83 protein-coding genes, 5 tRNA genes, 1 pseudogene and 1 riboswitch (1 of these 90 running past the window's edge) are annotated in these 115,343 nt (G+C 42.1%); of the genes and pseudogenes, 27 read left to right on the top strand and 62 right to left on the bottom strand.

The features are described from left to right. The 3 genes in view from gspE to gspC are tightly spaced (at most 10 nt apart) and all read right to left on the bottom strand, a layout consistent with a single transcriptional unit that may run on beyond the window. Positions 1 to 1,595, bottom strand: partial view of a type II secretion system ATPase GspE gene (gene gspE, locus IYN84_RS11055; protein ID WP_246722855.1) — the 5' portion only. Its footprint begins 31 nt before the window's first position; only the first 1,595 of its 1,626 coding nucleotides appear in the window; its start codon is at positions 1,593 to 1,595; its stop codon lies off the left edge, out of view. Positions 1,596 to 1,605: 10 nt separating this feature from the next. After that, the gene (gspD, locus tag IYN84_RS11050; RefSeq protein ID WP_210330409.1) at positions 1,606 to 3,732 is read right to left on the bottom strand and encodes a type II secretion system secretin GspD; all 2,127 of its coding nucleotides are present in this window, start codon (positions 3,730 to 3,732) and stop codon (positions 1,606 to 1,608) included. 2 nt (positions 3,733 to 3,734) lie between these two features. Then, on the bottom strand, positions 3,735 to 4,676 hold the full coding sequence (gene gspC / locus IYN84_RS11045) for a type II secretion system protein GspC (protein ID WP_196139283.1): 942 nt from the start codon (positions 4,674 to 4,676) through the stop codon (positions 3,735 to 3,737). Between the two features lie 549 nt (positions 4,677 to 5,225). Here gspC and hslR point away from each other — a divergent pair. The 3 genes from hslR to IYN84_RS11030 all read left to right on the top strand — a co-directional run bounded on the left by hslR (position 5,226) and on the right by IYN84_RS11030 (position 9,060). Then, positions 5,226 to 5,633, top strand: a complete 408-nt coding sequence (hslR, locus tag IYN84_RS11040; RefSeq protein ID WP_196139282.1) for a ribosome-associated heat shock protein Hsp15 — start codon at positions 5,226 to 5,228, stop codon at positions 5,631 to 5,633. 335 nt (positions 5,634 to 5,968) lie between these two features. Next, positions 5,969 to 8,053, top strand: coding sequence for an elongation factor G (fusA, locus tag IYN84_RS11035; protein WP_196139281.1), 2,085 nt, complete (start codon positions 5,969 to 5,971; stop codon positions 8,051 to 8,053). A gap of 263 nt (positions 8,054 to 8,316) precedes the next feature. Beyond that, positions 8,317 to 9,060, top strand: a complete 744-nt coding sequence (locus tag IYN84_RS11030; protein ID WP_196139280.1) for a hypothetical protein — start codon at positions 8,317 to 8,319, stop codon at positions 9,058 to 9,060. 409 nt (positions 9,061 to 9,469) lie between these two features. Here IYN84_RS11030 and IYN84_RS21685 read toward each other — a convergent pair whose 3' ends face one another. Together IYN84_RS21685 and IYN84_RS11020 are read right to left on the bottom strand one after the other, a co-directional pair. Then, entirely contained in the window at positions 9,470 to 10,222 is a 753-nt protein-coding gene (locus IYN84_RS21685; protein ID WP_196139279.1) for a class I SAM-dependent methyltransferase, read from the bottom strand. Between the two features lie 181 nt (positions 10,223 to 10,403). Then, the gene (locus tag IYN84_RS11020; RefSeq protein WP_196139278.1) at positions 10,404 to 11,279 is read right to left on the bottom strand and encodes a LysR family transcriptional regulator; all 876 of its coding nucleotides are present in this window, start codon (positions 11,277 to 11,279) and stop codon (positions 10,404 to 10,406) included. Positions 11,280 to 11,420: 141 nt separating this feature from the next. On the opposite strand from IYN84_RS11020, the gene IYN84_RS11015 reads away from it, so the two are divergent. The 3 genes from IYN84_RS11015 (at position 11,421) to IYN84_RS11005 (ending at position 14,265) form a co-directional block, all read left to right on the top strand. Then, positions 11,421 to 12,227, top strand: coding sequence for a DUF1338 domain-containing protein (locus tag IYN84_RS11015; RefSeq protein ID WP_196139277.1), 807 nt, complete (start codon positions 11,421 to 11,423; stop codon positions 12,225 to 12,227). Between the two features lie 160 nt (positions 12,228 to 12,387). After that, on the top strand, positions 12,388 to 13,242 hold the full coding sequence (locus IYN84_RS11010) for an Hsp33 family molecular chaperone HslO (protein ID WP_196139276.1): 855 nt from the start codon (positions 12,388 to 12,390) through the stop codon (positions 13,240 to 13,242). Between the two features lie 90 nt (positions 13,243 to 13,332). Continuing rightward, positions 13,333 to 14,265, top strand: a complete 933-nt coding sequence (locus IYN84_RS11005) for an ion channel (RefSeq protein WP_196139275.1) — start codon at positions 13,333 to 13,335, stop codon at positions 14,263 to 14,265. 7 nt (positions 14,266 to 14,272) lie between these two features. Here the strand turns inward: IYN84_RS11005 and IYN84_RS11000 are convergent, their stop codons facing one another. From IYN84_RS11000 to murB, 22 genes are all read right to left on the bottom strand, one after another. Beyond that, positions 14,273 to 15,688, bottom strand: coding sequence for a diguanylate cyclase (locus IYN84_RS11000; RefSeq protein WP_210330406.1), 1,416 nt, complete (start codon positions 15,686 to 15,688; stop codon positions 14,273 to 14,275). Positions 15,689 to 15,832: 144 nt separating this feature from the next. Continuing rightward, positions 15,833 to 17,023 carry an elongation factor Tu gene (gene tuf / locus IYN84_RS10995; RefSeq protein WP_196139264.1) on the bottom strand — a complete coding sequence of 397 codons (1,191 nt, stop codon included), beginning with the start codon at positions 17,021 to 17,023 and terminating at the stop codon, positions 15,833 to 15,835. A gap of 52 nt (positions 17,024 to 17,075) precedes the next feature. Then, entirely contained in the window at positions 17,076 to 19,163 is a 2,088-nt protein-coding gene (gene fusA / locus IYN84_RS10990; RefSeq protein WP_196139274.1) for an elongation factor G, read from the bottom strand. A 47-nt stretch (positions 19,164 to 19,210) separates the two neighbouring features. Then, positions 19,211 to 19,684, bottom strand: coding sequence for a 30S ribosomal protein S7 (rpsG, locus tag IYN84_RS10985; protein ID WP_196139273.1), 474 nt, complete (start codon positions 19,682 to 19,684; stop codon positions 19,211 to 19,213). Between the two features lie 232 nt (positions 19,685 to 19,916). After that, entirely contained in the window at positions 19,917 to 20,288 is a 372-nt protein-coding gene (gene rpsL, locus IYN84_RS10980; RefSeq protein ID WP_142942590.1) for a 30S ribosomal protein S12, read from the bottom strand. Positions 20,289 to 20,505: 217 nt separating this feature from the next. After that, entirely contained in the window at positions 20,506 to 24,729 is a 4,224-nt protein-coding gene (gene rpoC, locus IYN84_RS10975) for a DNA-directed RNA polymerase subunit beta' (protein WP_196139272.1), read from the bottom strand. Between the two features lie 80 nt (positions 24,730 to 24,809). Next, a complete protein-coding gene (gene rpoB, locus IYN84_RS10970; protein WP_196139271.1) occupies positions 24,810 to 28,880 on the bottom strand; it encodes a DNA-directed RNA polymerase subunit beta in 4,071 nt (1,356 codons plus the stop codon). Between the two features lie 263 nt (positions 28,881 to 29,143). Continuing rightward, positions 29,144 to 29,518, bottom strand: a complete 375-nt coding sequence (gene rplL, locus IYN84_RS10965; RefSeq protein ID WP_196139270.1) for a 50S ribosomal protein L7/L12 — start codon at positions 29,516 to 29,518, stop codon at positions 29,144 to 29,146. 66 nt (positions 29,519 to 29,584) lie between these two features. After that, positions 29,585 to 30,109, bottom strand: coding sequence for a 50S ribosomal protein L10 (gene rplJ, locus IYN84_RS10960; protein ID WP_196139269.1), 525 nt, complete (start codon positions 30,107 to 30,109; stop codon positions 29,585 to 29,587). Positions 30,110 to 30,434: 325 nt separating this feature from the next. Then, entirely contained in the window at positions 30,435 to 31,136 is a 702-nt protein-coding gene (gene rplA / locus IYN84_RS10955; RefSeq protein WP_196139268.1) for a 50S ribosomal protein L1, read from the bottom strand. A gap of 3 nt (positions 31,137 to 31,139) precedes the next feature. Continuing rightward, positions 31,140 to 31,568: a 50S ribosomal protein L11 gene (rplK, locus tag IYN84_RS10950; protein ID WP_196139267.1), complete on the bottom strand. Its 429-nt coding sequence runs from the start codon at positions 31,566 to 31,568 to the stop codon at positions 31,140 to 31,142. A gap of 146 nt (positions 31,569 to 31,714) precedes the next feature. Further along, positions 31,715 to 32,248, bottom strand: coding sequence for a transcription termination/antitermination protein NusG (gene nusG / locus IYN84_RS10945; protein ID WP_196139266.1), 534 nt, complete (start codon positions 32,246 to 32,248; stop codon positions 31,715 to 31,717). A 4-nt stretch (positions 32,249 to 32,252) separates the two neighbouring features. Beyond that, positions 32,253 to 32,627 (bottom strand): preprotein translocase subunit SecE, encoded by a 375-nt coding sequence (gene secE, locus IYN84_RS10940; protein ID WP_196139265.1) that lies wholly within the window; start codon positions 32,625 to 32,627, stop codon positions 32,253 to 32,255. A 50-nt stretch (positions 32,628 to 32,677) separates the two neighbouring features. Further along, positions 32,678 to 32,753: transfer RNA gene (locus IYN84_RS10935), tRNA-Trp, on the bottom strand. Between the two features lie 62 nt (positions 32,754 to 32,815). After that, on the bottom strand, positions 32,816 to 34,006 hold the full coding sequence (tuf, locus tag IYN84_RS10930; RefSeq protein ID WP_196139264.1) for an elongation factor Tu: 1,191 nt from the start codon (positions 34,004 to 34,006) through the stop codon (positions 32,816 to 32,818). Positions 34,007 to 34,122: 116 nt separating this feature from the next. Beyond that, positions 34,123 to 34,198 (bottom strand) — tRNA-Thr (locus tag IYN84_RS10925). Positions 34,199 to 34,211: 13 nt separating this feature from the next. Then, a tRNA-Gly gene (locus IYN84_RS10920) sits at positions 34,212 to 34,285 on the bottom strand. A gap of 90 nt (positions 34,286 to 34,375) precedes the next feature. Continuing rightward, a tRNA-Tyr gene (locus tag IYN84_RS10915) sits at positions 34,376 to 34,459 on the bottom strand. Between the two features lie 181 nt (positions 34,460 to 34,640). After that, positions 34,641 to 34,716, bottom strand: a tRNA-Thr gene (locus IYN84_RS10910). A 281-nt stretch (positions 34,717 to 34,997) separates the two neighbouring features. Next, a complete protein-coding gene (locus tag IYN84_RS10905) occupies positions 34,998 to 35,804 on the bottom strand; it encodes a type III pantothenate kinase (RefSeq protein ID WP_196139263.1) in 807 nt (268 codons plus the stop codon). Between the two features lie 17 nt (positions 35,805 to 35,821). Further along, positions 35,822 to 36,811, bottom strand: coding sequence for a bifunctional biotin--[acetyl-CoA-carboxylase] ligase/biotin operon repressor BirA (birA, locus tag IYN84_RS10900; RefSeq protein ID WP_196139262.1), 990 nt, complete (start codon positions 36,809 to 36,811; stop codon positions 35,822 to 35,824). Between the two features lie 8 nt (positions 36,812 to 36,819). After that, positions 36,820 to 37,887, bottom strand: a complete 1,068-nt coding sequence (murB, locus tag IYN84_RS10895; RefSeq protein ID WP_196139261.1) for a UDP-N-acetylmuramate dehydrogenase — start codon at positions 37,885 to 37,887, stop codon at positions 36,820 to 36,822. Positions 37,888 to 38,171: 284 nt separating this feature from the next. Between murB and IYN84_RS10890 the strand changes: the two genes are divergently transcribed. The 7 genes from IYN84_RS10890 (at position 38,172) to IYN84_RS10860 (ending at position 46,773) form a co-directional block, all read left to right on the top strand. Then, positions 38,172 to 38,726 carry a redoxin domain-containing protein gene (locus IYN84_RS10890; protein ID WP_196139260.1) on the top strand — a complete coding sequence of 185 codons (555 nt, stop codon included), beginning with the start codon at positions 38,172 to 38,174 and terminating at the stop codon, positions 38,724 to 38,726. Between the two features lie 42 nt (positions 38,727 to 38,768). Further along, positions 38,769 to 39,425, top strand: a complete 657-nt coding sequence (locus tag IYN84_RS10885) for a gluconate 2-dehydrogenase subunit 3 family protein (protein ID WP_196139259.1) — start codon at positions 38,769 to 38,771, stop codon at positions 39,423 to 39,425. A gap of 85 nt (positions 39,426 to 39,510) precedes the next feature. Then, complete coding sequence (locus IYN84_RS10880) at positions 39,511 to 41,208, top strand: GMC family oxidoreductase (RefSeq protein ID WP_196139258.1); 1,698 nt, start codon at positions 39,511 to 39,513, stop codon at positions 41,206 to 41,208. Positions 41,209 to 41,462: 254 nt separating this feature from the next. Then, the gene (locus IYN84_RS10875; RefSeq protein WP_196139257.1) at positions 41,463 to 42,389 is read left to right on the top strand and encodes a CPBP family intramembrane glutamic endopeptidase; all 927 of its coding nucleotides are present in this window, start codon (positions 41,463 to 41,465) and stop codon (positions 42,387 to 42,389) included. 266 nt (positions 42,390 to 42,655) lie between these two features. Continuing rightward, the gene (locus IYN84_RS10870) at positions 42,656 to 43,051 is read left to right on the top strand and encodes a hypothetical protein (protein ID WP_196139256.1); all 396 of its coding nucleotides are present in this window, start codon (positions 42,656 to 42,658) and stop codon (positions 43,049 to 43,051) included. After that, positions 43,048 to 44,256 carry a hypothetical protein gene (locus IYN84_RS10865; RefSeq protein WP_196139255.1) on the top strand — a complete coding sequence of 403 codons (1,209 nt, stop codon included), beginning with the start codon at positions 43,048 to 43,050 and terminating at the stop codon, positions 44,254 to 44,256. The genes IYN84_RS10870 and IYN84_RS10865 overlap by 4 nt, the downstream gene beginning before the upstream one ends. 27 nt (positions 44,257 to 44,283) lie before the next feature. Continuing rightward, positions 44,284 to 46,773 (top strand): bifunctional diguanylate cyclase/phosphodiesterase, encoded by a 2,490-nt coding sequence (locus IYN84_RS10860; protein WP_196139254.1) that lies wholly within the window; start codon positions 44,284 to 44,286, stop codon positions 46,771 to 46,773. A gap of 25 nt (positions 46,774 to 46,798) precedes the next feature. Here IYN84_RS10860 and IYN84_RS10855 read toward each other — a convergent pair whose 3' ends face one another. Together IYN84_RS10855 and IYN84_RS10850 are read right to left on the bottom strand one after the other, a co-directional pair. Then, positions 46,799 to 47,794 carry a DUF1835 domain-containing protein gene (locus IYN84_RS10855; RefSeq protein WP_196139253.1) on the bottom strand — a complete coding sequence of 332 codons (996 nt, stop codon included), beginning with the start codon at positions 47,792 to 47,794 and terminating at the stop codon, positions 46,799 to 46,801. A 73-nt stretch (positions 47,795 to 47,867) separates the two neighbouring features. Continuing rightward, positions 47,868 to 49,328: an NAD-dependent succinate-semialdehyde dehydrogenase gene (locus IYN84_RS10850; RefSeq protein WP_371734856.1), complete on the bottom strand. Its 1,461-nt coding sequence runs from the start codon at positions 49,326 to 49,328 to the stop codon at positions 47,868 to 47,870. Between the two features lie 173 nt (positions 49,329 to 49,501). On the opposite strand from IYN84_RS10850, the gene greB reads away from it, so the two are divergent. Next, complete coding sequence (gene greB / locus IYN84_RS10845) at positions 49,502 to 49,972, top strand: transcription elongation factor GreB (protein WP_196139252.1); 471 nt, start codon at positions 49,502 to 49,504, stop codon at positions 49,970 to 49,972. A gap of 50 nt (positions 49,973 to 50,022) precedes the next feature. Here the strand turns inward: greB and IYN84_RS10840 are convergent, their stop codons facing one another. From IYN84_RS10840 to IYN84_RS10805, 8 genes are all read right to left on the bottom strand, one after another. Next, positions 50,023 to 50,748 carry a hypothetical protein gene (locus tag IYN84_RS10840; RefSeq protein ID WP_196139251.1) on the bottom strand — a complete coding sequence of 242 codons (726 nt, stop codon included), beginning with the start codon at positions 50,746 to 50,748 and terminating at the stop codon, positions 50,023 to 50,025. A gap of 200 nt (positions 50,749 to 50,948) precedes the next feature. Further along, positions 50,949 to 51,395: a DUF413 domain-containing protein gene (gene maoP, locus IYN84_RS10835; protein ID WP_196139250.1), complete on the bottom strand. Its 447-nt coding sequence runs from the start codon at positions 51,393 to 51,395 to the stop codon at positions 50,949 to 50,951. Positions 51,396 to 51,531: 136 nt separating this feature from the next. Further along, positions 51,532 to 53,034 (bottom strand): FMN-binding glutamate synthase family protein, encoded by a 1,503-nt coding sequence (locus IYN84_RS10830; protein ID WP_196139249.1) that lies wholly within the window; start codon positions 53,032 to 53,034, stop codon positions 51,532 to 51,534. Positions 53,035 to 53,149: 115 nt separating this feature from the next. Beyond that, positions 53,150 to 54,592, bottom strand: coding sequence for an aldehyde dehydrogenase (locus IYN84_RS10825; RefSeq protein ID WP_196139248.1), 1,443 nt, complete (start codon positions 54,590 to 54,592; stop codon positions 53,150 to 53,152). 91 nt (positions 54,593 to 54,683) lie between these two features. After that, entirely contained in the window at positions 54,684 to 55,472 is a 789-nt protein-coding gene (locus IYN84_RS10820) for an SDR family oxidoreductase (RefSeq protein WP_196139247.1), read from the bottom strand. Between the two features lie 232 nt (positions 55,473 to 55,704). Beyond that, entirely contained in the window at positions 55,705 to 57,564 is a 1,860-nt protein-coding gene (gene dxs / locus IYN84_RS10815; protein WP_246722853.1) for a 1-deoxy-D-xylulose-5-phosphate synthase, read from the bottom strand. An 87-nt stretch (positions 57,565 to 57,651) separates the two neighbouring features. Then, positions 57,652 to 58,542, bottom strand: coding sequence for a (2E,6E)-farnesyl diphosphate synthase (gene ispA, locus IYN84_RS10810; RefSeq protein ID WP_196139245.1), 891 nt, complete (start codon positions 58,540 to 58,542; stop codon positions 57,652 to 57,654). A gap of 84 nt (positions 58,543 to 58,626) precedes the next feature. Next, positions 58,627 to 58,854 (bottom strand): exodeoxyribonuclease VII small subunit, encoded by a 228-nt coding sequence (locus IYN84_RS10805; RefSeq protein WP_196139244.1) that lies wholly within the window; start codon positions 58,852 to 58,854, stop codon positions 58,627 to 58,629. Positions 58,855 to 59,062: 208 nt separating this feature from the next. On the opposite strand from IYN84_RS10805, the gene pomA reads away from it, so the two are divergent. Together pomA and IYN84_RS10795 are read left to right on the top strand one after the other, a co-directional pair. After that, positions 59,063 to 59,821: a flagellar motor protein PomA gene (pomA, locus tag IYN84_RS10800; protein WP_196139243.1), complete on the top strand. Its 759-nt coding sequence runs from the start codon at positions 59,063 to 59,065 to the stop codon at positions 59,819 to 59,821. A gap of 12 nt (positions 59,822 to 59,833) precedes the next feature. Further along, a complete protein-coding gene (locus IYN84_RS10795) occupies positions 59,834 to 60,841 on the top strand; it encodes a MotB family protein (RefSeq protein ID WP_196139242.1) in 1,008 nt (335 codons plus the stop codon). An 83-nt stretch (positions 60,842 to 60,924) separates the two neighbouring features. On the opposite strand, the gene IYN84_RS10790 is transcribed toward IYN84_RS10795, so the two are convergent. The 5 genes from IYN84_RS10790 to IYN84_RS10770 form a co-directional block, all read right to left on the bottom strand. Next, positions 60,925 to 61,188 carry a terminase small subunit gene (locus IYN84_RS10790; RefSeq protein ID WP_196139241.1) on the bottom strand — a complete coding sequence of 88 codons (264 nt, stop codon included), beginning with the start codon at positions 61,186 to 61,188 and terminating at the stop codon, positions 60,925 to 60,927. A gap of 105 nt (positions 61,189 to 61,293) precedes the next feature. After that, positions 61,294 to 62,130, bottom strand: a complete 837-nt coding sequence (locus IYN84_RS10785; protein ID WP_196139240.1) for a phosphotransferase — start codon at positions 62,128 to 62,130, stop codon at positions 61,294 to 61,296. Next, on the bottom strand, positions 62,108 to 62,719 hold the full coding sequence (gene pnuC / locus IYN84_RS10780; protein ID WP_196139239.1) for a nicotinamide riboside transporter PnuC: 612 nt from the start codon (positions 62,717 to 62,719) through the stop codon (positions 62,108 to 62,110). Before pnuC ends, IYN84_RS10785 begins: the two co-directional genes overlap by 23 nt. A gap of 9 nt (positions 62,720 to 62,728) precedes the next feature. After that, a complete protein-coding gene (locus IYN84_RS10775) occupies positions 62,729 to 62,986 on the bottom strand; it encodes a YkoF family thiamine/hydroxymethylpyrimidine-binding protein (RefSeq protein ID WP_196139238.1) in 258 nt (85 codons plus the stop codon). A gap of 61 nt (positions 62,987 to 63,047) precedes the next feature. Next, positions 63,048 to 65,306, bottom strand: coding sequence for a TonB-dependent receptor (locus tag IYN84_RS10770; protein WP_371734855.1), 2,259 nt, complete (start codon positions 65,304 to 65,306; stop codon positions 63,048 to 63,050). Positions 65,307 to 65,475: 169 nt separating this feature from the next. Continuing rightward, a riboswitch (TPP riboswitch) is annotated at positions 65,476 to 65,612 on the bottom strand. 287 nt (positions 65,613 to 65,899) lie between these two features. Here IYN84_RS10770 and IYN84_RS10765 point away from each other — a divergent pair. From IYN84_RS10765 to IYN84_RS10745, 5 genes are all read left to right on the top strand, one after another. Then, positions 65,900 to 68,392 (top strand): PQQ-dependent sugar dehydrogenase, encoded by a 2,493-nt coding sequence (locus IYN84_RS10765; protein WP_196139236.1) that lies wholly within the window; start codon positions 65,900 to 65,902, stop codon positions 68,390 to 68,392. A gap of 253 nt (positions 68,393 to 68,645) precedes the next feature. Further along, positions 68,646 to 69,077, top strand: a complete 432-nt coding sequence (locus tag IYN84_RS10760) for a hypothetical protein (RefSeq protein WP_196139235.1) — start codon at positions 68,646 to 68,648, stop codon at positions 69,075 to 69,077. 403 nt (positions 69,078 to 69,480) lie between these two features. Continuing rightward, positions 69,481 to 70,164, top strand: a complete 684-nt coding sequence (locus IYN84_RS10755) for a hypothetical protein (protein WP_196139234.1) — start codon at positions 69,481 to 69,483, stop codon at positions 70,162 to 70,164. A 42-nt stretch (positions 70,165 to 70,206) separates the two neighbouring features. Further along, positions 70,207 to 70,545 (top strand): P-II family nitrogen regulator, encoded by a 339-nt coding sequence (glnK, locus tag IYN84_RS10750; protein ID WP_196139233.1) that lies wholly within the window; start codon positions 70,207 to 70,209, stop codon positions 70,543 to 70,545. Positions 70,546 to 70,605: 60 nt separating this feature from the next. Further along, on the top strand, positions 70,606 to 71,868 hold the full coding sequence (locus IYN84_RS10745) for an ammonium transporter (RefSeq protein ID WP_196139232.1): 1,263 nt from the start codon (positions 70,606 to 70,608) through the stop codon (positions 71,866 to 71,868). A gap of 154 nt (positions 71,869 to 72,022) precedes the next feature. Here the strand turns inward: IYN84_RS10745 and IYN84_RS10740 are convergent, their stop codons facing one another. The 5 genes from IYN84_RS10740 to IYN84_RS10720 form a co-directional block, all read right to left on the bottom strand. Continuing rightward, the gene (locus IYN84_RS10740) at positions 72,023 to 72,238 is read right to left on the bottom strand and encodes a hypothetical protein (RefSeq protein WP_196139231.1); all 216 of its coding nucleotides are present in this window, start codon (positions 72,236 to 72,238) and stop codon (positions 72,023 to 72,025) included. A 252-nt stretch (positions 72,239 to 72,490) separates the two neighbouring features. Further along, entirely contained in the window at positions 72,491 to 73,219 is a 729-nt protein-coding gene (locus IYN84_RS10735; protein WP_196139230.1) for a CARDB domain-containing protein, read from the bottom strand. A gap of 211 nt (positions 73,220 to 73,430) precedes the next feature. Then, positions 73,431 to 74,237 (bottom strand): DUF3667 domain-containing protein, encoded by an 807-nt coding sequence (locus IYN84_RS10730; RefSeq protein WP_196139229.1) that lies wholly within the window; start codon positions 74,235 to 74,237, stop codon positions 73,431 to 73,433. Between the two features lie 126 nt (positions 74,238 to 74,363). Continuing rightward, positions 74,364 to 74,948: a DUF6436 domain-containing protein gene (locus IYN84_RS10725; RefSeq protein WP_196139228.1), complete on the bottom strand. Its 585-nt coding sequence runs from the start codon at positions 74,946 to 74,948 to the stop codon at positions 74,364 to 74,366. A 39-nt stretch (positions 74,949 to 74,987) separates the two neighbouring features. Further along, the gene (locus tag IYN84_RS10720) at positions 74,988 to 76,472 is read right to left on the bottom strand and encodes a methyl-accepting chemotaxis protein (RefSeq protein ID WP_196139227.1); all 1,485 of its coding nucleotides are present in this window, start codon (positions 76,470 to 76,472) and stop codon (positions 74,988 to 74,990) included. Between the two features lie 423 nt (positions 76,473 to 76,895). On the opposite strand from IYN84_RS10720, the gene IYN84_RS10715 reads away from it, so the two are divergent. Beyond that, the gene (locus tag IYN84_RS10715; protein WP_196139226.1) at positions 76,896 to 77,696 is read left to right on the top strand and encodes a hypothetical protein; all 801 of its coding nucleotides are present in this window, start codon (positions 76,896 to 76,898) and stop codon (positions 77,694 to 77,696) included. Between the two features lie 138 nt (positions 77,697 to 77,834). Here IYN84_RS10715 and IYN84_RS10710 read toward each other — a convergent pair whose 3' ends face one another. From IYN84_RS10710 to IYN84_RS10690, 5 genes are all read right to left on the bottom strand, one after another. Further along, positions 77,835 to 79,589 carry a GEVED domain-containing protein gene (locus IYN84_RS10710; RefSeq protein WP_196139225.1) on the bottom strand — a complete coding sequence of 585 codons (1,755 nt, stop codon included), beginning with the start codon at positions 79,587 to 79,589 and terminating at the stop codon, positions 77,835 to 77,837. Positions 79,590 to 79,760: 171 nt separating this feature from the next. After that, positions 79,761 to 80,756 carry a patatin-like phospholipase family protein gene (locus tag IYN84_RS10705; RefSeq protein WP_196139224.1) on the bottom strand — a complete coding sequence of 332 codons (996 nt, stop codon included), beginning with the start codon at positions 80,754 to 80,756 and terminating at the stop codon, positions 79,761 to 79,763. Positions 80,757 to 80,913: 157 nt separating this feature from the next. Then, a complete protein-coding gene (locus IYN84_RS21550; protein ID WP_305852097.1) occupies positions 80,914 to 83,274 on the bottom strand; it encodes a S8 family serine peptidase in 2,361 nt (786 codons plus the stop codon). Positions 83,275 to 83,729: 455 nt separating this feature from the next. Further along, on the bottom strand, positions 83,730 to 84,920 hold the full coding sequence (locus IYN84_RS10695; RefSeq protein ID WP_196139223.1) for an acyl-CoA dehydrogenase family protein: 1,191 nt from the start codon (positions 84,918 to 84,920) through the stop codon (positions 83,730 to 83,732). A gap of 42 nt (positions 84,921 to 84,962) precedes the next feature. Further along, a complete protein-coding gene (locus IYN84_RS10690; RefSeq protein ID WP_196139222.1) occupies positions 84,963 to 85,469 on the bottom strand; it encodes a flavin reductase family protein in 507 nt (168 codons plus the stop codon). Positions 85,470 to 85,639: 170 nt separating this feature from the next. On the opposite strand from IYN84_RS10690, the gene IYN84_RS10685 reads away from it, so the two are divergent. Next, entirely contained in the window at positions 85,640 to 86,347 is a 708-nt protein-coding gene (locus IYN84_RS10685; RefSeq protein WP_196139221.1) for a helix-turn-helix domain-containing protein, read from the top strand. A gap of 11 nt (positions 86,348 to 86,358) precedes the next feature. Here the strand turns inward: IYN84_RS10685 and IYN84_RS10680 are convergent, their stop codons facing one another. After that, complete coding sequence (locus IYN84_RS10680; RefSeq protein ID WP_196139220.1) at positions 86,359 to 87,063, bottom strand: SIMPL domain-containing protein; 705 nt, start codon at positions 87,061 to 87,063, stop codon at positions 86,359 to 86,361. Between the two features lie 231 nt (positions 87,064 to 87,294). Between IYN84_RS10680 and IYN84_RS10675 the strand changes: the two genes are divergently transcribed. Both IYN84_RS10675 and IYN84_RS10670 read left to right on the top strand, forming a co-directional pair. Beyond that, positions 87,295 to 87,978: a hypothetical protein gene (locus tag IYN84_RS10675; RefSeq protein ID WP_196139219.1), complete on the top strand. Its 684-nt coding sequence runs from the start codon at positions 87,295 to 87,297 to the stop codon at positions 87,976 to 87,978. A gap of 166 nt (positions 87,979 to 88,144) precedes the next feature. Then, positions 88,145 to 90,250 carry a winged helix-turn-helix domain-containing protein gene (locus IYN84_RS10670; RefSeq protein ID WP_196139218.1) on the top strand — a complete coding sequence of 702 codons (2,106 nt, stop codon included), beginning with the start codon at positions 88,145 to 88,147 and terminating at the stop codon, positions 90,248 to 90,250. A 246-nt stretch (positions 90,251 to 90,496) separates the two neighbouring features. Here IYN84_RS10670 and IYN84_RS10665 read toward each other — a convergent pair whose 3' ends face one another. Continuing rightward, positions 90,497 to 93,262, bottom strand: coding sequence for a M9 family metallopeptidase (locus IYN84_RS10665; protein ID WP_196139217.1), 2,766 nt, complete (start codon positions 93,260 to 93,262; stop codon positions 90,497 to 90,499). A gap of 360 nt (positions 93,263 to 93,622) precedes the next feature. Then, on the bottom strand, positions 93,623 to 95,236 hold the full coding sequence (locus IYN84_RS10660; RefSeq protein ID WP_196139216.1) for a lytic polysaccharide monooxygenase: 1,614 nt from the start codon (positions 95,234 to 95,236) through the stop codon (positions 93,623 to 93,625). Positions 95,237 to 95,876: 640 nt separating this feature from the next. Here IYN84_RS10660 and IYN84_RS10655 point away from each other — a divergent pair. Together IYN84_RS10655 and IYN84_RS10650 are read left to right on the top strand one after the other, a co-directional pair. Beyond that, on the top strand, positions 95,877 to 98,180 hold the full coding sequence (locus IYN84_RS10655) for a TonB-dependent siderophore receptor (protein ID WP_196139215.1): 2,304 nt from the start codon (positions 95,877 to 95,879) through the stop codon (positions 98,178 to 98,180). 348 nt (positions 98,181 to 98,528) lie between these two features. Next, positions 98,529 to 100,124, top strand: a complete 1,596-nt coding sequence (locus IYN84_RS10650) for a di-heme oxidoredictase family protein (protein WP_196139214.1) — start codon at positions 98,529 to 98,531, stop codon at positions 100,122 to 100,124. A gap of 113 nt (positions 100,125 to 100,237) precedes the next feature. On the opposite strand, the gene IYN84_RS10645 is transcribed toward IYN84_RS10650, so the two are convergent. The 7 genes and pseudogenes from IYN84_RS10645 to IYN84_RS10615 form a co-directional block, all read right to left on the bottom strand. After that, positions 100,238 to 101,689, bottom strand: a complete 1,452-nt coding sequence (locus IYN84_RS10645) for a sodium:solute symporter family protein (protein WP_196139213.1) — start codon at positions 101,687 to 101,689, stop codon at positions 100,238 to 100,240. Between the two features lie 186 nt (positions 101,690 to 101,875). After that, positions 101,876 to 102,682, bottom strand: coding sequence for a tetratricopeptide repeat protein (locus IYN84_RS10640; protein ID WP_196139212.1), 807 nt, complete (start codon positions 102,680 to 102,682; stop codon positions 101,876 to 101,878). 238 nt (positions 102,683 to 102,920) lie between these two features. Further along, positions 102,921 to 104,684, bottom strand: coding sequence for a S8 family serine peptidase (locus IYN84_RS10635; protein WP_196139211.1), 1,764 nt, complete (start codon positions 104,682 to 104,684; stop codon positions 102,921 to 102,923). A gap of 393 nt (positions 104,685 to 105,077) precedes the next feature. Further along, on the bottom strand, positions 105,078 to 107,114 hold the full coding sequence (locus IYN84_RS10630; RefSeq protein WP_196139210.1) for a hypothetical protein: 2,037 nt from the start codon (positions 107,112 to 107,114) through the stop codon (positions 105,078 to 105,080). A 284-nt stretch (positions 107,115 to 107,398) separates the two neighbouring features. Beyond that, positions 107,399 to 111,472, bottom strand: coding sequence for a hybrid sensor histidine kinase/response regulator transcription factor (locus IYN84_RS10625; protein WP_196139209.1), 4,074 nt, complete (start codon positions 111,470 to 111,472; stop codon positions 107,399 to 107,401). Positions 111,473 to 111,525: 53 nt separating this feature from the next. Next, positions 111,526 to 112,008 (bottom strand): annotated as a pseudogene (locus IYN84_RS10620) (transposase); the annotation flags it as partial. Between the two features lie 319 nt (positions 112,009 to 112,327). Next, entirely contained in the window at positions 112,328 to 114,697 is a 2,370-nt protein-coding gene (locus IYN84_RS10615; protein WP_196139208.1) for a PKD domain-containing protein, read from the bottom strand. Between the last annotated feature and the right edge of the window lie 646 nt (positions 114,698 to 115,343).

Here is a 115,343-nt window from a genome sequence, read left to right as displayed (position 1 = left end):
TCAATTGTGGTAATCCCTTCGAGTACTCGATTCTTACCATCTTCGCGAATACTAAACCCTGTCTTACGAGCGTAACGCTCTATTTCCATTTCTCCTGCACCGTTATGAATTTTGTCACGCACCTCTTCATCAACTAACAAGAGCTCGAATATCCCCTGACGGCCTTTGTAGCCCAGGTTATTACACTCCGCACAGCCTCTAGCGTGATATATCGTGGGCGGATTTTGTCCATCATATCCCATCAGTTCACACTCTTTTTCATTGGCCGTAGCGGGTTCTTTACAGTTATCACAAAGTGTTCTTACAAGCCGCTGTGCCAGAACGCCTAATAAGCTTGATGAAAGTAAAAACGGCTCTACTCCCATATCTTGCAAACGAGTAACCGCACCGGCGGCGGTATTAGTGTGTAAAGTAGAAAGCACCAGGTGACCGGTCAAACTTGCCTGCACGGCTATTTGCGCGGTTTCAAGATCTCGAATTTCCCCAACCATCACTACATCCGGATCCTGACGAAGAATCGCCCTTAAACCTCTCGCAAAAGTCATATCAACTTTCGAATTAACCTGGGTCTGTCCAATACCATTAAGTAAATATTCGATCGGATCCTCAACCGTTAAAATATTTCTTGAAGAATGATTAAGTAGAGTCAAGCCGGCATAAAGCGTTGTCGTTTTACCAGAGCCTGTCGGCCCGGTAACCAGAATAATCCCATGAGGTTTATGCAAAATACTGCTCATTTTATCCATCAATTCTTGCGGCATTCCAAGGTGAGAAAAATCAAGACGGCCTGCCTGCTTATCCAGCAGACGCATAACAACTCGCTCACCATGACTTGATGGAATAGTGGAAACACGAACATCCACGCCACGATTAGCAATTTTTAATGCGATACGACCATCCTGAGGAACTCGTTTTTCGGCAATATCCAGCTTAGCCATAACTTTTATCCGCGACACAAGAAGGGGCGCCAACTTCTTACTGGGACTTAGTACTTCACGCAACACCCCATCAACCCGAAAACGAACTTTTAAATCATGCTCAAAAGTTTCCACATGAATATCTGAAGCATTGACTTTTATCGCTTCGGTTAATAGTGCATTAATTAACTTAATTATTGGAGCGTCATCATCAGCTTCCAGTAGATCTTCAGTTTCCGGCATTTCTTCTGCGAGTCGGAAAAGATCCATATCATCGCCAATATCTTCCATCGCAGCCATAGCTTCACCAGAGTTATCCTGATAGACCTCTGATAGAACAGCTTCGAATTGCTCATCGCTTTCGACTTCGGTAAAACGCATTTGAGTGCCTGCAAACCGACGCGCTTCAGCAATAGCCTTTAATTCAGTATCTTTTTTTACTACCGCATCAATAATGCTTGAAGGAGCTTCACCTTCTGGTGTTAGTCGAAAAACAATGCCATGTCGTTTAGCAAAAGAGAAAGGTAACTTGCGACCAATACCATCACCAGTCTTATCTTCGACCTCAAACTCAGCGTCTTCTGCACTCCGTTCAACAAGTGCTTGCGCTTCACTATCAAGCTCGTCAATTACTTGTTGCGAAGGCTCTTTTTGCTGCATAAATTCACTTACCGACATAACCGCTTTCCTATTCCTCTGAAGCGCCGTCTTGGTCAGACTGCCCAGCTCTTTGCTCAAGCATTTTAGCTTCTTGTTCAAGGTCGTGTTCTTTCAGCGACTCTTCAAAAGAAGGAGGTAGTGCTAGCTGGTCATCCCATTTGGGCAATACCGCAGGGTCGGCTGAAGGCATCAGAGAAACGCCACGATCTTTCCAGATTAACTGTTGTGCCCGCATATAGTTATATTTGCGTGAACTAACAAAATCACTACTTTGAATATCGTCCAAAATAGTGGGGCGAATAAACACCATTAAGTTTCTTTTACTTTTTGTGGTCGCACTTGAAGAAAACAGATTCCCCAGAATTGGAATATCTCCCAGAACCGGCACTTTCTGAGAACTTTCCTGAATATTGTCATCAATTAAACCGCCAAGAACAATGGTCTGTCCGTCGCCCACCAGAACCGCAGTCTTAATCTGGCGTTTATTAGTCACTATATCCGCGCCAGTCGCTCCGGCGATGCTGGAAACTTCCTGCTCAATGGTAAGGCGAACAGCACTTCCTTCGTTGATTTGAGGTGTAATTTTTAACTTAACACCTACATCTTTTCGCTCAACACTCTGGAAAGGATTGGAGTTATTGTTGCCGAGAGTAGAGCCGGTAATAATCGGAACTTCCTGACCGATACTAATCGAAGCTTCTTCATTATCCAGAGTCGTAATACTTGGCGTAGAAAGAACATTGGAGTCCGTATCGGTAGCCAGTACTTTAACCAATGCAGCCCATGACTGTTCGGGGTCGACATAGCCAAATAGAGCACCACTAACCCCGGAAAGAATCTCACCTAATGCTGCACCGTTATCACCGTTGCTAGGCGGAGTCTCGGTCACAATATTGCCGTCGATAATAGTCGTAGTGGTTCCTTGATCCTGACCATTATAAGCAAGCGCACCAGCACCTACTTGCGCAATTGAGGGAGAGCCATTGGTGAAATTAATGAGACCAGCTTCAGTAGCCCATTGCACACCGAGTTCCTTAACTTTACCTTCCGAAACCTCAACAATAATCGCTTCAACGTGAACCTGTTTTCGACGTAAATCCAATTGTGCAATAACTGACTCAAATGAGCGCATTAAATCTGGTGGCGCAGTAATTACCAACGAGTTAGTTTCGGCATGCGCTTTAATTGAATAAAGCTTGTCATTGCCACCGCGACCGCCGCGACGAGGCGCATCCTTAGACTCTTCCTGCTCAATGGACTCACCAACGCCTTCGAGCAAAGTTGCAAGCTCTTCTGCGTTAGCATATTTCAGATAGATAACCTTGGTATTACCATTATTATCAATTTCAGAATCAAGCCGGGCAATTAGAGCTCTAAGTCTTAAAGAAGCTTTTTTATCTGCACTTAATAAAATACTGTTAGTCCGTTCATCTGCAACAAACTTAGGTTTGCTTGTTTCAGGACCTTTAGCGTTACCGCTTTGTTTTTCAAGAGCTTCCAAAATTCGAACGACTTCTCCCGCAGATGCATGTTGTAACGGGATCACTTCAATTTCTTCATTACTTTCTTTGTCAATTTGACGGATGATTTTCACAATACGCTCAAGATTTGCTGCAGTATCATGAATAACCATGACATTAGTCGGTTTGTACTGAGCCATATGACCCTGTGTTGAAATTAAAGTACGCAGAAGCGGAACTAATTGGCCAACATCAACATTATCGACCTTGATAACTCGAGTTACTAATTGGTCACCCTTGTATCGTTTTCCTCCGGCCTCAAAAACGGGTACAGCGTCCTGCTTTGCCGCTTGCAATTGCTCTATTTTGTAAACGCCATTAGTTTCAACAGCAGAAAACTGATGAACATTCAATACGCTTAAAAATAGCGCAAAAATTTCATCCTCATCCATTTCATGTTGAGAGATTACCGTTACTTTTTTATTTTTGACTCTGGGATCAATAATAAAAGTTTTTCCGGTAATTCGACTGACACTTTCAATAAAAACTTCAATGTCAGTATCCTTCAGGTTCAGCGTTGCTTTTGCCGCCCATACCGATGAGGAAGTTAACGCTAACGCCAACATCAGACCAATAGCACGGAATAATTTGCAACCTGCTCGTTTTCTGGTTTTGTTATCTCTAGCTAAACCCACTGTTACAATCCTACTTTCTCATTTAAATTTAGTAATAAACTCAACTGCTCATCGCCTCGTTGAATTTCGATATTCATTTCGCTCATGGACTTCATATCACTCATTAGCGACATAGCTTCTTGCATACTGGTTAATTGCACGCCATTAACCGAGGTCACAATGTCTCCACGTCTTAATCCTAACTCCTGGAATAGTCGCCGATCTTTTCCGGGCGAAATTTCAAATCCTTTGAGCTCACCATCGACCATATGCGGACGACCATTAATAATATCCGCCATACTCGCCGGATCTCGTTCGAACTGATCCTTATATCGATTTAGTTGCTGGCTGAGTCTTTGATTATTACGCTTATCTTCGACTTTCTTATCGTCTGACTCTTTCAACTCACCTTTTGTCTCAATAATGGCTGTATTTGGCAGTTTTTCGGTATCAAGTGTTAACGCTTCTCTCCTGCCATTAGTTTCCAGAATAACCTTGTCAACATAAACCTGACGCAAATAAACGCGCCCACTGACCTCAAGCTTCTCGTCAATAAAATAAACCGCCTGTTGCCCCCGACTATCCTCAATAATCGCATTTGCCTTGGAGGGAGTATCAGCCGCGTAAATGCCTCGCAGTTTCAGGTTGAGCTTGGTTTCTTCAATATTTTCCTTGGGTAGCTCCCTGACTTCTTCCTGCTTAACCAGAGAACCGAAAATATTGCGATTGATGATAGAAGAAACATCAATTTGATCTAACGACTTTTGTCCTCGATTGATAGCGACCTTAACTGGCTTGGCTTCACTTGTATCGGAAAAGTAGTCTACCCAGACCCAGAAGATTCTGGCCATTAATAGCGCGACCATAAATACGCCTAGCCACTGAATACAATTGCCCCAGAAAGCGTAGTTTGTTAACCAGTTTGTCGATTTCAACTGAGATAGGTTCATCTTGTCCAACATCATTTTCACTGTCTCCCTGGTACTACAGATAGTCAATTCTGAACCGACAGTGTTATTTTTTTTATTAAATATATACGACTAAGCGCACTCATTATAAATCACGAGGCTCTTTATCACTTAACTAGAGCCATGTCCCACAATCTTATCCAACTTCCTAAAATTTACCGCTGCAAGCCTGATCAGCAATTATTGACGCCGACCCTGGCCAATCTATCAATGCATGTTACACTCTTAGCTGTTAGCCTACTAGAGGCAAGGCTGCGGAATACTTCGCTTCGTCAAAATTAATGACAATGGCAAGCTAATTCGAAAGCAGCGCCGTATTGAACTAACCCGGTATTGCACTAAATAGAGCGCTTCCCTGCTTCTACAGATACACACGATACTTATTCTCTGTAAACGTACTTTGCAGTGAAGGGGGTCAAAGAATATCAAATAAAGCGGTTTGGTTGTAACTTTTTGGCCAGAGTGTGGGAATATGTCACAGGAAAGACAAAGAATTGCAATTTTTAATCAAAGAAATCAGGTAAATCAGTAAGTTAGATAATCTCCATGAAAGATAATGATGTAAAAGTCAGGCTAGACAAGTGGCTTTGGGCGTGTCGCTTTTATAAAACTCGGGCACTGGCGAAAGCGGCCATAGAGGGCGGAAAAGTTCATTACGATGGACAAAAACCTAAGCCGGGCAAAATCGTTCAGCTCGAAGACACAATCAAATTGCGCCAAGGATTTGATGAAAAAACAGTTATTGTCAAAGAACTTTCTGAAAACCGGGGTCCAGCCAGGGTTGCGCAAACCCTCTATAAAGAAACTGAAGATAGCATCAGGAAACGAGAAGACCTGGCACAGATGCGCAAACTCTCGGCGCCTGTTCAAACTAAACGTCCGGATAAAAAGCAACGTCGCTTGATTCACCGCTTTAAAAATATACATGATTATAATCCAGACAATGAAAGCTAGGCTTAAACAAAGAGTAATTGCTTACATACATCTCTCCAAAAATAGGCTTTAACTCTATCAGAAGTAGCATTCATAGGTGCCTCTCTTCTCTGCTTAAACCATTTTTAGCGAGCAACTGAATTTTGTTTAATTTTTATGCAAGATCAAAATAGCCGCAGACAAATAACTAGTGTATAATGCGCGCCTTTCGCGATTTGCGCCCTTAGGGTCTGTGGATCTTTGGTGAGGCGTTAGCGCTTGTGAGAATTGCATCACAGCGACTTCACTGACGATTCAGCAAAGAGCAACAGGCCCTAAAATTTAAGAGTATTTTTTCAACTTTATAGAGTAGAACAATGGCTGATTTATCTAAATACAGAAATATAGGCATTTTCGCTCACGTTGACGCGGGTAAAACCACCACAACTGAGCGTATCTTGAAGCTTACCGGTAAGATCCACAAAACTGGTGAAGTACATGACGGTGAGTCAACAACTGACTTCATGGAGCAGGAAGCAGAGCGTGGTATTACCATCCAGTCAGCTGCAACAACCTGTTTCTGGAAAGATCATCGAATGAATATCATCGATACCCCCGGACACGTTGACTTCACAGTTGAAGTATATCGTTCTCTTAAAGTTCTTGATGGCGGTGTTGGTGTTTTCTGTGGTTCTGGTGGTGTTGAGCCTCAGTCGGAAACAAACTGGCGTTATGCGAATGAATCTGAAGTTGCTCGTATTATCTTCGTTAACAAACTGGACCGTATGGGTGCAGATTTCTACCGCGTTGTAGAGCAAGTTAAAAACGTTCTTGGTGCTAACCCGCTAGTTATGACTCTGCCTATTGGCATCGAAGATGACTTCGTTGGCGTTGTTGATGTATTAAGCCAAAAAGCCTACGTTTGGGATGATTCAGGCCTTCCTGAAAACTACGAAGTTCAGGATATTCCTGCAGACCTGGTCGACAAAGCAGCAGAATACCGTGAAATGTTAATCGAAACTGCGGTTGAGCAAGACGACGAACTGATGGAAAAATATCTTGAAGGTGAAGAGCCTTCAATGGAAGACATCAAGCGCTGTATCCGTAAAGGAACTCGTGATCTGGCTTTCTTCCCTACTTACTGTGGTTCTGCATTCAAAAACAAAGGTGTTCAGCTAGTTCTCGACGCAGTTGTTGATTATCTGCCAGCTCCAACAGAAGTTGATCCACAACCTTTGACTAATGAAGAAGGTGAAGAAACTGGTGAGTTTGCGACTGTTTCTGCAGATGAGCCACTACGAGCACTAGCGTTTAAAATCATGGATGACCGTTTCGGCGCCTTGACCTTTATCCGTATCTACTCTGGTGTAATGAAGAAAGGTGATACCGTTCTTAACTCTTACACAGGTAAAACCGAACGTATCGGCCGTATGGTAGAAATGCATGCTAACGAGCGTACTGAGTTAGACCGCGCGCAAGCCGGTGATATCATCGCGGTTGTTGGTATGAAAAACGTACAAACAGGTCACACACTTTGTGATCCGAACAAGCCTTGTACACTTGAGCCTATGGTATTCCCAGACCCAGTTATCTCTATCGCTGTTAAGCCAAAAGATAAAGGCGGCAGTGAGAAAATGGGTATTGCTATCGGTAAAATGGTTGCAGAAGATCCATCATTCGTCGTTGAATCCGATGAAGAAACTGGTGAAACTATTCTTAAAGGTATGGGTGAACTTCACCTTGATATCAAGGTTGATATCCTGAAGCGTACCTACGGCGTTGAGCTTGAAGTTGGTAAACCACAGGTTGCTTACCGTGAAACCATCACTCAGGCAATCGAAGACAGCTACACTCACAAGAAACAGTCTGGTGGTTCTGGTCAGTTTGGTAAAATCGACTACCGCATCCGTCCTGGTGAGCCAGGAACTGGTTTCAAATTTGAATCTACCGTTGTTGGTGGTAACGTTCCTCGTGAATTCTGGCCTGCAGTTGAGAAAGGTTTCAAAAGCATGATGGATCAAGGTGTTTTGGCTGGCTTCCCGGTTCAAGATATCGAAGTTGAGCTGTTCGACGGTGGATTCCATGCCGTTGACTCGAGTGCAGTTGCTTTCGAAATCGCAGCAAAAGGCGCTTTCCGTCAATCTGTACCAAAAGCGGGTCCTCAGTTGATTGAGCCAATCATGAAAGTTGACGTATTTACGCCGGAAGATCACGTTGGTGACGTAATCGGTGACTTGAACCGTCGTCGTGGCATGATCAAGTCTCAGGAAGCTGGCGTAACTGGCGTTCGTATTAAAGCAGATGTCCCGCTTTCAGAAATGTTCGGTTACATCGGTCACTTACGTACTATGACTTCAGGTCGTGGTCAATTCTCTATGGAATTCTCTCACTACCTGCCATGTCCTAACAGCGTTGCTGAAGAAGTAATCGCTGAAGTTAAGGCACGTAACGAAGCAAAATAAGAATTGAAGTTCTAACACTTAAGAGCTGAGTTCTAATAAATAACCCTGACAGTGAAAACTGCCGGGGTTATTTTTTGCCCGTGTAAATTTAAAGCATCTAAAATCCTTTCAAGCCCAAAAATCTCCAGAAGAGAACATTTAATTCAAAACCTGCTTCTGTCGGTCGCCGAAGAAAGCGCTAACGACTCTTTTTGATAACGACCAGGAATTACTGAACTACACTTTATTAACAGCCTACTGCTATCTTAAGTCTGAACGTTTTCATGTCTATAAAGTACCGCTTTAAATTTAGTGACAACACTGAAGAAGAAATTGAGTTAAAACTTTCTTCCCAGGATCTACACTTAACAAACGAACTGCCTGATCAACTGCCAGAATGGACAAAACTGGATTACCACCAGTGCTCTCACTGTCCACTCAACAAGGAAGAAAATCCAGACTGCCCTCTTAGTACCAACCTGATCAAGATTGTTCAGCTGTTTGAACGCGTTGTCTCATACGACGAAATAGATGTAGAAGTAATAACTCCGGAAAGAACTATATCTCAACGCACCACAGCACAAAGAGGACTTAGCCCGATAATGGGCCTGGTTGTAGCTACCAGCGGCTGTCCCTATACCAGCTTTTTTAAACCGATGGCGCACTTTCACCTGCCTTTTGCTGGTGAAGAGGAAACGCTCTTTCGTGCCGTCTCAACCTACCTGATCGCCCAATACTTTATTGCCAAAGACGGAGGGACGCCGGATCTGGAGCTGGAAGGGCTCAAAAAAATTTACGATGACATCCGCAAAGTAAACAAATCTATTGCAGAAAGGTTACGTGCCGCCAGCCAAGCTGACGCCTCTACCAATGCAATCATTCTTCTGGATATGTTTGCTAAAGCGGCGCCATATATTATTGAAGAAAGTCTGGAAGAGTTCAGGTATTTATTTGAGCCTTATTTTTCGATGGTGGAGAAAAATAATAAAAGTGACAATAGCTCTTCTAGTATACTGAGCGATCATTAGATCATTTTTCAATCAACAAACTCTGACGGCGAGCCGTCAATTTTCTTATCGAATCGATGTCAAACTAAACTATAGTGAACACTACTTAATCAGAATGAAGTGTGGTAAAAAATACTTTCAGAGCTTCAGTATGACTAATAGCTAAGCCATAAATCTCCAAATAAGCAAGATTTTGTATTCAACAATATAGATTAATAAAAACAATCCGAAGGCTGATTTTAAGAGGTTGAGATACTTAAGCTACTGATGAAAAGGTTTGTTTAATTTCTACTTTCCTTGGCAGGCCTTTCTAACGAATTCGCTACTTTACCTATTCAAATTTTTCAGAAGAAAGCATTGAGAAAAAATGGAGTCCGTCCCACTTTAATACGTTCTCAAAAACAACCTAAAAATACAACAACCTCAAAGCCTAATTCAGTACACCTTCGATCAAAAAGAATTTCTTTCCATGATTATTTGCCAGAAATGTATCGACTTCCATTTCCTTAAAACAGTTTTGGTATCGCTCAAAAACTTCAGCTTCATTTTTAAAATGGCGAACATGTGAAGTGTACGGAAAATTGGGTACCGTCCCATAAAACTTGGTTCCAGATTTGATTCTCTTTAGGACTTCCAGATCCCCTTCTACATGCTCCAAAAATTCGGTACAAATGACAGCATTGTAATCCAGTTCATTGAATAACTCAGTTTTAAAGGCATCCTGCAAACTAAAATCAAAACCTTCACAATTTTTTTTCGCCTGCTCTATTCTCTTTGGACTGAAGTCGAACCCATGATATTTTGAAATACCCTTGTCTTTTAGCAAGTTGGCAAGTTGTCCTGTTCCGCAACCAACTTCTAATAAAGAGTCATATTGAGATTTAGAAATTCGATCGGCTATTACCGTCCATAAAAAATAATATTTTGATAACGAGTAATGTTTTTTCCAATGTGCATGATTGTCAAACGACGAATCATACCAATCAGCTCCTTTTTCTTCGCCTTTAATTTTGTTTTTAGCTTGTTTGGCAGTATTTTTATTAACCCGTTGTTTCTTTTCGACTTGTGGTGTTTTATTTTTCTCTATTTGAGGCACATCCTTTTTGTTTAATAACGCTTTCCCACCTTCCCAAATGATTGGCGGAGTGATTGACTTAATAATTTTTTTAATATTATTTCTCACCACAGATCCTTAAAGTAATAAATTAATAAAAAGGGGGGTTCAGGCCCAAAATCGTTGACAGGTCGCCACTATGAAACTTATTAATTTATATCGAATTACCGTGACAACTGTGCAGAAGCATTATACTTTTACGCTACAGAGGAGTACAGGCGAAGTTAAAAACGTATTTATCAGTACATCATCAACTTATTTCATATGGAGATAAATCAAAATGCTCAATTTTATTTACTCTGCAAACATCAATCACACTGGATAACGCTTTATCCATTTCAGCTTCCCTGGACCAGGCTAGTCCAATGATTCGATCAAACTGCATCCCTTTGATTTTCACCAAGGGCAATTGCTGAGTATTGTAAAAACTCGGATGATCCGGGACAACAGCCGCACCAACGCCTGCAGCCACCAGCTCTACAGCGTATTCAACGGTTCTTATACGTGCTCTAATATTCATTTTAATATCCTTCGGCTCCATTTTTCGCATCAAAGTACGGGTCACCAGGCTTGGACTTCTCAGGATAAAGTTAAGACCGTTCAGATCTTCAAGTTCGAGTTCAGATTTATAACTCAATGAATGACCCGGCGGCAAAGCCATAAGAAACTCATCTCGCCAGAAAGGCATGAATATTTCACCCGGCTTCACCATATTTGCGGCAATGATCCTGGCTTCACAAGCTAGCTTTTCTGCATCAACCAGCGTTAGCTCGAGACCATCTACCGAATCAATAATTTCTTTAATCAAATGACTCATACGTACCGCGCCAAGTGCCGGAACTACACCCAGGCGAAAAGGCTGGATCGCCGCTTTTTGCTGAAAAATCTGTTTTATTGAACGAGCCTGGCCGGTGAGCTGTTTGGATAACGGATATAGCCTGTGACCCGCATCGGTAGGAGTGACCCCACGGGTATGACGAACGAAAAGCTGCTCTCCAAGATAATACTCAAGATTCTGTATTGCTGCTGATATTGATGGCTGGGACACAAAGCAATGCTTTGCCGCTGCGCTAATACTTTCCAGCTCATAAGTCGACTCAAAATACCTTAATTCTCTTAGATCCATTCTTCTACAGCCTTTATGAATGAGTGCTTTTTGATATCACAATTTCCTATATCCAGTATACACAAACAATATTATTCCTTTGACGGGCAAAAAGCTATAGTGGCGCCGTTTTCCAGTAGTTATTTTAGATTTAGGTAAGTTATGAGTTCTCTGAAACAGTCAATTGAGCAGGTCTTCGAAAATATGTGGCAGGATTATCTGGCGTTAAACCCAGATGCGTTAAAGATTTTCGAGCTTTTTAGTCAAAAAGATACTGTGGTTAATGACCATGTAGCTTTCAGAACCTTTGGCCTTCCAGGTCTGCGCGTTGAAGATATCGCTCAGCCGTTAATTGAGGCAGGTTATCAGGAAGTTGAAGAATACCACTTTGAAAAGAAAAAGTTACGTGCAAAGCACTATGCACACCCAAGCATGCCTTTGGTTTTTATCAGCGAGTTGATTATTGAAGAATTTTCACGTGAAGCCCAAATCCTGATAAAGCAACTGGCCTCACAAGTGAATATGGAAACGGTCAAATCCCAAGATTTTCTGTATTCAGGTCGCCCCTGGACTTTAGTATCTGACGTCTATGAGAGATTACTTGAAGAAAGTGAATATGCCGCCTGGGTTGCTGCATTTGGGTATCGCCCAAATCACTTTACGGTGTCTATCAACGATCTAACTCAGTTTAAGTCTATTGAAGAAGTAAACCAGTTTGTCAAAGATAATGGCTTTGCACTCAATACTTCAGGCGGTGAAGTGAAAGGGACTCCGGAGTCTTTCCTTGAGCAGTCTTCAACAATGGCTAATACTGTAGAAGTCACCTTTTCAGACAAAAATTTGTCGATTCCGAGTTGCTTCTACGAGTTTGCTTTACGCTACCCGCTAGCTAATGGCGAGCTGTTTAAAGGTTTCATCGCTTCTTCAGCTGACAAGATTTTTGAAAGTACTAATACTAAAGCCGCATAGAACCTTTTAAAGGCGAGCCTGATGGTTCGCCTTTATTCCTTTCCTGCCAGATACTGCAAATATCTGAACTAGCGCACTCTCTTTGATTTCATTTTGGTGACAATGCCCTGTTAAAGGTATAATTGGCAAAATTTCCAAGTTTATAGCTGATACAGTAAATATGTCTGATACTATTCATCGCTTTATTTTTAATGAGCATGGTATTCGTGGAGAAATTGTCAAGCTTGAGGATTCGTGCCAGAGAATGCTCCAGGATCATCATTACCCTCCAGTTTTAGCTGAATTATTGCAGCAATGTGCGGCTGTCAGCGTACTATTGGCGACAACTCTAAAGTTCGAAGGCCAGATATCGTTACAACTTCAAACTCAGGGAATACTGAAGATGATGGTTGTTCAAACCACCAATAACCTCGGCTATCGAGGCCTGGTTCGCTACGACAAAGAAGCCGATTTCAGCGGCAAAGATTTCAAGAGTCTTTGCGCTGGTGGTCAGATGAGCATTACTATCGCTCCCAAAAAAGGTAAGCGCTATCAGGGAATAGTACCTCTGGATGGAGATAGCCTTTCAGCCTGCATCGAATCCTACTTCAATCAGTCAGAACAATTAAAAACACGTATCTGGCTATTTAATGATGAAAACCAGGTATGTGGCCTATTACTACAGGCATTACCAGACATGACCAGTCAAGATGATTTTGAGCACCTGGAATACCTTGCGTCAACCTTGACCAAAGAAGAGTGTCTATCTGTGGACAGCGAAATATTGCTTCATCGCCTGTTTCACCAGGAGAGCATTCAGGGCCTTAGTGAAGAGCCCGTCGGATTCAACTGTGGATGTAGTGAGAAGAAGATGCTCGACTCGATCCGGTTACTGCCAGAAGATGAAATAGAGGAAATTCTCGCAACCAAGGGAAATATTTCGGCTCGCTGTGAATTCTGCTTAAATCAATTTAAATTCACTGAAGTCGATATTAAATCTCAGGGACAACTTCCGGGTAACGAGACACGTCACTAGCCAACCTTTAGCTATGTGTGAAACACTTTTGGTTTATTAAAGCCTTTTGAATAATCTTTGCTATTCTTACCTATTGGAGGCGTAGCAAAGATGGAAAATTCAACAAAGAATGAGAGTCAGGATATATCTGATTGCGATTGGCAAAATCCTGTTCGTGAGCCAATCGAAAACCTGAAAGCAAAGCTAGAACAACGCGCATCCAGCAAAAAACCTATGGAAGGGTTTGCCCTGGCCAGGGAAGACCTGAGAGGAATTAATCTGGTCAACAGGACCTCTAGAGACGGATATAAGCTGGTAAACTCTGATCTCTATCGGAGTAACCTCGAAAATGCTCACTTATTCAAATTAGATCTGTCTGGCAGTTCGCTAATGAAAGCCAATTTGAAAAATGCGAACTTACATTACGCAAACTTGGAAGGCTGCAACCTGCTTGGAGTAAAGTTAGAGGGAGCCAGAATTGAACATGTTAACTGGGGTGAAGAGATAAATCAGGAAGCCCAGGCAAAAATGGCTTCAAGCAGGGAAAATCAAATAGACCTATTTCAACAAGCAGAAGAGATCTATCGTAATTTACGGCAATCCGCCGAACAACAGGGTCTATTTGAGTTTGCCGGACATTTCTTTCAAAAAGAAATGAGGATGCGCAGAAAACAGCTTCCTCGATTTTCTTTTAAGCGAAACTTTTCGAAAATGGTTGATCTATTTTGTGGATACGGTGAGCGCCCAATTCGGGTCATCGTTTTTTCACTGATGATCATTTTGTTTTTTGCGACGCTTTATTTTTTCTCTGGCCTATCCTTTAGCGGTGAATCCTTAGCTTTTAATAGCGATGTCTCTCCATGGGAAAATTTAAAAGTATATTTTAGTGCTCTCTATTTTAGTGTGGTTACCTTCACTACTCTCGGTTATGGAGATCTGGCTCCAATTGGAATCGCACGAGCTCTGGCAGCATTAGAGGCTTTTATAGGTAGCTTTACTCTTGCATTGTTTGTTGTTGTTTTTGTAAAAAAAATGACTCGATAAGCTATTATTACGCACTAATAATTAAGTTTCGGCCTTTATCTTTGGCGATATAGAGAGCTGCATCGGCTCTCTCAAAACCTTGATTAATTGACTCATTCTGTTTTATCTCGGCGATACCAAAACTTGCGGTTATCCGTTCAACCGGTGAGAAATCCTGTTGTTCGATACTTTGTTGGATTCGTTCACATAAGTGATATGCCTCATCCACTTTTGAGTGATTACAAATAATAATGAACTCTTCTCCCCCCCAACGGGTAACAACATCACTATCACGAACGCTATTAATAAGAGTGTTTGAGAATTGTTTTAAAACCTTGTCTCCCTGATGATGCCCAAATTCATCATTGATCTTCTTGAAATAATCAATGTCAATTAGAATCAAGCAAAGTCCAGATGAGCTCTTACGGCGCATATCCTTTACAAATTCCTGATTAAGATAATTTCGATTATACAGATTGGTCAAAGGGTCATGAATGGAAAGATACTCTAGCTTTTTATTACTCTCCTCCAGCTTTTTTCTGAGATTGTCGAGTTCTCTATTTTTTCGAGTTAGCTTGAGGTTAAATTTTTCAACGCTGCGATTCCTGAAATACAGTATGAGCAAAATAACTAGAGCACAGGAGACAACTTGAAGGACTAGCTTGTAGTTGCTTTCCTGAATAATGCGAATATTATTCCAACGCTTAAAGATATCTTGCCGCTGCTGTTCAGTTACCTTTGCAATCGCTGAATTTATTTTCGGTAAGAGCTCAACTCGCTTATGGATAACTCCAAATCTAAGTTTATCTTCAGGACCAGCCCATCCGGCAATTTTTAAATTATTTAAATTCCGACTGTAAATACGACTATTAACAGTCAGCATCGAGCCTACAAAAAGGTCAATCTCTCCGCGCGAAACTGCGAGCAACCCATCCAACTCATTTTTTACTAGTTTAAGATTTACTTCCGGATGGTTCACCTTTATATATTCTGCCAGCCGATAGCCTTCTGGAACAGCTACATTTCGATTGCCAATATGCTCCACACTTTGTAGAAACGGTTCATCTTTTGTTGAAACTAAAACATTTGGGGATTCAAAATAGACATTACTAAAATTTAAAAAGGTGCTTCTTAAAGGCGTTCGATTTAGCAAGGGAGTCGCTTCACACTCTCCACTTCTTAGCTTTTCTAGTGACTCATTCCAACTACTTGTTGCAACCAAAGTAAATATCAATCCCGACATATCAGATATTAGTTCAAGATAGTCCGAAGAAATTCCCACGTGACGACCATCCCGAATAGCCTCATAGGGCATCCAGTCAGGATCAACACAGTAGGGGATTGGTCTGGATATATCTGCAAGTAGTCTACCGGGCAATGTGTAGACACAAATCAATAGAGAAAGTTGGATGAAGATTCGCAGAGTCGTTTTTCCATTATTCACTGTAAAGCCATCGTAACTTTTTGTTAGCTTAAAGTGTAGTTGCGAAAAATCAATGTTTCCAGCAAGTTCAAAAAGAATGCGACATAAAAAAAAGAGCGCTTATAAAGCGCTCTTTTTAGGAAGTTGCCGTGCGGCTAAAATCTATTAAGCGAAGATTTTAGCAACAACACCCGCACCAACAGTACGGCCACCTTCACGAATCGCGAAGCGTAAACCTTCGTCCATCGCAATCGGTGCAATCAACTCTACAACCATCTTGATGTTATCGCCAGGCATTACCATTTCTACGCCTTCTGGCAATTCACAAGCGCCAGTTACGTCAGTTGTACGGAAGTAGAACTGTGGACGGTAACCTTTGAAGAATGGAGTGTGACGTCCACCTTCGTCTTTGCTCAAGATGTAAACTTCTGCTTCAAACTTAGTGTGAGGTGTAATTGAACCAGGCTTCGCTAATACTTGGCCACGCTCAACATCGTCACGCTTAGTACCACGAAGAAGGATACCAACGTTGTCACCTGCACGACCTTCGTCAAGCAGCTTACGGAACATTTCTACACCTGTAACGGTTGTTTTTTGAGTCTCACGAATACCTACGATTTCGATCTCTTCTCCAACGGTTACGATACCTTTCTCAACACGTCCTGTTACAACAGTACCACGACCTGAGATTGAGAATACGTCTTCGATTGGCATGATGAAATCTTTATCGATATCACGCTCTGGCTCTGGGATATATGTATCCAAAGCTTCTGCCAATGCCAAGATTGCTTCTTTACCTAGAGGACCTTCGTCGCCTTCTAAGGCTTTCAACGCTGAACCTTTGATGATTGGCGTGTCGTCACCCGGGAATTCGTATGCATCTAACAACTCACGAACTTCCATTTCAACAAGCTCTAACAACTCTTCGTCGTCTACCATGTCGCATTTGTTCAAGAATACGATGATCTTCGGTACACCTACCTGACGTGATAACAAGATGTGCTCACGCGTTTGTGGCATTGGGCCGTCTGCTGCTGAACATACCAAAATCGCTCCGTCCATCTGAGCCGCACCAGTGATCATGTTTTTAACATAGTCAGCATGTCCGGGGCAGTCTACGTGTGCGTAGTGACGGTTAGCTGTTTCATACTCAACGTGTGAAGTTGCGATGGTGATACCACGCTCTTTCTCTTCTGGTGCATTGTCGATTTCGTCGAACGCTCTTGCCGCGCCGCCAAATGCAGCTGACAATACTGTACACATTGCTGCTGTCAAAGTAGTTTTACCATGGTCAACGTGGCCGATTGTTCCTACATTGACATGGGGTTTGGTACGTTCAAATTTTTCTTTAGACATTACCTTTTCCTCATTGTTGATATTTTAAAAATAAAACTTCAAATTTAATTCATTAATATTTTAGGGAATCTGTGACACTCGCAGGTGCTTCAGCGTACTTACCGAACTCCATGGAGTAGCTAGCACGACCCTGGGTTGCACTACGTAAATCAGTGGCATAACCAAACATTTCCCCTAAAGGAACTTCTGCGCGAATAACTTTTCCTGTCGGATTGTCATCCATACCCTGAACGATTCCGCGACGGCGATTTAAATCTCCCATCACATCGCCCATGTACTCTTCCGGCGTTACAACTTCAACTTTCATTATTGGCTCTAGTAGAACTGGATTTGCTTCCAGAGCTCCTTTTCTAAAGCCCATAGATGCAGCGATCTTAAATGCCATTTCGCTTGAATCAACGTCATGGAAGGAGCCATCGTATAAGGTCACTTTAACATCAACCATTGGATATCCTGAGAAAACCCCTTGATTCATGGCTTCTTCAGCACCTTTGCCTACCGCAGGAATGTATTCCCTGGGTACGACACCACCAACGATTTCGTTAACAAATTCGAAACCTGCGCCTTCTTCTAGAGGCTCAAGTTTCAACCAGACATGACCATATTGACCACGACCACCAGACTGTCTAACAAACTTACCCTCTGCTTCCACCGACTTTCGAATTGTTTCGCGATATGCAACCTGTGGTTTACCCACATTTGCTTCGACTTTAAACTCTCGCTTCATTCGGTCAACAATGATATCCAGGTGGAGTTCACCCATTCCTGAAATAATTGTTTGTCCCGACTCTTCGTTAGTTTCTACACGGAAAGAAGGATCTTCCTGAGCCAGTTTGCCTAGCGCAATCCCCATTTTTTCCTGATCGGCTTTCGTTTTAGGTTCCACCGCAATAGAAATTACCGGCTCTGGAAACTCCATACGCTCTAGAATAATTTTATTATTTCCATCGCAAAAGGTATCTCCAGTGACAACATCTTTAACACCAATCAGTGCGGCGATATCTCCAGCATATACTTCTTTAACTTCTTCGCGGGAATTCGAATGCATCTGAACAATTCTACCCACTCGCTCTTTCTTTCCTCTGACCGAGTTAAAGATCTGCTCACCCGTTTTGAGTACACCAGAATAAACTCGGATAAAAGTCAATGAACCGACAAACGGGTCCGTTGCGATTTTAAATGCCAAGGCAGAGAAAGGAGCTTTGTCGTCAGCAGGTCGGCTGTCTTCAGTTTCTCCATCATCCTTAACGCCTCGAATCGGCGGTATATCAACAGGTGAAGGCATGTAGTCAATAACTGCGTCCAGTACGGCTTGTACGCCTTTGTTTTTAAAGGCACTACCACAAGTGGCCACTACGATTTCATTCGACAGGGTTCGAGTACGAAGTCCTAATTTAATTTCTTCTTCTGATAAGTCACCATTTTCAAGGTACTTATCCATTAGCTCTTCACTTGCTTCGGCTGCTGCCTCTACCATTTTTTCACGCCACTCTTCTGACTCAGCCTGAAGCTCAGCCGGAATATCCTGGTACTCAAAAGTCATTCCACGATCTTCTTCATTCCAGAAAATCGCTTTCATTTTGACCAGATCAATAACCCCTTTAAATTCTTCCTCTGCACCAATCGGCAATTGAATTGGCACTGGATGAGAACCGAGACGATTTTCAATTTGGTCAATAACTCTCAAGAAGTTAGCACCCGCACGGTCCATTTTATTAACGAACACCATACGAGGGACATGGTATTTATTGGCTTGGCGCCAAACAGTTTCTGACTGTGGTTCAACACCTGATGAACCACAGAACACAACCACCGCACCGTCGAGAACTCGTAACGAACGTTCTACTTCAATAGTGAAGTCAACGTGTCCGGGAGTGTCAATAATATTGATGCGATGTTTGTCATATTCGCCGCGCATACCACTCCAGAAAGTCGTGGTTGCAGCCGAAGTAATTGTGATGCCACGCTCTTGTTCCTGCTCCATCCAGTCCATCGTCGCCGCACCGTCATGCACTTCCCCTATCTTATGAGAAAGTCCGGTATAGAAAAGTACGCGTTCGGTTGTCGTGGTCTTACCCGCGTCAACATGTGCGCAAATTCCGATGTTGCGATATAAACTTATTGGAGTACTGCGTGCCATTCAATATCCCTCTTAGCTTTGCGGCAATAGCAAAAGCAAAGTAAAACTTACCAACGATAGTGTGCGAATGCTTTGTTCGCTTCAGCCATACGATGAACGTCTTCACGCTTCTTAACACAAGAACCTCGGTTCTCGATAGCGTCAAGGATTTCACCAGCCAAACGAGCATTCATTGACTTTTCACCACGCTTACGCGCGCCTTCAACTAACCAGCGCATTGCAAGAGCAGTTTGACGTGATGGTCTAACTTCAACCGGTACCTGGTAAGTAGATCCACCTACACGGCGAGACTTAACTTCAACCAAAGGCTTAATTTTGTCCAAACCTTCTTCAAAAATTGGGAGTGCATCTTCAACGTTTTTCTTCTCTTTAATGATATCAAGAGCGCTATAAACGATTTTTTCTGCAACAGATTTCTTTCCATCAACCATAAGAACGTTGATGAATTTAGCTAATAGCTCACTTCCAAACTTAGGATCTGGCAGGATCTCACGTTTGGCGACTACGCGTCTTCTTGGCATAATATAGTTTCCTATGTGTATCTTCAGGCTTTATCCAGGACTTGAGCCCGGACCTTACTCACATCACTTAAGGGATGTTGGTTTACACCCAGCCCAGTTATTCATCCCAAACTCATTGCGAGCTTGGGAAAATACTGTTGGTTAGCTGAATGTCAGTTTGAACGATTAATCGGATTCGACTAATAGTTCCTTTAATCAAAGTAAGTCAAATTTAAAATCTTACTTACCGATATTATTTGGGTCGCTTAGCACCATATTTAGAGCGGCCTTGCTTACGATCTTTCACTCCAGCCAGGTCAAGGTTACCGCGAACACAGTGGTAACGAACACCAGGTAAGTCTTTAACACGACCACCACGGATCATTACAACGCTATGCTCTTGCAGGTTGTGACCCTCACCACCGATGTAAGAAGTAACTTCGAAACCGTTAGTTAAACGAACACGAGCTACTTTACGTAGTGCTGAGTTAGGCTTTTTAGGAGTGGTAGTGTAAACACGAGTACAAACTCCACGCTTTTGAGGATTAGCTTCAAGCGCAGGTACGTTACTCTTTTGAACCACCTTTTTACGAGGCTTGCGTACCAACTGATTAATAGTTGACATTGTTTACAATAACTCCAGCTTTTACTTTAAAAAATAGTACCTTAAACCGCGAACATCTACTTCCGCCCACATTTTAAGGGAGCGGCATTGTAAAGGCCGTGGAATAAGATGTCAAGATGACCACTACAAGATTGTGCAATAAATGCGCAAATCTGGCAGTGGTCAAATTCTCAGAATAAGATCAGGCGGCTAGATAATCTGTCCGCCTTAAAGATTCTTATTCTTCTCCACCTTCCAGGTCAGTAGAACTTAGTGCATCGCTTAGTGCTTTTTCAGCATCTTCTGCAGATACAGTTTCCTCTACCTCGAAGTCATATTCGCCAGATAGACGCTTACGACGCTCTTCATGATAGCTGAGACCAGTACCCGCAGGAATCAAACGACCCACGATAACGTTCTCTTTAAGACCGGTTAGAGTATCTTTCTTACCACTAACAGCAGCTTCGGTCAGTACTCTAGTTGTTTCCTGGAATGATGCAGCCGAAACGAAAGATTCGGTTGCAAGCGAGGCTTTGGTAATACCCATTAACACGCGCTCGAATTGGACCAGATCTTTATTTTCTGCAGCCAGCTTGTCATTGACTTCAAGCACACGGACATATTCCATTTGCTCTCCTTTCAACAACATACTGTCGCCCGGGTTAGTAATATTAACTTTACGCAACATTTGACGAACGATACATTCAATGTGCTTGTCGTTAATTTTTACACCTTGCAGACGATATACATCTTGTACTTCGTTAGTGATGTAGTTAGCTAATGCGCTAACACCTTTTAGACGAAGAATGTCATGAGGATTATCCGCACCGTCAGATACAACCTCACCCTTCTCTACTTTTTCACCTTCGAATACGTTGAACTGGCGCCATTTGTGGATCAGTTCTTCGTATGCATCGCCTTCATTAGGCGTGATAACCAATCGACGCTTGCCTTTGGTTTCCTTACCAAAACTTACAGTACCAGAAATCTCGGCAAGGATTGCAGGCTCTTTAGGCTTACGCGCTTCAAACAGGTCAGCAACTCGTGGAAGACCACCAGTGATATCCCCGGTTTTTGAACCTTCCTGAGGAATACGTGCGATCGCTGTACCGACACCAACTTCAGAACCATCTTCGATGCTAACGATAGCGTTTACCGGCAAGATATATTGCGCTGGCATATTAGTTCCAGGGATCATTAACTCTTTGCCTTTGGCATCGAATAGCTTGATCATCGGACGCATATCATTTGCCTTAGTACCAGTACGCTTAGATTCAGTAATTACCAATGAGCTCAAACCGGTTAGTTCATCAGTCTGACGCGTCATATTCACGCCTTCGACAACGTCCACTAATTTGATGGTACCAGCGATCTCAGTGATGATTGGGTGAGTATGTGGATCCCAGTTAGCAACTATATCACCACCGTTAACCGCAGCGCCGTCATTATGCTCAAGCACAGAACCGTAAGGTACTTTATATCGCTCACGTTCACGACCGTATTGGTCTAACAAGGTTAACTCTGTAGAACGTGATACGATAACCAGCTTGTTGTCATCACGAGTTACGTATTTAGCATTATGTAGCTTCAGAGTACCGTCATTCTTCAACTGTACGTTGTTTTCAGCACTTTGTCTCGATGCCGCCCCACCAATGTGGAAAGTACGCATGGTAAGCTGTGTACCCGGCTCACCGATTGACTGTGCCGCGATTACACCAATTGCTTCACCAATGTTAACTTTATGTCCGCGAGCCAAATCACGGCCATAACATTGCGAACAAACACCATTACGTGTTTCACAGGAGATTACCGAGCGAACAACAACCTGGTCGACACTGTTTTCTTCCAGGGTTTCTACCCAGGCTTCATCCAACAATGTTCCAGCTTCACAAAGTACTTCGTCCGTACCTGGCTTGTAGATATGCTCAGCATTTACACGCCCCAATACACGCTCACGCAGTGGCTCGACAACGTCTCCCCCTTCAATCAGCGGAGTCATTGTCAGACCTTTTTCAGTACCACAATCAACCTCAGTGACAACCAGGTCTTGAGCAACATCCACCAGACGACGGGTCAGATATCCTGAGTTCGCTGTTTTCAATGCAGTATCAGCCAATCCTTTACGAGCACCGTGAGTTGAGATGAAGTATTCAAGTACGCTTAATCCTTCACGGAAGTTCGCTTTGATTGGACTCTCAATAATCGAGCCATCTGGTTTAGCCATCAAGCCACGCATACCTGCGAGCTGACGAATCTGTGCGGCACTACCACGAGCACCGGAGTCAGCCATCATATAAATAGAGTTAAATGATTCCTGCTTAACAGTTTCGCCTTCGGCGTTGACTACATCTTCATGACTCAAGTTATCCATCATCGACTTGGCAACCTGCTCATTTGTATGTGACCAGATATCAACTACTTTGTTGTAGCGCTCACCTTGAGTAACCAGACCAGAGGAGAACTGGTCTTCAATTTCACGAACTTCTTGTTCAGCTGCTTCAATGATGGTTTTCTTCTCGTCAGGAATAACCATATCGTCAATACCAACAGAAGAACCGGAAAGCGTTGCATAATTGAAACCGGTATACATTAACTGGTCAGCAAAAATAACGGTATCTTTCAAGCCCAATTGACGGTATGCCTGGTTAATCAAGTTAGCAATAGCTTTCTTGGTCATTTTTGCATTAACCAGCTCGAATGGAAGTCCTTTTGGTACGATTTCGAATAACAAAGCTCGACCAATAGTAGTTTCAACCAATGACGTTGTTATTTCTTCCTGACCATCTTCATTAAGAAGACTTTGTGTCATACGAACTTTCACTTTTGCATGTAATGCAGCTTTCCCCGTACGGTAAGCTTTCAACGCTTCTGCGGTGTCGGCAAATACCATGCCTTCACCCAGGTCGTTAATTTTTTCACGCGTCAAATAGTAAAGACCAAGAACAACGTCCTGAGAAGGAACAATGATAGGCTCCCCAGATGCAGGCGAAAGTACGTTGTTAGTTGCCATCATCAATGCTCGAGATTCAAGTTGAGCCTCGATAGTCAATGGAACGTGTACTGCCATTTGGTCACCGTCAAAGTCAGCATTGTAAGCCGCACAAACCAGAGGGTGTAACTGTATTGCTTTACCTTCAATCAATACAGGCTCAAACGCCTGGATACCTAATCTATGAAGTGTAGGTGCACGGTTTAACAGTACCGGATGTTCACGAATAACTTCTTCCAGAATATCCCACACGATTGGCTCTTCGCGTTCAACCATTTTCTTGGCTGCTTTAATTGTCGTAGCTAAACCACGTAACTCAAGCTTTCCGAAAATGAAAGGCTTAAATAGCTCCAGCGCCATTTTCTTAGGAAGACCACACTGATGAAGTCGCAAAGTAGGTCCAACCACGATGACCGAACGACCAGAATAGTCAACACGCTTACCCAGAAGGTTTTGACGGAAACGACCTTGCTTACCTTTGATCATATCAGCCAAAGATTTAAGTGGACGCTTGTTAGAACCTGTAATTGCTCGGCCGCGACGACCATTATCTAATAGCGCGTCAACAGCTTCCTGAAGCATACGTTTCTCGTTACGTACGATAATGTCAGGTGCGTTCAAATCAAGCAGACGCTTCAAACGGTTATTACGGTTGATAACTCGTCTGTACAGGTCATTCAAATCAGAAGTTGCGAAACGACCACCGTCCAAAGGAACCAACGGACGTAAATCTGGTGGCAGAACAGGTAAAACTGTCATGATCATCCACTCAGGCTTGTTACCAGACTCGATAAAAGCTTCAAGAAGCTTTAAACGCTTGGTGTACTTTTTCAGCTTGGTTTCTGAGTTAGTATTCGGGATCTCTTCACGAATAGTTCTTGCTTCTTCTTCAATATCAATCTGAGTTAAAAGCGCCATTACCGCTTCAGCACCCATTTTAGCGTCAAACTCGTCGCCGAACTCTTCCAATGCGTCAAGGTAAGATTCTTCACTTAGAAGCTGACCACGCTCTAGCGTTGTCATGCCAGGCTCTGTTACCACAAATGCCTCGAAATAAAGAACACGCTCGATATCACGTAAAGTCATATCCATCAAAAGACCGATACGGGACGGCAGAGACTTCAGGAACCAGATGTGTGCAACCGGACATGCAAGATCAATATGACCCATACGCTCACGACGCACTTTGGCAAGTGCAACTTCAACGCCACACTTTTCACAAATGACACCGCGATGCTTTAGACGCTTGTATTTACCGCAAAGACACTCATAATCTTTAACCGGTCCAAAAATTTTGGCACAGAAAAGTCCGTCTCTTTCTGGTTTGAAAGTACGATAGTTAATAGTTTCCGGCTTTTTGACTTCGCCGAAAGACCAGGAGCGGATCATTTCTGGTGACGCCAAACCAATTCGAATTGCATCAAATTCTTCAGTTTGGTTTTGCTGTTTAATAAAGTTTAATAAATCTTTCAATTTTTTCTCCTCCCGGAGTGAAATTAAAACTGGTGGTTAATTGCCGGCGCCTAACTTGCGCCGGCCGCTCCGCATTTGTATTAGCTTTCCTGCTCAAGCTCGATATTAATACCAAGCGAGCGGATTTCTTTAACCAATACGTTGAAGGATTCAGGCATACCTGGATCCATGCGGTGGTCACCGTCAACAATATTTTTGTACATACGGGTACGGCCATTAACGTCATCTGACTTAACCGTAAGCATTTCCTGAAGTGTATGAGTCGCCCCATAAGCTTCCAGAGCCCAGACTTCCATCTCCCCGAAACGCTGTCCACCAAATTGAGCTTTACCACCCAATGGCTGTTGCGTAACCAGACTGTAAGAACCGGTCGAACGAGCATGCATTTTGTCGTCTACCAAGTGGTTCAATTTCAGCATATACATGTAACCAACAGTTACCGGTCGATCAAAGCGATCACCTGTACGACCGTCGTATAACCATGACTGACCAGAACAGTCTTGATCAGCAAGCTCTAACAAATGCTTAATCTCAGACTCTTTGGCGCCGTCGAAAACTGGAGTTCCCATAGGGACACCTTTTCTCAGGTTTTCAGCCATGTTCATGACTTCATCATCAGTTAGAGAGTTCAGATCAACTGTCGCCTCTTCTCTGTGGTTATAAACTTTTTCCAAAAATTCACGAGTTTTCTGAACAGTAGCTTGCTGCTCGATCATCTCGTCAATCTTGCGGCCTAAGCCTTTAGCTGCCCACCCTAAGTGAGTCTCAAGTATCTGACCAATGTTCATACGAGACGGTACCCCGAGAGGGTTCAGAACAATATCAACCGGCTCGCCATTTTCCAGATATGGCATGTCTTCAACAGGAACAATGTTAGAGATAACCCCTTTATTTCCGTGACGACCCGCCATCTTGTCACCTGGCTGAATACGACGTTTAACCGCCATATAAACTTTAACAACTTTAAGAACGCCAGGCGCAAGATCATCGCCTTGAGTAATTTTGACACGCTTAATTTCAAGCTTTTTGTCGTACTCTTTTTTCTGTTCTTCAAGGTTAGCCGCCAAAGCTTCAATTTGCGTTTGAAGTTCTTCATCACGCAACTGAATTTCCAACCATTGCTCAGCACCAACTTCGTGCAAATATTCTTCAGTAAGGGTAGTACCTTTTTTCAGCTTGTTAGGACCTTTTTCGGCCACAGCGCCATTTAGAATTTTAAATGCACGGCTTTGGATATTACCTTTAAGGATTGCCAGCTCATCATTCAAGTCTTTCTTGGCTCGAGCGATTTCTGATGCTTCAATATCTAGTGCTCGCGCGTCTTTTTCAACGCCGTCACGAGTGAATACTTGAACATCAATAACAGTACCAACAGTTCCAGAAGAAACTCGTAAAGAAGTATCTTTTACGTCACTGGCTTTCTCTCCGAAGATAGCACGAAGGAGCTTCTCTTCAGGAGTCAATTGAGTCTCACCTTTAGGTGTAACTTTACCAACCAGAATGTCACCGGCTTTAACTTCGGCTCCAACATAAACGATTCCCGACTCGTCCAGTTTAGCCAGAGCACTTTCACCGACATTTGGAATATCTGCGGTGATTTCTTCAGCACCTAACTTGGTATCACGAGCGATACAGGTAAGTTCCTGAATATGAATACTGGTGAAGCGATCTTCTTTTACAACATTTTCAGAGATAAGAATCGAATCCTCAAAGTTGTAACCATTCCAAGGCATAAACGCGATTTTCATATTCTGACCAAGAGCCAATTCACCGAGATCGGTAGATGGGCCGTCAGCCAAAACATCGCCTCGACCAATTTCATCGCCAACATTTACGATTGGACGCTGATTGATACAGGTGTTTTGATTAGAACGGGTGTATTTGGTCAGATTGTATATATCGACACCAGCTTCACCACCAATAGTTTCGTCATCGTTAACTCTTACTACGATACGAGAAGCATCAACGAACTCGATTACACCACCACGTTTAGCGGCAACAGTAACGCCAGAGTCTACTGCAACGGTACGCTCCATTCCTGTACCAACTAGCGGTTTGTCAGCCCTTAAAGTTGGAACCGCCTGTCGTTGCATGTTCGATCCCATCAAGGCACGGTTCGCATCATCATGCTCAAGGAATGGAATCATCGATGCAGCAACCGATACGATTTGCTGTGGTGAAACATCCATATACTGAACATTTTCAACAGTAGTTAATGTAAATTCGCCTTGATAACGACAAGAAATCAGGTCTTCAACCATTCTACCGTCATCATCCAGAGCAATATTTGCCTGTGCAATGTAGTACTTGCCTTCATCGATAGCAGACAGGTAATCAATTTGATCAGTAGCCTGACCATTCTCAACTCGACGATAAGGAGTTTCAAGGAACCCATAATCGTTAGTTCTTGCATAACATGATAGAGAGTTAATCAAACCGATGTTCGGCCCCTCAGGCGTTTCGATTGGACAAACACGGCCGTAGTGAGTAGGGTGAACGTCACGAACCTCGAAGCCTGCGCGCTCACGAGTTAAACCACCCGGGCCTAAAGCAGAAACACGGCGCTTGTGAGTAACTTCCGAAAGCGGATTGTTTTGGTCCATAAACTGCGATAACTGGCTAGAACCAAAGAACTCTTTGATCGCAGCAGAAACAGGCTTAGCGTTGATTAGATCTTGCGGCATCAGATTGTCAGCTTCAGCCATCGAAAGTCGCTCTTTAACAGCTCTTTCAACACGAACCAGGCCAACACGGAATTGGTTTTCCGCCATCTCACCTACGCTTCTAATACGACGGTTACCCAAGTGGTCAATATCATCAACTTCGCCCTTACCGTTACGAATATTAAGCAAGGTAGTTACTACATCGATAATATCCTGTTTGGAAAGAGTACCTTCACCTTCGTCAGAATCACGACCAACTCGGCGATTGAACTTCATTCGACCAACGCGAGATAAATCATATCGTTCGTCAGTGAAGAATAAGTTTTCAAACAATGCTTCTGCAGACTCTTTGGTTGGTGGCTCACCAGGACGCATCATTCGATAAATTTCGATCAAAGCTTCCAAAGGACTATTGGTTGGATCGATGCGTAAGGTATCCGATATATAAGGACCACAATCAAGGTCGTTAGTATAAAGCGTTTCAAATGAATGAATTTCAGCTTCGATTAACTTATTGATTAATTCTTCGGTCACTTCAGCATTAGCTTCAACCAAAACTTCGCCGGTTTCTTCATCAATAATTTCTTTAGCGATCGCTTTACCAATCAAGAATTCAGAAGGAATTTCTATCTTGTCAATCCCTGCTTTTTCCAACTCCTTGATGTGACGAACAGTAATTCTTCGACCAGCTTCAACAATGACTTTTCCACGCTTACCTTTGATATCAAAGTTAGCTGTTTCTCCACGAAGCCTTTCTGGAATAAGCTCCAGAGTAAAGATACCGTCTTTATCCACTTCTACCTTATCGGTGTCGTAGAACATTTCGAGCATTTCAGGCGTGGTATATTCCAGCGCTCTTAATAATATGGTCGCAGGTAATTTACGTCGTCTGTCGATTCGAACAAATAGACAATCTTTCGGATCAAATTCAAAATCCAACCAGGAACCACGGTAAGGGATAACACGAGCGTTATATAACAACTTACCCGAAGAGTGTGTTTTTCCTTTATCAGAATCAAAGAAGACACCAGGACTTCTATGAAGCTGAGAAACAATAACACGCTCAGTTCCGTTAATAACAAAAGTACCGTTTTCAGTCATCAATGGCATTTCGCCCATGTAAACTTCTTGTTCACGAACTTCTTTGATATTTTTATTTTTACTTTCTTTATCGTAGATGACCAAACGGATCTTCACTTTTAGTGAAGCAGAATAGGTAACGCTGCGAATTTGACATTCTTTCACGTCAAAGACCGGCTCACCTAGCGAGTAGCTAAGATATTCCAGAGCAGCTGAACCAGAATAGCTAGTAATAGGAAATACTGACTTAAAGGCTTTCTCTAAACCAGAATTAACGATATCGTCTTCATTCAAAAACGAGCGGTAAGAGTCTAGTTGAATCGCCAATAAATAGGGGACGTCCAACACTCTTTTATTAAGACCGAAATCCTTACGGATTCGCTTTTTTTCAGTATATGAATATGCCATCTGGGCTCCTCAGTTAGCTTTCATTCATGTTTTTTAGTCAATTCTTGATACGATAAAACTGACTAATCACGCGCGACTAATGTTTTATACACTGCGGCGTCCTCCCCGCGACCTGTTGATATTCGCAACTCCATCTGTCAGTTTCTATCAACAAGCTCGTATCAATCTAGTGGTTAAAACATCAGTTATTTAAACGGCAAAACGGCCGGGGACAAATTTGCCACCAGCCGGATTGCTTAAAGCTTGGTTTGTCGTGAAATCAATTACTTGATTTCTACTTCAGCACCTGCTTCTTCAAGCTGCTTTTTAACGTCTTCAGCTTCTTCTTTAGAAACACCTTCTTTCATAGGTGTTGGGCAGCCTTCAACAGCTTCTTTCGCTTCTTTCAGACCTAGGCCAGTGATTCCACGAACAGCTTTGATTACTGCAACTTTGTTAGAACCGAAGCTCTTCATGATTACGTCGAACTCAGTCTGTTCAGCAGCAGCAGCGCCACCGTCAGCTGGAGCAGCAACAACAGCAGTAGCTGCAGCAGCAGTTACACCGAATTTTTCTTCCATTGCTTCAACTAGTTCAACAACTTCCATTACTGACATTTCAGCAATTGCATTTAAGATATCGTCTTTAGAAAGAGCCATTACTCATTCTCCTGGGTAAATTATTTAAAACTAAAAAAATAAATTGTTTATCGTGTCTCGATACGATTACGCTGCTTTTTGATCTTTGACCGCCGCGATTACTCGAGTAATACGCGATGGGAACTCGTTCAATGTACGTGCCAGTTTGGTAACCGGTCCGTTCATTACGCTCATCAAAGAAGCAATCGCTTCGTCTTTGGTTGGTAGCTTAGCTACGGCTTCTAATTTCTCAGGGCCGTGTAACTCGCCGCCAACTGCAACTGCAGTGGTAACCAACTTATCGCAATTTTTTGCAAAATCACGGATCAGTCTTGCTGCAGCGCCAGGCTCTTCTAGTGAAAAAGCACTAATAACCTGACCGACTAAAGCGTCATTCAAACAAGCAAACTCAGTATCTTCGACAGCACGTTTAGCAAGAGTGTTACGAACTACTCGTAAGTAGACTCCACTCTCACGGGCCTTTACACGTAGCGCAGTCATATCTTCAACTGTCATGCCACGGTACTCGGCAAGAACCGCAGATAAAGCTGTTGAAGCTATTTCGTTAACTTCAGCAACAATCTGCTTTTTACCTTCTAGTCCAAGTGCCACGTCGTTCACCTCTTAAAAGGTCCGATTAATTCATAGAACTAATCAGAGAGTTTACAAAACAGAGAGAAAACAACCATTACTTCTCTCCAGTGTAAAACGGTGAACCGCCCAGAAATCTGAGTCGGGTAACACCGTCTGCGTAGGCTAAGTTTTAAGACCATTCTTTTATTCACCTCGTAAAGGCGTACTACAAAAAGAATTTTCACCTACGGTCTAGGACGGGATTTAACTGTTCCTTTCATTGCTATCATTCAATAGCGCTACTCAGTACAGTTAAATACCCAAGCTCTCAGGCCGCACAAGTGTACGACCCTAGAACTAATTCTTAGTCCTTGATGTCTACAGTTGCAATATCAACTGCAAGACCAGGACCCATAGTTGAACTTAAAGCCAACTTTTTGAAATAAGTACCTTTTGCAGAAGCAGGCTTTGCTTTCTTAAGTGCACTAACTAGAGCACCAAGGTTTTCAGCCAGTTGCTTTGCGTCAAAGCTTACTTTACCAACAGTCGCATGGATAATACCGCCTTTGTCAGTACGATACTGGACCTGACCAGCTTTAGCATTTTGAACTGCAGTTGCAACATCAGGAGTTACAGTACCAACCTTTGGATTAGGCATTAGACCACGAGGTCCAAGAATTTGACCTAACTGTCCAACAACACGCATTGCGTCCGGGCTAGCAATAACTACGTCAAAATCCATATTGCCTTTCTTAACTTCTTCAGCCAAATCTTCCATACCAACTAAATCAGCACCAGCTTCTTTAGCAGCTTCTGCATTTGGACCTTGAGTGAATACAGCAACACGAACGTCTTTACCAGTACCGTTAGGAAGTACAGTAGCACCACGAACAACCTGGTCAGATTTTCTTGGGTCAACGCCAAGGTTAACCGCAACATCAACAGATTCGTTGAACTTCACGTTAGAAACTTCTTTGATCAACTCGATAGCTTCTTCAACCGTGTAAACTTTAGTTTTGTCAACTTTCTCGTTGATTAACTTTTGTCGCTTAGATAATTTAGCCATCGATTAACCCTCCACGTCTACGCCCATTGAACGAGCTGTACCCGCCAATGTTCTTACTGCTGCATCAAGATCAGCTGCTGTCAAATCAGGCTCTTTTGTATTAGCAATTTCTTCTAATTGAGCACGAGTGATCTTGCCAACTTTTTCAGTATTTGGACGACCACTTCCAGACTTAAGACCTAGCGCTTTTTTGATCAAAACAGACGCAGGAGGAGTTTTAGTAACGAAAGTAAAACTACGATCGCTATAAACTGAGATAACCACCGGAATAGGCAGACCTTTTTCTACCTTTTCTGTAGCCGCGTTAAACGCTTTACAGAATTCCATGATATTAACACCATGCTGACCCAGAGCAGGACCAACTGGTGGACTAGGATTCGCCATGCCGGCGCCAACCTGTAGCTTAATATAAGCTTCGACTTTCTTAGCCATATTTCACCTCTTAGTGGGTTCAAACGCTCAGCTAAACTATAAACAGCTCAACAAAGCTCCCCTTTTTTTTAACGTAAAAAAAACACCCACAGCTATAGTAAGCCGTGGTGTTTAATCGAAACTGTATTACTCTTTATGGGTGAGTATTACCCTTTTTCTACCTGACTGAAATCAAGTTCAACCGGGGTTGAGCGGCCAAAAATCATAACCGATACATGTAGGCGGCTCTTTTCGTAATTCACTTGTTCAACAACAGCGTTGAAATCAGCAAATGGGCCATCGATAACACGAACCGACTCACCTGCTTCAAATAGCGTCTTAGGTTTCGGCTTATCAGTAGACTCTTCAAGGCGATTCAAAATTGCATCGGCCTCTTTTTGACTGATAGGCGCTGGACGATCACTGGTTCCACCAATGAACCCCAATACTCTTGGTGTTTCTCTAACCAAGTGCCAAGCTTCGTCGCCCATTTCCATTTCAACTAATACATAGCCAGGAAAGAACTTTCTCTCACTCTTGCGTTTCTGACCAGCTTTCATTTCAACAACTTCTTCTGTCGGAACGAGAATCTGACCAAACTTGTCTTCCAAACCATGTAGTTTAACGCGCTCTTCGAGAAGGTTTCTTACCTTGCTCTCAAAACCTGAGTAGGCTTGTACTACATACCATCTAAGCGCCATTGAATTACCCTTTAATGGTTAGGAAGTTAATAATTCTAACAATAATAGCATCCATACCCCAAAGTAATAGTGAAACCAGAGCAACGGATACGATAATAATCAAGGTAGTTTGAATAGTTTCTGCTCTTGTTGGCCATACAACCTTTCTAGCCTCTATACGAGACTCTTTTGCAAAAGCTAAACCAGTCTTACCTTTAGCCGTGGTAAAGCCAATACCTAAACCTACAGCAACCAGAGCGACAATAACACCGGCACGAACCAAAACAGAACCATCAACTAAGTAATGATTAGCATAAACCGCCGCAGCTAAGGCAACGATTGCCAAAATCCACTTAATAGCATCAAACGATGATGATGGAGCTTGTTCTTGTGCACTCATAGGTGTTCAACCAGAATAAAAATTAATAATCGCTACTTAAAATAATGCAGTGGCAGGCCAAGAGGGACTCGAACCCCCAACCTGCGGTTTTGGAGACCGCTGCTCTACCAATTGAGCCATTGGCCTGCATTATCAGGTAGGTCAGAAGACCTACCTGTAAACACTAAACAAGTTACTAAATAATCGAATTAAGCGAAAATTTTAGCAACAACACCCGCACCAACAGTACGGCCACCTTCACGAATCGCGAAGCGTAAACCTTCGTCCATCGCAATCGGTGCAATCAACTCTACAACCATCTTGATGTTATCGCCAGGCATTACCATTTCTACGCCTTCTGGCAATTCACAAGCGCCAGTTACGTCAGTTGTACGGAAGTAGAACTGTGGACGGTAACCTTTGAAGAATGGAGTGTGACGTCCACCTTCGTCTTTGCTCAAGATGTAAACTTCTGCTTCAAACTTAGTGTGAGGTGTAATTGAACCAGGCTTCGCTAATACTTGACCACGCTCAACATCGTCACGCTTAGTACCACGAAGAAGGATACCAACGTTGTCACCTGCACGACCTTCGTCAAGCAGCTTACGGAACATTTCTACGCCTGTAACGGTTGTTTTTTGAGTCTCACGAATACCTACGATTTCGATCTCTTCTCCAACGGTTACGATACCTTTCTCAACACGTCCTGTTACAACAGTACCACGACCTGAGATTGAGAATACGTCTTCGATTGGCATGATGAAATCTTTATCGATATCACGCTCTGGCTCTGGGATATATGTATCCAAAGCTTCTGCCAATGCCAAGATTGCTTCTTTACCTAGAGGACCTTCGTCGCCTTCTAAGGCTTTCAACGCTGAACCTTTGATGATTGGCGTGTCGTCACCCGGGAATTCGTATGCATCTAACAACTCACGAACTTCCATTTCAACAAGCTCTAACAACTCTTCGTCGTCTACCATGTCGCATTTGTTTAAGAATACGATGATCTTCGGTACACCTACCTGACGTGATAACAAGATGTGCTCACGCGTTTGTGGCATTGGGCCGTCTGCTGCTGAACATACCAAAATCGCTCCGTCCATCTGAGCCGCACCAGTGATCATGTTTTTAACATAGTCAGCATGTCCGGGGCAGTCTACGTGTGCGTAGTGACGGTTAGCTGTTTCATACTCAACGTGTGAAGTTGCGATGGTGATACCACGCTCTTTCTCTTCTGGTGCATTGTCGATTTCGTCGAACGCTCTTGCCGCGCCGCCAAATGCAGCTGACAATACTGTACACATTGCTGCTGTCAAAGTAGTTTTACCATGGTCAACGTGGCCGATTGTTCCTACATTGACATGGGGTTTGGTACGTTCAAATTTTTCCTTAGACATAAATGCCTCCAAAAGAGTTTAACAATTTCTAACGTTAAGAATATTAGCCTTTAAAGGACACAAATGCCCAAACATAGCTAAACCCAGAACAACAATCGATTGCTCCGGGTAGAAAATGGTGCCGATATCCAGATTCGAACTGGAGACCTCACCCTTACCAAGGGTGCGCTCTACCAACTGAGCCATATCGGCAGTTTGTTCGAACTGGAGCGGGTAGCGGGAATCGAACCCGCATCATCAGCTTGGAAGGCTGAGGTTCTACCATTGTACCATACCCGCCGCTTCAAACTTTTCGTCAGCAGACGTTAAGCACGCTCGTCACAACAAACAAAAGCAATAGATAAGATGTTAATCTTACTTATTCTAAAATGGTGGTGGGGGGTGGATTCGAACCACCGAAGCTTTCGCGTCAGATTTACAGTCTGATCCCTTTGGCCACTCGGGAACCCCACCGAATCATTTAACCAGCTATAACTTTCTACCTAGCTGGGAGCCGCGATTCTGACAAGTCATGACATAAATTGCAAGACATTTTGACGAATTCTACAGCTAGTATTTTGCCTCAATAATCAAAGCCTCAACGACCTTTATATTAAGACAAGGAGCCTTCTATTTAAGGAACACTCCAAAAAAATGGTGCCGACTGAGGGATTCGAACTCTCGACCTACTGATTACAAGTCAGTTGCTCTACCAACTGAGCTAAGTCGGCTATATCCACATGCTTTAAACGGGTCTGCTCAAGCAGGGAGCGCGAATTCTAAATACTTCTTCAGAAATGATCAACGGGTTTTTCCAGTTTTTTTTGTTTTTTTTAGGAATGTCACGTATATCCTTGATAATTAAAGAAAAAGTAAATTATCTGAATTTCTGGTATTGTCCTGACGTCAAAGAGTAATGCCCATTACTCCCGTAAGCAAGGGAACCCCAAAAGTACCCGAAATCAGATTTACTGACCAGATAACAATCAAACGACTATTTTCTATACAGAAATTAACCAAGGCTTTTTGAATCGAGGAAAGCAAGAATCAACCCTTCGAAGACCAAACTCGGTAAATATTCCATGTCTCCTCTGGCACTAAAAGAACTGAATAGTGGTTGTTCAATCCAATATTTGGCCCCGCCACCAAGCAAGAGCCAGTAGCTCCGCGGATAACTGCTATTTACTCTTTCAATCAGGAGGTTCAGGTATCCTTCAATTGCACAATCAACTCCATATTGAACACACTGGTAGGTAGAAGTACCAAGAAATACCTGATTCGACTCTATCTCTTCACTTGAAGGCCGTACTTTGCCGGTTAATTTCAAACTCTCCAGCATCAGGTTTTTGCCCGGAAGAATTTGTCCACCAAGATGTTGACCAACCTGTACCAGATCCAGAGTAATAGCGGAGCCAATATCCAGGATAGCCAGAGTTTTTACCGGATCAGCTCCTTGACTGTGCTGAGCTAATATACGCTCATGTCCGCCAAGAACCGCGAGCCAGCGATCTGCGCCCATTTGTTGCGGGTTGGAATAACCACAATTAACACTATTAGTCTGCTTTTCTGTTTTCGCAAAAAAGAGCGCCCGGACTTTTGGCTGCAAGAGTGATTTTAGTAGCAAATTATCTTTGTCAGCTCTAACCGAGCACACCAATACTTGATCAAGGGACTCCGGTAGCACACTCATCAACTCATGCGGGCTATCGCAATGCCCTACATCTGCATATGAATCGATAATAACCTGAGGCCCTTTTTCCAGTGAGCCGATTAACATGTACTTCAGATGAGTGTTGCCCCAGTCAATCAATAGATTCATGATTATCGTCTCTCTGGTTACGCCATCTTTTTACGCAGGCTGACTTCTCCTGAGTGGAACAATCGAATCCCATCGACCGTTTGCACTCTAAGAGCTCCATTCGCTTCTATTCCGACTTCTTTTCCACTAACCACTTCATTGGTTAACATTATATTCACATCCCTTTGATACATAGCACTGTATCCTTGCCATTTAGTACTAAAATGACTAAACCCATTTGTCAAATAGTCAACAAGTGCAGCGTCTAATTCGCAAAGTATTTCTGTCAATATTTGCTGACGACTCGCAGACTTGACCAGTAACTGCTTAAGGTTAATCCATGGCTGATCAATCAACTCTCCCTGAAAGTTCTGCATATCCCAGTTAATTCCCACGCCAATATTAAGAAAACTGGTATCATTGGTTTCTCCACTGGCCTCAACCAAAATTCCTGCCAGTTTATGATCATCTACCATCAAGTCATTCGGCCATTTAACTTTCACACGATCATTGGTAAACCGATTAAGCGTTGAACAAATACTCATGCCTACAACCAGGCTTAGCCCTCCTAAAGCACTTAAACCAAGCGGCAACTCAACACCGATGGAAAAATAAAGATTCGCCGCAAACGGAGAAACCCAGGAGCGACCTTTTCTACCTCGACCTGAAGTCTGGTGCTCGGCAATACAAACTCGTCCATACCCCGGAGACTTTTTCCACTCTTCAGCAAGAAAGTTGGAGGTGGAATCAATCGATGCGTGCAGGATAACATCGTTAAAAAGCTCATTATTTTTTAATGATAACTTCAACTGCTGCTGATCAAGTAGCTCCAGACCACCCGGTATCTGGTAGCCTCTACCTCGAATTGAATAAACAGTCAGCTGCCAGCTCTCTATCTTCTGGATCAGCTTCCAGACAGCAGTTCTCGACACACCAAGCTTTTCAGCAATTGACTGACCTGAATGAAACTTTCCGTCAGATAACAGTTTCAATAGCTTTTCAATTCTTTGTTGAGTTTTCTTTGTCATCCCTATCCTTAACCTGCAGGTCCGTGAGAATCTTGACCATTCTCTGGGTATTCGCCCGGCTCGATTCTAACTTCCGGCTCAAGAGTAATGCCGTACATTTGCTCGACTTTCTCCTGCACTATGCGCGCTAATTCCAAAACTTTACTACCTTGCTTCTCGCCTCGATTGACCAGTACCAGCGCCTGTTCCCTGTGAACCTCCACCAGTCCTCTGGAGAAACCTTTTAGGCCGGCATTATCAATCAACCAGCCAGCAGCGATTTTGACTTTGTCATCAGCAGGGTAAGCAACCAACTCAGAATAAGCTTGCTTAAGTTGCTCAAATTGTTTTGCGGAAACGACCGGGTTTTTAAAAAAGCTACCTGCATTAGCCATAACTTTAGGGTCGGGTAATTTGCTTTGACGTATTTGACACACGGTTTCAAGCACCGCCATCGGCGAAACAGAGGCATTTTTTTTACTATTGGAAAAAGCATTCGCCAGGGGTGCATAGCTCAAATTAACCTTCGGTGTGAGAGACAGAGCAAAAGCCACCCTGGTCACCAAATATTTACCTTGCCCAGCCCGCTTAAACAAACTATCTCTATAGCCGAACTGACACTCTTCTCTTGAGAGCTTAAGTAACTCTCCTTTATCAATGTCAATACATTCCACCCACTCAATCAGAGACTTAACTTCAACACCATAGGCACCTATATTTTGCACTGGTGATGCACCAACGGTGCCGGGAATCAACGCCAGATTCTCCAGACCGAAATAACCGCGATTAGTCATATCCATAACAAATTCATGCCAGTTTTCGCTAGCAGAAGCTACCACCAGAACAGAATCGTCTGCTTGAGAAGTCACCTCCACCCCAAAAATCTGAGGATAAATGATCAGTCCATCATAATCTCTGACAAATAAGATGTTGCTACCGCCACCCAGAACCAGTCGCCGTCTAAAAGACTGAATAGTGTTGATATTTTCTAGAACTTCAGAAACCGAGTGAAAAGTACAAAACGTATCAGCGTTGGCACAAACAGCAAAAGTATTGAGTTTGTCGAGGGGTTGATTACTGCTTATTTTGAATACCAAGGAGCTTCCATTTAAAGATGTTTTTTGTATCGCCTATTTTACACCACTCAGAGAATTGACAATAGTCATCCAATCCCTTCTCTGCACCTTATACATATTTTGTTACCATGCAAATTTCTGACAAATGGTAAAAAATCGCGTAGGCTTGTAACAAATTAGCAGGTACTCGGGTCTCTGAAATAACCAGAGCGTGTTGAATAATGTAACTACAACACCTCCTAAAGACTATTGCAAAACACTGACCAATAGCAGTAGTGTATTTGCGACCTTTAAAAGGAGAATTTGTGAAAGCACCAATCGTTGCCCTATTAGCTTTTTTACTAGTTGTCAGCAGTTCGCACAAGGCTTTTGCCGATGATGATGAACCTGCAGAAGGACAGTTAGCCCCCAACTTCAAAATTACTCAACTCGATGGCACAGAGTTTCAATTGAGCGACTTTCGCGGCAAACAATCTGTTTATCTGGTGTTCTGGAACACCTGGTGTACTTATTGTATGAAGAAAATCCCTAAACTTAAAGCCGCTCAAGAAGCACTGGTCGATGATATTAGAATTATTGCAATTAATACTGGGCTTAAGGATTCGGTCGAGAAAACCTTGAAATTTCAACAACAGTGGCAAGTGAACTATCCACTTGCCTTTGATCACGGAAAGCAAATTACAGATCTTTATGGCGTTTGGGGAACTCCGACCGAATTTATCATTGATATCAACGGCGTAATTCGCCATCGAGACGGCATACCAGGCAAGCTCGAAGACCATCTGGCCGAGTGGAACCTCAAAACATCAAATGAAATTGCTGATAAAAGCCTATGCGATGAAGCTCAAAAGCGATGTTAGTTTTTCCTGAAAGTTTGCTTTTCACGGAGTCATTCAAATTCAATGAGTAAGGTTTACACATTTAAGAGTCGAGAAAAGAAAGGCTCAAACAAGCCTGAGTTCGAAGGCAATCTGGCCCAGGGGCTGAATCGTCGTGCCTTTATCCGTTCAGGCAGTCAACTATCGCTCTTGGCAATGCTAGCTGCATGTAAGCCAAAACGGGAAGATACTGCCAAACCTGAAAAATCGACTCACAAATCAGAGCAACCAGACCAGAGTCTCTTCGATGGCAAAGAAGCCCGAGTCATTAAAAATGTGCAGCAGCATATGTTTCCCGATGACGGCAATGGACCCGATGCCGAGGCGATCAATGCTTTCGGTTATCTGGAGTTTGCAATGACTGACCGACAAAATATTGAAGACGGTGATCCCGAGTTTTTGAAAAAAGGAATAGGATGGCTACAAGATCTATCGATTAGCAGTCAAGGCGAGGACTACCTGAAACTGGCAGAACCTGAACAAGTTGCGCTCCTGAAAAAGATCTCAGCATCCTCCGCAGGCGAAAACTGGCTGGCATTGATTATCTACTATCTGGCTGAAGCACTAATGCTTGATCCTGTGTATGGAGGAAATCCAGAACAAGTCGGCTGGCGCTGGCTCGAACATCAGGCAGGATTTCCTCGCCCCGTAGAGGGAAAGACCTATCGAGACTTTGATTAAGCAAACATTGATTAAGCAGACTTCGATTCAACAGACTTCGATTCAACAGACTTCGATTCAACAGAATTCATAAAACAGGTACTCTATGAAAAGCTCTCCTCTTACTACTCAGGAATTTGATATCTGTGTCGTTGGCAGTGGTGCCGGTGGAGGCCCTATTGCCTACGAATTGGCTAAAGCAGGATACCGTGTAGCAGTAATCGAGAAAGGCGGCTGGTTCGATGAAAATGACTTCAAAAAAGATGAAATGCTTCCCCGACGAAAAATTTTTAAGTCCAAAGTTCAGCAGGAACCCCACATAATCGAAGAACCTGATGGCGAAGGCGGCTGGGACAGTCATTCGACAGGCCAGTTTTGGGGAGGCAACATTGTCGGAGGTGCGAGTAACTTTATGAGCGGATACTTTCATCGCCTCAAGCCAGAAGACTTTCGCTTATTATCGGAGTTTGGCCCAATTGAAGGCGCTAATATCACTGACTGGCCAATAAGCTACGAGGATTTGGAACCCTATTATACAAAAGTAGAGCAAGTTGTCGGCGTTTCTGGAAAGGTCGTCAAACACCCTTTTCTAGAACCGCGATCAACATCAGACTTTCCATTTCCGCCAACCGCAGAACACCCTATCGCAAGCTGGTTTGATAGAGCGGCCAGCGAACTCGGGTATCACCCTTTCCCTATGGCTCGTGCGGTTTTATCGCGCCCGCTTAATGATCGTAAAAGTTGTGAATATTCCGGTTACTGCGGTAGCTACGGCTGTCACTCCGGTGCCAAAGGAAGTTCACGTGCAGCGTTACTCAAACAGGCGGTTGAAACCGGCAATGTCAAACTTATCACTTATGCCAAAGCCTACCACATCAATACCAACCATGCCGGTAATGCAACCTCGATAGATTATTTTGACAGGAATGGCAGCAGCCACCGCATCAAAGCAAAAATATTTTCAATCGCCTGCTACTCAATAGAATCTTCACGACTACTTCTTAGTTCAACAGGCCCCAAACATCCGGATGGTATTGGCAATCGTTATCAGCAAATTGGTAAAAACCTTCATTGTTGTGCAGGAGGAACAGGCCACGGTATATTTGATCTAACCCGATTAACCCCATCTGAGGCGGAATCACTGAAAGTACGAGGTCCATTCTTTAACCGCGCACTACAGGACTGGTATATCATCGATGATAAAAAGTTCTTTGGAAAAAGAGTAAAGGGCGGAACGATTGATTTTGTATTTGACCCACCGGCTCCGACAGCCGAGGTGAATAGTTTGAAATGGGATGATGATGATAACCTGCTATGGGGTAGTAAATTTAAGCAGAAATTAAAGTCTCATTTCACTCAGTCGCGTGATTTCAAATTTGAAGTTTTTTGCGACTGGTTACCAACAGATAACTGTAATGTCTCATTATCAGCAAATACCAATGACCGTTGGGGAACTCCCGCGGCTAAGGTAAAAGTTGGCTTCCATCCTCACGACCTGAAGGTGGCAAAATATATTGTCAGCAAAGGTGTTGAAGTAATGAAAAAAATGGGGGCTCAGGAGTATTACGGTAATGCCTTTACAGCACCTACATCAAACCTGATCGCCGGAGGGCTGCGCTTCGGTCACAACCCTCAAGATAGTGCTCTAGATGCTGACTGTAGAGTACACGGTACAGAGAATCTATTTGTCAGTGATGGCAGCTTTATGCCTAATGGCGGCAGTGTAACACCAACATGGACCATCTATGCCAATGCTTTTCGAATAGCCGATAAAATCAAACAGCAGATTGCCAGTTTAAAATAATTCCTGCTTGCAATGAAAACAACGCCTGACAAACTGTCACTTCAGCTTCACGCCATTAATTGATATTGGTATTGGTATTGATATTGGTATTGGTATTCATCTTATTGAGAGACTACTTTTCCGCATTTGATAAGAAACAAAATGTAAAAGAGCAAGATTTTGATATATCAAAACTTCCTTCCTGGTCAAAATAACAGCGCCTGATTAGGCATTGGTATCGAAGATAACACGACTTTAAAACCTGGAATAAGAAGATGCTAGAAAACACCATAGAAAAACCGTCAATATTTTGCAACGCCTATTCATTGAAACGACGCAATAAACTATTTCTACTTCCTATACTAACTTTCATTTTTATTATTTTCGGACAAGGGCTCTCAATTGCGCCTGCTATCGAATCCCAATTGTTCACCCCCGAGCAAGTGGAAGTTTATCCTTATATTCTTTATTTTTTACTGATCACATTCCCTTCCATACTCGTGTTACTTATTCTCTGGGTAAAATTTTATGAAGGAAGAAACTTAGAAAGCCTCGGACTAGGACTAAGTAGAGCGAGTACTAAACATCTGATTAATGGGGCTACGTGCGGCCTGTTTATGGCAATGGCGATTGTTGCTAGCATTCTATTACTTGGCGGCTACAAGCTAGGCAATAACGCGCCGTTTACCTTATCATCCATTGTGCCGCCACTTTTACTGCTAGCGGGATTTCTGGTTCAATCCTGGAGCGAAGAAGTCCTGTTTCGTGGCTGGTTACTGAGTCGGTTCTTTGAGCTGAAAGGGCAAGGTTTTGCGATCCTGGCCAGTTCCTTAATGTTTATTCTGGTACATTTACTCTCTTTTGACTTTAATGAGTTTTCCTTATCCAATTTTGTCATTTTCTTCTTAATGACATTGCTCTTTTCCAGCTTTCTGGCGATGATGACAATTCACTATCAATCAATTTGGTTCGCAGCTGCCTGGCACGGCCTTTGGAACTGGTTTTTTATTAACGGTTCCGGCTTACCGACTACCGGCATATCACTCGATATCCGTCCGCTATTTTTAAATCTTGATAGTGTGGTTACTGCGCCGATCTGGTTAACCGGCGGAATCGATGGACCGGAAAACAGTGTGGTCACAATTCTGGTTTTGGCCGTGGCAAATCTGTATTCCTACAAACTGATATCGAAAACACGATGATTGAAAACCAGTCTCGTTAATTGAGGCTACCATTAATAGTGTCGACCAGATCCAAACCTGTGTGAACGACTGGACCTCCTGCCAAAATGACTTGCTCAATTGCTCGAAAATAGGCGATTCTGAGCAAATTAGGGCTTTTACTCCTATACTTACGGTTCGGGTATGAACAACTAGTTCTTAATTCACAGGACGATCTGGAGCAGGGTATTCTTACTTTAGCGAAAAAAATCGCCTTTTTTCAGCTCTTGATCGTTCTTGCTTTAGGGGTGTTCTCTACTATTGCATCAGCGAATGAAGAAGAAATTCTGGTCATTTGCAATCCTGATGTAGCAATCGACAAAATCGACAAAAACCATCTGCGGTCAATTTTTGCCATGCGACTGCAAGAGTGGCCTGACCAAAAGCCCGTTAACGTTTTCGTTCTAGAAGATAACTCACCACTACACCAAAAGTTTACCAAAAAACATCTGGGTTTCTTTGTTTATCAGCTTCGTGGAGCCTGGGACAGACAAGTTTTTAGTGGTACAGGAAGCCCACCAAATACCTTGCTCAATGAAAGGTCGATGCTCGAGAAAGTTGCTACAACTCCAGGCGCGATAGGCTATTTACCGCGCAAGCTTGTTGACCACACAGTAAAGATATTGAAGGTCGAGATGCCATGATAAATCACTCAAAAAATAATCAATCTCTTATCATCTGCTTACTAAAGATAATGTTGGGTGTTGCATTAGTAATAACGGTCACCTCCCTGCCTGTCACGGTTCATTCAGAAAACCTGGAATTCCATGGATTTATAAGTCAAGGGCTCATCTTTACCAGCAATAATCAGGTTAATGGAGATAGTGAGTCTGGTAGCTTGAAGCTGACTGAAGCAGGGATTAATGTCAGCAAAAAGTTCTCTCCTCGGTTACGATTTTCTTCGCAGATAATTTCTCGTGTTACCAATAGCGAACGCGATGGTGATATCAGGCTGGATTATGCTTTTTTCGACTACAAAATTCCGTTCGAAGGTGCTAATCAGGTTGGGGGACGACTAGGCCGAGTTAAGAATGTCATTGGTTTTTACAATGAGACCAGAGATGTAGCCTTCACCCGTCCATCAATATTTGCACCTGAATCAATCTATTTCGATTCCTATCGTGATCTTCAGCTATCCAATGACGGTGCTATCATCTATGGTAATCTGTTCACTGATTTAGGAGGTTTTCTGCTCGAAGCTGGCTATGGACAGCCTCGTATGGATGGCAAGGCTGAAACCAATTTACTAGGTTCGAACTTCGATGGCAAATTCGACAATCATGAGGTAGTTCAATCTCGCCTGACCTATACTTCTCCACAACAACGATGGCGCTTTGCTTATTCCTGGGTTGATGCAGATCTGGATTACCAAAGCGGTGTAACGACTCCTTTTCAGGAAGGCATAATAATGCTGAACCTGTCTGTGCTCTCGGGAGAGTTCTCTGGTGAGTCTTTTGCGATAACAGGAGAAACAATGGAACTAGACGTAGACTATCAATTATCTCCTGTTCTTACCCAGTTAGTCCCAATTCGCTCCTGGTATATCCAATTTCAAGAATACCTGACTCAAGACTGGACACTGTATGCCCGCTATGAAAACTACATACCTGACGACAATGATCCTGAGGGTAGCATACTTAATCAAGTCACCGGTCTTCCAGCACATATGGCCTACTCAAAAACAGCAATTGTTGGCGCAAAATGGCAACTATCAAAAGATTGGTTACTGATGATGGAAATAGAAAATATTAAAGGAACGGCTCGTCTCGATAGCGAACTCAACCCCGATCCTTTTGCAACGAAAAAGAACTGGCAAAAAGTGAACCTGATGCTTTCCTGGCGATTTTAGCTGGAATGAGGTTGCAATAGTAAGAATATGAACGCATCTTTCTCAGTTCCTAAAAACAGTAAGTACTTCAGCCTCAAGTGGAAGGTTGTACTGACTATTGCTTGTATTCTGTTGTTAGTAAACTCTGGTATGAGCTACATTACTTATCGTAGCCTCGATGAACAATTTAATGCTCGACAAACGGAGCGACTCGCTCGACAAATACACGAAAATGAGGAGCAAATAGAATTCATCAACCAGCGCATGAATAGTTTTGTAAAGACATTGGCTATTCTTTCTGAAAATAACTCACAGACGACTCAAATACAAAGTGCGTTTAATCGTCATTGGGGGTATTTGCAGGTACTATTTGATCTACACGCCGCCCAGATTTTTCACGATCAATTCGAGCAGATACTTAGCTGGGGAGCGCCCGATACAAAATTTAATAGAACGATTGCGGAACAAGTTATTCGTATGCAACAACCATCATTATTACTTCGATGTAAAACACGCTGTGAGTTTGTTTTTTCTGTTCCTTTACTCGACAAAGAAAGCAATGTCGCTGCTCTGGTAATGACCCACTCCATTGCCCACTGGCTGATCGACTTAAAATCGGCTAGTGGTGCCGATATTGGTATTATGGTTAAGGCTCAAGGCAGTGAGGTCATGACAGATTCTCAGCTTAATCAAAAAGTGCTATCAGAATGGCAGACAAAGATTTATGGACTCACCAACGCAACCGAAAATTACGCTTTGCTCACAAGACTTTCTAAACATATTACTTTTGAAGAAGCGCTTGTTCGATCTAATTTCATACAAGATCACGAGCGTTATTTCAACATTCAATCAATTCCAATTGATCCCAACAATCCACACCAGTCAGCGTACTTATTCCTGATCAATGATATAACACTGGAAAAACAGCATGTAAATTCAGCTATACAACAATCAATTATTACCGGTGTGCTAGGTGTTGTTGTAGCAAGTTTGTTCATTGTTCTGGCTCTTTGGGGGCCAATCAATCACTTGAATATTTTGTCGAGATTGCTCTCTTTACTCGCCGATGGCGAGTTTACCGCAGTAAAACAAAAGCTAATTGCAACCAGAGAAAAACGCTGGATTGAAGATGAGCTAGATGTACTTGACCAGGCTGGTATTCTTCTAAGTCAGCACCTGTCCGATCTTCAGGATACGGTAAAGCAAAGAGAACAGGAACTTTCCAGAAATGCCTTGTTCGACTCTCTTACCGGCCTCGCCAATCGTCGCTATTTTATGGAAAAAATTTCCAATGCATTTGCAGAGATGAATAGAGAAAACCGATCTTTTGCTGTTTTGTTTCTCGACCTTGATCAATTTAAAAGAATCAATGATTCTCTTGGGCACGAGCAAGGCGACAACCTGCTAAAAGAAGTTGCTTCGCGTCTTATTCGCTGCGTCAGAACAACAGATACTGTCGCTCGCCTGGGGGGAGACGAGTTTACAATACTGCTAAACCATCTGGACGATGGATTCGATGCATCAAATGTCGCTTTAAAATTGCTGGATCAACTGAGACAACCGGTGGAGATAGCAGGAAAAGAAGTCATAGTGACAACCAGTATCGGAATAGCAATTGCACCAGATAATGGCAATGACCCGGACACAATATTACGCAGCGCTGACCTTGCGATGTATAAAGCTAAGGGGATGGGACGTGACAATTATCACTACTACACGTCATCTATGAATGAAGAAGCTCAGGAACAGCTAGCGCTAGAAAATGAACTACGCCAGGCTATCGACAAAGACGAATTTGTTTTGTATTACCAGCCTCAGGTGGATCTTGAAAGAGGCATAATTATTGGCATGGAAGCTCTTCTTCGTTGGCGTAGCGCCACAAGAGGACTGGTGTCACCTTTTATATTTATGAAAACTCTAGAAGAAACGGGTTTGATTGTTCCGTTAGGTGAAAAAATCCTACGCATGGCATGCGCGCAGGCAAGAGCCTGGAATAGCGAGAAGAACTACAATGTAAGAGTTGCAGTAAACCTTTCTGCACGTCAATTTAATGACCCAGGTCTGGTAAGAACGATTAACTCTGCAATAGATTTAGAAAAAGTAGACAGCCAGTTTCTTGAGCTGGAAATTACTGAAAGTATGCTGATGAACAATATAGAAGAAACAATTAATACCTTAAATCAACTAAAAGACCTGGGATTATCCTTATCTATCGATGACTTTGGAACAGGCTACTCATCACTCAGCTATTTGAAAAGGTTTCCGGTAGATACATTAAAGGTCGATCGAACATTTGTTAAAGATATACCCGAAGATAAGAGTGATATGGATATTACATCAGCAGTAATAGCAATGGCACACAAGCTAAATCTAAAGGTGGTTGCTGAAGGAATTGAAAGTGAAGCACATGTGGTATTTCTAAAACAAAACAGTTGTGAGGTAGGACAAGGTTATCTATTTAGTAAACCGGTCACCGCAGAAGAAGCGGAACAGTTAATGGCTGAAAAAGTTAGTTTTATTTCCATTATTAACAATTAGCAGGCTTGACAGTTTTATACCTTGTTTATGCCTGGATTTCCAGAGATTCCCCTTTTCGATACCAGACACGATTTGATTGACTGCAAAGATGTATTCCGGCGATATACCTGTCAATTCCATTGGTTGTTACAAAATTTTCCTTTTTGTCCAGAATTTTTTCTCCAAGTTCAGTTAGAAAAACCTCTGTATCATGCATTGTTCCCTGAGCCTGATTGCTAGTTAGTAAAGGATTTTGGAAACAAGAATTTGCAAGCGACTTTATCAGATAGAACAGGTAGATATCACCAACCAGATCTGGCTGCCTGGAATAGTCAAATAATAAATGGCCTATAATGCGAGCAGCATTACTCTCTCCGGCTTTTACGCTAGCCAATATTCTCTCTTCCCAAATAGATAGCCCTGACTGTTTCTCTGGAAATCGATATATCAAGTGTTTAAGCGCTTTGTGAAACAAGGGTAATACATCTTCTTTACCAATAAAGTCCACTAACTTTTGTGGTGTGTTGTCAGCAACAGCCTTCCATCCATCGAGCAAGCACTTAATCTCGAGAGAAGAAAGTGAAAACTGATTTCCTCCATCTACAATGTGTTCAGACTCAAGCAGAGTTATGCCGCTAATTTCAAAATTTTTTTCCGGATGGTATTCAAACTGGTGGACTAATAGTTTATCGAGCCCAATTTTTTCACGAACAAAATGAGTAATGACAAATGCGAGCATAAGCTGATCGCCGAGCGAAGTCCCCGTCCATAAATGAACTGTCTTAGCCGCAAACAGTTCATTATGATTAAAGTAAAAATCCCGGGTGAATTCACTCATTGGAAATGGCTCAATTGCACATTGAGTTAGCAGGCAATCCCAAAATTGCTGACGCATTTCAATCCATTGAGAATCGAGTCTTTGCACTGAAAGAGGACCACAACAGAGCAAGTCGTTGACAGTAAGCAACTGCTCTGATGATAAACAGAGTGCAGTCCGAATGAAACCTGCTGCACTGGAGCCATTTGTAATATGAAGTTCCATATAAATTCCAGCAACGACTCCTTCTTTACAAATTACCACCTAGTCCAGGTTTCCGCCTAATCCAGGTTTCCGCCTAATCCAGGTTTCCAATACACACGTATTTATTTTCAAGGTAATCATCTATACCCCAGCGACCGCCTTCCCGTCCCATCCCGGACTCCTTTACACCACCGAAGGGAGCGGCAGGATTTGATAAAACACCTTCATTAATACCTACCATTCCAAAATCAAGCTTTTCACTGAGACGAAAAACTCGATTCATATTTGAAGTGAACGCATAAGAACAGAGACCATATTCTGTTTGGTTGGCAAGATTAATTACCTCTTCTTCATTTTCGAAAGGAATAATTGCCGCAACAGGACCAAATATTTCTGAATTAAAAATATCCATTTGCGGAGTAATTCCGGTCAGAATTGTCGGCTGAAAAAAAAGTTCTCCAGCAGGATCTCGTCTTCCCCCAAGCTCAAGTCGAGCTCCTGAATTAATAGCACTGGCAATCAAGCGCTCAACTTTTGCAACAGCTTTTTCTTCGATGAGCGGGCCAACTGAGACACCTTCCTGATTCCCTTCTCCCACTTTCAGTTCCATTACTCGGGATTTTAACTTTTGAACAAACTCGTCATGAATTTTGCTATGAACAAAAATTCGATTTGCACATACGCAGGTCTGTCCGGCATTTCTAAATTTGCTTCCCATTGTCCCGTTAACGGCAACATCAATATCAGCATCATCAAACACCATTAAAGGGGCATTCCCTCCCAGCTCCATCGATGTTTTCTTTACTGTTGAGGCGCACTGAGCCAATAATTTTTTACCAACCGCGGTTGAGCCGGTAAAGCTAAATTTGGCCACCTTGGGATGAGTAGTTAAGACTTCACCAATTGGTTGTGCATTACTGCCGACTATTACACTGAACACTCCAGCCGGAATGCCAGCTTCATTCGCAAGATAAGCAAGTGCGAGCGCGGAGAGCGGTGTTTGTTCTGATGGTTTTACAACGAAAGTACAGCCCGCTGCAAGTGCTGGTGCTGCTTTTCTCAAAATCATAGCTCCTGGAAAATTCCACGGAGTAATCGAGGTGACAACCCCTACCGGTCGCCTTAATACCAGAGCCCGACGACCATTTTGATTGACCGGAAGTACATCGCCGTTGATACGACGAGCTTCCTCAGCATACCATTCGATGTATTTGGCTCCATAAGCCACCTCACCCAATGCTTCTTTGCGAGGCTTGCCTTGCTCAGCGGTCATGATATAAGCCAGATCCGATTGGTTAGTCATAATCAGTTCAAACCACTTACTGAGCAATGAGGCGCGCTCATCAACCGTCTTCTCCTGCCACTCCAGCAAAGCCTTGCTGGCAGTTTGAATCGCCATTTCCAGCTGAGTCGGACTAACTTCATCCACAGCAGCGACGACCTGGCTATTTGCCGGGTTAATCACTTTAAACTGACTTTCACCTTGCAGCCACTCACCATTGATAAATGAGCAATTTTTCAACAACTCAGGATTGCCTAATTCTAATGGACTCACTATATTTCTCTTACTTTTACTACTACTCAACCTGTGTCCGCTTAAATATCACTAATCCATTCAATCTGGACCAACTCGCGATATAATGGAACTTTGAAAGCTTATTATATCCATTTGACTCAGGTAAATCATATTCAGTTTAAGAATATGAATATAGGGATCTGTTTGTATTAATGAAACGCTCAAATCTAATTACCGAAGAAGGTGCTATTCGTCTTCGAAATGAACTCGCTGACCTATGGAAGAATCAACGCCCGGCAGTGACCAAAGCTTTACAGGCGGCAGCGGCAGAAGGCGATCGCTCGGAAAATGCCGAGTATATTTATCGAAAAAAACAACTTAGAGAAATGGACAGGAGAATTCGATACCTACAGAAAAGAACACGTGAAATGCAGGTTGTAGAACACAAGCCTTCTGACCAGAGCAAAATATTCTTTGGTGCCCAGGTTGAGCTGGAAGATGAGGGTGGCAATATTTATAACTATCGGCTGGTGGGCTCGGACGAGTTCGATTTTAAAAAAGAATATATCTCTATTGATTCACCAATGGCGAGAGCTCTTTTAAAGAAAGAAGTCGATGATGAAGTCTACGTTGCGCTACCGGAAGGAAGGAAGCTCTTTTTTATCAATAAAGTCAGCTACTAGACATCACCGCTATCTGGGCAGAGGGATATGCCTGAATTCAATTACCCTAACTATTTACTAACTCGCTTTTCTTGAGCAATGACTGGTTGCTCCTGGAGTAAAACGGGTGTACTGGCATTAGTATTTGTATAGATTCTTTCCCTTTTCCAGTCGACACCTTTGCGGACGACAGTCGCTGGACGACCGGCAATAATCACATGGCTTTCTTCGAATTTTTTGTTAACCAATGAGCCTGATGCGACAGCAGAATAACTGGGCAATCTAGCTCCTTTGGTAAAAATACAATGAGAAGCAACCCAAACACAATCACCAAAACTGATATCACTAGCATAGTTATACCGAGCATTAGTCTGTCGACTGATCAATGAGTGAGAGTCGCCCGTTCTAACGTCGATATCATAAGAAAACATGCAGTTTTTTCCTATCACCAAATTCGATCCGGGCTCTGTCGCAGAAAGATGAACGCCTTCAAAGCTGCTCTCAGGACCAATTGAAATCATACAATGCTCATCTTCAGCCCAAAAATTAGATGGACCATTAAACTGACAATTCTCGCCAATGATAATGCGATGATTGTTACCGTAAATATTAAATGAACTCTTGGTGAACTGGACGCCGGGATGAATGATAATAGTATTGTTTTCGCCAAAAACATTGAATTCCACATTGGTCAAATCAACCTGATTACTGACTATCAAGTTATTTTGTCCCTGGATATTCTTGCTTCCTCTGCGAGCGAGCTCTTGACGACATCGGTGTAAATACAGATTAGACATATTCTTTCTTCCCTGTCTCTTAGTATTTTTCAGATAGTTCCTTCTTGAACAATTTTAATATGACGTTTGAAAAATGATGGGTCAAGCAAATGTCTCTAATTGAGATTATTTATATTACCGGAGAGATTGCACAATCCATGTGCTGATTTTCCCTTGTTACGCGACGTGAACACGGCAATTGAGGTTACCAGGGCACTTGGTCAACTTGCCTGCATGTAATCATCGTTGGCCGAACCTTGAGCAGCAAGCTTGATATCGCCGGAATCAAGCAAGCCAATATCGAGTGTTTCCACGCAAATTTCAGAAACGGCTTTTTTACCTGGCTCTCCCAGCGTAACGAGATCCCTGGAATAGGTTTGATATTTTAACCATACATAGACGTCATCACGTATTTCCGGATCGAGATGATAATATTCACCCGTTAACACGGCTTTGACAAATTGCTGGTCAGAACAGGTTGGCAGATGTACCAGGTTGTTAAGTAAAGCCTTAAAAAGCTGTCCTTTGCTTTCAAGTAATTGACTTTGCTTCAAAGAAAAGATACCACTTCGGGAAAAGCCGTAAGGAAATCTTCTGCTGTCAAAAAAGCGCTTACTCAACCAATAGCTTCTAAGCTGTTTTTTGCTTGAGACAAATACAGATGTCATTGCGTAATTCTCTCGATATTCTTTGCTAAAGAATTATCCTCAAAACTACGCTGAAATCATGATGTTTTTATGACGAAAAATTGAAGCTTATATGACAAACAGTAAGTATACGATTCCATATAAACGAGCGAGACTTTTATGTATAATCCCGATGCAAGTCACTCAAGGAAACACTGATACCATTTTCCATGACCTGACGTGCATGCTTAAGCGTCAACTCCCTGGGTTCTTTAACTCCACATGAATGTGCAATAGTACCCACTGCATACATCATGTTTTTGGCATAGTGTGCAACGCGTACAGACTTATTTTTCGCAACTAAACCTCGCTGTAATTTTTTGTTGTGAGTGGCAATTCCGGTTGGGCAGGTATTCTTATTGCACTGTAATGACTGAATACAACCGAGAGCAAACATAAAACCACGTGCTGAACTGATAAAATCTGCCCCCACGCAAAGCGCCCAGGCAACATCGGCGGGATTAACCAGTTTTCCAGAAGTAAATACTTTAATTCGATCTCGCAACCCATGACGTTTCAGTGCACTAATAAGCATTGGCAAAGTCTCGCGTATCGTCAATCCCATATCGTCCATTAAAGTCATTGGGGCGGCTCCAGTTCCGCCATCTGCACTATCTAAGGTAATAAAGTCCGGCGCATTTTCAATACCTGCTGCAACGATGTCCTTCATCAGTTCATCAAGCCACTCAGGAGAGCCAACTACAGTTTTAAAGCCAACAGGTTTTCCGGTAACCTTTCGAATGTGGCAAAGCATATTTAGCAGGTCTTCGTTGCTACTGATTTCAGGATGTCTATTTGGACTAATCGAATCTTGTCCTATTTTGATACCGCGGATCTCTGCTATCTGCTCCGTCACTTTTTCTCCCGGTAAAATTCCACCTTTTCCAGGCTTTGCCCCTTGGGCTAGCTTAAGCTCGATCAATTTTACCTGTTCGTACGAAGCCACTTTTTTAAGCTTACTATCATCAAGATTTCCCTGCTCATCTCGCACTCCGTACTTGGCTGTTCCTATCTGAAATATAACATCCGCGCCGCCTTGCAAATGATAAGGAGACAATCCACCTTCCCCGGTATTAATCCAGGTTCCGGCCTTGGCCGCGCCAAACGACAAAGCCTGCACCGCAGGCTTGGATATCGCACCAAAACTCATTGCAGAAACACCAAAGAATGATCGCGTCGTCCACGGATTTTCACAGTTTTCACCAACAGTAATTTCTCGGGGTTCAACCGCATCTTTTTTCATCGTGGGATAAGGGCAGTTCACAAAAAGAATATTTCCTACTTTTCTTGTGTCTCTTGTTGAACCGAAAGCGATAGTGTTGTCGATATTTTTAGCAGCGCGATACACCCAGCTACGTTGGGCACGGTTAAACGGAAGCTCCTCTCTGTCCATAGCAAAGAAATACTGCCTGAAGAACTCTCCCAGATGCTCAAACCAATAGCGGAAGCGACCAATCACCGGATAATTTCTTTTAACCGCATGAGTTGTCTGAAATTTATCGATGACATAGGTGATAACGATTGCGAAAAAAAACAAACCGACAACGATAACGAAGAGCAGCGCTGCCCATTGAAAAAACGTGGTTACGATGAGTTGAGTTTCTGTAGAAATTCCGTTCATTATTTTTTCCCAAGAATTCTAACTATTTCTGGTTGAGACAATTCAAGCATCACAGTAGAGCCCACAAATTTAGCGCTAGTGCAAAAACTAAAACGAATAAAGTCTGCTAATAATTTTAATATTTTACGCAAACGTTTTTGGGCTCAGTAAAAAAACGCATAGCCTCAAGGCCACCTTCCCTTCCCATACCGGAAGATTTCACTCCGCCAAAAGGTGTACGCAAATCGCGTAGTAGCCAGGTATTTACCCACACAATCCCAAAATCAAGCGCTTTTGAAAGGCGATGACAGCGCTTAATATCATTACTCCATATTGAAGTCGCTAATCCGTATTCTGTTCCGTTGGCTAACCGAATAACTTCATCGTCACTTTCAAATGGTTGCAAAGTACATACGGGTCCAAAAATTTCTTCTTGATTGGTTCTACAATTTAGAGGCAAATTTTCAATGATAGTTGGTTCAACAAAGTAGCCCTGTTCGCAGCGACCTTCCACTGTTACTCGATTACCGCCACATAGGATATCCCCGCCTTCTTTCTTGGCCAACTCAATATAGGATAGAACTTTTTCCATATGTGCCTGGGACACTAGAGCGCCGTGTTGCGTCTGTTCATCCAGTGGATCGCCAATTCTCAGTTTTTTTACTTTTTCAACCAGTGCGTTTTTAAATTTATCGTAGATTGAGCGTTCGATATAAATTCGCGAACCGCATAAACAAATCTGTCCCTGGTTAGAAAAAGCGGCTCGAGCGACCTCACTTACAGTTGTATCAAAATCACAGTCGGCGAAAACCAAAGTTGGATTTTTTCCACCGAGTTCAAGCGATATTTTCTTTAACATTGGAGCAGCAACTGAGGCTATGTGTTTACCGGTAGCACTTCCCCCGGTAAAACTGACCGCTTTAATTTTGGGATGAGCAACTATTGGCCCACCGATAGATGGGCCAGTGCCATGAAGAATGTTGAGTACCCCTTTGGGCAATCCCGCCTGAATACAAAGTCTGGAAAAAAGATAAGCTGTCATCGGCGTGATTTCAGATGGCTTGGCAATCACACAGTTTCCAGTCGCCAACGCCGGTGCAATTTTCCAGGTAAACAGATAGAGCGGTAAGTTCCATGGTGAAATGCATCCAACAATACCAATCGGATCGCGAAGAGTATAGTTAACTCCCACCGACCCCATGCTGTGGGACTCGCTGGAAAACTGGGTTGTGGCATTCGCAAAAAATCGGATATTGGCAGCACTTCGATAAGCATCAACATGCTTGGCAAAATTAATTGATTTTCCATTATCGATAGCTTCAGCTCTGGCAAGCTCGTCGCTGGCAGCGTCGATAGCGTCGGCAAGTTTTAGCAGCAAATTTGAGCGTTGTTCTGCCGGCATTTCAGCCCATTCTTCTTGTGCCTGTTCTGCTGCTACCACTGCCAGTTCAAGATCTTTCTCGGTAGATTGCGGGATTAGAGCGTAAACCTGACCGGTCGCCGGTTCATAGTTATCCAGATATTCGCCGTCTAACGGTTCCAGCAATTCGCCGTTGATATAATTTTGAATTTTCTGCATTTTTGAAACTCTACTTTTAGCTATATGCCGAAACTATCTGATAAATATTGTACGCTTGCAAAAAGTTGTTATGTAGCCCGCAATCACTATTTTACAAACAGCTCGTTCTTCCGCCATCAACCGGTAAACTCACTCCTGTAATGTAACTGGCAGATGGTGAAGCCAGGAATGCAACCGCGTTTGCAAACTCTTCAGCTTCACCAAAACGTCTCATCGGAATGATCGACTTTTCCTCGGCTTCCATTTCTCCAATACTGACTCCCATTTTACTCGCCTTGTTTTTGATTATGGCTTCCAGACGAACAGTATTGGTAGCACCGGGTAATACGTTGTTAACGGTAATATTGAATTGTCCCAATTCGTTGGCCATGGTTTTTGCCCAACTGGCAACCGCTCCACGGACAGTATTAGAGACCCCGAGATTAGGCAAGGGCTGTTTTACACTGGTAGAAATCACGTTGATAATGCGTCCATATCCAGCGTTTTTCATTCCTGGAATAAGTTTCTGCGCTATCTGGTGGTTGTTTATCAGGTGTTGATTGAATGCCGCAAGAAACGCTCCACTTTCAGCCGTACTCGCCGGTCCGGGAGCTGGGCCTCCGGTATTGTTTACCAGAATCTGGTATGCCGGCACTACTTTAAGCTGCTCATCCAGAGCCCGGCTAACCGCAACTGGATTGGAAAAATCGGCACAGATCGCGTGATGCTCCTGTGAACCATTGTTCGCTAACTGCGACTTTACTTCATTCAGAGTTTCCAGATTGCGAGCAAACAAAGTCACATTGGCGCCCATTTTTGCCAGCTGTATTGCAATGGCCTTACCCATACCTTGAGAACTTCCGCAAACCAAAGCGTTTTTGTTTTGTAAATTCAGATCCATAGTCATGCTCTTATTAATTAAGTTATGAATTAACATTTCACAGAAAATGTTAGCGAGTGCTAGAAACTAGTCCCCGATTTGATGCTCAGGTTATCCTAAGCTTGGCAAGGTATCAATACTGACAGTAGTGAACCAGCGGCTGCTGTTTGCAGGTGAGTAATAGTGCATAAACCAAAAAGCCGCCGACAGCTTTTGCTACCAGCGGCTTTACCCGTTATTTGCCCGGTTATCACTATTTGTTGATACTGGCCAGGATGCCTGCTTTATCCAAACCACAGCGCGATAGCAAATCGGATGGATCGCCGTGTTCAACAAATCTGTCCGGCAACCCAAGGTGAAAGACAGGCATTGCTACCTTTTTTGAACTAAGAAATTCAGCGACTGAACTTCCTGCACCACCGGCAATTGCGTTTTCTTCAATGGTAACCAGCTTTTCATGACTTTCCGCCAGCGTAAGGATTAGATCTTCGTCCAGTGGTTTGACAAATCGCATATCGACCAAAGTTGCGTTTATTTCATCCGCCACCAGCGCTGCTGTTTGTAACAAACTTCCAAAAACCAGGATCGCAACCTTTTCGCCGCTGCGCCTGACGATGCCTCTACCTATCTCGATAGTGTCCAGAGATTCACCTGCATCAATACCCGTTCCCGCACCACGAGGATAACGTACCGCCGCAGGCCCCTCGTATTCGTATCCGGTGGACAACATCAGACGGCATTCCTTCTCATCCGATGGAGTCATGATGACCATGTTCGGAATACAGCGTAAATAGCTTAAGTCAAAAGAGCCATGATGAGTTGCACCATCTCCGCCCACCAGGCCACCGCGATCGATAGCAAACAGGACATCCAGATTTTGTAGGGCCACATCATGAATCAACTGATCATAACCGCGTTGTAAGAAGGAGCCATAAATGGCACACACTGGCTTAGCACCTTCACAAGCCATTCCGGCTGCCAGAGTCACTGCATGCTGCTCTGCGATTCCGACATCAAAATAACGCTCGGGGAATTGGCGGGAAAAAGCGATCAGATCAGAACCTTCTCGCATCGCAGGTGTGATACCCATGAGGTGCTCATCTTTGCTTGCCATATCACACAGCCACTTGCCGAAAATATTTGAGTAAGTGAGTTTCTTTTTAACAATGGGAAGTTCTTTATCTTGTGGATTAAACACTGGCACCGCATGATACTTGATTGGATCTTTTTCCGCGGGCTCGAACCCTTTGCCTTTACGTGTCACCACATGCAAAAGCTGTGGGCCCTTGAGTGCTTTAATATTCTCGATGGTTGTCAGTAACGTCGGTATATTATGGCCATCAATTGGACCAATATAGTTAAAACCCAGTTCTTCAAATAAAGTTCCTGGCAACACCATTCCCTTCATATGCTCTTCAACCCGGTGCGCCCACTCAGATATGGTAGGCATGTTCTGTAAAACCTTTTTACCGCCTTCCTTTACGCTGGAATAGAATTTGCCGGATAACACTTTGGCCAGATAGTTATTCAGTCCACCGACATTCTCAGAAATCGACATGTCATTATCATTCAGGATAACCGTCAGGTTTGCATCCAGATCGGCTGCGTGATTGAGCGCTTCAAATGCCATGCCAGCAGTCATTGCGCCATCACCGATAACAGCGACGAATCGCCGCTCATCACCTCTTGCCTTGGCAGCGACCGCCATACCCAGAGCTGCACTGATGGAAGTGCTGGAGTGCCCTACACCAAAGCAGTCATATTCACTTTCGAAACGGCTTGGGAATGGGTGAAGACCGTCAGTTTGACGGATTGAAACCAGCTCTTCTTTGCGTCCGGTAAGCACTTTGTGTGGGTAAGCCTGATGACCTACATCCCAGACAATTTTGTCGGTAGGCGTATTAAACAAATAATGGAGTACCACCGTCAGCTCAACAGTGCCCAAGCCAGCAGCAAAGTGCCCACCACATTGACTGGTAGATTCGATTAAAAACGCCCTGAGTTCCGAGCATACAGCTTCCAACTCACTTTTATCCAGTTGACGCAAATCTGCAGGCCAATTAATTTTGGCAAGATTGGGGTACTTTTCCGGATTACACAAATTTGACTTCATCAACATATCTCAAATCGTCACTATTTCTCGCTTGTAAAGATAGTAAGTACTTAATACCTTCGTTACATTTCAGCACGCAAATGCCAGTTAAAAATCCCTTTGAATAATATAGCGAGCAAAATTGGCTAAATTATCGCTTTTATAGGGCAGTTCATGCAAGGCTTCCAAGCTCTGTTCTACCAGCTCTGCGGCTCGGCGCTTGGCTCCTTCAAGGCCGAGCAGTGCCGGAAAAGTCGACTTGTTTTTCTCCAGATCGGAGCCTTGCGGCTTGCCCAGTGTCTCGGTATCTGACTCAATATCCAAAATATCATCCCTTATCTGAAAGGCTAACCCGAGAGATTGGCTATAGATACTGAGTTTTTTCGCGACCTGTTGATCATTGATTTCCGAGCAGTAATATCCCAACAACACTGAAATATCAATTAATGCGCCAGTTTTCATTCGATGCATTGACTCCAATGTCTCAATATCGGTTTTTTTGTTTGTAAGAGCCAGATCAATTGCCTGACCTCCGCCCATTCCCAGAGAACCACTGGCTTTGGCTAACTCGACGATCATCTTTAAACGGGTCACAGGCCGAACAGCCAAATCATCAGAACTGGCCAGGAGTTCAAATGCCAGCGTCTGCAATGCATCTCCAGCGAGCACGGCTGTCGCTTCGTCAAATGCCACATGGCAGGTTGGAATTCCACGCCTCAAATCATCATCATCCATACAGGGTAAATCATCGTGAATCAGTGAATACGCATGAATTAGCTCTACTGCGATAGCCGGGACATTCAGGGCCGGACGCTCAAGGCCCAGCATTTCACCTGTGGCAAATACCAACGCCGGTCGCAACCTTTTCCCGGGATTGAGCGCTGAATGCCGCATGGCTTCATGTAATCGCTGAGGAATTGTTGTTGCCGCAGGTAAATAGTGATCCAGCAGTTGATTAGTATCACGCTGAACTGATTCAAGAAAGTGGCGATGTGGCATGTCTTATATTAACCTGAGAACTTTTCTACCTGAGTAGTTTTAATCTGATAAACCCGACTTTTGACGCTGACTCGAGCAGTCAGCTTACTCAGCATCTTCTCTGAAATCCTGAAGTAACTCATTGTCCTGACTCAAAATCTGCACTTTCTGCTGAGCCTGATCCAACGCTTTCTGACATTCGCGAGTCAGTTTCACTCCCTGCTCAAAGCGGGTAAGAGACTCTTCCAGAGAAAGCTCTCCTTGTTCAAGACTATCGACAATTGCCTCCAACTGGCTGAGCTGCTCTTCAAAGGTCACTTTTTTGGTCGCCATAATCACAATTGCCTCACACAGAAAAATGGGGCGATATTGTCGCTCATTTCACCTAAGAAAGGAACAATTGTCCGATTTAATTGGAGAATTTATGCCATTCACTGGAATTGTCAGGAATCTCGGCTAACCTTTGAATATGAAAGAGAAAAAATAAAATTGTGACTCTGTTTCAAGTCACAATTGGCTGAAATTAAGAGGCTTTAACAACTTGGATTTAGCAACACTGGTAGGGCTGATAGGTGCCATCGGGATGATATTGATGGCAATGCTCCTTAGTGGGAACATTACAACCTTTATCGATATCCCCTCTATCCTAATCGTAGTCGTTGGTACTCACTTTGTTGTGCTAATGAAATATTCGCTGAGCGACTTCCTCTCCGCCGCTTCATCCGGCATGAAAGTTCTGTCGTTCAAGTCTCCCGATTGTGATGAACTTATTGAAAAAATAGTTGAACTAGCCGACATGGCACGCAAGAGTGGTCTACTGGCACTCGAGAGCGCAGAAATCCCCGATCCCTTTATGAAAAAAGGTATCGGTCTGCTGGTGGATGGCCATGACGGCGAAGTGGTTAAAACCATTCTCGAAAAGGATTTAAAAATGGCATCGGAGCGGCACCAAAATGGAGCCGGCGTTTTTAAATCAATGGCTGATATTGCCCCTGCAATGGGCATGATTGGTACGCTAATTGGGCTGGTAGCGATGCTCTCAAATATGGATGATCCGAAAACGATAGGCCCTTCAATGGCGGTCGCCTTGCTGACCACCATGTACGGAGCAATGATGGCTAATATGATCGGTATTCCCATTTGCGACAAGCTAAACCTTCGCGATGGCGAGGAAAAGCTCGCTCGCAGACTGGTTATTGATGGGCTGCTCGGCATTCAAGCTGGTCAGAACCCGCGCGTCATTGAGCAGGTACTACATGGTTACCTTGCTGAAGGTAAACGTCCTTCCGCTGAAGACTAGGTAAGAAACTCGATGGAAGAAGAAGAGTGTAAATGCCCCCCCGAAGGACTCCCTGGTTATATGGGGACCTTTGCTGATTTGATGGCACTGCTTTTGTGCTTTTTTGTACTCCTCTTGTCCTTTTCAGAAATGGATGTACTCAAGTTTAAACAAATAGCCGGTTCAATGCGATTTGCGTTTGGCGTCCAAAACAAACTTGAGGTTCGAGATATTCCCAAGGGCACCAGTATTATTGCGAGAGAGTTTTCTCCCGGAAAGCCTCGCCCGACTGTAATCGACTCCATCATGCAACAAACAATTGAAGTGACTAAAGAAACTTTGGAGTTTGATGAGCCAGAAAAAGAAGAATCTCAGGAAGGTGAAGGAGAAGAGCCGAACAAGGGAGATGGCATTGAAGATATCCAGTATGGGGTAAAGGATTCTACTTTTGAAACGCCGGAAGAAAAAGCCGCACGTGAAGCGGCCGAACAGGCTGCGGCAGAAGTTTTGGCGCAAGCTATAGCTATCGACTTACAGAAAGAAATCATTGACGGTCAAATTGAGCTTCTTGCCAAAGGCGCGATGGTAGTAATTCGAATCAGAGAAAAGGGCTCCTTTGCGTCGGCTTCAGACACAATCGAGGAACAATTTCTTCCCGTATTACATAAAATTGAAACTATCCTGGCTGAAACCAATGGTGAAATAAGGGTCGCTGGACATACCGACAACTTGCCAATCAATAATGAGTATTTTCGTTCAAACTGGGAACTGTCAGGTGCTCGCGCAGGCTCGGTTACGCGGGAATTATTAAAAAGCGGGCTACTCGACAGAAACCGTTTTGTTATTAACGGCTATGCCGACACTAAACCAATTGCCACTAATGATACGATAGAGGGACGAGCGACAAACAGAAGAGTAGAGGTCGTAATCGTTCAAGGGCAAAACACTCCTGGTCAGGTTGTTGGAGTAGGAATCAAGGAAAGCGCTGAGAACCAGGAACAGCCTTCTGAAAGTGAATCTGAAGAAGAGCAAAACGAATAAAATCACTGGAATTACCAGCTAAGCTCGTGCCAACAATTACACCTGGTTCCGTAAATCGGACATTTGAAATCTAAAAAGGCCTTCTAATCATTTTTAGGGAAGTGTTCACTGTACCACTGCTTAACCTGAGTCAGATCAAATAGCCACTCATGAGTTGAATCGCCCCGCTGTTCTACCGGCATTCCATCTCGTATCCAGCGCTCAACGGTAGTAATGGTAACATCCATCACACTGGCAAGAGAATCCTTCCCACAAACTTTATCATTCGGAGAGTAATTGAATTGCTGATGAATTGTTGTTTTATTTTGCCGACGCTTGGCACGACGTAGATAATTGGAACTTCTCATAACTCACTCATCTGACCTCGACACACTTATTAACTATAGTTCAATTTATTTATTCTCGATGGGATAAAAAGATTGAATCAATTAAATATGTGACAAGCGGCAGACTTATTCGTTACGAGATTCCCAGAATTCTGTTATTTGATTATATAAAAGTTTCATCTCATGAAATTTTTCTATATGAAAATAAGTATCCAGCTGACCACTGTAGGTTTCGAGCAAATAGGATTCCTGCTTTTCATTTAGCTGGAAATTAATGCTCACCCCCGCCAGATCAAACAAAGGATCACCAATACATGCGTACTCCCAGTCGACCAGATAAATTTCATCTCCAATCAACAAATTACCCGGCGAGATGTCATTGTGGCAGGTATTACTGGCATTAAAACTACGACAGAATTTCAAAGCCTGCTTATAACTTTCCTGAAAATTACTTTTTCGCTTCGGATTATATTTCACTGCCAGATGATAATAGGTTTCAAGGTGACGTGTAATATCAAGGAACGGAAGGGTACTGATATCTTTATGTAGCACTGAAAAGAAATGACATAACTTTTCGACAAAAATTTCTGAGTTAAAGTTATCATGCTTCGAATTTACCGCATCAATCCAGCTAAACAACCTTATATCATTTGAATCCAACAAACACTCAGGTACCCAAAAAGCGAGTTTGTTATTTTCTGCAATCACTTTGCTCACCGGAACAAATCTTCCTCCTGGCAATCTCTCAATTTTGTTGGGATCAACCAGTTGTACGAAGTACTTGTCCCGACCAATATTCAGTTTGTAGTTATAGTTAGTGATCCCGCCGCCAATAGGCATCCAGTTAATCCGGTCGAGGCACATTTCAAAATTTTCAGGATCCTGTAAAGATAGCGTTGCCACCATCTTATACCAGCTATACTCAGAAAATTGCCACCAATCAGGGGGTAGAATACTTATCAAGGTGTTTCTTCCATTGTAGCCATCCAAACACTGCCATTATTGTGTAGGCCGCAAAAAGCAGTCCTGTCACTAAAAACTCTTTTTGTAAGTATAGATAAACTGATACAGAATCAATAACTATCCAATAAATCCAGTTTTCCAATATTTTCCGTGCGAGCAAAAAAGTAGCAAAGACCGCAAACCAGGTTACAGAAGAGTCAAGGTAAGCAAGACTTTGTGAAGTGTAGTTGTCGAGCAGATAACCGGAAACCAAGATCCCGGCAACTATAAAAACAATAAATGCCAGATGTTTTCTAACAGGCCAACGTTCAATCTTTTTATCTCCATCACGGTGTTCTCCTGTTTTCCACTGATACCAGCCATATATAGCCATTAACAGATAGTAGATATTTAATACCGATTGCATGAACAGGTTTACATCAAAAAATAATACTGAATATATTGCGGTACTGATAAATGCCGCTGGCCAGCACCATAAACTTTCCTTAATAGCCAAAAGAACATAGGCTATTGCAAAAACGACAGCGGCCCATTCCCAGATCGATGTTTGAACTAATTGCTCAGCAAATGCGTGTAATAAAATTTCCATTGAAAACGTTTACTGTCTGCTCGGAGCTACATCACTATTTAAAAATTTTGCAATAAAAACCTGCTTTCCATAAGTCTCAAATGAATATTTAACAATATTATTGACCACAGCCATCACGCTATCGAACTCGCCAAAAATCTGGGTACTCATAGTATTTGTAATACACTCTATTCTTTGATCATCATTAAGCCTTTTCACAATATCTTTAATGATAGTCAAAAAATCATCGTCTAACGGATACAAACTAAGTTCAACAGAAATTTTCATTATTTTTCCTCTTCCACCAATTACTTCTTACTTATTACTTATTGCTTAATTATTACTTACCTTACCACTGGTATGCCGCTCTTAGCCCCAGGATTTTTGGGGTTCCTAACTGAAAATAAGGTTCAAGCTCGTAGAATTTTCTCGGATCATTTCCAAAGCTTCCAAAGCCACGAGTGACTATATTTTCATTCCCCAGATTTCTCGCAAAGACTTCTAATTGCCAACTATCTGCCTGATAAGCGAGCGTTATATGATAAATATTATAATTGTCTGCCCTCACCTGGTGACGATCGGACAAATAAAAATCATCTTTTGATTCAAATTGGAAGTTCAGTGTCCACCAGTCATCCAGCAGGAAATCGGCCCCCACAACCCACTGACTTTCAGGTGCATGAGCCAACTGTCGACCAGTCAAATCAAATGCAACCGGAGGTTCAGCATTTAGATCGGCTTCAACATGAGTAAAACTTTGAAGTGAGTCAAACTTACTATCCAACAATGCGATACTTGCATAGTAGTGAGCCCAACTTAGTTCGCGCCATGAAATTTCAATTTCAGCACCGTAAGTCTTTGCGCCTTTTGCATTCAAAAAATAGTCAGTGAAATTACACGGGCATGAACCACCGTCCTGCAGGGTTTGTCCGTCAGCCAAAGAAGTCACATAAGACTGCTTTGATTGAATGTCATCTCGATCTTGATAGAAAAGTGAACTCTGTAATGTGATGGCATTTTCAGACCAATAGCCTTTTAGCCCGATTTCGTAATTCCACATTAATTCGGCATCATAGGCTCTCTGGTTTTCAGGCAGCATTTGAGAAGTGTTAAATCCGCCACCTTTATAGCCTCTTGAAATTAATCCGTAGGTCATCATTTGAGTAGAAGCTTGATATTCTACTGCAAGTTTTCCGCCCCAAAAACTTTCATTCAGTGCACTGAAATATCCTTCACTATCAAAATAATCTGCACCTATTTTTTCAAATCGCAAGCCACCACTAATCGTCCAGTCTGAAGATATTGCTTTATCATATTGACCATAAAGAGCAGAATTTCTTGTATCATAGTTATTACCAAAATCATTAATATTGAAAGTATACGTTCTTATTAATGAGACTGACTGATCACGAAAATAAGCTCCCAATACCCACCGGTCTCCTCCATTTTCGGCTTCCTCACTTTCATGATTTATCAGCCTGAAATCAAGACTCCAGTTATCATTATTTCGCAAATATTTATCAAAAGAAGAATACCACCAGTCAAATCCCCAACTATTGCTATCACAGGGAGTATTGTCACAAATCCCGGGATAACTCCAGTCTTCATCATATGCATAGGCCAGATCACTATCGACAAAAGCAAAGGTAGTCTCCAGCGAATATTCATTTTTATCAAATTTGGCTACTACTGAAGCCCCTAAGGTTTCTTGACGATCATATCCGGGTTCGTCTGAATAAGTTTGTCGATTGTTGTCCAGACTAAAGGCATCATAACCATTGTCAACATCAATCCAGATGAAATTACCTGATAAAGAAAAATCGCTATTTATCTTGTAACTTAAATTTAATTTTGCGCCTTGCTCATCAAAATTATTAGTATCGTCTCGATTTAGCGTCACGTTTTCAACATACCCATCACTTCTGTAATTTCCGTAGCTGATACGATAGCCGAAAGCTTCATTCACCTGCTCGCTTTTAACTAGCATAAATGATTGTCCATTGTAGGACTCGAAGCCGGCCGACACTTTCAGAAGAGACTCTTGCGGAGCAGCAGATACAATATTAATTAAACCTGCCAAAGCATTTGCGCCATAAACTGTTCCCTGAGGACCTCGAAGAATTTCTACTTGCTGTGTATCAAAAAGTAGCGCTCCTCCTGCCAATCCAGTCAAATCGATTCCGTCGACTATCACTCCCACCGAATAATTGATCGGCTCAACAAATTCACTCCTTTCTCCAACGCCTCGAATTTGTATAAAACGACCTCTGGAAGCGCCGCTGGAAAAATTAACATTAGGTGCCAGATTAAGAATTTCGGATAGATGGGTAGCATTATTCTTTCTTATTTTTTCTTCATCGATGATACTAACGCTGGCGGCTAGTCCTAGCTGACTTTCATTTAACAGATCCGCAGTCACAATTAACTTTCCATCATCGGCGGACTCCTTTTCAATCGAAAGCATGCCGCTGGAAGTCTGTTCATTAGCCAGCACAGAGCCGCTAAAACCTATTGCTAATAGACCAGCAATAACGGAACTCCACCCTGGTAATGTTGTACAATTTAAAAACGTTTTCTCTGGTTTAAACGAAAAAAATCTTATTCCCACATTGCCCACCATTTTTAATATTTCTTATAAAATAATTACCAGGCAAGATGCATAACTCTAATTGATTGCAAGTTTTCGGGAAGCAGAAGAAGTCAGATAGAAAATCAATGCTGAGCGGATAAAAATAGTCGTCCTTAAACCCTGCTCATTCGACATATGATTGATTTTATAGAAAACAAATTCCTGTCCCTACGCCAGCATCACCTGGATCAGGTTCAAAGGGTACACCCAGGATGTCCGCTCACTAGTACAAACAGAACCGGACATAGATATTCTCAGGCACTCATGCCTCCCCTCAGGATAGAGTTATTATAGAACATGTATCACTAAATAGTGAATCAATGGAACGCCTGGTTACTCGGCAAAAGAATTTTGTCAATCATAACACAAGTCGCCTCTGTACAATTATTGTACTCCTCTAGTAAGATAGACCTCTTAACACTTGGTCCCCTTAACGCTTGGTTTCAGGCGTTTTATTACTTTATAACTTTATTGCCTTAAAAATTGATTACCTTTAAAGAGAGTGCGCTGGACAGTCACTCCATAAAAGCAAGTTGCTATCCATGGATAGCCTATGACAAGGAGCTCTTGAAATGCTTGATAACTCTCGCTCGATATTTTTTTTACGACGCCCAATCTTGATTAACAACCTGACCTTGCTCCTCGGCCTGGCACTTATCCTGTCTATTGCCTGTGGAGGCGGCTCAGGTGGTGGCACTGAACCCCCAGAGCCTGTCGAAGATACGACCCCCGATAGTTTTAGCTTTTCCTCGCAGCAAACGACTTTAGCTTCCAGCTGGATTGAGTCTAACACCATCACTGTTACCGGCATTAACGCACCAGCCGACATTTCCATTAGTGGCGCTGGCGGCGAGTATCGGATCGGAGATGGGGCTTATTCAACGGATCCAGGCAACATTAATTCCGGGCAAACAGTTAGGCTGCGTTTAATGAGTTCCGCCACAGCAGGTCAGTCAGTTACCACAACTTTGACTATCGGTGGCATTAGCGCGAGCTTTACAGTATCAACCGTGTCACTTTTAGCTCGACAAAGCAATTCAAGCTGTATTGCTCCAGCACAAGCCGGTGGGCAAGGGGAAAGTAATATTCAACTGGAAAATGCTTTTCCGAATCTGCCCCCGATATATTCCGTGGTTGGCCTTTACCAAGCTCCCAATGATGATAGTCGATGGTATGTTATGACCCGCGGCGGTTTTGTCTATTGGTTTGATAACTCGCCAACCGCCAGTACTTTGCACGAATTTGCCGATATGAGTGAAAATCTGTATACCGCAGGCGAAGGCGGTTTACTCGGAATGGCATTTTCTCCCGACTACACAGTATCCGACGGTGGAAGAGTTTATTTTTCATATTTGGGTCAATATTTACAATCAACGATTAGTCGCATTGAGGATACAGGAACCTATCCTCTTCCCCGCGCCAATGAAGAAGTTCTGTTACAACTCTCGCAACCGGATGATAACCATAATGGCGGAAATATCGCATTCGGCCCTGACGGTTATCTTTATATTGCTTTCGGTGACGGCGGTGGTGCCGGAGATCAATACGGCAACGGTCAGAACCTGCAGACATTGCACGCGAGTATTTTGCGACTCGACGTAAGTGGCAATGAATATTCGATCCCGGCAGACAACCCCTTTGTAGGCAACGCGAATGCCTTGGATGAAATCTTTGCCTACGGGCTTCGCAATCCCTGGCGTTTTAGTTTTGACCCACAGGGAGGGCAGCTCTGGATAGGCGATGTTGGTCAGGGACAGTATGAAGAAGTCGATATAGTAACTGCCGGGAATAATCTGGGATGGCCGATAATGGAAGGCAATCATTGCTATCAAAATGCAGACTGTGACACTACAGGTTTAACACTACCGGTAACCGAATACAATCATGATAATGGAGACTGTTCAATTACCGGGGGACATGTTTATCGTGGCCAGTCTATTGCGTCACTACAAGGCCATTTTATCTACGGCGATTTTTGTACTGGAAGAATCTGGAGTACCTATAAATCTGGCGAAAATTATATCTCGCAGGAGTTACTGTTGGCAGGCACCAATATTGCCACTTTTGGACAGGGAAACGATGGCGAAGTCTATCCAGTTAGTTTTGGCGGAAGTGGAAATAGCGCAGTCATCTATCGACTGGTAGATCAGGGAGGCGGTGGGTCAAACATTCCGACTAACCTTTCTGACACTGGTTGCTTCGAGTCCACAGCGAGTAAAAGTTACGATCAGGGCGTTGTTCCATTTAATGTCAATGCCAAGCTTTGGTCTGATGGTGTCAATAAAACTCGCCACTTCGCAATTCCCGATGAAACAACCATCAGCGTACAGAATGACGGAGATTTTAGCTTTCCGGTAGGCTCTGTACTCATCAAAAACTTCATCTATGACAATCAATACCTGGAGACTCGCCTTTTTATGCACCATGAAAATGGCTGGGGTGGTTACAGTTATAAATGGAATGATGCTCAGTCTGATGCGCAACTCGTTGAAGGCAGTGATAGTGTGGTTATCGGAGACTTCGAGCATCTAATCCCTTCTCGAGGACAATGCTTCGAGTGTCATACCAGCGCGGCCGGAACTTCACTCGGGCCTGAAGCGAGTCAGCTAGATGGACAGATGACCTACCCCAATAGCAGAACAGGAAATCAACTTGATGCTCTGGTAGAAGCAGGATATCTGACAGATATGCCAACCGGTGAACAACTTGCAGAATTGGTGGACATCAATACTACCGAGGCTAGCATCTCGCTTCGGGCAAGAAGTTATCTTCATGCTAATTGTAGCGGATGTCACAGGCCTGGGGGTCCCGGTGGCTTTATGGATCTGCAGATTCGTACTGCTCTGGAAGATACTCAAACCTGTGATCAGGTACCTGCTAATGGCGACCTTGGAATTACCGACGCTCGAATTATTGCGCCAGGTGATCCTGCTCGCTCTGTGCTGCTGGCCAGAATGCAGTTGCTTGACAACAACCGTATGCCTCCTCTTGGCACTCAAATCGTGGATAGTGACGCAGTCAATATCATTTCCCAATGGATTAGCAGCTTGAGCAGCTGTCAGTAATCGAATGATTTGCCGCTGCGTATAGAAGTCTTTCGACCTTCAGTTTGAAAGTATTTTTTACGCAGCCAATCATGTTGCACTACAGAATTCACTCCATGAATTTTGAGAGCGTCAATCAGTCGACTGATTTTTCGAAATAGAAATTAAAGCACGCAACCAGTTCTATATTGTGACTTAATCCCCGCAATGATAAATAGAAATATTTATAATCCTGCAACTTTAATTTAATCGTCGAACTCTTACCGAGGATATTATGCAGTTAAAAAATATCATACTTGTTGCAGTGCTTTACTTCTTTTCCAGTAACGTGTTCTCAGCTAATCAATCGAAATCAAGCTTAAAACTTGGAGTCGCATACGATCTGGATATTGGTGTTAGCGCTCAGTATAAAGGTTATAGTTTTTTTGTTAATGGAGATGCGTTTGCTTTCGATGTTCGTGCGCAAAATTTTTATAACGATAATAAAAGTTTACATTTTTATGTGGACCTTGGAGGTTTTATAGAAAACTATGATGGCAATGATACGACTCGAGATGATAGTGCCGGTGTCCGAGCACCTATTGGTATGACTTTTGGTATTGCCAGAGATTTTCAAGCTTATATTCAAGCCGTACCAAATTATGACTTTTCCAATGAGGCAGGATTCGATGTGGATGGAGCAATTGGCATTCGTTATCGTTTCTAGTAATTTTCAGACACCCTGTTTTTTGAAATAATCGATTTGTTCTACCATTACAAATGGGTCAGGCTAAAACACTAGTTCTGACTCTTTTTTTTATTTTTTCTAGTATCGCAAATTTTCTACTCTACTTGTAAAAATCCAAATTTCGCTTTCACGATTTTTTTAACAAACAGTTCCTCCAACTATCAATACAATATTTCTTGTATTTTACAAAAAAGACGCACCAAAAGCGTAACGCCAATATTTTTTGTTTATATCAACAAGCATAATTTGGTGCATTCCTCTCGCGTCTAATAACAAAACCTTGCCTGATTTTCATTTAAACAAATGAAATTAAATGTTTTTTTAAAGTTGGCAAGCTTGCTGCAATAGCGAAGGTGCATTCAGACCAATAAAGGGGAAACCAATGAAGAGCACCAATAAAAAAATAAATGTTTGTCCAACAAACTCGAAGAATTTTCTACTCAAAACCTCCTGTTTAATTAGTTTACTACTTTGCCAAACAGTTTTTGCGGATGTAACCATGACCGGCGGCTTTGTATCCGACTACTATTTTCGAGGTTGGAATCTGGGTGATGGCGGCGCGTACGCCAGTGTCGACTATAGCCAGGACGGCTTTTATGCCGGTACCTGGTGGATTGATGATTCCACCGGCGGTAACGATGGACTAGAAACTGATTACTACCTCGGCTACGGTAAAGAGTATGATTCTTTTTCCTGGTCAGTCGGATACACACGTTATGAATACACTTACGTCAGCGACTTTGAACAGGAACTTTCTCTCAATTTAACTTACGGCGACTTTTCTTTCGATCTGATCAGCGGTGACGATGACGACGGTGCTATCGCTGAAGACTATTCGGTATTTGTTGCAACCTACAGCCACTCCGCTTTTGAACTCACACTTGGTGCAGGTGACTACAGCGATCTTGACGATGCGAGTTGGACCTGGGCTGAAGTTTCTTTTAGTTCTGAGTTAGCTAACGAAGTGTCTGCCAGTTTGCACCTTGGCATAAAAAGCGATGACCTTATTGGGTCACAAGATGATGGTTATATCTATTTGGATATAAGTAAGTCTTTTGATCTTTAGTTTTTATCCAGAAAAATTAAACCATCTAACAGGTAAAACGCTATGAAATTAGTTACAGCAATTATAAAACCTTTCAAGCTCGATGCAGTACGAGAAGCACTCTCGGATATTGGCGTTCAAGGCATTACCGTTACTGAAGTCAAAGGCTTTGGTCGTCAAAAAGGTCACGCCGAACTATATCGCGGTGCAGAGTACACCGTAGACTTTAACCCCAAAACAAAACTGGATGTCGCAGTGGATAATGATCAGTTGGAACTGGTTATAGAAACCATATGTAAGGAAGCGAAAAGTGGAAAAATAGGTGACGGCAAGATTTTTGTGATGGATTTGGAACAAGTGATTCGAATTCGTACCGGGGAAACAGGCGCTGAAGCCATCTAACTAAAAACACCAGCAATCAATGAATTACTCATTGAAATATTAATTCTTGGGAGTACTGCAATGCAGGAACAAATTTTTGAATTGCAATATGCAATTGATACATTTTATTTTTTAGTGATGGGCGCACTGGTTATGTGGATGGCAGCAGGATTTGCAATGCTAGAAGCGGGTCTGGTTCGAGCCAAAAACACAACTGAAATTCTAACGAAAAACGTCGCACTATTTGCGATAGCTTGCACCATGTACATGATATGCGGATATGAACTAATGTACGGTGGCGGCTGGTTCTTGTCGGGCGTCGATACGGTGGCCAACCTCGACGTAAAGGCCGCTTTGGATGCTTCAACCGCAAATGGTTTTGATGGCGACTCTGTCTATTCAAGCGCCTCAGATTTTTTCTTTCAGGTAGTCTTTGTTGCCACGGCGATGTCGATTGTTTCAGGGGCAGTGGCAGAAAGAATGAAACTCTGGTCCTTCCTTTTGTTCGCCGTATTCATGACAGGCCTTATCTATCCGCTTGAAGGAGGATGGACCTGGGGTGAGAAAAGTGTATTCGGACTCTATAGCTTAAGCTATAGCGATTATGCCGGTTCAGGTATTGTTCATATGGCGGGCGCTGCCGCAGCCTTAGCAGGCGTCTTACTGTTGGGTCCGCGAAAAGGCAAATACACTAGCAAGGGACAGGTAACAGCCATACCAGGAGCCAATCTACCGCTAGCAACATTAGGCACGTTTATCTTATGGATGGGCTGGTTCGGATTCAATGGTGGCTCCACACTAAAACTTGGAGGAATAGCGGTCGCAAACGAAGTAGCGAATGTTTTTCTTAATACCAACGCTGCTGCTTGCGGTGGCTTGATTGCTGCGCTATTAACCGCCAGAATTCTCTTTGGAAAAGCTGACCTTACAATGGCTCTTAATGGCGCCCTGGCGGGACTGGTTGCAATTACAGCTGAGCCCGCGGATCCAACAGCGGTATCGGCAACACTCATAGGCATGGTGGGCGGCGTACTGGTCGTTCTCAGTATCGTAGGACTGGATAAGCTAAAAATAGATGACCCTGTAGGCGCCATATCGGTACACGGCGTCGTAGGACTGTGGGGAATTTTTGCTGTGCTATTGACTGATCCTGAAGCGACATTTGTTGGCCAACTAGTCGGTGCACTAACTATTTTCATCTGGGTGTTTGTCGCCAGCGTTGCCGCCTGGTTTGTGATCAAAAAACTGGTGGGTATTCGCGTCAGTGAAGAAGAAGAACTTTCAGGCGTCGATTTATCAGAATGCGGAATGGAAGCCTACCCTGAGTTCTCCAGTAGCAAATAGAAAAGGAAATACGTTGTGGGAGACTCCAGCCGGAGTCTTCTGGTTCGCTACTATTCCGGTTCGCAACTATTCCGTTTCACGATAGTTTCATATAAAAACAACCGTATCAAAACAACATAGTTATTCTGTTGCTTAACGTCTGATGGGCATTGATTTATAGATCGATGACTTTCAAATCAACTTGGGTTTTAAAGGTTTTACGTTCTTGTATTTTTCTATCCATACGTTTATCAAGAATCACCTGTAGTTTCCTGACATCATCTATCGCCTGCGAAAGATCCAGTTCTCGAGTCACCTTGATTTGCCCTGCCAACCAGTCGCTAATCCGACCATCATCTAAAATTTTATCCTCGATTGTAGGGTATGTCATAACAGTTCTCCTGATTAGAGCGAATAGTTCAGTAACAATATTGAACTTTTCTAACGGTGATAAGAAGAAAAAACTTTGCTTGCGAACACTTTTTGTACAGCTCTGTGACACCTTCCTCAAAGCAACAATTTGCTAGAAAAAATAACTAAAGTATTTGAATTCCTGCCAACTAACGCAAATAAAAGCGTAAAAAGTGTAGTCCGACTAGCCTGTAGGACTACACTAGCTGCTAAAGTTATAGACAGAAACCAATCATCCCTGCTTAAAGTAGATTTTCTTATTATTCTCTTCGTCACATTCGACAACTTCATTCAATGTATCCACTTCAGCATGAAGCTCTGCATCCGGATCAAATAGCCAATAATTAAAATAAAATACCAGTGTCGCAGTCGAGCCCGCAGCAAGACCTGCAGAGACCACTGCAGATGAAGCACCGGTTCCAGGGTCTGAAACTCGTGTTGAAAAGTTACCGGCGGCACTGGAGCCGATATTGGTTACGTCAACCTTAACGACCGATTGTCCTGTAGTCCAGTCCCATACAGGATCATAGATATTACTGATGATTAAATCCGCATCGGTGCATTTGTCCGGAGTCACACAAAGACACATAAACGCTTTTTTACGAACTGGCTCGATACCTATTGGTAAAACATGGCATACCGGATAATCATCAAACTGATTACCATAAAGCCAGTGTGAGCCAGGTTCATTTAGGCCTTCAATGATTATTTCATCTTTATTCGTTATTTTACACACTGAGGTTTCTTCAGTTTGCCCATCAATCTCATTACTTTTTTCGTGCTCGCGGTCACTCCCGACCCATGCCTTACATGTTCTTTGACAGGTTAAGGGACCATTTCCCTTATAGAAGTTTGGATACCATCCGGCCTTATAGTTATTCATCGATAAATCTTGAACAGGATCAGCCGACAGTGAGCTGCCAACAAATAAAAAGACTACTGCAATTAGTTTTCGTAACATGATTCTCTCCTTGTAATATATAACTGCATTTAAATATCAGTTTGCTCAGCTCGTCACCCTTTAACCTGGTTACACCTGCTGAACTGGTTCAATGTAGAAGAGAGTACTTGCGATAATCAATTACCAGAAGAGATAAATGTCTATTCAGCTCATAGCGAGCTATCGCGAGTTCGCGATAGTTCATACTTTATATTGCTAGTGCAATTTTTAGTTAGCGCTTATCTAAAACAGAATTTTGTGGTTCCGCTTGCATAGTCTTTACTTCTTCGAAGTGAGCTTCATAATAACCTATCGAAATAATAGTAACTGAAGCGACAAGAGCGAAATTGAGAAGTAGCCAGGCCAGTGTTTTAAAAATTGCGCCAACAAGACTTATTTTGTAAACGGTTCTAACAGAAACCAGTGTAAAGAGAGATATAAGAAAAAGTAAGACCAGCTCAGTCATTTTTTCTGGTATAGCCAATGATAAAGCCTCGGCAAACATAAAGAAAAACATTATCGTAATGGAAAGGCAAATGGAAAATATTACACTAACAATAACTTTTGATTTTCGGTTAAATATTTGAGCTGAAATCACTGTCAGCGGAAGAATCAATAAGGTCACCAGTTGGATAATCTGGTATTCATAGGGCAGTTGTTTGTGGTCTGAATACCCATGAATAAACCCTTGTAACGCACCACTCCCCAAGGGCTGTTGTTGAAAGTAGTTCGACTCTACATAGCTTACAATGGCAAACAGCATTGATACTACGATGTACATTCTTATCGGTGGTACATAGCGGTTCTGCTTTCCTTCCAGCCAGTCAGCTGCATATTTGCCCGGTATAAAAACCGCTTTAATAGTATTTAGCAGCTTTGCATCGACTGCAACAAAGTCATCCCACAACGTCTGAATCATATTCGTAAATGTGGGTTGATACTCTTTATCTTTCTGGCCACAGTGACTACAAAATGTTCCTAGTAGTTGTGTTTGGCAATTTTTGCAATGGGAATGATGAACAGATAACTTTTTGTTCACAGAAGCCTATTCCTTATTAGTTCAGTACTTTAAAAAGGGAATCTAATCTGTTTTTGAAGAGGAAATCAATCGGTAAAGTGTTACTTGTCGTAAAAGTAATGTGTCAGCAATCATACTCAGCTCGGCTCAAGTTGAGCAAAAACAACCCTTTTGAAAAAATGGGAAATATTTCGGGTTAACATTTCGTTTGAGATTAGCCACTACAATTTCAAGATTGGATTTACCCTGACCACAAATTTCCCCTGAAGTATGAGCTCCGATAAACGCCACTTTTTTGCTCGCCTGAGACCATATAAGGGCTGCCGGAGTCGACGGTATTAGTTGCTTTAGAAGCTGATAGTTATTTTCTGAAAGAGTAATTCCTGCTGGAAATAAACTATTTTCCTTGCCGGGTGGTATGAAAACATATTGAGTAAAATCAGAGTAGTCATTGTTACTTAATAACCCTTTTACATAGTTAATACTAAAACGACTACAGGAACAGTCAGGATCAACCAGGTGTAGAATAATGTTCTTTTTCTTCAAGTTCATCTGGACAAGTAGTTTTTCAAACTGCCGGTCTTTCGACTCCCATGAAGGCTGTAGTTCCAGATTTTTGTGTTGACCAAAATAATTAATAGAGCGAGCAAAAAAAATCCAGAAAAACAGAACAATCAAGCCAACCCATATGCTAGCAAATATCAAATTTCTGGCGCTTACAAAACGAATCACCACAAAACACCTATAATTCGCAAGCTTCTGTTTTTCATTTTAAACAACAAAATGGCGTAGCTGTTCCGATAAATGCACAGAACCTTGTTCAATATCGTTGATCGCAAAACCAATCTGCTCAATATCAGAATTCGAATCTTCCACTCCTTGCCGTATTGCGCCCACTTTTTCCGCAATTTCCTGGGCAGCCTGGCTTTGTTGACTGATAGAAGAAACAAAGGACTCATTTATCTGAGCCAGCTCATTTATCAGAGTGGTCGCTTCGTATAATTGCGCATTGGCATGGTCAGTTTGTCCCACACTGTCTTCGATAAATTGGTTACAATGACGCATTTCTTCAACCGCCTTTTCCCCTCCTTCCTGAACACAATTAATCGTAGTCTGAATTTCGTCAATGGACTCTCGCGTTTTCATGGCTAATGTTCTGACTTCATCAGCTACCACAGCAAAACCTCGTCCAGCGTCTCCAGCTCTAGCAGCTTCAATTGCCGCATTAAGTGCCAATAAATTTGTTTGCTCTGAAATCGATTGAATCACATCGAGCACTCGACCGATTCTATGGCTATGGCTCGACAGTTCAATAATTGTATCATTCGCTTTTTCGATCTTGCTTTTTAGTTGAGAAATAGCGTTTTTAGAGAGCTGCATTGCTTCACTCACTTTAGTTTGCTTATCAACAGAAGCATTCACTTTTTCGTATACGCTTGATACATCTTCCACCATATGTCTAAAAGTATCAGACATTTGTTGAGTGGCAGATGCAATGCTGACTGTCTGGGAACGCTGTAATTCAGATTTATTTCGATAGCTTTGCATAGCGCCTGATACGTCGTTAACAGTCGACTTCATAGACTCACTGGCGCCTTTAACATTTCCCAGAGCCGAGCTTGTTTGTTGCACCATACTATTCAAATGTCGTACATAAATGTTATCTGAATTAGCATCTCGGATTCGAAAGTCCAGCCCCTTTCCACTCTGAGTAATCCGAGACAAGGTACTTACCAGTTCAGCTTCTAATGAAGATGAAACCGCAGCCTTGGCCAGGACGATACATTCTAAAGCGAGATAAAAAGCGTGTTGAAAGAGAACCCATAAAGTCGAATTACTTTGATTAAAAACCACAATGCCGGTATCCGCTTTTTGCAACAGATAGAAACTACCATGATGTATTACACCAACAGTGAGTACCGTTGCAAAAAGCTTCCAGTCTTTATAGATAAAAAGAAAAGCAGTTACCACGAAAAATCCAAAGTGAGCTTCGACCATTCCGTTTAGCTGCTGAACATGTAGAGCAACCAGACCTAACAGGCTAACAGTTAACACATGACGAGTTAGTGCTTCCCCGGCTCTAAGCGTAGCGAAAATAAATGCCGGCACCGCCAGAACGCCGCCTAACACGATTGCTTCTAGCCATGTTCCGTATACATTGGCATAGACAAAACTTAAGCCCCATGCACCAACCACCATCCAGCGAATTAAAAGATCAGTACTCCGTTTAATCGAAGTTATTACTCTCATGTCCATAAATCATTACCATCCATTCTGAATTAAGATCAACAGCAGAGATTTGGCAAACGCTTTTGCATCTCATAAAAGAATATAGAAACAGGGAAATACCGAAACCAATATTTACTTGTTAAAATAACTATAGTCCTGGAAAAATAGCAGCAAAGAAATATTTTTTATTTACAGGATGAGAAATAGAATCTGTTATGCATATCGTAGCTAGCAATGTAAAAAAGTTATTAACCTTTACCTTACGAGATATTAGTTTTCGCATCAGACTTTTAACACCCATTCCTTCGAGAGCGGAAACCATCAGTTTTTATCATCCAGATTGTTAGACTCTTTCGGCAATCTCAAGAAAAGATAAAATTTCAATTAGCAAGGCAAAATCGATTTTTTGTCTATATGATTTCTGCTTTTTTCAACAATCAGGTACTACTAATGAAATTTTCGTTCTTAAGAATTCATTTATCTCACTTCATTCCATCACTAATGATTGCGCTTTCATCAGGGCTTTCAATGGCTGCTGACTTTTCTGTTCCTTCCTTATCTCGTTGTCTGACAGATATGCAAACCGCTAACACCAAAGATGCCCGGGTGTATAACATCTACTCTGATTTTTACTATGAGTACGAAGATAAGCGTGACTTTGCCGTAGCGGCGCTAGCAGAAATGACTAAACTGTTCGCACCGGCGAATTCGAGTTGTAATCAATTTTCCCAACCGATGAATCGCGAAACAATTACCTGTAAAAAAATCGCTGGTAGCGACGTTTGTATTGTACCTAGTGATGCGGGAGAGTTTATCCTGGTAAAGGATTATGTAGATTCAACTAATATCATTCTCACCGAGTACGACGGCGACTATTCCAAATTTCCTGAAATCGATACTAACAATGATAACGAATCGCTCTGGGTGCCTATGCCTGAAATGTGCTACGACGGAATTTTAAACGGCTTGTGGGATAGCCAGAGCTACTTGCTTGATGCAAAAAGCTATCGACGATTTGGTGACTTGCGCTACGTAATGGCCCGAACCAGTCGTGATCTGGTGAAAGGTCTGTCTCAATCTGATAACACTTGCCAATATGAAACTGCCGCGCACTTAGCCGCAGGTATGCAATGTTTTGCCAGAAATAATAAACCGACAATCTGCGGCTTGCCGACAACCGGAGCAGGTTACTTTATTTTTGTGACTGATGCTGATAATACCATGCATCTGGTATTCAATCGCTGGGACTAGATCCCTTTGGCATCAGACTATTCTTTAAACAAAGCTATCCTTTAAACAAAGCTATCCCTTAAACCAACTGTCAACGTATTTTTAAGACCGTCGGAGAGTAGTTATCAATAACTACTCTCTCTTTTTTATAGCCAGTGTTCACTCTGTAATATTAACAACAAAGTCTTCCACTTCACCATAAGTAAAAGAACCACATGCTTGCGGATAGGAACCATATTGCATTGAAATCCTCATTCTTACTTTACCTGGCGTTGCTCCCGCTAAAGAAATATTAGTGTTTAGTGTAGAACGACTTGAAGCCGAGTAAACTTTTTCGGACTCTTCAAATATATGATCGTCATTTACATCAACCCATACATTCCATTTTTCCGTATATGAACTAGAGCCAAATCCAGGAATCAATTGCAAGCTATTAACCTGACTAGCACTTAATTCCCAGAGAGTATTCTCATCCAGAAAATATCCCTGATTATTTCCAGACTGAACTGACAAACCATTAACGCTCACAGCCTCAATCCACTCGTAATAAGTATTATTTCCTTTAGCTTCACAGTAATCTGGCTTTGGCTCAGGATCGGTCGGTGACTGATTACCATAGGCGACAAAAACACCAGAGTCATCCGCACTGAAAGTACCAATCACATTCAGGTTCGACTCTATTCGCGTTACCGTTCCATTTCGGTCACTGACAAGTAGCTCTCCCTGATAATTGATATCTATGTCGTATAGAGAGCCTCCAATACTGACCGAGTTAATGCTGGTTCCATCGGACGAAAAATGGGTAACATTACCGCTCCAACTTGCCATGTAAATATTACCTTCGGCATCAGCAATTACCGCTCTGGAAGAAGAAGTATGTCCCAGATCCAGACTCTGCAGAATGGTCATGCTTTCAGGATCGATGACGTCAAGATCACCATAAGTATTTCTCAATGCATAAAGCTTATTATTCAGCCCCAAAGTAACATCAATATATTCATTACTTGTAAAAAACCGGGAGGCAGCAAAGGCGTTATCGACATCAAAACGAACAATTCCTTTTTCACTCGCTCCGGAAGTAGAGCCATCGGTAACATACACATAGTTTTGGTAGGCAGTTATTCCACCGTACGAAATATTATTTGCTGTACTCCAACCTGAGAAGGAATAATGGTTCCAGCTTTCTCCTTCAAGTACGCTCAACACTGGCTGGAAAGTACCGTTGAAAACTGCAATTTTGCCATCCCCTAGCTGAAACAGGTCCCTCGAAGACTCGTTAGTTGTGTTTTTGGGAATTGTTACGCTGGATAACAAGGTTCCGTCTGAATCATAAATTGAAAGCTGATCGCCATTTGAAACCAGAATATTTTCATTACTTTCTTGCTGGCTGGCAGTAGCAAACCAAAGATCATTGGATTGAATATCTCCCTCTTTATACATTCCACCATTTGCATATTCATCATTGTAGGCGTAGTTAACTCCAACAGAGTCGCCTGATACGATGATCTCAATGACATATTGACTTCCCGGAGTCAGTTCTATGCCCTGGGCAAATTGAAATGGAATAGCTTTGCCATAACCACCAGCGGTTCCGCATCCCGGACCTTGTTCAAAGTTAAAGCAGTCTTCTAAATAAACTGTTTCTGAAGTAGCGATTATCGGACCGCTAATATCGGATTCTCTTAGCACGACATGCGCATTACTACCGTTGGTAGCTGTGGAAACATCCAATAATTCTAACGAAACCTGACTCAGCAAATTATGCGCAGGTGAAAAAGACTGACCAACAGGTGCAAATGAATTAACACTGATTGAAGCGTTAGAGACATATTGAGACTGATCGACCTGAAGAGAAAATGCGAGAGGAGATGCAGCAGCTAATCCAAGCATGCTGACATATTTAATTAATTTCATAATATCTTCCTTAAGAAACGAAATAATTTTGAATAGAATTTATTCCAGAGAGCTCCAAATTCCAACTTCCCTGAAGCCATCTGATACTATCAAGTTATTTGAGAAGATATTAAACAGAAGAAAATAATTGTGAACGATTTAACTTTATTGATTAAGGCCTCTTACGTAGAGCTATTCAAGCTCGTGTTCCCAATGGACCTTATCAACCACTCTCATCCCTTCGCTATAGATTTCCTCAAATCGATCAATTTCAAACATGCCGATATGTCCGAGACGAGGCATCAACATAACATCCGGCGGCTCGCCAGCAAGACGGCTGCGAGTAATCCTGTCTTGCATTATATTGATAGAAGCCGCTAAGACATCGATAGTGTTAAATGGCACAACACTCTTACCGTTGCCGTTCTTATTATTTTCGTTCTTACTATTTTCGTTCTTACTATTTCCGTTCTTGCCATTTCGACGAAGAAGGGGTGACACAGTATTGATTACCTTTCCTGATATTTTACTGAGAAGACTCTGTTCGATAAGCTCACCACTTTCACTCGATACTTCCCCTTCAAGCTGATGATTGGTTATCATTTCACTATTGAGGTTAACTGCAATAACCCGGCGGGCACCTTTCGCCCGGCAGGCAATCACCGGCACTGGATTAACTAGCCCTCCATCAAGGAGGAACTGTCCATCTAGATGAACCGGTGACAAGATTCCCGGGTAAGCCATTGAAGCGCGAACAGCTTCCCACACAGAGCCCGACTCTATCCATACTTCTCTGCCGCTGTTCATATCGGTTGCGACAACCACCAACTTTTTGTTCAGCTGTTCGAACTGAATGTCACCGAAAGTTTCTTTCATATAGCGGACAAATTGTGCGCCATCGGCAAGACCGCCACGAGAAGTGAGTTTAGGATCGAGAAAAACCAGAAGCTTTTTCAGAGTGAGCTGCTTAAACCATGCTTCAATTTGATCAAACTCCCCAGCGGCATAGCAAGCGCCAATAAGTGCACCGATTGAAGTGCCTGCCACTATCCGGGGTTCAATCTGGTGTTGAATCAGATTACGAATAACTCCCAGATGTGAAATACCACGAGCAGCGCCAGAACCAAGGGCGATCCCGAGATATCTATTGTCAGAATTGGTTACTGCCAATCTTGAGTTTTCGGACATAATAAATTCAATTGTAGAAATGGTAATAGATAGAGTCGATTTTCTACAGGAAAAATGTAAATTGCAAGAATCACTCTCTAAAAAAACAATCCTGAAAACTGGATAAAAAAATAGCCGCTAATTAGCGGCTATTTCCTGTACTCGTATCAGTATAAGCTTAAGGCTTCCACTCTGCATTCAGGTTAACACCTGAGTAGCTGGAGTATGCATAAATGCTGATATGCCAGGTTCCAGCCTGCGGATTATTAAAGCTACAACTTTCACTGTTGCCACCTTTGTATGGTCGACAGTCAAAACTTGAAGAAGTTGGTTGTGAACCTTGCTTAACATACAGATCTGCATCACCTGAACCGCCAGAAATGTTTACATTCAGCGTAGACATACCTGCAGGTATTTCTACGGTGTAATGCTTCCATGTTCCTTTACTGGCAGACAGATTGCTGGCAGAACCTGAGCCGCCATTAGACCCGCCACCGCTGCTTGATTCGGTGAAACTGCCGGTTAATGATACACCACTGAAACTGGAGTAAGCTCTGGTCATCACGTAGTAAGTACCCGCCTGAATATTGCTGATTGTACAAGTCTCACTGTTGCCCGTTTTGTAAGGACGACACTCATAACTGGATGTGGTTGGTTTTGAGCCAAATTGAACATAGAGATCGGCATCACCAGTTCCACCAGCAATAGTGAAAGTCAAATCAGTTGCGCCTGCAGGCACTTCTAATGTGTAGTGTAACTCCTCGCCTTTTGATGCAGATAAACCAGTTTTGGCTACGCCATTTTCAAGCGCATTTGTTGGAGTGCCGCCACCGCCGCCATTGCCGTTGCCATCACAGCCGTTAGCGGTAATATAATCCACTGCAGCTTTAGAGCGCACTAAACCATAACCGGTCTTATCGTCACGACCAGTAGCATCGAGATCTTGCGCTGTCACTTTCAGGACATTACGGATCTGGGCTGCGGTACAAGTTGGATGTTGACTCCATACAAGAGCCGCCACGCCAGTAACATGAGGCGTCGCCATCGACGTACCGTTGTAGTAGGAATAATCGGTGTTACCTTTATTCTCAACAGTAACTGTAGTTCCAACTTTGGCTAACAAAGCTTGACCAACTGTGCGATTAACAGAAACCGATGGAATAGGAAACTCATTGTTTTGATCCAGTAAGAATGGATTCTGGAGACCGGGACGACTTGTATTCGAATAAACAATCGCAGCAACGGCTCCGGCAGTTTTACACGCCTTAACAGGATTAGTTTCCGGGTAGCTGCCACTCGCCTGATTACCATATCGCTCAGCAATACAGATTTTTCCGCTCATGTTACCACAGGAGTACGTACTGCCAGAAAGACTACAGGAAGCCAGAGTTCCTGTTGCTGAACTATTAATCGGCGCTGCTTGCCAGCTAGAGCCATTATTTGTAAGGCGGTTATGCGGAACGACTCGGTCATCACCGTAGCTAGTGCTGCCAGCAGTGATATAACCCTGGCGTCCGTCACCAACACCTACAGTTGATAATATTGCTTCACCTGGTGCCGCAAGTTCAACCTGGCTTGTATATTGTGAAAAAGCCGCCCACTGATTGGTTTCATCCAAAGCTGCAACAGATACAACCGCATCGTACGATGCTGGATAAGAGTGAGTTGAGTTACCATCATTACCCGCAGCAGCAATTAACAGAACGCCACTATCATAAGCGCTTTGCATTGCGTTGCCTTCGGTAGTTGATGAACCGGAACCACCCAGACTCATATTCACAACCTTGGCACCGTTGTTTTTACAGGTATTAACCGCCGCAGTCAGGCTCGAAGAATAGCCCCAGCCACTTTCGTTAAAAACTTTAACCACATGAATATTAACTGCCTGGTTAGGCATAATACCAACAACACCTTCACTGTTATTGATCGCCGCAATTGTACCGGCAACGTGTGTACCATGAGAGCCACCTGGTGTGTACCAGTTACCTGTTCCAGAGTCATTGGTACCATTATGGTTATTGCCAGACAAATCAGGATTATTAATATCGTAGCCTGAGTCGATAATACACACTTTCATATTACCTGCATTACTGTCGCTCACTTGATCCGCCTGGACCGTTGGAATACCCCAGGGTGTATTTTGCGCCATTAAATGTCGAGGATAATCAGGCTCCATGTATTCAATGTCTGGATGATTCTTTAATTTTCGTTTTGAATTAGCATCAAGCTTAACCGACATAGCTCGAGCAAACGGGAGTTCAAGTCTGACTTTCGCTCCTGCATTCTCTACAACTCGGCGAGCATTGACCGCGTTAAGCATAGCGTGTCCGTTAACGTTTTGAGTTACTGCGGCAGAGGAATCCTTAAACTTTACAATAAAACGTTCTTCTAATTGGTGTTGTGCTGCTGTGGCATTGTTATTGAGTGATTGAGAAAATGACCCTTCGAATGTCTGCTGGGCCATCGCAGAATTTTGTGTAACAACTGCTGATATTGCCCCCGCAACCAGTGTCATTACATATCGTTTGGAGTGTTTCATAAATTACTTCTCTAATTAATTTTTTTCATTGATTTTGGTCCAAATTTTCCGTTTAAGTTACTACAACACTTCCTTTCGCCAAAGCTAAACTGCCATTAGTTTACCGGTGCGGTCAACGTTTAAAATTACCATTTATTTATTGATTCAACGTAACGAAAAGTCGGAATTGAATGAATTAGATTGAGCTAATATGTCGCATTTGTAATATTTTTATTTTTTTACAGCGTTATATTTGATTTTTTTGTTAATCACGCGACATTAATAGGAAAAATAGTGAATAAAAAACTGGAAAATTTCCGACATCAAAAATTTTTGAAAAAATTCTTAAAATAATTATTCTTATTGCAATGATGAGATTAAAACACTGATACAAAAATATAGGCAGAGTCGCAGGACGCCCAATTCAATCACTGAACATAGACAGCTGACTCTGCCAACAACCAATCGTCAATTAACTAAAATGCCTGACTTGGCGGCTCTTTCTGCATCGCTAGCGAGCCGGAAAATAGCAACTGTCTTTTCTCCTGCATCGGATGAAAGTGTGAGGCCATGCTATCGCGGAACAAACTCTCAATATTGAAATCTCTTAAAAATCCAGGTCCTCCACAAGCCTCGACGGCCTTTGTTGTTGTTTCTTTGCAAGCCCCCGCAGCCAGAGTTTTACGCTTAACCATTTCATTCACCAGATCGATGTGAGGTGTAAATTGAAAATCACTGGTCAGGCGAATCATGTCTTCAACTATAATACCGCTATTGGTTAATGCATTCTCCATTTCCCCGAGGATATAGGGTGTTACCGGATCCTTGCTAGCAATACATCGCCTTCTTGCGCGCTCTGCAGCAGAAATAGCGATCCCCCGATAAACAGACATGATTAATGGTAGTGCCACTGGTAGAACAACACACCACATCGCGTGAAAGTCTCCACGCGACCTTTTGACGGCTACACTTTCTTCAGGAACAAAAACTTTGTCTAACTTTACACTATTCGAACCGGTGCCTCTCATTCCCATTGGTCGCCAGTTATCTAATATTTTAACTCCTTCTGCTTTCAGAGAAACCGGAAAATGTAGCACCTGCCAACCATCGACAGGATCATTGAAAGGACCAGAGGTGACTAACAAATCACCTCCAGGAGAACCACTGGCGAAATGTTTGACGCCAGAAAAAAGGTATCCACCATCAACTTTGTCCATTTCACCACAAGAAGCCAGCCAGTCTCCCGCCCCCGTGCTCACTAACACCAGTTCGGATGCGGCAACTTTTTCCAGCAGAACTTTTCCAGGTTTGCCATTGATGTAGTTAAATCGGTTTGCAGCAATAATATGTTGATGCATCGACAGAGAAAGGGCTGTCGAAGGATGGTACGCTGACAGCCCTGTTAAAAACTGACACATGCTAGCGTAATCGCATCCGCCTCCTCCTAGCTCTCCGGGCACCATGGCAGAGAATATTTTGTTTGTCTTAAGAAGTTCATAATTGGCTAGAGAAAAGTTATCCTGAGGGTCAGATTCTTCGCCATTACGTTTAATTTCGGGCCCGATTTCATCAAGTATTGTCATTAAATCTAGCATTTCACTCTCGTCTGCGTTGGTAGGCATATAGGTGACTTTAGTCGACGTCGCCTGTGTTTGCGCATTTGTCATCTTGTTTCTCCTTGAAAAGTCCAAAGTATTGATTGTCTTCGGCTAAGCGGCCTGATTTAAGTGATGAGAAAGCTGATTAAACTTCCCTTCAGAAAATACCAGTGGGCGCCTGTTACTTTGTTCAAAATCGAAAACCTGGCCAATAATCATTAAATGATCCCCAACTAGCAACGTTCTATCAGTTGTACACTGTAACCAGGCTGTTCCTCCCTGAATTACCGGCGGAATATGTGGAATACAGAAAATATCCTGGAATTTATCGGCCCCCCGTGTAGCAAATCTTTGAGCAATAGCTTCCTGCGTTGCTGACAAAAATGTAATAGAAAACTCTCTGGCTCTGGCAAAATGCAGGTAGCTATTGGCTTTCCTGTCGATACACCAACCAACTAACGCCGGAGTCAATGAGATCGAACAAAAGCTATTAATAGTCATACCAACCGGGTCACCTTCAGGTGTACAGCAGGTGACAATAGCAACACCGGTAGGAAAGTGTGAAAGTGTATTTCTGTAGCGAATTTTGTTTTCTGGCAAAGAAAGGTGACGACACATATTGATCCTCCGCATTAGTGCATAAACCTGAGCCTGACTTTTAGTCTATAGCAGAGCGAAGCACGACTATACTGCTCAAACTGTAGTAATTAACTACAAAATATGTAGTTAATTCTGGCATTTGGTATACTTAAATGGACGCTACTGTATTAATCTCCAGGGAGGAGCCAGTGAGTTATAAACAATTCTGTCCTATTGCCAAGGCTATGGAAGTACTTGGTGAGAAATGGACCCTTCTTATTATTCGAGAGTTGTTGATGAATACCACGCGCTTTAACGAATTTCAGAAAGCGCTCTCACAGATGTCACCAACTCTGCTAACAAAGCGATTAAAGCAACTGGAAGACAACGGGCTTCTGGTCAAAAAGAAGGTTCCGGGACAAAAGGGATTCGAATATTTTCCAACAGAAGCATGTCAGGAACTTTTTCCAGTTGTCGAACAGATCGGGATTTGGGGAATGCGCTGGTTACGCCATCAGATGACAGAAGATGATTTTGATCTGAGCCTGTTAATGCTCTATCTGGAACGCAGTATTCAAACAGATAAATTAGTTGGAAGAGAAACTGTCATTCGCTTTAATTTTATCGATGTTAAAGACTATCCCAACTGGTGGATTGTAATTAGTGGTAACGATATTGATGTCTGCACGCATAATCCCGGAAAAGAAGTAGATGTCTACTTCACGGTGAGTGTTAAAACGATGTGCCTGCTATGGATGGGAGAGATTAGTTACAAAAAAGCTATCAGTGAAGGTAACCTCGTGTTAGTCGGCCCCAGATCACTCACTCGAAATGTGAGTGACTGGTTGAAACCAAGTCTCTTTGCCGATATACCTCCTGCGAAAGAAATATTACCAACTTCTCAGGTTGAAACTTAAACCTTTGACTATTACTCTTGCAAAGAAAAGACGACATTAACACTCATACTATAGTCGATGGTTCCGGGCGATATATTATCATCGCTTTTCATCTGCGGTGCGGCGCTCATCATCCTTTCAGCCCTGAAAGGAACAGGCGATGCTCCCACTTCTTCTATCACTATTGGCTTGCCAATACTCATATCAAGCGCTTTTGCCATCAATCTTGCTTTGTCTCTTGCATTAATTAGTGCCTTTTCTCTCAAATCAGCTTTTAAATCATCCATTTTCGAATGTGCATAGCTAAAACCATTCATACTGACTTCAGGAAACAGTGCAAGCGCATTCCATAGCATTTTATATTTATCCAGATCTTCCAGTTTGAAATTAATCTGACTGGAAGCAAAGTAACCTTCTTTAATCCATTGATTATTACGGTAACTTTTATTTTCCGAAAGCTGCATATGAGTAGTTTGAATATTCTTTTTTTCTATTCCATGCTTCTTCAGTATGGCCAAAACATTAGCCACACTATTATTGTGCGCTATAGCAACGGCTTGCGACTCTCGAGCTTCATTTTTGATCGATAGTCTCCAGGTTAGTTGATCCGGTTTGACCGAATCCTTTGCAAAACCTTGAACCGAAACATGTGGCACATTTAGCGCATTTGCATGTGAATAATTGGCAGATATGAATATATAAAATAGTACAAAGCTATAAATTGATCGAGCCGTCATCAGTAGCTCCTCGAGACAGTTAATGTTTGGAGCCAATTAATATAAAGATCTCGAAGACCAATTACAATCCTGTTATCAGACTAAGTCTAAACAGATACTCCCAAGTTGGAGATTGGCCACAAATATCTCATTTTGGAAACTCTGTTTTACTACTTATCGATTAAACGGTTGCACTCTGCCTTCTCAGTCCTTAAGGTATTGTTCAGAGAACCAAAGTTCAGGACGACTGATATGAATGACGTTTCCCATAAAGAAAATTCTAGCCTCCAATCTTCCGCTAAAGCCATAAAATGGACGAGTTTTTCTTCAAAATACCTATTTGAGTTTTTCATCGTTTTTCTTGGTGTCTACCTGGCATTTTTATTTACTGATTATCAGGAGGCGCTACGTGAAAAGAAAATTCGCATAAAATACTATGAATCCTTAATTTTTGAATTTGAGGGCTTTAACATGCATCTTAAAGCAGAAGGAAAAAAGCTCGAAGAATCGATGAAATTAGTAAAACGACTGAAGGCTGGTGAGCAACCCGCACTTGAATTGACTGATTTTTACTATCTATATAATGGAATCGCAGTTAGAACAGCCTTTCATAGTGAAAACTTCGCGGCAATCGATCAAGGCTTATTGAAAAGTATTATTGGTGGTATATATCAACTCGAATTACTCGAAAAAAAAATCAACCGCATGAATGAATTGCAACAAGCCGTTTTGTTGCCGTTCATATCACAGGACAAATCTTTCTACACTAAAGAAGGAAAGCTTGTTGACCAGCTATCCTGGTATCCAGATTTAATAGAAGATATATACAATACCAATAAAATGTTGCAACAAGTCGTTAAACAAAGAGCGATCCCAGATATGCAAAAAGGAAAAACTTATCTTGAACAGATGCCTTATTGGATGCTTTCTGATTAATCATGTAACTTATTACTGGTCACTTATGCTCAGTGAAAACCAGTAGTGGTTAATTAACTAAAACGGTCATTTCTAAAATAGTTCAAGATGAACCGGTATTACTACCCTTGTGATCTTTTCATGGTATGTTAAAAAATAACGAATCATAGATAATGGGCTGTTATTAATGGATGATATGTCTTTAGCTTCAGTAATGAATGTCAACTGGAAGTTGGACCAGTGGCTACTCAAGCCAGACTCTTTGGAACTGGAAAAAGCGAAAGTTTCAAAAAAAATTGAGCCCAAGGCAATGAGGTTACTTTGTTATCTCATTTGCAAAAAAAATGACGTAGTTTCAGCAAATACACTAGTCAACGACTTATGGGATGGAGTCACTGTATCCGAAAACAGTGTCCGACGATTGATTGCTCAAATTAGAAAAGCACTAGACGATGATGCTGGCTCACCTAAATACATTGAGACTGTTTCGAGGAGAGGTTATAAGCTAATTTGCTCAGTGCAACCAGCTCAAATCTGTGATATAGGACTAGCCAACTTAGCGCCTGAGCCAGGCCGAATAAAACCGAATATTTTAGCAGTAGTTTTTTTTCTGGCTATTTTATGTTTTGCTTATTTTACTGGTGTCGATGAAGTAGAATCAAATCGCAAAATCTTTTTAGAGGAGGAAATGACAAGGCTTACTAGTAAGCCGGGAGAAGAAGTAAGCCCCAAAGCTACATCAGACTTTTCGACCGTGTTTTATACTCATTTTGCAGAGCATTCAGATAAACCTCAGATTCGGGCCTATGACCCTCGAACCTCAGCGGATTATTCAATTAATGGTTTTATTGGGCAGCCTCATGCGCTAAGTTGGTCATCAGATGGTAAAAGGGTCGCCTACATCGACTTCAATACTTGTCAAATATACACAGCATTATATAGTAGAGACAAAAAAGCACTGGAATCTTCTATCCCTGTTGCCAGCTGTAATTCTCCATTCTTGACGCGAATAGGAATATTCAATCAAGGCAGAGAGCTTTATATCAACGAGCCCAACAATAGAACAGGTAAAAGAGAGTTCTCGAGTTTCAATTTTGAAGAAAAAAACAAACGCCCTCTAGCTCTTGGTGGACTGCTGAGCCAGAGCGGTTCTGATGAACACATCATTGACTTAATACCTCATGAACAACTGTCCCAGTGGCTTTTACTTACCCGAAACTCAAACAAGCTAAATTTATGGCTACTGAATCCAGAAAGCAGGATAAAGACTAAAATCTTCGAAACAAGTAACAAAAGAGCAAGTGTTACCTGGTGTGCTAACTCAGCTCAATTCCTCTATTCTGATACAAAGCGACTTTTCCTGTATGACGATGGAATAAACCAGCTTGTCGGAAAGTCGACAACTTCTGAGTTTTCCTATTTAAATTGTGTGAAAACTGAAAAAGGTACTACAAAGATATTGTTCTCTCCGCTAGAACATAATATCAGCATGATTACTCAATCCAACCCCATGATAAAGATTTCTGGTGAAAATCACTTGGACTATACTTTTCGCTCAACACAAATTGATACCAACCCGATGTTTTCAAAAACCAGTAAAAAACTTGCTTTCGTTTCGAAAAGGCGCGAAAAGTGGCAAGTATGGTATGACCAAGATGGAGCCGTAAAACTCGCTTCGGATTATACATTTGAAACTCCGCCGTATATTATTAGCTGGTCGCCAGATGAATCAAACCTGCTTTTACTATTAGAAAAACAGCTTTTTTTATTGAACTTTTTTACTCGAAAAGTTAGTCCAATTGTAATTAAAGACTATAAAATAGGCTTTGCTAGCTGGGGAATGAATAATAACCAAATATTAATATCCGAAACGGAAAGAAAACGGATTTTTAGTTATAACTTAGATACAAAAGATATTAGTCAGTTAACCCATACTCCTTCTGAAGATATGGCGTTAAGCACAGACAACAAGCAACTCTATTTTACAAGACCAAAACAAAAAGGTCTTTGGAAAGTTGATTTAGCAACCAATGAAGAAAAACTTATTTTTCCCGAATTTCCTGTTCATAGTTTGTTTACCAGCACCCCTACAGGCATCTACTTTCATCATCATCAAAATAAGGAAGCAGGCCTGTATTTCTATTCTTTTGAAACGAAGCGAACGACAACTGTATTATCACAATCCTATGACCATGGACATAAGTTCAGCATATCGCACGACCAATCAAGGTTGGTCTATCTTTCAAGCGATAATCCGCAAGCGGATATTCGAATGATAGAGATTACTCACTAGCGCTTAACGACAGGGAACGAAAAGATAGGGACTTGACATTAGTTTTTCTTGATTCTTCAAATAACCAAGAAAGTTTTCATGCTGGTAAGTACAGATTGTATTGAGTAATATACGCTATCTGAAAAAAATAAGTTTGAACAGACTTTTCACACAACACAGTTATAGTCTTACTATAACTAAAAACAAGGCGAGAACATCAGCTCTCGCCTACAACAAACGATCTAACTAGATTGTTGTGTACTAACTTTACTCAACCATCATGACAGACAGCTTAACATCATCAAACCCTTCCAGAGTGTCCACCAAAATGTGGTAGTAATTTCCAGGCTTGATATTTTCCATCTTAATTTTTTGAGTCGTTCCACGCGTTATACTGGAAGCTCCATCATAATCATTGTTGGCAGGCCAACCATCTTGTTTCACATAAAGCTGTGCATCTCCTTTGCCTCCACTTAAGGTGAAATAGAGTGCTTTAGCCGTCACTGGTACATAAACCCATTGATAGATTTTGCTACTGCTGGACAGAGAGCTCCACTGTTTAATTTCGCTTAGATTCCCTTCTTTCCAGGTTGCGGTTAATGTCGCATCAGAGAAATCACGATAGCCATGAATCATCACATCAATTTCATTCGACGGTTGCATAATTTCAACATGTTCGCGATTGCCAATCCAGTAAGGCCGATAGTCCCAATCAGTTAGACTTGCCGCTCCTTGTTGACGAACGTAAAGATCCAGATCTCCAATGCCGCCTTGAGTCTCAATACGTAAATCGTAAGCATTTTCTGGTAGGTTTAAAGAAAAGTGCTGCTCGCTACCTTTCAATCCTGAAATAGACACCGGCACACCGTTCTGTAGTTGAGTATCGGAATTTCCGCTACAGTCTCGACCTTCTACATAACAATCCAGCCACTCACTAAATTCCACATCATATTTTCCGGTCCAGTCATCGATGATATCCTGATAAGGTTCATATTCTGGTAGCGGGTCCTGATCGGTATTAGTTTGGCCACAAGTCCACACCCAATTTCCACTCGCATTTGCACTGTCATCATAGAGCCATGACCAGTTATTGTCGGTAGCTTCCTGTTTACTGCGCCACTGCCAGTCAAACAGACAAGGTTCATCTGAAATAGGATACTTGGCGGCTCTCATAGACGGTAACAAACGATCTTTAACTTGATCAAGATGACGCTCAAACATGAATCGTACTGCCAGGTACCCCCAGTAGTAAACGCGCTCAGTATCACCATTATCGTAGGTTGTTTGCAACAAGTCGCTAAAAGAATAGGTTTTGTCTGGCGCAACGCTCATTGCGTTGTCATTGTCATCCTGACTCGACATATATTCCGCAACACCTTCACCCCACCACACAGAGTTTGCAGGCTGGTCATTAAATCCACCCCACTTGTTAAATCTTCCATCTAGATAATGAACATATTCATGCTCTAGATTCCACACAGTAAAATCAGGTAACCAGGTCGCCTGAAAGGCAACAAACCTCGCCTGATTATTTTGGTCTGAAGGTACGCCTTCTAAATACATCCCACCATTATCAGTATTGATGCCAAAAAACTTTCCAGCATAATTTTGATACTCAGTTGATGAGCTGAAAATAACAACTTCGAGATCCTTGTTGTTATCATTTTTTACTGACTGAGGGGTATCAAAACGCTGATGGAAGTATGCTTCTTCTGCTGTGAGACTTTTACAGATCGATTGCAGATTTTCATCAACGATAGGTTCTTCGAAACGAAGCTTAATTGTATCACTACAAACATGATTACCTGACAGAACAGCAGATTCCAGATCAAAGCTACATGCATCACCATAAAGACTACAGTTTTCACTATCAAAGCTTAAAACCATACTTTGCGCGTTAACCCAGCCATTGGAACCAACTCCGCGGAATTGATAGTCAGTTAAAATTTTCTGCATTACCGGACGGACTTTATCGGCAATGGCACCTTTAAACTGAAGCAGTCTACCTAACTCGCTAACTGCATCTGACCACTGATACTCTCTTTGTTTACCAATCAACCAGACTCCTTCCGAGGTCACAAATTTAACAAGGTTATCAACAATTTCCGGCTCGCTCTCGAGCAAACTGGAAGTCGCTTCAGGATTAGTTGTTACCGCATTGAAAAGATGAGTCAGTAATTGAGTCATTCCGTTTTCTTCATAAGCAACCCCCCAGCCATCAGCTTTATCAACACTATTCGCATAGCCAATGATTGCCTGAGTAAAACGTTTTAGGTAGGGCTGGTTATCGGTTTTGGAACTGTTAACCAGAACCAGCATTTCGTAACGAACCATAAAGTCACGAGATACATCACCATTAAAGCTAACAAAGTGGGGAGCATTGAAATAGCTGTCAAATGCCTGGCTCAATGCTGTCTGATATTCTGTACTGTAGTCTCTCTCAGTACCGGCTGAAGACTCCGCCCAGTGGGTTGCTCTAAGATAAGTTACCAGCTTTTCCAGCTCACTCGCGCCTGCTGCAGAAGTACCATCATATCCAACCAGAATATCGTTAATTGCAGAAACGATTGTCATTAGCTTAGCATCTGAAAAATAGTCGGTACCAGCAAACTCTGCATTGTAAAGTCCATACAAACAGGATGTGATATTGGCACTTTTTACCGCGGCAACCAACTGCTCACCGGCCAGTGGCAGCAACTCGGACGGGTCACTACAGACATCAGCCGCATTGGCAGAAAGACTTCCAAAAGAACTTTCACTAAACGTTTTTTGATTTAGTGAGTTAACCGACAAAGTGGATTGATTAGTATTGAGAGTGCTGCGTACATCGCTAGACAGGCTGTTATGCTGGTGCCGCTGCATTTGCATAAATTGATAAGGCGACATAGTGCGAGGCGGTTGTAGTGTTCTCTGCTGGTGCCCTAGATGACTTCCAGCTTTTGACGCTGTGCTTAACGGCAAAGGCAGGTTTTCGGCGTTCCCCAGAGTACTGCCCAGGGCAATACCAGCGAGGAATAGTTTGGATAGTTTCATTTTTTGGTCCTTTAGGTCATTACAAGAAAACCAACATTTCTTCAGTAAAACTTTTAACTACTTGTAATATTCTGGAAACATTGGTCATTTATTATTTTTGCGCACAATATATAATTCACATTAGATAATATTTTCTCTGCACACAATGTAAATATTTTGCATTTTTTATTTATATCGAGTTAAATTATTTCTGTTCAGGTTTTCTGTGCGCGAGGGAAGTAAAAGAATCAGCCGTTACGGCACAGTGACATGCCAGCTTGATGATATTGCGAAAAGGTATGTTCAGTGTCTTTATAAGTTAGCCGGAGGCCAGGCAGTAATCATGCGTGTGACCAGCCTCCTTGAAATCAGAAACTCATGCTACTGACACAATGCTGTGCCGATATCATCCCAATCAGCATTACTGCCAGGTTCAGCAATAGTCCACCATCTGGCTCTCCACCGTCGCTGCAGATGATCAACCTGGTTACCTTGCTGGTAAGCAACTCCCTTTTGCCAGCCGAGCTCTACAATACTCAAAAGACTCCAGCTATCATTGGCAAGATCCGGTTCTGATTGTTGATTCCACCACTTTGCTTGCCATACAAGTTGCCTGTGAGAAACTTGTGAGCCAGACTGATAAGTCATATTCAAGTTCCATGCTGGATAATTTGATGCATCAGGATCGGTTAACTGGCACTGCCCGCTGTCTACCATTACCTTCAGGTCTGCGCTTTCAGAAACCTGATTCACTCCATCGCTCACAATAACACTGACGGGGTAAACGCTGGTTTGGTCTGGATGATTTGCCAGGATAGTCACTTGATTGTCGACAAAATTGACAACTGATAACGGCGGCTCAATAAGCCATTGATAATTCAAGATTGCATTTTCAGGATCGATTGCGGTTGCAAAAATGGTGACTTGCTCACCACTTTTTACTTCAACAAGAGCCGGCAGCGAAACTTCTGGCGGTAAATTGGTTGAGTGTTTTTTTATTTCCAGCGCAAAACTTTGTTCGGATTTACTCAGCCAGACTTTGTTGGATAATCGATTCACTTCATCAAAACGAATGACCTGGTCCTTGCTATCTTTTACACCTATAGCCACCTGTTCGGAATAAGTCTCATTTATCTTTTTCGCCAACTGTGCAGACCACGCTGATTGTGTTTGATTATTCTCTTCAATCAGAATTTTTTCAAAAATAATTTCATCTCCGACTTCGTCAAAAACTCGAAACCAGATTTGGTCACCGGCTATAGCTTCATCTCCCTGTTGTATGAAATATCCTTTGTCATGCCAAATATCTGATGATGTATCACCTTCGATGGTAATATCACTGCAGTTATAAAATCCTTCGCCGGCAGCATCTCTTCTTTGCCAGCGAGTGAACAGGATAGCGTCACCTTTACGTCCCGCAGGTATAGTAATTTTCATTTGATAGACTTTTTTACCGTCGACGTCACTAATCGCTACATCATCTTTCCGATCGATCAGTTCAAGATCACTCCAGCTTAGTTTTCTCGTTGCATATTCAAAACCAGACCTGGACAGATAGAACTCCCAGTAACTGGGATTATGTGGCGTCGCAGCCAAAAAGATAAAATCAATTTCATTTTCACTATCGGGTTTAACCCGTGTTCTTTGCCATTCCTCGGAAGGAATATCCATTCCCCGTTTTGTCGAGTCGCCTGCGGCGCACAAAATGCCATCATGAACAACGGACTCCACAGTCTGTTGATTTTCATAATCAGCCACATTGGCTGAGAATTCGATATTTTGCACAAACTGATAAGTGCCTGACTCCAGAAAAGCCTGGCGACACGCTTTATTAGGGATAGCAGAACCGTCATCAGGCCACCAGTAGCCACCGTCATCAACACAATATTGTTGACGCGCTTTAGGATGTTCAACATACCCGTGTGCCAACGACATAGAAGACATTAAAAAGAAACTAACGCTTAGAGTGTAAACTATAATATTTTTGTGATTCATCATCGCTCCAGTATTCAATGTTATAGATATCATTAATTGAAAATAATTGGATAAGTCAGAATCAACGTTTTCGCATTTGTAAATGCCAAAACTGATATTCATTTAAATGGCAATCACGCCAAGCCTAAATGAAGAAGATTGTTTATGCTTTCGAAAATCAGTTATCGTTGTTATTAAAATCAAGATACGAACAAATCGCTTTATATAAAAGAATTCGATGGCTAGATTTGGTGATATTGCACAAAAATCAGAGAACTAATTGGATATTTATCTCTTTCTCAAATAACTAACAGTCGCAGCGTCCGAGCATCCAATAAACCATTTCACGGTTAACCCCATTACTGTCAACATTTAACAATCAATATTCGACGGGTTTTCAAATTATATTTTTCAAAATTCACTAAGATATAGTTCAGAAAAAATGAGTATTAGAATTACTCTCTGCCCTCCAGTTCGATATAAAGAGTCAATATTTTGACTTGATAGCCTGACTCAGAATTAAATTGACAATTGCATGCTATTTCACTGTCTATTCATCGCTAGCCTCATCCCCCACATTCCTTTAATTTTAGTAACTTACTAAAATTGGATAAATTGAACTTTCTCTTCTAAGCTGAATTAAAATCGTTAGGAGAAGCCCATGCCAATAAATAATAGATTCAAAAAACTTTTGTTAGCATCGGTAATGGCGACACTTTTACCAACCAGTGTTGCTTTTGCAGAAGAAAGTGAAGAACTACTCGATATAAGCCTCGAAGATTTGCTTAACATTACTGTATCTTCCGCCTCAGGGATTGAAGAAAGTCTTTCCGATGCTCCCGCAACAATGGTTGTAATCACGGCAAAAGATATCAGGCAAAGAGGTTATGATAACCTGTCAGAAGTCATGCAGGATTTACCGGGTTTCGACACAGTTATTACCAATGGAACCAACTACACTATTGCCTATCAACGCGGCTATCGAACGCCTTTTATGCAAAGAACCCTGTTCATGATTAATGGCAAGGTGGATAACCATTTATGGAGTCACGCCGCACTATTATCTCGCCAATTTTCAATGAATATGATCCAAAGGATCGAAGTGCTTTATGGTCCTGCAGGTGCTGTCTATGGGCCCAATGCCTTTGGTGGCATTATTAATGTCATCACCAAGGATTCAGCCAACATGGAAAAAGGCTATGCCGAACTAAGCATTAAAGCGGGAAGTTATGATACACAGGCAATAGATATCGCAGCGGGTGGCAAAGTTGGCAGCTTTAACATTAACCTGGCTGCCAGAGTTTTTAATAGTGACGAACCCGGCCTGGATGACATGGCTTACTGGGGCTTTGCTGATGAGCGTTGGCTGCAGAGCGAAACTTACTGGGGTCCACTCTTATCTGTCAATGGAAGCGGCGACCCCATTCATACCGTGAGAAATAACCCGTATAACAGTTATCAGGATTACGCTGCAAATACAGGATATTTCGGTGATATATCTTATCAATTAAATGACAAAGTGAAACTCAAGTATGGCTTTATCGATTGGAAAATTGAAGAAGGTTACGGTCCTTATTACGCTTTCGATCAAGCTCACCCTAATCAAATATGGAAGCATGCATCAAAACATAATTACGTAGAAATAGATTCTCAGATTAATGAACAATTGAATGTCAAAGCACTTCTATCATCACGCTTTAGTCGAGTTTATGGAGGCTGGACTGAATCTTTTCCCGACTGGAATCCTGGAATGGAAGCCTACTCTTATTTAAGCATTTCGGACTGGAATTCAGTTAACGATAGCCTGCTATTTAAAAATGATTTCGACTACAAAGTGGATGACAACTGGCGCATTAACGGTGGTATCAAGCTGGAGAATAAAGCTTTAACTAAAGCTTATGATCTTTGCGGATACTGGGCTGGCGTATTTTGTTCATCTTACATAGACGATGGCGGAGACGATGGGAACGGTATTGGCATTGTTCATTCAAGTGAAGCTACTTTTGAATATCAACCAGGAACACTTGCACAAATGCCCGATACAAACATTGTTGATACAAAAGATAAGGGCGTTTATGTGCAGATGATCTGGGATAAAGATGACTGGCGTATCAATGCTGGTATTCGCAGAGATACCAACAGCATTTATGGTGGAGCAACTAATCCACGAGCGTCTGCAGTTTATCGACTGTCAGACTCACAGACGATCAAAGTTCTCTACGGAGAAGCTTTTCAGGAACCAGCTCCTCTTGCCCTTTTTGGTGGCTGGAGCGGACGAGCAGCTAATCCGGATCTCGAGCCTGAAAGCATGAGAAACTTTGAAATGATCTACATTCTTAGAACCGATTCTTTTGTACATCACTTTTCTCTCTACCAGGCCAGTTATGAAAATGTTATCAAGGAAAGCGCGGAAAATGCCGGAGAAAGAGATACACAGGGCCTGGAATATCAAGGAAAATTTGCAGTCGGTAATTTTTTCGAAGGTGCAAATGATATTAGTGGTTATGTATATTACTCCTATACAAAATCTGAAAGTAGTCAGACATATAACCACAATACCGGACAATGGGAATTATTCACCGACGATACCGGGGACATCGCTCCACATAAACTCAACTTTGGTTTTAATGTTCCGGTCAATGACAAGCTCAGTATGAATCTCAAAGGGAACTACGCTAGCGAACGCGATCTTTACTCAAGGAATCCACTCCGGGGAAGTGGTGAAAAACTTGATAGCATATTAACTTTTGATTTCAATGTACGTTACAACTTTGGCGCCGCGGAGCTAGCATTTAAGATTAAAAACCTAACTGACGAAGACTACTATCATCCGGGTGTCGAAGCCGCAAACTCAGGAAGATACGATGGCAACTTTCAGTTTGATTACCATTCCTCAGGCTATCAAAACTCATTACTTCCTCAGGCAGGGCGAAGCTTTATGTTAGGCCTAACCTGGAAGCTGTAATTATTTAACGCTCTCATAATTTTTTAACTTCAATTGAAAACGATACCAGAAGGTATCGTTTTTTTTCGTTCGAGCAAAGTTAGTCAAGCGAACAGAATTATAATTTCAAATTAAATAAAAAGCATCGCTATAAGATATTTCGATTGAAATCTCAATAGCCAATTGTAAATTGATTTATTTCCTCATTATTTACACATTGTATTCATATACTGGCAAAGTCCAGTTGAACTGAACACCGGAGGGCGCGTGAGCTTATTGCATTATCTTAACAAAGACCGCAGGCTGTCAGTCTTAAAAACAGAAGAATAATAAGTGCTCCTTTAATGACATAATAATTGGAGGTACACCATGAGATTTAAACTCGAAAAAATAAAAAACACACTATTTTTTTCTTTTATATCCTTAAACATCACTCTTCCATTTTTGGCTATGCACATCAATGCAGCGGTAGTTGATGAAGAAGAATTGACTAGTGTTGCCCAAACTGAATCTCCTATGATGGAACACTGCGATGAAGCAGTATCAACAGGTTCTTTTGTAGAGATTTTCGAATGTGGAGATGAGCTTTTTGAGGTCCGCTTTAATGCTCTCGACGGAGTTGGAATGAATGTCGGTGATGGCGGTCGCTTTACCCGTGTTCCGAGAGCCGATTTAACTAACTGGTCAACAACAACGCCAGCAAGAGCAACAGGTCCTAACGCTGAAGCCTGTAATGTATGCCATACAACTGAAACCATTGGCGGAGCTGGTGATGGCGCTGGACCAGCAGGCTTGAACGTTATTCGCGATCCTTTACATTCAGGAAGTCCTTCAGACTTTATTCAACGCAACACACCTCACTTATTCGGCATGGCTGGACTTCAGCTTCTCGCAGAGGAAATGAGCAGCGATTTAAAACGATTAGTAGACAATACGGTCGATATGGCCTGTCGAAACAATGCGGCAGTTGAGCAGCCATTGATATCCAAAGGAATACACTTTGGTTCGATAAATGTAAATCCCCCCTGTCCCGATCCGCAAGTAGAAATCAGAGCACATGGTATCGCACAAGATTTGATAATCCGACCATTTCAGTGGAAAGGCAGCGAGCTTTCAATACGACACTTTTCTCGTGGTGCATTTCATAACGAGCTTGGAATGAATCCTGTGGAGCTTGCAGGAGATAATATTGATGGTGACTTCGACGGTATCACCAATGAAATTACAATTGCCGATAATACAGCAATGACTGTCTATCTGGCAGCGCAACCTCGTCCAACATCACTGCTGGAGCTTTCCCAATTAAGAAGAGAGTTACGACGACGCCATGGCGCAGAGGGTAGCAGAGTGGCGGACGAATTGGGATTACCCGACCTTACCTTTGCTCAACAGCAAGCGATAGTCAATGGACAACAAATTTTTAAGGATATAGGCTGTGACGGATGCCACCGTTCCAGTCTCTCCGTAATCAATACTCAGTATAGCGAACCCAGTTCACATCCAGCCTATCGAGAGCAAATATTTCCCGGAGGTCAACCAGGACTGGATCCTTCTCAAGCAATCATATTTGATATTACTCGAGACCAACCTGACAACCAGGTTTTTGTCGGCAATCGTTTAGTTAAGCATCTAGGAGCGTTTGAAAAAAATCGAATGGGTCATGCGCTAATTCGACTTTATGGTGATCTAAAACTACACGATATGGGTGCTCGACTGGCAGAAAATATCGATGAAACCGGTAGCGGCGCATCAGTATGGATGACAAAAGAGCTGTGGGGACTTGCTAATACGGCTCCCTATTTACATGACGGACGAGCTTCTACGATTTCAGAGGCGATTATTGAACATGGCGGCGAAGCAGAGCAAAGCCGACGCAATTTTTCAGATCTAGCAAATATTGATAAAGAAAATTTGCTGGCATTTCTAAATAATCTGGTTTTGTTTTTTCCATCAGAAGAAGAGTAAAATATTTTCTATACATGAATTAAATCAAAGTGGCTCAATCCTGTCTGGTTGAGCCATTTGATCAGGTTTGATCAGAAAAATCAGGAAAATGAAAAATCGTTAACAAGAAATAGTTATTGGCCAATAGGCTTCACACTATTACGTGTCAAACTATATTTTTTACCAACAAGCGAGCCAATCACCATACCAAAAATAGCTGCGAAGAATCCATAAAAATGAGGAGGAAGAGTTGATTCAGGGAAAGCTAACTCAATCGGTAACCAAACAACCAGACCGGAGACAATTGAAATGATCGCACCGGTATTATTTGCATGTTTCCAATAAATTCCGGTAAATAATGGTACCAATCCAACCACTAGCGTAATCTTGTAAGCACTTTCTACCATATGGTGAATACTGGTTTCCTGCTCTAAAGACCATAGCGCGTAAATAACAACGACCATCCCGAATAGAAAAACTGAAATACGCATCAACCAAAGTAATTGTTTATCGCTGAAATTACTGGTCTTACTGAGTGGACGAATCACGTTCTCTGAAAGAGTGACAGCCGGTGCCAGTAGTGCACCACTGGCAGTACTGAGAATTACCGAAATCAGAGCACCAAAAAATATCACCTGAGCATACAGCGGCATATACTGGTTTATAAAACTCGGTAAAACCAGTTGAGGATCATTGGCGCTTACCGATTGACTCAATTCGGGATCCACGATAAATGCCGAATAGGCTAAGAATATTGGAACAGCAGCGAAAAGCAGATAGAAGAGCCCTCCCATTAGTAATCCTTTAACAGCGATACCTTCACTACGAGCAGCGTTGGCACGCTGAAAAGTATCCTGTTGCGGTAATGAGCCTATCGCCATTGTTAAAAAGCCAGCAATGAAAGAGATGACACTATACCAGTTCATTTCGGGCCAAAAAGACAACTTACCGGCAGCATCGGCATGATGGTACACCGGTGCAACCCCTCCGGTAAGATCACTAACCAGAACTGCAATCCAGAAAAGTCCTATCACAATAATAAACATCTGCAAAGTTGTAGTAATTGCGACCGACCACATTCCACCGAAAAGCGTATAGATCACAACAACAGTACCACCGATAATAATTCCGGTGGCCATCGAAATTTCCCCCTGGGTCAATACATTCAGAACCAAACCCAGAGCGGTTACTTGCGCAGAAACCCAGCCGATATAGGTTGCAGCAATAGCCAGCGACACAGAAACTTCTACCTGAATACCGAAACGCTGACGATAGAAATCGCCAATGGTCAGCAGATTTTTACGGTACAGAGGACGGACAAACAATAAGGCAAAAAAGAATAGACAAAAAGAAGCACCAAACGGATCCGAGATAGTACCACCCAGGTTTTCATCGACAAAAGTTCCGGGAATACCTAATACAGTTTCAGCGCCAAACCAGGTTGCAAAAACCATAGCAACAACTACCCATAGGGGAAGATGACGGCCGGCATTTACAAAGTCTGAAGAGTTGTTAACTTTAGTTGCACCATAAAGTCCAAGCGCCAATGAAATCAGGAGATAAACAATAACAAATGTCAGTAACATACATAAGGAAATGCCAGATAAAACATAAGTCGATTATATAAACTTCCCCGGCCTAAGATCGAGTAAAACTTTTTTCTTGTAACGGTCAAACTTTTTGTTAAAAGTCTGAGGAGAAAACCAGATAAGCCCGAATGAAATTGTAGCTAGTAATTTTGACTTAGCTTGATTTTTATTCTCATCATTCATTTATAGCTTAACAATATCATTCAATGAGAATGCCATTATAAAATCATCAACATTGAGTAGTTTGCATCCGCTACCAGCCATACCACACTTTCTATAACCTGTCCTGCTTCCGGTTGTTCCTTTCGAGTCATATACCCCAAGGGAATCAATCTCTTCCACTATGTTAAACAGCATATCAAAGTGACTTTGTTTATCACTATATATCGTAACTATGTTTTCTCCTTGCAGTTCCTGTTCTCCTTTAGGAGGCATGTCAGAAGAGTTTTGTAAAACATTGTCAAACTCGCTCATTTTGTCGGGAGCGACAGTTCTTAGAATTTCGATAGCTTGTTGGCTTCCACGATTAGCGGCTTTGCTGAATTGCTCTATAGCCAGACTATCTCTACTTGAAGCCAGATATAAAATTCCGAGGTCAAACATTGCGGGACCATAGTTCTTGTCAACGCTTCGTTTGAAGTATTTTTCTGCTAATTCTTTATTTGCAGAAGTTTTATATCCATCATAGTGCCAACGACCAAGAATATGCATCGCCGGAGCAAACCTTTGGCGAGCAGCTCGCTGAATCCAAAGCCACGCCTTATCATCATCAACAGATACGCCCTCACCATTTTTAAATGCTAGCGCTAAAAGAGTTTGTGCTTGAGGACTACCATTTCTTGCAAACTTCTTTAACCTTACAAACAAACTTTCGCATGTTGAATCACAATTTTGAAAAGCAAGGTTATCTATTTTCCCCTTCACTTCTTTACCACTTGCTGACAAAGCAAGAGAAAAGAGAATGCAGCCGAGAAGGTATACTTGTTTCATAATTTTAATCTTTTATTGTTAACTTTTCTAAATGACCTTTTTGAATGATAAAGGGTTACAACAAAAATGAAAGTAAGAAAATTTGAATAGTTACCATCTAAATAATGGTTGTAATAAACATTACATAATCTCGAGAAGCTTGCTCTGCAGGATGACAACCAGACAGGGCATCAACAACAAAATTCGTCGCTCTAGACGTCGACAACTAAAGTAAGCTGCCGACGGCGATTTAACTCGATTATAAGTTAATAGTGACTTCAGCCGAACAATCAGTAGTGGACTCTTCACACACCTGATAGATATATGTTCCCGATAGAGGACCTTCGCTAAAGCTTCCTGTATTTGCTACAGTTGTTATCAAAATACCATCACGGTATATGTCAACATTACCACTTGTCGCATTGTTCCAGCTTAAATCCGCATACCATTTACCTTTCTCTTTATGTTGAGAAACGTTCAATTCAATGCCCGTTTGCGGCGGCACAACGCCACATGGGTTAGCATCCAGATAACTCTTGGCGGCAGCCATTTGCACCAAACCGAATCCATAAGAATCGTCTCTCCCAATATCACCAAGATCTTCTGCGCTAGCATTTAAGGCGTCACGGATTTCCTGGTTACTACAGTCCTGGTGATGACTCCAAACCACTGCGGCTGCACCAGCGACAATAGGAGAAGAAATACTGGTACCGTATGCTCTTACATAATTAGAAGCAAAATTGTCGATCGTCGCGATAGCAGTTGGATTAGCCAATATGTCTGCGGCCATAGCATCGCTTATGTCCACACCGGGAATATTCACTGAAGGATTACCCTGATTATCGAACTGTACCCCGACTTGTCCGTCATATGCGTGGATAGCATCATTGTATACCATTACGCCGATCCCACCACCCGCTTCACAATTTTGTACACTGGTGGTTACCCACATTTTAGAAGCTTTAATCAGGCAGATTTTTTGATTAACGTCTTTACAGGTCTTTCTGCCGCCAGCACAATCAACGACTTGCGCACTTACACTACCGACCGGTGTTCCATATAATGCCAGAGTATCCAGAGATTGATTATTAAAGCTGGTAGCGGTTTCGACTCTTTTCCCCATTGGTGTAGTACCCCAAACTCTGGAACCTGGCGCGGCAATCTCTACTTCTGCGTTACGATTAGAGTAATAAGCATGGGCTTTATTTTTATCAACCGCAGCAACGGACATGACCTGTGAATATGAAGCGGGATAATTCAAGCTGGTATCTTCATCGTTCCCTGCAGAAGATACAAGCAGAACGTTATTGTTAAAGGCCAATGCAACGGCATCTTGTACAACATTGGTATTACTAATACCAAAGCTCATACTAATCAGATTGGCATTCTGGTTCATACACTCGACAATACCTTCTGCCACACGCGTACTTGAAAAATCCATTCCCATTTTGTGAAAGTGCAATGAAACTGTACCGTGAGCCAAACCAATCACACCGATATCATTGTTGACCGCGATAATAGCTCCCGACATATAGGTACCGTGTCCTTCTTCATCGGTGAACCAGTCGCCTTCTCCCTCTGCTGCTGTGCCGGTTATCAGGCCGCTGTCAAAATCTTCATGAGCCAGTTCGATGCCTGTATCGATAATGCACACTTTCTTCAGACCGACACCAGCTGCGGTTAGCAGATCTGCCTGGATCATTGGGTTGGTATACGGGGTTCTTTGTGCAAAATAACGACCTTTAACTTCATTTTCGATGTATTCAATATTCGGATTGTTACGCAATGCTTCAGCAGCCATTGGATTTAGATCCACCGCGAGTACATTCAGCTTTTTAATTTCTTTGTTAACTTTCGCACTGGCGTTTTGTAATGCATTTCTAACCAGAGCTTCCTTGCCTTCCTTATACTTAACTACGTATTTTGAATTCAACTCTGTTTGTGTAGCGCTTACAACAGTAATCATTCCGCTAAAGATAGCCATGTTTAGTGTGAATACTAGCCGTACCATTCTCTTGTACATTATTAGTGTCCTTCTTTATTATTTTGTTTAGATCTGGTTTCACCAAATAAGTCAGACAGGACAACCCCCTGCTCACTTTTTTAATTAAACCCTTGTTCCTGTGACCGCAAAATAATCCCAGACAAAGTCAGGCTTGTGCTAGCTAAATAACGACGAGTTTTGCAACAAATACGACATAATTAGCCAATCAGATATGAATTCGTTTTTATAACAAGAAATAAGTAATAGAAGCTTATGTCCAATTGCACTCCCTTACCTCAGTTATCTTATCCATTCCAATGAAATTCAAGCATGGTGTTTGCATAAAACTTCCACAAAAAAGAGGCATTAATAAATGCCCCCTATAATAAATTAACTTTTCAGTTACATCGCATGTAGAAAGAAAAGAGATTTCTATTCTGGATAGTCAATTTGTTTTACTTTTACATAGTCAAGTCCAACATAAACCGACCCCCCATGATTAACAGCTCCAAACTCAAACCCGGTCATTGCCAATACCCAGGCTCCATCAGGCTCAATAAGCATACTATGAGTAAAGGTTGAACCGTCGCTAGTAATAAGAATATCCAAGAGAGGCTGGCCATCACCGTCACCTAAAACCGACAGGCTTACTTCATTGTGTGTCCCGATTTCTATTACCGGAATACTTTCCAGAAGCTCATATCCCCATAGCACATACAATGTCCATGTGCCGCTATTGGAATTAAACACCCAATCGAGATTGAGATCATTCTCGTTAAGATTATTAATGGTAAAGCGAGTTGCAAAATCATCTTGTGGAGTACTCGCCAGATTAGTCTCAAATCCCATTTGCACTTGAAACTTATTGAGATCATTCAGATTCATATTTTCAAGTGACTCAATAATCATTGAATCTGGAGCGTCACCAGCACTAATGACTTTCCAGAATTTCCCGCTGCCATCATAGTTCCCGTTATAGTTGTACTCGTCTTGTCGGCTAGCATCGTCAAAATGGTCGAAGTAAGCGTAATTAATATTACAGCCGTCCGGTTCCAGAATATTTACACCTCGATCCCATGCAGGATAGTAAGACGTTTCCATAAATGTTTTCGTCCAGATTTCATTATCAATGGCAACGCCTGCTTCATAGTGGTCAACATTAAATAATCTACCATTATGCCCTACCAGTCCTGATGGATAGAGATTCTGTGAACTTATATAAGTTACCTGATCACCAAATAGAACAACCTTGGAGTGTAAGAAGTCCCTCTGGCCTTCATCGGTCAGCGGACTAGAGTAAACTTTTGCCGTTAAGCGGCATTGAGCAAGCCGTACATCTTCCGGTGAATAGTTTTCACCTTCCTCTTCAATAATTTCACGGAAATACTTTATTGCCTTATCAGGATCATTTCCATACCCCCCCTGGTTCCTATCTGCTAGTAAAACTTCCACTAGAGAACCGGAAAACAACTTTCTGGCAAGACTGCGATATAATTGCTCGGATTCGTATTTATCAATATCGGTACCCAGGCCTATTTCCAGATTAAGACCGGCCTGTATTAAACGAATGGTTTCACTGGATGGAGTAGCGGCAATCCCGGAATAAATGGCCATATCTGCAGACTGATCGAGTCTATTCCAAAATCCAAACTTCCCTCTTTTTAACCAATATGTGTCAAGCTCACCGATTGGTAACTGAATTGAGTGCTTGGGATACTCAGGAACATTCCTGACACAATCAAATGAATAGAAATAATTATCTTTCCACGTACAGTAATTATCCAGATAATCGGTTTCTGCAGATTCGGGGTAAAGCTTCTCGTCGTACCAACTAGCTGCATCTCCAGCAACCTCTCCTCTCATATGTATCGAATGATCACCCGCAGACTCATAAGGGTCGTTGTATACATCTCCAAAATAATGCCCGCCTGTAATAATATGCTCTTTATCGACGATCAACATTTTCGTATGGTTAAATCCTGTATTGACGCCTTTATCCAGCGTAACCAATGCAATTTCAACTGGCCAGGACTCCTTTTTGCCAAACCTTTTATTTTCTAAATCACCGAAAATATCATAAAAAGCCGAATACATACTTGAACCTTTAGCACCGACTAATATTTTGATAACCACTTTATCTCTTCGGTCTACTTGGCTATTGAGCCTCACCATCAGTGCCTCTACCCCATCATGCAGGACTTCTTTTAAGTCCGGCGAAAGACCTAGCGCCGAAAATAAAACACTGGAATTGGCATCGCTTATCAAGCTTTTCATTTCAGACATCAACATGTGATATTCTGCGGGTGTTTCCGTGTAGTGGTTATAAATTACTTCGTTTTTGGTGCTTTTGGTGGCATACCTCCCCAGCGCCTCACCTACTTCACTAGCAGATAAGCAAGGTATACCTATGGAAAGACAAGACGCTAAAAGTACTTTTTTAGCTTTCTTAAAGTGAGCTTTGTTTATCATTAAATTTTCCTTATTTAGTGATAGCTGAAGCCAGGCTTCAGCTTTGTTGCTGATTATTGATTTAGCCAGAATAAATTGATTAATAACTGACCAAACAAACAATAAGGAAAAGATGAAAACAAAAAGGGACATAAGGTATACATTTTGAGACAAGTCGCTATTCCTTGTAAGATTGCTTAAAAATCGTCCATTACTTCGAGAGCTTAAAACATCTGTTTTTGTTCGGGATATGAAATATACCCCTTGAGAGCTAACAGCTAGACTCGCCCAATTTCTATGTCATATTATTTATCATCTCGTATTATTTGTAGTCTCCTGTCTCCTGTCTCTTGTGTCAGATACTCCGTCGGTGAAACCCCATACTTTTGCTTAAAAGCTCTTCCAAAACTTACCAGATTATTAAACCCTACATTAAAAGCGATCGTTGATACTTTTCCCGAATTTTTTAGTAGCAGGTCCGCGGCTCTTTCTAAGCGATAATTGGCCAAAATTTCCGAAGGTGTACGACCGGTGAGACTCTTCGCTTTACGAGATAATTGTCGTCTACTTAATGCCATGGTATCTGCCAGCCACTCCACGCCAAACTGGCTGTTTGAATGGTACTTTTCAATATTGGACATAAGTTTTTTAACAAACGTATCATCTAGTGACTCGGCTTTAATGTCTCTGGGGTTAAGCAGTAGTTGTTTTTGGTAGTACTTTTGCTGTTGTTTTATTAGTTGGAATTGATTACTCACGCGTAATAAAAGCTCCTGACTATTAAAAGGCTTAGTTAAGTAATCATTAGCACCACTTTTCAGACCAGCGATAATTTGCTGCTCTTCTACATTAGCCGTCAGCAACAGGATTGGAATATGGCTTGTTACTTCACCCTGTTTAAGCTGACGACAAAGCTCCTTACCGTCCATATTCGGCATATTAACGTCACTAATAATGATATCCGGTTGTTTAGTTTGAGCCACTGCCAACCCTTCAACTCCATCTACCGCCTCATAGACATGGTAATTTGGGCGAAACTGATCTGCGATGTACTGCCTTAGATCTTGATTATCTTCCACAACTAATAATGATTTATCTTTGCTGATTGAATCAGTTGCAGCATTGTTTGTTTCTGGTGTCGCGCTCAATATTTGAACATCATTGAAACAGGCGTCTTTATTTATATCAACATTAGTTTCGATATTTAAATTTGAATGTTCTATTTCATCTTCACTAAAGTGCTGCTCACCCAGCAGTAAAGAGACGGTAAAAATACACCCTTTGTCTCGTCCATTTTCAACGGTGATTTCTCCGTGATGCAATAAAATTAATTCCTTTGCCAGAGCTAGACCAATACCTGTGCTGGCGGCCTGCCGTGGTAATTGCGTATCGGCCTGATAGAATCGGTCAAAAACAGATTGTAATTGTTCTTCCGGTATTCCCGGGCCATTATCTGTCACCGTGATATAAACCGAACATTCATCAGCTGTTACGCGAATTACAATTACCTCTCCTTGAGGTGAATGTTTAGCTGCATTTGAGATCAAATTATCAATAACCTTGACGATCATTTCCAGATCAAAAAGCAACCACAATTCATCGATGACAGTATTGAATGACAAACCGATATTCTTATTGTTTAGCAACGGCGAAAATGCGTTGATACGTTGCCTAAGTAATGCTATCAAGTCATGTTTTTGTACATTTAACGAAACCTGGCTGGAACTAAGCTTAGCCACCTCTAGCAATTCATTAATAAAGCCGAGTAGACGCTTAGCATTTCGGTGCATTACTTCTAACACTTTTTGGGTTCCCGGTTCAAACTCTCCGTACTTACCGGAAAGCATATCCTCCAAAGGGCCAATATTCATCGTTAACGGCGTACGGAACTCGTGAGAAATGTTGGTAAAAAAGCGAGACTTTGTTTCATCTAATTCCTGAAGCTGCCTGGACTGCTGTTCAATCTGTCTGTTTTTTTCAGTCAAAGTAGAGTTTTTTAATATCAACTCTCGTTGACTTTCTTCCAAAAGTTCTTTTTGCAGAACGACCTCAGCCGTTTTTTCTTCTACAATACTCTTCAATTGTATGTTTGCCCGTTTTAACCTTGCTGAACGCCACTTAAATACGCCCACCAAACCGGCAATAATGGCAACCGCATAAATAAAATAAGCCACATAGGATTTATACCAAGGAGTCAAAACAACAAAATCATAGCTTGAAATTTGACTGAGAGTCCCATAGGTATCCTTCCCCTGAACATTAAACTTGTAGTTGCCGGCAGAAAGATTAGTATATTTGGTTTCATTTTCATCTCTCCACTTTGACCAGGTTTCATCAACACCATCAAGTTTATAGCGATACTGATTAGCGGAAAAATTATGGTAGGCAGGTAAAACATAACTAATGCTGAAAGCACTATATTGCGGCGAGACGCCATCATCGATAGCCTCATTCAATGTTTGACCACTGCTGTCTTTATGTTCTATCAGCTTAAAAGTAGGTTTTTCAAATTGCCGTGGAAATTGCCTTAGCAGAGCTTTTTCAACCAACAGTCCGCCTTTTACTCCGCACGCCCAAACGACACTACCTTCTACATAAAACGAGTAAATCTTATACTTTGAATCTCTTGAAAAAATCGTATCTACAAACTTGATCTTGTTATCCTCAACAATTTTTCCCAAGTACACTTTTCCTTGTTTAGTGTTTGCCAGTAAAAACTCGCCACCTCTTACTTTCTGCACATATTCCATACCTGAAAATTTATCGATATCAAGGTCAGCCACCTCTCCATAGGGGCTAAACTTTGCTTCACTGGAAGAATAAACATAAATACCTTTTTGAGTGACTAAAAGTGATTTCCCGTCTATCACAAGGGGCACAGTCCAACCACCATTCTCTATGAATGCTTGACTAGAAGCTAAAACCTCCACAGTCAATTTACTATCTCTTTTAAGCTGTACAACAGTTACCCTGTCAAACCCAACCAACCAATACTCTTCATTTGGCATAGAGAATATTTCAACTACCGCGCCGACATTAAGCTCAAACACTTTATCTAGTACCAGCTTTTCTTTATCTTCTTTTAATAAAGCTAATCCCCTTGGGGTTCCAACTAATGCATATTCCCCGCCTGATATAAATTCCAGGTCATAAATTGCAAAGTCAAGGTTCTTTAAAGCCCACTCATTTTCAATTTTGTAAATCCCATTTGCGCAGCCAACATAAAGCGTTTGATCATGCTCCTCAAATCGGAAACAGGAAGTACTGACTCCTTGAATTTGATTAAATTTATCTTCTCCGATTACATTTTTCGTTAACTTAAAAACACCTTCCGTTGTCGAAGCATAAATATTTCCTTTAAACCTTGTTATTTTTTGCGGATTACCTCTTAGTCCGCTATTGAAACTAAAGTCAGTCAGGACCGTATTAAACTCAACATGAATAATACCGCCTTCCAGGCCAATCCATATATCTCCGGCTACATCCTCAAAACTGCTGATCACAGTAAATGAGCTATTTGCCTGAAATCGCTGTACTATTTTTCCACTTTTATCAATCAAGAGATAAACACTAGGCGCTCTGAGAATAACCCCCAATAAACCGTTAGAATGAAACCTGAGTCCTCTGTAATCAAAGTCATGTTGCTGAAAAAATTCATCAATTTGAGTGGGAAAGCGTTCAAAATTTTGCCCATTAAATTTGTAGAGTCCTGCTGAACTTGACAAAACTAAGCTTTCTTCCGCAGCCATACTGTATACATGTCCTTGTACCGTATCTTTAGTATCACTAACTTTATGCAAATGTTCGTCTTTGACTCTGAACAATCCTGAATCGTGTATGTAAAGCCAAATATCATCCTTAAAAATTGTGCTGGTGGTGATACTACCTACGGGGGGTTTTAGCATCGTAAAATGATTATTCTTGTCCTTGACCAGGATAAATTCGTGAGCAACGAAATATATCCGATCATCAATTTCATGTATCTTGAATATCTCCGAAAAAGCTCTTTGCTCGGGGGATAGATTATCTAACAGACTAACAAAAACTGGATAACCAGTGCGTTCCTCCACAACATAGCCTATCACCCCAACGCCTGCGGCATAGATTTTATTATCACTTGACTTCTTTAGGTTGACGTACATTTCATTACCAGTGTTTTTAACCTGTAGCCACTTATCACCATCAAACTGAACAAGGCTCCCATTGGTAGCCATATACATTAGACCTCTATCGCTTTGCTCAATACTCCATACCTGATAACCCGAAGGCAGATTTTCAGCAGGATAATAGTTGGTATTAAAGAGACCTTCTTCAGAATTTCCGGCAATTGCTGAAAAATTAAATGACAAGATAAAAATCGATAGTATTAATTTGCTCATTGCACTTCTATGAACTAACAGCTTCGTGTTGGTTATTACAGTATTAAATTCAATCATTTGCTCAAAGTGAAATCATAAATATAAAGAATTAAGAATGAAAACAATAAGCCTTTATTGTAAAATCGTTTGATGTCTTCATCCACACCCTGCTCAATATAGTTGGCGTAGCCTACAAATCGCTTTTTGTGTCCTAACATTTGGTAGGTCTTTTCCCGGTAAAGCCAAGTCGGGGCTTTCACTTTGTTAATATACGCAGGGTAACTCGACCAGCGATAGCCTTCCAGCAGCTCGACCATTCGTCTTTTGACTTCCAGGGAGTTACGGTGAATATATCGGCTAAGTTGAAGCAGGTAGGCATCGGCATCAACCAAAACTGACTTGAATCGACCTCGGAATAATGGGCCATCAACCTTTTTTAGTCGATTATATCGCTGTGAGTACAAGCCATTAATATGTTTCATTATCTGGCTAAGATTAGCTTTGGGAGTTTCTATTAAATGGTGATAGTAATTATTCATTAAACAATAAGCATGAACAACCGCACCAAAGCGTAAATGGGCCTATTCTAGTGTTTCTAGAAAGGCTTCATAATAATGCTCATCATGAAAGATGACACGACGATGGCGGCCACGATTCATGAGGTGATGAAAGGCACCTTTATATTCTATTCGAGTGAGTCTTGGCATGGTTAATTATCATACAGCGCCTCCTCTATATTGCTTCTGACTTCTCCTCTTCTCCTCTTCTCCTTCTTAACTAATAGCCCCTCTTTAGGAGTTATTTAGCTAGCACTTATTATCCGCAGCGATCATTAGATTGCTTGAAAAACTTTAATTCTGGTAAATGCAAGCAAAGTTAAAATTCACCATTGGCCGGATCGACAAACAGAGGATTTTCGTTTTTACCATTTGAGTCAAATCCTAAGCTCTGCTGCCACTGTTCAAAACTATAACTAGCCTGTCCTGGTAGATTGAAAGGTGTAGGTATTTCCGGAGACCAATATTGATTATGATCGATTACCCAATCAGAATTTTCAGGAATAATAAAAGATAAAATATTTGTTGAGCCACCCGTAACGCCTTCATTGACAAAAATATTCTCAAAACTGGTAAATGCTCTGATATTCCCAAAATCAAGCATCGGTAGAGTGTCCACAGGTTCGCTTCCTTTCCAGAATTTATTTCGATATAACGCCAAAGATACTTCTCTATCGCCATCTTTCCTAATGTAAATATCCGATTGCGGGTTACCATAAAAAACGTTATCGCGAATAGCTATTCGTTCCAGCGAACCTCCAATAATCCCGTAACCCTGTGCCGGCGAACCAAGATTGTGAAAAGCATTGTTTTGTACAATAACATCGCTGAACCAACCGGTTGTTCTGTCGGTGTGCTTAGTCAAATCAATTCCGTTTTGTCCTCCGCTAAAGTCATTACCATCAAACAAGGTATACCGAACCGTTAAACCGTCTTTTGCCGCACTGTTGATAGAAAAATTATTGGAGTAGGTTGATTGGAAGTCATTCCATCGATAAAGCGCATGATAGACACCCGCCGGATAAATCGGATGATCTTTAATACTGTTACCATCGCCGCCAGAAAAACGACACCCCACAATAGCAAGATGATCTTTAATTTCAGCATAGATACCATTTTTGAAACCATGATTTCTTTCGAAAGTCGTATTCCAAACCAATACATCGCTAATCGTGCCAGGAACATTTTGCATTGCGATGTGATTTTTAGCCTTAATTATTTCGCCACCGCTATTATCAAGCTCATGGGGATCATCATTTACCAGATGAAGATTTAAGATTGCAACATTTCTCAATGTCTCCGCTTCATTTAATAATGTCGCATAGATGAGATTCGTCGCATTGCCATTGTTACCATTCAATTGGAGATCAGAGATAACAACGTCTGATAACTCATTTGCAGGAGACAATCTAACAAAATAATTAATATTGCCTGTAGCTAGCAGTTGCGGGATTTGCCCCTCTCCGTAACTGCCTAGTCGAATTCTTGACGTTGTCAAATAAAGTTCAGAGTCAACATTGACGATAGTGCCTTTCTTAATAAGTGCTTGTCGATGATTACCGCCTGAGAGCCAGTTAACTAATGCCTGCCAACTTTGCATCGGCGCGGAGTCGCTCAAACCGTCATTGTTATCATCTCCATTAACAGGGTCAAAATAACGAGTAGCGCCAGTCCATTCATCAACAATCACTTCTATACTTGTTTGTGCAATTTCTTCACCTAAAGCAGCAGTTAAGGTGATGGTATAAGTACCCGGACTATAGTAAACAAAAGCCGCTTCTGGACCTGTTTGTGAACGGTTTGCATTCACACTTTCATTTGTCACCGGATGAGTAAAACTAAGCGCTTTTTCTGAGGCGCCAAAATCCCATTGATATTCAATTTCATCAAAAGGATAGTCTACGTTATTGGCGGTAGATTCGCTCGCAGATACAAATACATGGAAAGGAGTTTCCCCACTTACTCTTGTGATTGTTATGACCGGATTAATTTCAGTTGTTGCGCAAACTGGAATATTCACTGGAGTAAATTGATGTTCAACGGTTGCGTCAGATTCATCTCTAACCCTGACACTTACCGTAATTGATTCAAAGTTGCAACTCGGCGGAGTAAAGGATATCTCACTAGTGCTCTCTCCTTGTTGGACAGTTTCTGTTGAAGAACTCAAACTTCCTGCATTGGTTTGCCACTCAAAACTGAGGGTGCTTGCACTTTCATCACTTACCGTCACTTTAAATACTATCTCAATTCCTGAATCAGCAGTTGTAGCTGACTGATAGTCACTGATAATCTCTGGTGCTTGATTAGAAGAAAGTGCGACTACATTTAAGACAACATTTTCATTCACCGTTCGATTGGTATTCGACACGGTTATATGGATCGTACAAGAGTGGGTTACCGCAGATGAAGAGACTGCGAAAGTCGTAACACTATGTGTCGACTGACTAAATTTCCCATCACAATCATGGCTGGTCCAACTAAAAGTTAATCCGTCATGATTACCACCGTTAGCAATTACCGCAAGTTCGAGACTTTCACCAGCGTCAATCTCTGTTTGCGAAGCGGTTACTGAGTCTATCGTCAGTTTCTGTTGTTCACCATTATCAGAATCACTCTTTCCACCTCCACAACCGAGATTAAAAAACATAACGACAAAAATAGCAGTAAAAGATAAAACTAGCTTTTTCATCTTATATATTCCTTTTGTTTGATCAGGCATCGAGTTAATGGTCTCACAGAATAACTTTTTTAGTCGTTAATTTCTGTTAACGACCTTACAAAACTTGACGAGATTACCCCTAATTTTTTTATGGGTAACTAACTTAAAAAGTGCTCATAATATTCCCAATCATTCAGGAGATAATTAGATAATGCTTTGATATAAAGGATACTTCAGACTGAGATAAATCAGACAACCTCTAAATCGAAATAGTAAAAGGTAAGATGCAACACCTTCTATATTTTCTGGTCGAACAAACATCAGGATGCGTATTTAATACTTTGGTCTGAATGGGTGTACTGATATTTTTTATAGTTCTGTTACTTCATTTACAAACAATCCATATCTTTTCCAGACAAAGCTCAGACCTAAACACACTCGCTTAAGCTTACCGCTTAAAACTTTGTGAGAAATATCTTAATTGTGGCTGTCTGTGAAAATAAGGGGTCAGGCACATTTTAGAATAAGGGGTCAGGCACATTTTACAATAAACAATTCCTTTTCCAACATAACAATCTCCTTTTTCCACTGACCTGATTCAATCTCTTTTCGCACTCCTGTTATTGGCGTCGAGACACTACCTGGGTGGTTTAAGTTAAAATATCCTGCAACCTGC

This window comes from Aliikangiella sp. G2MR2-5 (assembly GCF_015687155.1).
Taxonomy (GTDB): Bacteria; Pseudomonadota; Gammaproteobacteria; order Enterobacterales; family Kangiellaceae; genus Aliikangiella.
Note: the sequence above shows the minus strand (reverse complement) of the source record. Positions and strands in the feature narration are given on the sequence as shown.

What these genes read in the sequence shown, in the direction of transcription:
- gspC (WP_196139283.1), bottom strand. Translation starts at nt 4,676, where the DNA reads ATGATGTTGGACAAGATGAACCTATCTCAGTTGAAATCGACAAACTGG.
- hslR (WP_196139282.1), top strand. Translation starts at nt 5,226, where the DNA reads ATGAAAGATAATGATGTAAAAGTCAGGCTAGACAAGTGGCTTTGGGCG.
- fusA (WP_196139281.1), top strand. Translation starts at nt 5,969, where the DNA reads ATGGCTGATTTATCTAAATACAGAAATATAGGCATTTTCGCTCACGTT.
- IYN84_RS11030 (WP_196139280.1), top strand. Translation starts at nt 8,317, where the DNA reads ATGTCTATAAAGTACCGCTTTAAATTTAGTGACAACACTGAAGAAGAA.
- IYN84_RS11020 (WP_196139278.1), bottom strand. Translation starts at nt 11,279, where the DNA reads ATGGATCTAAGAGAATTAAGGTATTTTGAGTCGACTTATGAGCTGGAA.
- IYN84_RS11015 (WP_196139277.1), top strand. Translation starts at nt 11,421, where the DNA reads ATGAGTTCTCTGAAACAGTCAATTGAGCAGGTCTTCGAAAATATGTGG.
- IYN84_RS11010 (WP_196139276.1), top strand. Translation starts at nt 12,388, where the DNA reads ATGTCTGATACTATTCATCGCTTTATTTTTAATGAGCATGGTATTCGT.
- IYN84_RS11005 (WP_196139275.1), top strand. Translation starts at nt 13,333, where the DNA reads ATGGAAAATTCAACAAAGAATGAGAGTCAGGATATATCTGATTGCGAT.
- tuf (WP_196139264.1), bottom strand. Translation starts at nt 17,023, where the DNA reads ATGTCTAAAGAAAAATTTGAACGTACCAAACCCCATGTCAATGTAGGA.
- fusA (WP_196139274.1), bottom strand. Translation starts at nt 19,163, where the DNA reads ATGGCACGCAGTACTCCAATAAGTTTATATCGCAACATCGGAATTTGC.
- rpsG (WP_196139273.1), bottom strand. Translation starts at nt 19,684, where the DNA reads ATGCCAAGAAGACGCGTAGTCGCCAAACGTGAGATCCTGCCAGATCCT.
- rpsL (WP_142942590.1), bottom strand. Translation starts at nt 20,288, where the DNA reads ATGTCAACTATTAATCAGTTGGTACGCAAGCCTCGTAAAAAGGTGGTT.
- rpoB (WP_196139271.1), bottom strand. Translation starts at nt 28,880, where the DNA reads ATGGCATATTCATATACTGAAAAAAAGCGAATCCGTAAGGATTTCGGT.
- rplL (WP_196139270.1), bottom strand. Translation starts at nt 29,518, where the DNA reads ATGGCTCTTTCTAAAGACGATATCTTAAATGCAATTGCTGAAATGTCA.
- rplA (WP_196139268.1), bottom strand. Translation starts at nt 31,136, where the DNA reads ATGGCTAAATTATCTAAGCGACAAAAGTTAATCAACGAGAAAGTTGAC.
- rplK (WP_196139267.1), bottom strand. Translation starts at nt 31,568, where the DNA reads ATGGCTAAGAAAGTCGAAGCTTATATTAAGCTACAGGTTGGCGCCGGC.
- nusG (WP_196139266.1), bottom strand. Translation starts at nt 32,248, where the DNA reads ATGGCGCTTAGATGGTATGTAGTACAAGCCTACTCAGGTTTTGAGAGC.
- secE (WP_196139265.1), bottom strand. Translation starts at nt 32,627, where the DNA reads ATGAGTGCACAAGAACAAGCTCCATCATCATCGTTTGATGCTATTAAG.
- tuf (WP_196139264.1), bottom strand. Translation starts at nt 34,006, where the DNA reads ATGTCTAAGGAAAAATTTGAACGTACCAAACCCCATGTCAATGTAGGA.
- IYN84_RS10905 (WP_196139263.1), bottom strand. Translation starts at nt 35,804, where the DNA reads ATGAATCTATTGATTGACTGGGGCAACACTCATCTGAAGTACATGTTA.
- birA (WP_196139262.1), bottom strand. Translation starts at nt 36,811, where the DNA reads ATGACAAAGAAAACTCAACAAAGAATTGAAAAGCTATTGAAACTGTTA.
- IYN84_RS10885 (WP_196139259.1), top strand. Translation starts at nt 38,769, where the DNA reads ATGAGTAAGGTTTACACATTTAAGAGTCGAGAAAAGAAAGGCTCAAAC.
- IYN84_RS10880 (WP_196139258.1), top strand. Translation starts at nt 39,511, where the DNA reads ATGAAAAGCTCTCCTCTTACTACTCAGGAATTTGATATCTGTGTCGTT.
- IYN84_RS10875 (WP_196139257.1), top strand. Translation starts at nt 41,463, where the DNA reads ATGCTAGAAAACACCATAGAAAAACCGTCAATATTTTGCAACGCCTAT.
- IYN84_RS10865 (WP_196139255.1), top strand. Translation starts at nt 43,048, where the DNA reads ATGATAAATCACTCAAAAAATAATCAATCTCTTATCATCTGCTTACTA.
- IYN84_RS10860 (WP_196139254.1), top strand. Translation starts at nt 44,284, where the DNA reads ATGAACGCATCTTTCTCAGTTCCTAAAAACAGTAAGTACTTCAGCCTC.
- IYN84_RS10855 (WP_196139253.1), bottom strand. Translation starts at nt 47,794, where the DNA reads ATGGAACTTCATATTACAAATGGCTCCAGTGCAGCAGGTTTCATTCGG.
- greB (WP_196139252.1), top strand. Translation starts at nt 49,502, where the DNA reads ATGAAACGCTCAAATCTAATTACCGAAGAAGGTGCTATTCGTCTTCGA.
- IYN84_RS10840 (WP_196139251.1), bottom strand. Translation starts at nt 50,748, where the DNA reads ATGTCTAATCTGTATTTACACCGATGTCGTCAAGAGCTCGCTCGCAGA.
- maoP (WP_196139250.1), bottom strand. Translation starts at nt 51,395, where the DNA reads ATGACATCTGTATTTGTCTCAAGCAAAAAACAGCTTAGAAGCTATTGG.
- IYN84_RS10830 (WP_196139249.1), bottom strand. Translation starts at nt 53,034, where the DNA reads ATGAACGGAATTTCTACAGAAACTCAACTCATCGTAACCACGTTTTTT.
- IYN84_RS10825 (WP_196139248.1), bottom strand. Translation starts at nt 54,592, where the DNA reads ATGCAGAAAATTCAAAATTATATCAACGGCGAATTGCTGGAACCGTTA.
- IYN84_RS10820 (WP_196139247.1), bottom strand. Translation starts at nt 55,472, where the DNA reads ATGGATCTGAATTTACAAAACAAAAACGCTTTGGTTTGCGGAAGTTCT.
- dxs (WP_246722853.1), bottom strand. Translation starts at nt 57,564, where the DNA reads ATGAAGTCAAATTTGTGTAATCCGGAAAAGTACCCCAATCTTGCCAAA.
- ispA (WP_196139245.1), bottom strand. Translation starts at nt 58,542, where the DNA reads ATGCCACATCGCCACTTTCTTGAATCAGTTCAGCGTGATACTAATCAA.
- IYN84_RS10805 (WP_196139244.1), bottom strand. Translation starts at nt 58,854, where the DNA reads ATGGCGACCAAAAAAGTGACCTTTGAAGAGCAGCTCAGCCAGTTGGAG.
- IYN84_RS10795 (WP_196139242.1), top strand. Translation starts at nt 59,834, where the DNA reads ATGGAAGAAGAAGAGTGTAAATGCCCCCCCGAAGGACTCCCTGGTTAT.
- IYN84_RS10790 (WP_196139241.1), bottom strand. Translation starts at nt 61,188, where the DNA reads ATGAGAAGTTCCAATTATCTACGTCGTGCCAAGCGTCGGCAAAATAAA.
- pnuC (WP_196139239.1), bottom strand. Translation starts at nt 62,719, where the DNA reads ATGGAAATTTTATTACACGCATTTGCTGAGCAATTAGTTCAAACATCG.
- IYN84_RS10775 (WP_196139238.1), bottom strand. Translation starts at nt 62,986, where the DNA reads ATGAAAATTTCTGTTGAACTTAGTTTGTATCCGTTAGACGATGATTTT.
- IYN84_RS10765 (WP_196139236.1), top strand. Translation starts at nt 65,900, where the DNA reads ATGCTTGATAACTCTCGCTCGATATTTTTTTTACGACGCCCAATCTTG.
- IYN84_RS10760 (WP_196139235.1), top strand. Translation starts at nt 68,646, where the DNA reads ATGCAGTTAAAAAATATCATACTTGTTGCAGTGCTTTACTTCTTTTCC.
- IYN84_RS10755 (WP_196139234.1), top strand. Translation starts at nt 69,481, where the DNA reads ATGAAGAGCACCAATAAAAAAATAAATGTTTGTCCAACAAACTCGAAG.
- glnK (WP_196139233.1), top strand. Translation starts at nt 70,207, where the DNA reads ATGAAATTAGTTACAGCAATTATAAAACCTTTCAAGCTCGATGCAGTA.
- IYN84_RS10745 (WP_196139232.1), top strand. Translation starts at nt 70,606, where the DNA reads ATGCAGGAACAAATTTTTGAATTGCAATATGCAATTGATACATTTTAT.
- IYN84_RS10740 (WP_196139231.1), bottom strand. Translation starts at nt 72,238, where the DNA reads ATGACATACCCTACAATCGAGGATAAAATTTTAGATGATGGTCGGATT.
- IYN84_RS10735 (WP_196139230.1), bottom strand. Translation starts at nt 73,219, where the DNA reads ATGTTACGAAAACTAATTGCAGTAGTCTTTTTATTTGTTGGCAGCTCA.
- IYN84_RS10720 (WP_196139227.1), bottom strand. Translation starts at nt 76,472, where the DNA reads ATGGACATGAGAGTAATAACTTCGATTAAACGGAGTACTGATCTTTTA.
- IYN84_RS10715 (WP_196139226.1), top strand. Translation starts at nt 76,896, where the DNA reads ATGAAATTTTCGTTCTTAAGAATTCATTTATCTCACTTCATTCCATCA.
- IYN84_RS10710 (WP_196139225.1), bottom strand. Translation starts at nt 79,589, where the DNA reads ATGAAATTAATTAAATATGTCAGCATGCTTGGATTAGCTGCTGCATCT.
- IYN84_RS10705 (WP_196139224.1), bottom strand. Translation starts at nt 80,756, where the DNA reads ATGTCCGAAAACTCAAGATTGGCAGTAACCAATTCTGACAATAGATAT.
- IYN84_RS21550 (WP_305852097.1), bottom strand. Translation starts at nt 83,274, where the DNA reads ATGAAACACTCCAAACGATATGTAATGACACTGGTTGCGGGGGCAATA.
- IYN84_RS10695 (WP_196139223.1), bottom strand. Translation starts at nt 84,920, where the DNA reads ATGACAAATGCGCAAACACAGGCGACGTCGACTAAAGTCACCTATATG.
- IYN84_RS10690 (WP_196139222.1), bottom strand. Translation starts at nt 85,469, where the DNA reads ATGTGTCGTCACCTTTCTTTGCCAGAAAACAAAATTCGCTACAGAAAT.
- IYN84_RS10680 (WP_196139220.1), bottom strand. Translation starts at nt 87,063, where the DNA reads ATGACGGCTCGATCAATTTATAGCTTTGTACTATTTTATATATTCATA.
- IYN84_RS10675 (WP_196139219.1), top strand. Translation starts at nt 87,295, where the DNA reads ATGAATGACGTTTCCCATAAAGAAAATTCTAGCCTCCAATCTTCCGCT.
- IYN84_RS10670 (WP_196139218.1), top strand. Translation starts at nt 88,145, where the DNA reads ATGGATGATATGTCTTTAGCTTCAGTAATGAATGTCAACTGGAAGTTG.
- IYN84_RS10665 (WP_196139217.1), bottom strand. Translation starts at nt 93,262, where the DNA reads ATGAAACTATCCAAACTATTCCTCGCTGGTATTGCCCTGGGCAGTACT.
- IYN84_RS10660 (WP_196139216.1), bottom strand. Translation starts at nt 95,236, where the DNA reads ATGAATCACAAAAATATTATAGTTTACACTCTAAGCGTTAGTTTCTTT.
- IYN84_RS10655 (WP_196139215.1), top strand. Translation starts at nt 95,877, where the DNA reads ATGCCAATAAATAATAGATTCAAAAAACTTTTGTTAGCATCGGTAATG.
- IYN84_RS10650 (WP_196139214.1), top strand. Translation starts at nt 98,529, where the DNA reads ATGAGATTTAAACTCGAAAAAATAAAAAACACACTATTTTTTTCTTTT.
- IYN84_RS10645 (WP_196139213.1), bottom strand. Translation starts at nt 101,689, where the DNA reads ATGTTACTGACATTTGTTATTGTTTATCTCCTGATTTCATTGGCGCTT.
- IYN84_RS10640 (WP_196139212.1), bottom strand. Translation starts at nt 102,682, where the DNA reads ATGAAACAAGTATACCTTCTCGGCTGCATTCTCTTTTCTCTTGCTTTG.
- IYN84_RS10635 (WP_196139211.1), bottom strand. Translation starts at nt 104,684, where the DNA reads ATGTACAAGAGAATGGTACGGCTAGTATTCACACTAAACATGGCTATC.
- IYN84_RS10630 (WP_196139210.1), bottom strand. Translation starts at nt 107,114, where the DNA reads ATGATAAACAAAGCTCACTTTAAGAAAGCTAAAAAAGTACTTTTAGCG.
- IYN84_RS10625 (WP_196139209.1), bottom strand. Translation starts at nt 111,472, where the DNA reads ATGAGCAAATTAATACTATCGATTTTTATCTTGTCATTTAATTTTTCA.
- IYN84_RS10615 (WP_196139208.1), bottom strand. Translation starts at nt 114,697, where the DNA reads ATGAAAAAGCTAGTTTTATCTTTTACTGCTATTTTTGTCGTTATGTTT.